This is a genomic window from Vibrio sp. PID17_43 (genome assembly GCF_002608565.1).
Taxonomy (GTDB): Bacteria; Pseudomonadota; Gammaproteobacteria; order Enterobacterales; family Vibrionaceae; genus Vibrio.
On record NZ_LIXM01000010.1, the window covers coordinates 57,330 to 140,553 of the forward strand.

At 44.9% G+C, this 83,224-nt stretch carries 73 protein-coding genes; 44 read left to right on the plus strand and 29 right to left on the minus strand.

Annotated elements, in window-relative coordinates; translation table 11 throughout:
• The first annotated feature begins 204 nt into the window (after positions 1-204).
• The 3 genes from AK965_RS09040 to AK965_RS09055 all read left to right on the plus strand — a co-directional run bounded on the left by AK965_RS09040 (position 205) and on the right by AK965_RS09055 (position 4,333).
• Positions 205-1,362: a flagellin gene (locus AK965_RS09040; protein WP_099079284.1), complete on the plus strand. Its 1,158-nt coding sequence runs from the start codon at positions 205-207 to the stop codon at positions 1,360-1,362.
• A gap of 618 nt (positions 1,363-1,980) precedes the next feature.
• Complete coding sequence (locus AK965_RS09050; RefSeq protein ID WP_099079285.1) at positions 1,981-3,114, plus strand: flagellin; 1,134 nt, start codon at positions 1,981-1,983, stop codon at positions 3,112-3,114.
• Positions 3,115-3,208: 94 nt separating this feature from the next.
• The gene (locus AK965_RS09055; protein WP_099079286.1) at positions 3,209-4,333 is read left to right on the plus strand and encodes a flagellin; all 1,125 of its coding nucleotides are present in this window, start codon (positions 3,209-3,211) and stop codon (positions 4,331-4,333) included.
• 64 nt (positions 4,334-4,397) lie between these two features.
• On the opposite strand, the gene crr is transcribed toward AK965_RS09055, so the two are convergent.
• The 5 genes from crr to cysZ all read right to left on the minus strand — a co-directional run bounded on the left by crr (position 4,398) and on the right by cysZ (position 9,321).
• Positions 4,398-4,907, minus strand: a complete 510-nt coding sequence (crr, locus tag AK965_RS09060; protein ID WP_099079287.1) for a PTS glucose transporter subunit IIA — start codon at positions 4,905-4,907, stop codon at positions 4,398-4,400.
• Between the two features lie 121 nt (positions 4,908-5,028).
• Positions 5,029-6,753, minus strand: coding sequence for a phosphoenolpyruvate-protein phosphotransferase PtsI (gene ptsI / locus AK965_RS09065; protein ID WP_099079288.1), 1,725 nt, complete (start codon positions 6,751-6,753; stop codon positions 5,029-5,031).
• Positions 6,754-6,892: 139 nt separating this feature from the next.
• Complete coding sequence (locus AK965_RS09070) at positions 6,893-7,150, minus strand: HPr family phosphocarrier protein (RefSeq protein WP_099079289.1); 258 nt, start codon at positions 7,148-7,150, stop codon at positions 6,893-6,895.
• Between the two features lie 295 nt (positions 7,151-7,445).
• Positions 7,446-8,414, minus strand: coding sequence for a cysteine synthase A (cysK, locus tag AK965_RS09080; protein ID WP_099079290.1), 969 nt, complete (start codon positions 8,412-8,414; stop codon positions 7,446-7,448).
• A 163-nt stretch (positions 8,415-8,577) separates the two neighbouring features.
• Entirely contained in the window at positions 8,578-9,321 is a 744-nt protein-coding gene (cysZ, locus tag AK965_RS09085; protein WP_099079358.1) for a sulfate transporter CysZ, read from the minus strand.
• Positions 9,322-9,571: 250 nt separating this feature from the next.
• Here cysZ and zipA point away from each other — a divergent pair, with 250 nt between their 5' ends.
• The 4 genes from zipA (at position 9,572) to AK965_RS09105 (ending at position 15,097) form a co-directional block, all read left to right on the plus strand.
• On the plus strand, positions 9,572-10,498 hold the full coding sequence (gene zipA / locus AK965_RS09090; protein WP_099079291.1) for a cell division protein ZipA: 927 nt from the start codon (positions 9,572-9,574) through the stop codon (positions 10,496-10,498).
• An 89-nt stretch (positions 10,499-10,587) separates the two neighbouring features.
• The gene (gene ligA / locus AK965_RS09095; RefSeq protein ID WP_099079292.1) at positions 10,588-12,600 is read left to right on the plus strand and encodes an NAD-dependent DNA ligase LigA; all 2,013 of its coding nucleotides are present in this window, start codon (positions 10,588-10,590) and stop codon (positions 12,598-12,600) included.
• A gap of 510 nt (positions 12,601-13,110) precedes the next feature.
• A complete protein-coding gene (locus AK965_RS09100; protein WP_099079293.1) occupies positions 13,111-14,247 on the plus strand; it encodes a porin in 1,137 nt (378 codons plus the stop codon).
• 73 nt (positions 14,248-14,320) lie between these two features.
• Positions 14,321-15,097: a DUF2057 family protein gene (locus AK965_RS09105; RefSeq protein ID WP_099079294.1), complete on the plus strand. Its 777-nt coding sequence runs from the start codon at positions 14,321-14,323 to the stop codon at positions 15,095-15,097.
• A gap of 551 nt (positions 15,098-15,648) precedes the next feature.
• Here AK965_RS09105 and AK965_RS09115 read toward each other — a convergent pair.
• The 5 genes from AK965_RS09115 to AK965_RS09140 form a co-directional block, all read right to left on the minus strand.
• Positions 15,649-16,110, minus strand: a complete 462-nt coding sequence (locus tag AK965_RS09115; protein WP_099079296.1) for an NfeD family protein — start codon at positions 16,108-16,110, stop codon at positions 15,649-15,651.
• Entirely contained in the window at positions 16,110-17,024 is a 915-nt protein-coding gene (locus AK965_RS09120) for an SPFH domain-containing protein (RefSeq protein WP_099079297.1), read from the minus strand. The genes AK965_RS09115 and AK965_RS09120 overlap by 1 nt, the downstream gene beginning before the upstream one ends.
• A gap of 154 nt (positions 17,025-17,178) precedes the next feature.
• Complete coding sequence (locus AK965_RS09125) at positions 17,179-18,033, minus strand: co-chaperone YbbN (protein WP_099079298.1); 855 nt, start codon at positions 18,031-18,033, stop codon at positions 17,179-17,181.
• Between the two features lie 454 nt (positions 18,034-18,487).
• On the minus strand, positions 18,488-19,315 hold the full coding sequence (locus AK965_RS09135) for an SDR family oxidoreductase (protein ID WP_099079299.1): 828 nt from the start codon (positions 19,313-19,315) through the stop codon (positions 18,488-18,490).
• 36 nt (positions 19,316-19,351) lie between these two features.
• Complete coding sequence (locus AK965_RS09140) at positions 19,352-20,269, minus strand: TIGR01777 family oxidoreductase (RefSeq protein ID WP_099079300.1); 918 nt, start codon at positions 20,267-20,269, stop codon at positions 19,352-19,354.
• A gap of 273 nt (positions 20,270-20,542) precedes the next feature.
• Between AK965_RS09140 and AK965_RS09145 the strand changes: the two genes are divergently transcribed.
• The 6 genes from AK965_RS09145 to yfcE all read left to right on the plus strand — a co-directional run bounded on the left by AK965_RS09145 (position 20,543) and on the right by yfcE (position 23,783).
• Positions 20,543-21,277 carry a DUF1538 domain-containing protein gene (locus tag AK965_RS09145; RefSeq protein ID WP_099079301.1) on the plus strand — a complete coding sequence of 245 codons (735 nt, stop codon included), beginning with the start codon at positions 20,543-20,545 and terminating at the stop codon, positions 21,275-21,277.
• Complete coding sequence (locus AK965_RS09150; protein WP_099079302.1) at positions 21,274-22,065, plus strand: DUF1538 domain-containing protein; 792 nt, start codon at positions 21,274-21,276, stop codon at positions 22,063-22,065. Before AK965_RS09145 ends, AK965_RS09150 begins: the two co-directional genes overlap by 4 nt.
• Entirely contained in the window at positions 22,055-22,405 is a 351-nt protein-coding gene (locus AK965_RS09155; protein ID WP_099079303.1) for a P-II family nitrogen regulator, read from the plus strand. Before AK965_RS09150 ends, AK965_RS09155 begins: the two co-directional genes overlap by 11 nt.
• The gene (locus AK965_RS09160; protein ID WP_099079304.1) at positions 22,402-22,809 is read left to right on the plus strand and encodes a CBS domain-containing protein; all 408 of its coding nucleotides are present in this window, start codon (positions 22,402-22,404) and stop codon (positions 22,807-22,809) included. The genes AK965_RS09155 and AK965_RS09160 overlap by 4 nt, the downstream gene beginning before the upstream one ends.
• Before the next feature lie 148 nt (positions 22,810-22,957).
• A complete protein-coding gene (locus AK965_RS09165; protein ID WP_099079305.1) occupies positions 22,958-23,167 on the plus strand; it encodes a hypothetical protein in 210 nt (69 codons plus the stop codon).
• 70 nt (positions 23,168-23,237) lie between these two features.
• Positions 23,238-23,783 (plus strand): phosphodiesterase, encoded by a 546-nt coding sequence (yfcE, locus tag AK965_RS09170; protein WP_099079306.1) that lies wholly within the window; start codon positions 23,238-23,240, stop codon positions 23,781-23,783.
• Between the two features lie 71 nt (positions 23,784-23,854).
• Here yfcE and AK965_RS09175 read toward each other — a convergent pair whose 3' ends face one another.
• From AK965_RS09175 to AK965_RS09185, 3 genes are read right to left on the minus strand one after another with little or no spacing between them, the layout of a single operon-like run.
• Complete coding sequence (locus AK965_RS09175) at positions 23,855-24,610, minus strand: sulfite exporter TauE/SafE family protein (protein WP_099079307.1); 756 nt, start codon at positions 24,608-24,610, stop codon at positions 23,855-23,857.
• A 45-nt stretch (positions 24,611-24,655) separates the two neighbouring features.
• Positions 24,656-25,171 carry a regulatory protein ToxS gene (locus AK965_RS09180; RefSeq protein ID WP_099079308.1) on the minus strand — a complete coding sequence of 172 codons (516 nt, stop codon included), beginning with the start codon at positions 25,169-25,171 and terminating at the stop codon, positions 24,656-24,658.
• Positions 25,172-25,182: 11 nt separating this feature from the next.
• Entirely contained in the window at positions 25,183-26,055 is an 873-nt protein-coding gene (locus AK965_RS09185; RefSeq protein ID WP_099079309.1) for a transcriptional regulator, read from the minus strand.
• A 271-nt stretch (positions 26,056-26,326) separates the two neighbouring features.
• On the opposite strand from AK965_RS09185, the gene htpG reads away from it, so the two are divergent.
• The 3 genes from htpG (at position 26,327) to hemH (ending at position 30,267) form a co-directional block, all read left to right on the plus strand.
• Positions 26,327-28,231: a molecular chaperone HtpG gene (htpG, locus tag AK965_RS09190; RefSeq protein WP_099079310.1), complete on the plus strand. Its 1,905-nt coding sequence runs from the start codon at positions 26,327-26,329 to the stop codon at positions 28,229-28,231.
• 288 nt (positions 28,232-28,519) lie between these two features.
• A complete protein-coding gene (gene adk / locus AK965_RS09195; RefSeq protein ID WP_099079311.1) occupies positions 28,520-29,164 on the plus strand; it encodes an adenylate kinase in 645 nt (214 codons plus the stop codon).
• Between the two features lie 140 nt (positions 29,165-29,304).
• Positions 29,305-30,267, plus strand: a complete 963-nt coding sequence (gene hemH / locus AK965_RS09200; protein ID WP_099079312.1) for a ferrochelatase — start codon at positions 29,305-29,307, stop codon at positions 30,265-30,267.
• A 57-nt stretch (positions 30,268-30,324) separates the two neighbouring features.
• Here the strand turns inward: hemH and AK965_RS09205 are convergent, their stop codons facing one another.
• Complete coding sequence (locus AK965_RS09205) at positions 30,325-31,713, minus strand: peptide MFS transporter (RefSeq protein ID WP_099079313.1); 1,389 nt, start codon at positions 31,711-31,713, stop codon at positions 30,325-30,327.
• 333 nt (positions 31,714-32,046) lie between these two features.
• Here AK965_RS09205 and rfaH point away from each other — a divergent pair, with 333 nt between their 5' ends.
• Entirely contained in the window at positions 32,047-32,547 is a 501-nt protein-coding gene (rfaH, locus tag AK965_RS09210) for a transcription/translation regulatory transformer protein RfaH (RefSeq protein WP_099079314.1), read from the plus strand.
• Between the two features lie 111 nt (positions 32,548-32,658).
• Here the strand turns inward: rfaH and asnB are convergent, their stop codons facing one another.
• The 4 genes from asnB to nagA form a co-directional block, all read right to left on the minus strand.
• Positions 32,659-34,323, minus strand: a complete 1,665-nt coding sequence (gene asnB / locus AK965_RS09215; protein ID WP_099079315.1) for an asparagine synthase B — start codon at positions 34,321-34,323, stop codon at positions 32,659-32,661.
• A 229-nt stretch (positions 34,324-34,552) separates the two neighbouring features.
• On the minus strand, positions 34,553-36,142 hold the full coding sequence (locus AK965_RS09220) for a cation:proton antiporter family protein (RefSeq protein WP_099079316.1): 1,590 nt from the start codon (positions 36,140-36,142) through the stop codon (positions 34,553-34,555).
• 81 nt (positions 36,143-36,223) lie between these two features.
• Complete coding sequence (locus AK965_RS09225) at positions 36,224-37,438, minus strand: ROK family protein (RefSeq protein ID WP_099079317.1); 1,215 nt, start codon at positions 37,436-37,438, stop codon at positions 36,224-36,226.
• A gap of 2 nt (positions 37,439-37,440) precedes the next feature.
• Positions 37,441-38,577, minus strand: coding sequence for an N-acetylglucosamine-6-phosphate deacetylase (gene nagA, locus AK965_RS09230; protein WP_099079318.1), 1,137 nt, complete (start codon positions 38,575-38,577; stop codon positions 37,441-37,443).
• Between the two features lie 489 nt (positions 38,578-39,066).
• Between nagA and nagE the strand changes: the two genes are divergently transcribed.
• Positions 39,067-40,644, plus strand: coding sequence for an N-acetylglucosamine-specific PTS transporter subunit IIBC (gene nagE, locus AK965_RS09240; protein ID WP_099079319.1), 1,578 nt, complete (start codon positions 39,067-39,069; stop codon positions 40,642-40,644).
• A 235-nt stretch (positions 40,645-40,879) separates the two neighbouring features.
• Positions 40,880-42,550, plus strand: coding sequence for a glutamine--tRNA ligase (gene glnS, locus AK965_RS09245; RefSeq protein ID WP_099079320.1), 1,671 nt, complete (start codon positions 40,880-40,882; stop codon positions 42,548-42,550).
• A gap of 122 nt (positions 42,551-42,672) precedes the next feature.
• Here glnS and fcrX read toward each other — a convergent pair whose 3' ends face one another.
• The gene (gene fcrX / locus AK965_RS09250) at positions 42,673-43,122 is read right to left on the minus strand and encodes a ferric iron uptake transcriptional regulator FcrX (RefSeq protein WP_099079321.1); all 450 of its coding nucleotides are present in this window, start codon (positions 43,120-43,122) and stop codon (positions 42,673-42,675) included.
• 199 nt (positions 43,123-43,321) lie between these two features.
• Between fcrX and AK965_RS09255 the strand changes: the two genes are divergently transcribed.
• Positions 43,322-43,825 carry a DUF4442 domain-containing protein gene (locus AK965_RS09255; protein ID WP_099079322.1) on the plus strand — a complete coding sequence of 168 codons (504 nt, stop codon included), beginning with the start codon at positions 43,322-43,324 and terminating at the stop codon, positions 43,823-43,825.
• 52 nt (positions 43,826-43,877) lie between these two features.
• Here AK965_RS09255 and fldA read toward each other — a convergent pair whose 3' ends face one another.
• From fldA to AK965_RS09270, 3 genes are all read right to left on the minus strand, one after another.
• Positions 43,878-44,411: a flavodoxin FldA gene (fldA, locus tag AK965_RS09260; RefSeq protein WP_099079323.1), complete on the minus strand. Its 534-nt coding sequence runs from the start codon at positions 44,409-44,411 to the stop codon at positions 43,878-43,880.
• Positions 44,412-44,459: 48 nt separating this feature from the next.
• On the minus strand, positions 44,460-44,681 hold the full coding sequence (locus AK965_RS09265; protein ID WP_099079324.1) for a DUF2788 domain-containing protein: 222 nt from the start codon (positions 44,679-44,681) through the stop codon (positions 44,460-44,462).
• Between the two features lie 112 nt (positions 44,682-44,793).
• Entirely contained in the window at positions 44,794-45,561 is a 768-nt protein-coding gene (locus AK965_RS09270; RefSeq protein WP_099079325.1) for an alpha/beta fold hydrolase, read from the minus strand.
• A 92-nt stretch (positions 45,562-45,653) separates the two neighbouring features.
• Here AK965_RS09270 and seqA point away from each other — a divergent pair, with 92 nt between their 5' ends.
• Entirely contained in the window at positions 45,654-46,196 is a 543-nt protein-coding gene (gene seqA / locus AK965_RS09275) for a replication initiation negative regulator SeqA (RefSeq protein ID WP_099079326.1), read from the plus strand.
• A 92-nt stretch (positions 46,197-46,288) separates the two neighbouring features.
• Positions 46,289-47,935 carry a phosphoglucomutase (alpha-D-glucose-1,6-bisphosphate-dependent) gene (pgm, locus tag AK965_RS09280; RefSeq protein ID WP_099079327.1) on the plus strand — a complete coding sequence of 549 codons (1,647 nt, stop codon included), beginning with the start codon at positions 46,289-46,291 and terminating at the stop codon, positions 47,933-47,935.
• A gap of 145 nt (positions 47,936-48,080) precedes the next feature.
• On the opposite strand, the gene AK965_RS09285 is transcribed toward pgm, so the two are convergent.
• Positions 48,081-48,839 (minus strand): DUF1853 family protein, encoded by a 759-nt coding sequence (locus AK965_RS09285; RefSeq protein ID WP_099079328.1) that lies wholly within the window; start codon positions 48,837-48,839, stop codon positions 48,081-48,083.
• 132 nt (positions 48,840-48,971) lie between these two features.
• Between AK965_RS09285 and AK965_RS09290 the strand changes: the two genes are divergently transcribed.
• Positions 48,972-49,730 (plus strand): Nif3-like dinuclear metal center hexameric protein, encoded by a 759-nt coding sequence (locus AK965_RS09290; RefSeq protein ID WP_099079329.1) that lies wholly within the window; start codon positions 48,972-48,974, stop codon positions 49,728-49,730.
• A 110-nt stretch (positions 49,731-49,840) separates the two neighbouring features.
• On the opposite strand, the gene AK965_RS09295 is transcribed toward AK965_RS09290, so the two are convergent.
• Positions 49,841-51,130: a citrate synthase gene (locus AK965_RS09295; protein WP_099079330.1), complete on the minus strand. Its 1,290-nt coding sequence runs from the start codon at positions 51,128-51,130 to the stop codon at positions 49,841-49,843.
• Between the two features lie 393 nt (positions 51,131-51,523).
• On the opposite strand from AK965_RS09295, the gene sdhC reads away from it, so the two are divergent.
• The 8 genes from sdhC to sucD all read left to right on the plus strand — a co-directional run bounded on the left by sdhC (position 51,524) and on the right by sucD (position 61,147).
• The gene (sdhC, locus tag AK965_RS09300; protein WP_099079331.1) at positions 51,524-51,916 is read left to right on the plus strand and encodes a succinate dehydrogenase cytochrome b556 subunit; all 393 of its coding nucleotides are present in this window, start codon (positions 51,524-51,526) and stop codon (positions 51,914-51,916) included.
• The gene (gene sdhD, locus AK965_RS09305) at positions 51,910-52,254 is read left to right on the plus strand and encodes a succinate dehydrogenase, hydrophobic membrane anchor protein (protein ID WP_099079332.1); all 345 of its coding nucleotides are present in this window, start codon (positions 51,910-51,912) and stop codon (positions 52,252-52,254) included. The genes sdhC and sdhD overlap by 7 nt, the downstream gene beginning before the upstream one ends.
• On the plus strand, positions 52,255-54,021 hold the full coding sequence (sdhA, locus tag AK965_RS09310; RefSeq protein ID WP_099079333.1) for a succinate dehydrogenase flavoprotein subunit: 1,767 nt from the start codon (positions 52,255-52,257) through the stop codon (positions 54,019-54,021).
• A 15-nt stretch (positions 54,022-54,036) separates the two neighbouring features.
• Complete coding sequence (locus tag AK965_RS09315; RefSeq protein WP_099079334.1) at positions 54,037-54,747, plus strand: succinate dehydrogenase iron-sulfur subunit; 711 nt, start codon at positions 54,037-54,039, stop codon at positions 54,745-54,747.
• Between the two features lie 92 nt (positions 54,748-54,839).
• On the plus strand, positions 54,840-57,665 hold the full coding sequence (gene sucA / locus AK965_RS09320; protein WP_099079335.1) for a 2-oxoglutarate dehydrogenase E1 component: 2,826 nt from the start codon (positions 54,840-54,842) through the stop codon (positions 57,663-57,665).
• A gap of 28 nt (positions 57,666-57,693) precedes the next feature.
• The gene (gene odhB, locus AK965_RS09325; RefSeq protein WP_099079336.1) at positions 57,694-58,902 is read left to right on the plus strand and encodes a 2-oxoglutarate dehydrogenase complex dihydrolipoyllysine-residue succinyltransferase; all 1,209 of its coding nucleotides are present in this window, start codon (positions 57,694-57,696) and stop codon (positions 58,900-58,902) included.
• Between the two features lie 206 nt (positions 58,903-59,108).
• Complete coding sequence (gene sucC, locus AK965_RS09330) at positions 59,109-60,275, plus strand: ADP-forming succinate--CoA ligase subunit beta (protein ID WP_005426700.1); 1,167 nt, start codon at positions 59,109-59,111, stop codon at positions 60,273-60,275.
• Positions 60,275-61,147 carry a succinate--CoA ligase subunit alpha gene (gene sucD, locus AK965_RS09335; RefSeq protein ID WP_099079337.1) on the plus strand — a complete coding sequence of 291 codons (873 nt, stop codon included), beginning with the start codon at positions 60,275-60,277 and terminating at the stop codon, positions 61,145-61,147. The genes sucC and sucD overlap by 1 nt, the downstream gene beginning before the upstream one ends.
• A 119-nt stretch (positions 61,148-61,266) precedes the next feature.
• On the opposite strand, the gene znuB is transcribed toward sucD, so the two are convergent.
• Positions 61,267-62,052 carry a zinc ABC transporter permease subunit ZnuB gene (gene znuB / locus AK965_RS09340; RefSeq protein WP_099079338.1) on the minus strand — a complete coding sequence of 262 codons (786 nt, stop codon included), beginning with the start codon at positions 62,050-62,052 and terminating at the stop codon, positions 61,267-61,269.
• Entirely contained in the window at positions 62,045-62,833 is a 789-nt protein-coding gene (gene znuC, locus AK965_RS09345; RefSeq protein ID WP_099079339.1) for a zinc ABC transporter ATP-binding protein ZnuC, read from the minus strand. Before znuC ends, znuB begins: the two co-directional genes overlap by 8 nt.
• A gap of 78 nt (positions 62,834-62,911) precedes the next feature.
• Between znuC and AK965_RS09350 the strand changes: the two genes are divergently transcribed.
• From AK965_RS09350 to AK965_RS09375, 5 genes are all read left to right on the plus strand, one after another.
• Positions 62,912-63,787: a zinc ABC transporter substrate-binding protein ZnuA gene (locus AK965_RS09350; RefSeq protein ID WP_099079340.1), complete on the plus strand. Its 876-nt coding sequence runs from the start codon at positions 62,912-62,914 to the stop codon at positions 63,785-63,787.
• Between the two features lie 208 nt (positions 63,788-63,995).
• Entirely contained in the window at positions 63,996-67,376 is a 3,381-nt protein-coding gene (locus tag AK965_RS09355) for an AraC family transcriptional regulator (RefSeq protein ID WP_099079341.1), read from the plus strand.
• A 782-nt stretch (positions 67,377-68,158) separates the two neighbouring features.
• Positions 68,159-68,386, plus strand: coding sequence for a FeoA family protein (locus AK965_RS09365; protein WP_099079343.1), 228 nt, complete (start codon positions 68,159-68,161; stop codon positions 68,384-68,386).
• Positions 68,386-70,659 (plus strand): Fe(2+) transporter permease subunit FeoB, encoded by a 2,274-nt coding sequence (feoB, locus tag AK965_RS09370; RefSeq protein WP_099079344.1) that lies wholly within the window; start codon positions 68,386-68,388, stop codon positions 70,657-70,659. Before AK965_RS09365 ends, feoB begins: the two co-directional genes overlap by 1 nt.
• A complete protein-coding gene (locus AK965_RS09375) occupies positions 70,656-70,886 on the plus strand; it encodes a FeoC-like transcriptional regulator (RefSeq protein ID WP_099079345.1) in 231 nt (76 codons plus the stop codon). The genes feoB and AK965_RS09375 overlap by 4 nt, the downstream gene beginning before the upstream one ends.
• Before the next feature lie 94 nt (positions 70,887-70,980).
• Here AK965_RS09375 and AK965_RS09380 read toward each other — a convergent pair whose 3' ends face one another.
• Both AK965_RS09380 and argS read right to left on the minus strand, forming a co-directional pair.
• The gene (locus tag AK965_RS09380) at positions 70,981-71,409 is read right to left on the minus strand and encodes an HIT domain-containing protein (RefSeq protein ID WP_099079346.1); all 429 of its coding nucleotides are present in this window, start codon (positions 71,407-71,409) and stop codon (positions 70,981-70,983) included.
• 110 nt (positions 71,410-71,519) lie between these two features.
• A complete protein-coding gene (argS, locus tag AK965_RS09385; RefSeq protein ID WP_099079347.1) occupies positions 71,520-73,253 on the minus strand; it encodes an arginine--tRNA ligase in 1,734 nt (577 codons plus the stop codon).
• A 220-nt stretch (positions 73,254-73,473) separates the two neighbouring features.
• Here argS and AK965_RS09390 point away from each other — a divergent pair, with 220 nt between their 5' ends.
• Positions 73,474-74,070 carry a VOC family protein gene (locus AK965_RS09390; RefSeq protein ID WP_099079348.1) on the plus strand — a complete coding sequence of 199 codons (597 nt, stop codon included), beginning with the start codon at positions 73,474-73,476 and terminating at the stop codon, positions 74,068-74,070.
• A 78-nt stretch (positions 74,071-74,148) separates the two neighbouring features.
• Here AK965_RS09390 and purU read toward each other — a convergent pair whose 3' ends face one another.
• Positions 74,149-74,982, minus strand: a complete 834-nt coding sequence (gene purU, locus AK965_RS09395) for a formyltetrahydrofolate deformylase (protein ID WP_099079349.1) — start codon at positions 74,980-74,982, stop codon at positions 74,149-74,151.
• A gap of 217 nt (positions 74,983-75,199) precedes the next feature.
• On the opposite strand from purU, the gene AK965_RS09400 reads away from it, so the two are divergent.
• The 7 genes from AK965_RS09400 to rnd all read left to right on the plus strand — a co-directional run bounded on the left by AK965_RS09400 (position 75,200) and on the right by rnd (position 82,670).
• Positions 75,200-77,110, plus strand: coding sequence for an ATP-dependent DNA helicase (locus AK965_RS09400; RefSeq protein WP_099079350.1), 1,911 nt, complete (start codon positions 75,200-75,202; stop codon positions 77,108-77,110).
• A 58-nt stretch (positions 77,111-77,168) separates the two neighbouring features.
• Positions 77,169-77,870 (plus strand): tRNA (adenosine(37)-N6)-threonylcarbamoyltransferase complex dimerization subunit type 1 TsaB, encoded by a 702-nt coding sequence (gene tsaB / locus AK965_RS09405; RefSeq protein ID WP_099079351.1) that lies wholly within the window; start codon positions 77,169-77,171, stop codon positions 77,868-77,870.
• A 49-nt stretch (positions 77,871-77,919) separates the two neighbouring features.
• On the plus strand, positions 77,920-78,225 hold the full coding sequence (locus AK965_RS09410; RefSeq protein ID WP_099079352.1) for a chromosome partitioning protein ParA: 306 nt from the start codon (positions 77,920-77,922) through the stop codon (positions 78,223-78,225).
• Between the two features lie 24 nt (positions 78,226-78,249).
• Positions 78,250-78,807: a Slp family lipoprotein gene (locus AK965_RS09415; protein ID WP_099079353.1), complete on the plus strand. Its 558-nt coding sequence runs from the start codon at positions 78,250-78,252 to the stop codon at positions 78,805-78,807.
• Between the two features lie 6 nt (positions 78,808-78,813).
• Positions 78,814-79,668, plus strand: a complete 855-nt coding sequence (locus AK965_RS09420) for an alpha/beta fold hydrolase (RefSeq protein ID WP_099079359.1) — start codon at positions 78,814-78,816, stop codon at positions 79,666-79,668.
• 105 nt (positions 79,669-79,773) lie between these two features.
• Complete coding sequence (gene fadD, locus AK965_RS09425) at positions 79,774-81,465, plus strand: long-chain-fatty-acid--CoA ligase FadD (protein WP_099079354.1); 1,692 nt, start codon at positions 79,774-79,776, stop codon at positions 81,463-81,465.
• 86 nt (positions 81,466-81,551) lie between these two features.
• Positions 81,552-82,670: a ribonuclease D gene (gene rnd / locus AK965_RS09430; protein ID WP_143699935.1), complete on the plus strand. Its 1,119-nt coding sequence runs from the start codon at positions 81,552-81,554 to the stop codon at positions 82,668-82,670.
• The last annotated feature ends 554 nt before the right edge of the window (positions 82,671-83,224 follow it).

The window sequence follows — 83,224 nt, forward strand, 5'->3', positions numbered from 1 at the left end:
ATTGATTAATAAGCTTTTATATCTAGTGTGCGTTTTTTGATTAGTTGGCACACTAATTGTATTAAAGAAATCAGAATAGGTTTACGAGATTCTAAACCCTGCCTTTGGGCAGATTTAGTCAGTAATTTATACGGTCAGTGCTTATCCAAATGAGAGTAAAGCTGGCCGCTTCGCATGAGCTTGCGAACTCATAGGGAGAGCAGAATGACAGTAACTGTAAATACTAACGTTGCAGCAATGACGGCACAGCGTTATTTGAACAAGGCGACCGGTGAATTAAACACCTCGATGGAGCGCCTGTCTTCAGGTCACAGAATTAACAGTGCAAAAGACGACGCGGCAGGTTTGCAGATCTCGAACCGTCTAACGGCACAGTCTCGTGGTCTTGATGTGGCAATGCGTAATGCCAATGACGGTATTTCGATTGCTCAGACGGCTGAAGGTGCGATGAATGAGGCAACGTCTGTGATGCAACGTATGCGTGATCTCGCTTTACAGTCATCAAACGGCACTAACTCTTCTGCAGAGCGTCAGGCAATTAACGAAGAATCGATGGCGTTGATTGATGAGCTGAACCGTATTGCTGAAACGACCTCGTTCGGTGGCCGCCGATTGCTTAATGGTTCATTTGGTGATGCAGCATTCCAAATCGGCTCCAACTCTGGTGAGGCGATGGTGATGGCCTTGACGAGTATCCGAGCGGACGACGAGCGAATGGGCGGTTTAACATTCTTGTCTGAAAACAAGAAAAGTAAAGACTGGCAAGTTGACCCGACGAAATCCGACTTATTGATTGCCCTTCCCGGTTTAGGCGAAGATGAAGACGGGAATGTGACTGATCTCGAAATCAGTATTAACGCTAAAGCAGGTGATGATATTGAAGAGTTGGCAACGTACATCAATGGCCAATCAGACAATAAAATTAACGCATCGGTAAGTGAAGATGGCAAGCTGCAAATTTTTGTCGCTCATCCAAACGTTCAAGGCGACATCTCTATTTCCGGCAGACTTGCCTCTGAGTTAGGTTTGAGTGATGAAGGCATCCAGTCACTGGTGCAAGACATCGATATGACAAGCGTTCAAAGCTCTCAGAATGCGGTTGCAGTTTTGGACTCGGCACTGAAGTATGTGGATGCCCAACGTGCAGATTTGGGTGCGAAGCAAAACCGCCTGAGCCATAGCATTAACAACTTGGCCAACATCCAAGAGAACGTGGATGCGTCGAACAGTCGAATTAAAGATACAGACTTTGCGAAAGAAACCACGCAAATGACCAAAGCCCAAATTTTGCAACAGGCAGGTACTTCGATTCTTGCTCAAGCAAAACAATTGCCAAACTCTGCGATGACACTATTGCAGTAGTTTACCTAGCCCGCATGTTCGCCATTCAGACGTGGATGCAAATGCAGGTTATTGGCAAGCAACCTTACTAAAACGAAATGAGCGGCTCTCTCATCTCTCACCTGCCAATCATTTTTCGTGTAGGGTTGCACCCGGTGTGCCGGAAATGTGTTCATTTCTCTTGATCTCCACATTGGCTCTGGCTACCAACCCAGCCCCAGTTCTCTCAAAGGAAAAGGGGCTTTTTCTTTTCTAATTCCTTCTATACCCAAGCTTCTCTTTAATAGGCGGGATTCAAGTCGCTGTCGCGGTTGCAAACCAAGCCATTTTTGTAGAACTAAGCTGTTTGACGTTACCCAGCATATAACCTTTCTTTTGTTATCTCGAACTGACGACTTTTGAAAGGATAACGGCTGTGTTGTGTTCGATTTTCGTCACTCGGCTTAAGTCGGAGAAACTTGAGCACTTTTATTTATTTTTCTTCAATTTTTCTAGCTAAGTCTCACTATTTCACTTTTTTGAAAATTTATCTAAAGCTTCTGTATTTGGTGTCGTTAAAAAAAGTAACTTTGAGAGAACTACTTGGTTTTCCGAGACGTCGGAAACCGCACCAACGGAAAATCAATTGGAGAAATCACCATGGCAGTGAATGTAAACACCAACGTATCAGCAATGACGGCTCAGCGTTACCTAAATAGCGCAAGCTCAGCACAGCAAATTTCAATGGAGCGTTTGTCTTCGGGTTTCAAAATTAACAGCGCTAAAGACGACGCTGCGGGTCTGCAAATCTCGAACCGCTTGAACGTACAAAGCCGTGGTCTTGATGTAGCGGTTCGCAATGCGAACGACGGCATCTCAATTGCTCAAACCGCTGAAGGTGCAATGAACGAGACGACGAACATTCTGCAACGCATGCGTGACCTTTCTCTACAGTCAGCAAACGGCTCAAACTCAAAAGCTGATCGTGTGGCGATTCAAGAAGAAGTCACAGCACTCAACGATGAGCTTAACCGTATCGCTGAAACCACGTCTTTTGGTGGTAATAAACTGCTAAACGGTACTCACGGTTCAAAAGCCTTCCAAATTGGCGCAGACAACGGTGAAGCCGTGATGCTTGAGCTAAAAGACATGCGTTCAGACAACAAAATGATGGGTGGCGTAAGCTACCAGGCTGAAAATGGCAAAGACAAAAACTGGAACGTTGCTGAAGGTAAAAACGACCTAAAAATAAGCCTAACGGATAGTTTTGGTCAAGAGCAAGAAATCAACATCAGCGCGAAAGCGGGCGATGACATCGAAGAGCTAGCAACCTACATCAACGGTCAAACAGATCTAGTAAAAGCATCGGTAGACCAAGATGGCAAACTGCAGGTTTTTGCTGGTAACAACAAGGTAGATAGCGAAGTTTCTTTCTCTGGTGGTCTATCGGGTGAACTCGGTTTCGGTGAAGGTAAAAACGTAACCGTTGATACCATCGACGTAACGTCGGTTGGTGGTGCACAAGAATCAGTGGCTATTGTCGATGCTGCATTAAAATATGTTGATAGCCACCGCGCAGAGCTAGGTGCCTTCCAAAACCGTTTCGACCATGCAATTAACAACCTAGACAACATCAACGAGAACGTGAATGCGTCGAAGAGCCGAATCAAAGATACTGACTTTGCGAAAGAAACGACTCAAATGACGAAGTCACAAATTCTATCGCAAGCATCAAGCTCTATCCTTGCGCAAGCGAAACAAGCGCCAAACTCAGCGTTAAGTCTGCTAGGTTAACCGACGTCATACGAAAGATACCAAAGCCAGGTTTATTCCTGGCTTTTTGCTTCAAGCTAATAAGTGAATGGTGCAAGGCGTTTATTTCGATTAAATGGTCTCTCTAAATACCAATATTACGGCGATGATGACGCAGCGGCATCTCAGCCATGCAGCTGAGCAAAGCATTGAGTCACAACGCAATCTGACTTCTGGCTATCGGATTAATTCGGCCAGTGACGATGCTGCTGGTTTACAGATTTCCAATACTCTGAATGTTCAAACGAGAGGGCTTGATGTTGCGTTGAGAAATGCACATGACGCTTATTCTGTCGCACAAACGGCGGAAGGTGCTTTGCATGAGAGTAGCGAGGTTTTGCAACGCTTACGCTCTCTCGGGCTTCAAGCGGCAAACGGCAGTCACGATTCAAGTGATCGGCAAAGTATTCAATACGAAGTCATCGCGCTACAAGATGAGCTTGAACGTCTTGCGATCACGACGACATTTGGCGACAAGAACTTGTTTGATGGCTCCTACGGATCGCAAAGTTTCCATATTGGGGCGAATGCTAATTCGATTTCTCTGACTCTTAAAAACATGCGTAACCATATCCCCGAGATGGGCGGTCAACATTATATTGGGGATGCCATCGATAAGGACTGGCGAGTTACCAAAGACAATCAAACGCTCGTATTTGAATATCAAGACAGTGCCGGCCAGAGCCAAAATGAGTCTATTATGCTTAAGTTGGGTGACCGTATAGAGCAAGTGGCGACCTATATTAATGCCCAGCAATCGGCGGTGAGTGTGTCGGTGACTGAGGACAACGAGCTGCAATTCTTTTCCTCTACATTGAACACCCCCGAAGGGCTTAAGCTGACCGGAAGTCTAGCTGATGAGCTTGATGTGAGCTCAGGCGTGCTGGTGACGATGGATGACATCAACATGTCAACCGTTGGAGGCGCACAGCTTTCTATTGGGGTGATCGATGCGGCAATTAAGTATGTCGATTCAGACCGAAGCGAAATCGGTGGATTTCAAAATCGCGTCAGCAGTGCTATGGATAACTTAAACACGGTTAACCGCAGTGTGACTGAATCAAAAGGCCGGATACGCGATACCGATTTTGCTCGGGAGTCAACGGAGATGGTGCGTTCTCAAGTCTTACAAGATGCGACAAGCGCGTTATTGGCACAAGCAAAGCAAAGGCCAAGGGAGGCGTTGGGGTTACTCAACTAATCAATTTTAGAAAATAAAAAACGCTGCCATTGGCAGCGTTTTTTCGTGCTGAGCTAAGTAGTGATTACTTAGTTACACGTAGTACTGGAGTTTCACCAACAGTTACAGAACCAGTAAGCTTGTTCAGCTCTTTGATTTCGTCCATGTTAGAGATAACAACTGGAGTAAGAGTCGATTTCGCTTTCTCTTCTAGTAGAGCTAGATCGAATTCGATTACAGTGTCGCCAGCTTTGACAGTTTGACCTTCTTCAGCGATACGCGTGAAGCCTTCGCCTTTAAGTTCAACAGTATCGATACCGAAGTGAACGAAAAGCTCAACACCGTCGTCAGACTCGATAGAGAATGCGTGGTTAGTTTCGAAGATCTTACCGATAGTACCGTTTACAGGAGCTACCATTTTGTTGCCTGCAGGCTTGATAGCAATACCATCACCAACGATCTTTTCAGCGAAAACAACATCTGGCACATCTTCGATGTTCACGATTTCACCAGAAAGTGGCGCGATGATTTCGATTGCACCAGCGGCAGCGCTGTCATCAGATACAAGCTTCTTAAGTTTGTCAAACAGACCCATTGTGTCATGCTCCTAAGGTTTGATTTTATTCTGTCGAATTATAGTATACCAATAACGTTCATTAGACGACTTTTTTCGCCGCCTAATGACCATTAAGTATTGAATAACCTGGTACTAGCGATTACTGAGTTTTTTCAGCAATGAACTTTTCTACAACGGCTTCGATTTCTGCAGCTGTTGGTAGAGCCAATGCTTCTTCCGCCATCGCTTTTACTTCTGCGAAGTTAGCGTTACGGATCACTTTCTTCACGGTTGGGATAGAGATGCCGCTCATAGAGAACTCATCTAGCCCCATACCAAGAAGTAGAAGTGTTGCACGCTCATCGCCTGCTAGCTCACCACACATGCCTGTCCATTTACCTTCCGCGTGAGACGCGTCGATAACTTGTTTGATAACAGTCAGTACTGCTGGTGATAGTGGGTTGTAAAGATGAGAAATCATCTCGTTACCACGGTCAACGGCTAGCGTGTACTGAGTCAGGTCGTTGGTACCGATAGAGAAGAAAGCCACTTCCTTCGCTAGGTGGTGCGCGATAGCTGCTGCAGCTGGAGTTTCAACCATTACACCGATTTCGATGTTTTCGTCGAATGCATGGCCTTCAGCGCGTAGCTCTGCTTTGTATTCTTCGATTGCTTTCTTAAGCTCACGGATTTCTTCAACAGAGATGATCATTGGGAACATGATACGTAGCTTACCGTGTGCAGACGCACGTAGGATGCCACGTAGCTGATCACGTAGAATTTCACGACGATCTAAGCTGATACGTACTGCACGCCAGCCTAGGAATGGGTTCATCTCTTTTGGAAGATCCATGTATGGAAGATCTTTGTCGCCGCCGATATCCATAGTACGGATGATCACAGCTTCACCGTTCATTGCTTCAGCAACTTCTTTGTAAGCTTGGTATTGCTCATCTTCCGTTGGAAGCGCATCACGGTCCATAAATAGGAACTCTGTACGGTACAGACCAACGCCTTCACCGCCGTTACGGATGATACCGTCACAGTCTTTTACCGTACCGATGTTGCCGCACACTTCTACGCGGTGACCGTCTAGAGTCTCTGCGTGTAGGTCTTTTAGCTTCGCTAACTCTTCTTTTTCTGCAATGAATGCCGCTTTAACTGCTTTTGCATCAGCGATTTCTTGCTCAGAAGGGTTGATAACAATCTTGTTGTTCATCGCGTCAAGGATCAGCATGTCGCCGTTCTTAACTTGTTTTGTGATGTCGTTAGTACCAACGATTGCTGGAAGCTCAAGAGAGCGAGCCATAATTGAAGTGTGAGAAGTACGACCGCCGATGTCACAAGCAAAACCAAGAACGTAGTCTAGGTTGATTTGTGCTGTTTCAGATGGCGTTAGGTCGTATGCTACTAGGATAACTTCTTCATTGATGTCACTTAGAGACACAATGTTGATGCCTAGAGCATTTTTAACGAAGCGTGAACCGATATCGCGAATATCTGTTGCACGTTCCTTTAGGTATTCGTCGTCAAGAGATTCTAGAGCACATGCTTGCTCTTCGATAACGGTGTAGATTGCGTTATCAGCAGACATTTTGTCGTTTTTGATCAGGGCTAGGATTTCCTCTTCTAGCTCTTCGTCTTCAAGAAGCATGATGTGACCTTCAAAGATCGCTTCTTTTTCTTCACCAAACGTTTCAAGCGCTTTTTGCTTGATAGTTTCTAGTTGAGCAGATGATTTGTTACGAGCGTCAAAGAAACGTGCAACTTCTGCTTCTACTTGATCATCAGAAATAGTGTTTGTGTTTAGGACAATTTCATCTTCTTGAAGTAGTAGTGCTTTACCGATTGCAATACCAGGAGATGCTAGGATGCCTGAAATCATAGCTTTACCTTAAGTTGGTCAACTTTATAAAACGGGAGAATAATGGGTGCGCTAACGAATAGTTTTAGCTTAGTTTTGAGTCTATTTCCAACAAAGCCATTTTGCTTGCACAAAATGGCTTCTGAAATAGGAGACCGGATTAGTGTAGCTCGTCCATTAGAGCAACTAGGTGGTCTACAGCTTGTTGAGCTTGTGGGCCTTCAGCTGAGATAGTCACTAGTGTGCCTTTTACTAGGCCTAGTGTTTGTAGTTTGAAAAGGCTCTTAGCGCTAGCGCTTTTACCGTTAGAAGTCACAGTGATGTCTGCGTCGAATGCTTTAGCTTCTTTAACGAACTGTGCAGCTGGACGAGTGTGAAGGCCGTTTTCTGCAGTGATTTCTACTTGCTTCTCGTACATGTGATATACCCCAATAAATGTATTTTTTGTTAGTTGTGACTAAATTCTAGCTTAACTGCTTTATGTCTTGTGCGCTACCGCGGGAGAGTTCAAGCACGTCAGAATTGATACTAGTCAAAAGTTTGGTCACTACGCAACTGTTTGCGTGCGTAATAACTTTGAAACCTTTTTGGTCTAGCTTCTTTATTTTGAAGCTTAAAATAAAACGCCCTGATATTACCAAAGGTGAGGCAGGGATCAACAAAAAAGCCCCTGACCGGGGCTATTTTAAACGAAAAATTGATTTGACCACATATTACTGTTGGTTCTCTTTATCAGTAAAGATGCCTGAAAATAGCGCAGTACTTAGGTAGCGTTCACCAGAGCTTGGAAGGACGGTTACGATAGTTTTTCCTTCAAATTCAGGCAGTTCTGCAAGGCGGTTTGCTGCAACAACGGCTGCGCCTGAAGAGATGCCGGCAAGGATGCCTTCTTCAGACATTAAGCGACGAGCCATCTCAATCGCTTCTTCAGAGGTTACCTGCTCCACGCGGTCAATCAGCTCTAAATCTAGGTTGCCGGGGATGAACCCTGCGCCAATGCCTTGGATTTTGTGTGGTGCTGGTTGAATTTCTTCACCTGCTAGTGCTTGTGCAATGACAGGGGATTCTGCTGGTTCAACCGCGACAGAGGTGATGGCTTTGCCTTTCTCGCCTTTGATGTAACGGCTTGTTCCTGTGATCGTACCGCCAGTACCAACTCCCGCGACGAATACATCGATTTCACCGTCAGTGGCTTCCCAGATTTCTGGGCCAGTCGTCTTCTCGTGAATTTCTGGGTTGGCAGGGTTGTTGAATTGTTGCAGAAGTAGGTATTTGTCTGGGTTACTGGCGACAATCTCTTCCGCTTTAGCAATCGCACCTTTCATGCCTTTTGCGGCTTCAGTAAGTTCAAGGTTTGCGCCGAGAGCTTTAAGCAGTTTACGGCGCTCAAGACTCATTGACTCTGGCATGGTGAGCGTTAGCTTATAACCGCGAGCGGCTGCTACGAATGCAAGCGCAATACCGGTATTACCACTTGTCGGTTCTACGAGTTCAACCCCGGGTTTTAGTGTGCCAGCTTTTTCTGCTTCCCATATCATGTTTGCACCGATACGGCATTTCACACTGAAACTTGGGTTACGCGCTTCGATTTTCGCGAGAACCTTGCCATTGCTCACTTTGTTTAAGCGAACGAGAGGGGTATTACCAATGGTAAGAGAGTTGTCTTCGTAGATCTTGCTCATAATGATGTTCCTTCATTACACGATTTGTAAATATGTTTAGAAGAATATGCTGTATGGAAAAAAGGGAAAAGGATTAAAAAGTTATATCTTATGAGGTTGATCGAGAATTATGCAAAATAACCGGGGAGGTATACATATCCTCTCCGGTTGGTATAAATCTGGTTTACCGCTGATGCTTAAACTCTGCCACCCACATAGCGGTCGCACCACATACCGCAACAGGCATTACGATAAGATTGAGGATTGGAATGGTAGTAAAGACCGAAACCAACACACCGAACCCATACGCTTTACCCTGTTTTTGTTTCAACTTGTAACGCATGTCATTGAATGGCATTTTATGATTATCAAACGGATAATCACAGTATTGGATTGCTAGCATCCATGCAGTAAAGAAAAACCATAAGAAAGGCCCGACGGTTTGCCCTAACGCAGGGATTAATAAAAGCAGGAATAGTCCAATCGCTTTAGGCAATACATAAAGGAGTTTACGCCATTCACGGGCCATGACTCGAGGCACATCTTTAATCAGTGCAGTTAAGCCGTCGTCATTCACTTTTTGTCCTGTTAGTAACTCTTCCACTTTCTCAGCCAGTAAACCATTGAACGGAGCAGCAATGAAGTTTGCTAATGTACTGAAAAAATAGGAGAAAGCGGCGAGAATTGTCAGAGCTAGGATTGGCCACAGAATATAAGTTAACCAAGACAGAAACTCAGGAAGCTGGCCAATCCACCCTTCAATCCAACGGTCTAAATGAAAAAATAGATAAAAGATGGCACCGCCCACAAGCAAGACATTCGCCAGTAGAGGGAGCAAGACAAAACGTCTAATTTCTGGAGAGAGTGCGAGTTGCATTCCGTATAGGAAATAACCGAATCCGGTTCTTTTCTGGTTGTTTAATTTCATATCCATTATGTATTTTGGGGAGTGAATACTCATTGTACCTGTGGTTACTTTTCTTTCAATGCCCAACAAAAATGGGCTTGTAAAGTAGAATCGTGGCAAGTATCACAACAAAAAATGGAACTTCTTACATTAAGTTGTTCTAAACCTACATATAGTTTTGGTAAAGTAAAGCATCATTCAGATTTATTGCACTTGGGTTGCTACTCATGGAATGGCGAGTAGTCAAGAACAAGTAGATTGAGAGTAAATAATGCAGGAATTGCGATTCGTACTCATTGTCGTTGGCGCACTAGCCATCGCCGCATTGCTGTTTCACGGTTTGTGGACCAGTAAAAAAGAAGGCAAAGCAAAATTTGGTAACAAGCCACTTGGTAAGTTGGATGTTGACCAAGTGGATAGAGAAAATAAAGAACTAGAGCGTGAGTTTGCTCCTGCGCCGGAAGATGACTTTGAGATTATCCGTAAAGATCGCAAAGAACCAGATTTTGGAATAGAGAGTTCATTTGACAACAAATTCGCTTCAGATCCTCTTATTGATGATGTTCTTGATGAAAAAGAGAGAGAGCGAAAAGAAGAGGCCATCCCTGCATTTGTTGCGACCAAAGCAGAAAGTGATATTGAGCCACTGATGCAAGAGCCCATTCAGCCTGTTGTTGATGAGAGCATCATTGAACCTGTTTTCGAACCACTTGAAGTGACGCCGGTTGAAGATACTCCGCTGCAGGCAGAGCAAGCAGAAGAGCCGAAGTCAGCGCCAGAAATGCAAGTGATCGTGCTAAACGTACATTGCGCAGGTGATGAGCCATTTGTTGGCACTAAACTGTTTGATAGTATGCAACAAAATGGTTTGATCTATGGTGAAATGGACATATTCCACCGCCATGTAGATTTGTCTGGCAATGGAAAAGTGCTCTTTAGTGTCGCCAATATGATGCATCCTGGTACATTGGCACACAATGACCCGGCTGAGTTTACCACCAAAGGTATTTCCTTCTTTATGACTTTACCTTGTTATGGTGAGGCTGATCAGAACTTTAACCTTATGCTTCGCACAGCGCAGTTAATCGCTGATGATATGGGCGGTAATGTACTTGATGACAAACGAAACTTAATGACGCCTGATCGATTATCGTCTTATCGCCGTCAAATAGTTGAGTTTACCACCGCTAGCGCATAATCTTAGCACCAAATAATGATAGGGCTCCGTTAGGAGCCCTTTTTCTTAGATTTCCAACGACATTGATTGACTATATACGGGGTTTTAATATGTCTGAATCCGTACTTCAGCGACTAGAAGAGCTAAAAGAGTCGTTGCATTACCACGCCGTTCGTTACTACGTGGAAGATAACCCAGAGATTCCTGACGCAGAATACGATCGTATGATGCGTGAACTGCTGGATATTGAAGCCGAGCATCCAGAACTGATCACACTTGACTCACCAAGCCAGCGCGTAGGTGGTCAACCTTTGTCTGAATTCAGCCAAGTGACACACGAAGTTCCGATGTTGTCGCTAGATAATGCGTTTGATGATGGCGAGCTCGGCAGTTTTCATAAGCGTGCTCAAGACCGAATTCCGGGACAAACCATCAAACAGTACTGCTGTGAGCCAAAGCTTGATGGCCTTGCAGTTAGTCTACTGTATGAAAATGGTATTTTGGTTCAAGCCGCGACACGCGGTGATGGTACGACGGGTGAGAACATTACCGAGAATGTGCGTACTATCAGTGCGATTCCTCTTAAACTACAAGGGCAAGACTGGCCAGCACGCCTTGAAGTACGTGGCGAAGTATTTATGCCCAAAGCAGGGTTTGACAAACTGAATGAGCTAGCTCGTCAAAAAGGTGACAAAGTTTTTGTTAACCCAAGAAATGCGGCTGCGGGTAGTTTGCGTCAGTTAGACTCACGCATTACCGCCTCTCGTCCGTTAAGCTTTTATGCCTACAGCGTGGGGGTTGTGGAAGGGGCGACGTTGGCTGCCAGCCACTATGAGCGCTTTCTACAGATTAAATCTTGGGGCTTACCCATGTGCCCTGAAACCAAGCGTGTAGGTAACCTAGATGATGTCAAAGTTTACTATCAAGATATATTGGAACGCCGTGAAGCCCTAGCGTACGAAATTGATGGTGTGGTTATCAAAGTGGATGATATTGCGATTCAAGAGAGGCTCGGTTTTGTTGCTCGTGCTCCACGTTGGGCAATTGCCTACAAATTCCCCGCGCAAGAAGAGATCACAACCCTAAATGATGTCGAGTTTCAGGTTGGTCGTACCGGTGCAATTACCCCAGTCGCTAAGCTTGAGCCTGTTTTCGTTGGTGGTGTGACTGTAAGTAATGCGACACTGCACAATGCGGACGAAATCGAACGTTTACAAGTGATGGTTGGCGACCAAGTTGTGATTCGCCGTGCGGGCGATGTCATTCCGCAGGTGGTTTCTGTAATCAAAGAACGTCGACCTGAATCAGCGCGTGAAATTGTCTTCCCTAATTTGTGTCCAGTATGTCGTTCACACGTTGAACGTATCGAAGGGGAAGCGGTAACACGTTGTACAGGGGGACTTGTTTGCCAAGCGCAACGTAAAGAAGCGCTAAAACATTTTGTTTCTCGTAAAGCGCTCGATGTCGACGGACTTGGAGAGAAGGTGATCGAACAGTTAGTCGACCGTGAAATGGTCGAAACACCGGCAGATTTGTTCAAGTTATCTGCGGGCGTGTTGACGGTTCTGGATCGTATGGGGCCTAAATCGGCGACAAACATTGTCAATGCGTTAGAAAAGTCGAAACTCACCACATTGCCACGTTTCTTGTATTCGCTCGGCATTCGAGAGGTCGGTGAAGCGACCGCTGCCAACTTAGCACAACATTTCAAGTCACTTGACGCCATTCAAGTCGCTACGCAAGAGCAGCTCGTTGAAGTGCAAGATATTGGTGTGGTTGTGGCGAAGCACATTACGACCTTTTTTGGTGAAGAGAACAATCAAGCCGTGGTGCAAGACTTGCTAGCACAAGGTATCAATTGGCCAGAAATCGCTGCGCCACAGGAAGGTGTTGAACTTCCGCTAGACGGTAAAACGGTTGTGTTAACAGGAACGCTTTCCCAGTTGGGTCGCTCGGAAGCAAAAGAGGCGCTACAGAGTCTAGGAGCAAAAGTCACGGGCAGTGTGTCTAAGAAAACCGATATTCTATTTGCTGGGGAAAATGCTGGTTCTAAGCTTGCCAAAGCACAAGAGCTTGGAATTGAGATTCAAACCGAGCAAGACTTACTTGATTTGATGAAATAATTCTTGTCAAGAAAGCTAAGAAATAGCTTAAAAGCCTCAGATGACAATCACCTGAGGCTTTTTTGTGTTGATTAAAAAGCGTGCAATTAAGGCTGGCCAATGGCAATGAAATCATTTCAGTGATCGGGATCTCTCAACACGCTATTGCGTTTATTCTTCTGTTTAGTCTGCGATCTGCTTCAAGTTAAATTTCAGTGCTAGCACTTAAGTTGTTGAAAGTGTTTATTTTTTACTGAGAATGAAATCTTATGGTAAAAAGTAAGATCTAGATCAACAACTTGTATGGAACTTTGGCGTTGGTCATATTTTTTTAGAAAAAAAATAAGTTCCATTTGGATGTTTATCGCCGCGAAGTTAGTCTAGCACCATGGATACACAGTGTGTATGCAGAAAAAAATAAGAACTGAATTTTAAACAATGAGGTTCACATAGGAATTTACTTCTCCCCTTTGGCGGCCAACTTAAGGTGAGCAAGAAAAATACAGCTATATCCATTTTTAGGAGTTTTCCATGGACAAAATGTTTAAACGTACACTACTAGGCGCTGCTGTAGCTGCAGCAGGTTTCGCGGGCACAGCAAACGCAGCAATCCCACTAGCGGGTGATGCGGTTCAATTTTACGGCCAAGCAGCTGGCTTCATGACTTATGTTGACCCAGCAAAAGGTGACGGTTCAGTTGCTACAACTATCGAATCACGCATAGGTTTCCGTGGTGTGGTTGAGTTCGAAGATTTCGGCCCTAACTTCATTTGGCAAATCGAAGGCGGTAACGCAAACAACGGCGGTTTCGATCCTAACCAATCTTGGACGCACACAGATAACGGTCAGTTAGGTGCACGTGATACTTACCTAGGTTTTGATTTTGACGGCGTTGGTTCCTTTAAATGGGGTCGTCAACTTGTTGCTGCATACAACTACGTAGACTGGCCACACTCAAACCCAGGTCTTGGTAACGTTTTTGATTGGAACAACGATATCGGTGCTGGCTACGAAGATCGTGCAAACAACGTATTGCGTTTTGATTCAGCGAACTTTAATGGTTTCAACTTCCAAGCAACATTAAGTGGTATGGGTTCGTCTACAGAGCAAATCGTATCTAACATTGCGGGTTCTTACTCACAAGAGATGTTCAGCGTTCACGCGGGTTACTACACGCAAAAAGGTTACAACGTTGATGTAGCAGCAACTGATCCAACATGGGGTCAGGACAAAGATGGTGAGTGGGCTGAGCAACCAGGAGAGGCGGCTTATGTTAAAAAAGCGGGTGACATCTCTTACTACGTAGTAGGTGGTTCCGTATTCCTAGATAACCTAACATTGACTGCAGCAATGAAAGGTATGGAAAACAACGCTTACGATGGCAAAGCAGTTAAGGCTAAGCAAAATGCTTATTCTGCAACAGCACAATACGTACTTGATGGTCAGTGGGTATTTAAAGCGGGTTACGCATCAACTGACGAAGCTAAAGCTGATGGTAAGACACTTCGTGATAAGTATGGTAACAAAACAAACGATCTAGCGGTAACAGCACGTCTTGGTTACCTACTACCGAGCACATACCTATACCTAGATTCTCGTAACTACAAGATGAATGACTCTGATAAGTGGACAAACGGTGTCCTAGCTGGCGTAGAATACTACTTCTAATTTAGCTAAGTCATTATCTAATGTATTATTAGCGAGCGTCATTGACGCTCGCTTTTTAGTTGAGGGGAAGGATATGAAATCAATAGGTAAGTGGCTTGCAGTATCTGTAGGCGTCTTTTCTTGTAGTGTGATGTCAGCGGTTAATATTGATTTGCATCGAGATATCGCGCCAATCGTAGTCAATGGTGAAAAACAGGGCTTTTTTATTAACAGAAATAGTGTGCTTACTCTAGACGATGGACTCAATCAAATGGTCGTGAGTGTTGGTAAGCTAGTGCAAAATCAATACGGTGAACGAGAAAAATTTAATTCAAAGCCATTTATCATTACGTTTGAAACATCGAATGCGGATCTTGAACTGCTTTTACCTACTACATTCACCAAAATTGAAGACGCGAAAAAATTTGATCAATCTCCAAGCTATATTTTGAGAAACAAAAAATCAGGTGAACTCGTCGAAAATGTTCAAGCAATACTGCCAGACAGCGGCGGCCTAACCCGTGACTATGAAAAAGAAGTTGCCAAATACAATCACAAAAACGGCTTCTCGATTGGCTACTTAGCAGCAAAAGACGAAAAAGGTAGTGTCAATAATAATTCATATGCAGTAGAAAACGCGAAAGCGGAATCAAATAGTAAATCGGTTGAAATGATTAAGTATTGGTATGAAAAAGCCAACAGTAGTGATAGAAAAACCTTTACTGATTTAGCATTAAGCAATAGAAACTCAGAAATAAAACAAGAAAATAACCAACAATCTCAGAGTTTAGAAATGATGATTTATTGGTTTAATGAGACTGAAAAAAGCGGTAAAAAGTCAATTGCCACATGGCTAATAAATCAAGAATGATCAAATTGGGGGCGATATAAGCCCCCAACATTATTTTATTGCGGCCAAGAGTATGTACCACCTTGGATACGACACATTTCGCTAGGGATGTACTCAACAGAATTGTTGTCCATATTACAATTTACTAAAGGCCCTAAAGCGGTTGAACCTAGTGTACTAGCAGTCGTTGATGCTGAAAATGCAAACAACGCTGTGAGAAGTAATGGTAAAAATGATTTCATAGTTTTCCCTCTTACTTACCTTTAAAAATATAAGCACTTCATACCCATGCTTATGCGTTAAGTATGTATAGAGACCCGAAAAGATCAAAAATAAATTCAATAAGCTTTTATTTTTTAAAATGAATTTAGATTTACATTTAGTCTATTTTGATATGTATGTTGCTGAATGTTTATCAACTTCAAGGAAGGTGTTTTAAAAAAGGATAGGATTTTATTAATATATCTATCACTTAATTTCCATTGGTAATTAAAATAACGTAATGAAATATAATAGGTAGTTAGAAAGGACTGAAGTAAGGGGTGATAGTCACCCCTTTATTTTGGCAAAAATTATTGAGAGACGGGTTTTACGGTTAAGATTATACCTTCAATCGCGACGATTTCGACTCTGGTCCCGGCAGGGAGATCATGTTCGCATTGGGCAGACCAAGTGGTATCTGCCACACGAAGTCGGTTGATTCCAACCTTAAAATCTTCTTCAAGGGTGACGATATTACCAATAAGCTGTTTATGTTTTTGGTTAAGATCCCGTTCTTGATCGTTTTTCCTGTCTTTCGCCCATTGGCGACGCCACCATAACCAAGTGGTGACGAGACTGAACGTAGCAAAAGCAAGCCACTGGAGTTGCCAGCTTATGGGGAGGACGGACATTATCATGCCGATAAGTAGAGCCGATATCCCGAGCCAGAGAAAATAACCGGCTGTCCCTAGCAACTCCACGGCAAGCAATGCGAGACCAAATGCGATCCAATACCAAAAAGTTACCCCTTGCAGAAAACTAAATAAGCTCATTACGCTTTGCCTTGTTTAAACATTTCTGCCACGCCCGCAATAGACCCCATCAGGCCCGTCGCTTCGATAGGTAACATGATGATTTTGCCATTCTCCGCTTGGCCGATACTTTTCAGTGCGTCGGTATACCCTTGAGCGATGAAATAATTGACCGCTTGCATATCACCCTGAGCTATCGCGTCAGAAACCATTTGTGTTGCTTTCGCTTCCGCCTGAGCCGCACGTTCACGTGCTTCAGCATGAAGAATAGCAGACTGTTTCTCACCTTCAGCTTTTAATATTTCAGATTGTTTTTGGCCTTCAGCTCGAAGTATCTCTGCCTGACGGATACCTTCAGCTTCTAGGATCTCGGCACGTTTGTTACGTTCTGCCTTCATCTGTGCATTCATTGCTGCTGTTAAGTCAGCTGGTGGCTGGACATCTTTTATCTCGATACGAGTGACTTTTACTCCCCATGGGTTCGTTGCTTGGTCGACAATGGTCAGCAATTTTGTATTGATCATGTCTCGCTGACTGAGCATTTCATCCAGCTCCATAGAACCAAGGACGGTACGAATATTGGTTAGGGTAAGGTTGCGGATCGCATGTTCAAGATCGTTGACCTCGTAAGCGGCTTTAGCGGCATCAATCACTTGAACAAAGCCAACGGCATCAATGACGACATTCGCGTTGTCTTTGGAAATGACCTCCTGCGCTGGAATATCGAGAACGCGCTCCATCATGTTGATTTTTTGCCCAACGCGGTCAATGAAAGGGATAATCAAATTTAACCCGGGTTTTAGCGTGTGGGTATAGCGCCCAAAGCGTTCTACCGTCCAGTTATTGCCTTGCGGAACCGTTTTGATTGCAGAGGCGAGAATGATGATCGCCAGAGCGACGAAAATACCGATGGTAATTAATGAGTCAATTGGCATGTGCTATTCCCTAAAGTGCATAATGTGTTGGTTTATTTTTGCGCATTAAGGGGGATTAAACAATTGAATAAATGAGAGTTGTGCTAGATTCCTGACAGAATAAAGGCCAGAATAATCCAGCCTTATAGTTGTACTACATGTTGCCTTAATAAGGCTAATACAAGATAGAGTATAGCTGACGACGGTATTTACTTGCGGTTACGTTACCTTGGCCTAGTGCACTTAAGATATCCATAAAGGTTTTCTTCACTTCGCCATCCTGAGCGCCGAGATTTACTTTGAGAATGTTCCAAAGCAGTTCTAATGCCTCTTCGTCACGGCCAACTTGGTTGTATTGAATCGCAAGTTCACACGCCAATTCTAAGTTGTCAGGATTTGTTGCTCGCTCTTGCTCAAGGCGCTGAAGTTCTGGGCTGTCTGCTGCTTGAAGATGCAGATCTAACTTAGCGATCAAGCCTTTATAGTAGTTGTCTTGGTACTCAAGTGGGATCGCGTTCAACAGCGTTTGTGCCAACTCAAACTGTTTGGTTTCAAGTAGACAGTCTGCGCTGGCGAGCTTTACATCACCACGAGCTTGGATCTCTTCTGGTAAGGTTTGTAGGATAGTGAGCGCTTGCGCATGCTCACCTTGTTGTAATAGATCACTTGCTTGTTGGAGCCGGAGTTCATCTTGGCTTGGCAAATGTTTTTGTAGCATTGCCGCAATCGTATCGATAGCTTGCGGCCCGCCTAAACCATCGACGGCTTGACCGTTGATAAATAAAGCGATGGTTGGCAGTACTTGAACACCAAACTGAGAGGCAAGTGCGGGCTGTTGCTCACAGTTCAATAAAGCAAGTGTGAATGTGCCATTGTATTGCTGAGTCAGCATTTGTAGCTCAGGAATTACCTGCGCACTTTCAGGTTGAGCGCTCGCCCAGAATTGGATCAACACAGGCGTGTTCATTGACCCTTCAAGTGTTTCGCGGAAATTTTGTTCTGTTAACTCAACGATAAATGGGGATTGCATCAGAGTATCCTTGCTTTTGTTTCTTGTTGTTGATTGTAGATATGGAGTTGAAATTATGGAAATTCAAGCGTTCAAGCAGATAGAAAGGAAAAACGCTACCGAAGCAGCGTGTTCCAGATAGCAAGCGAAAGTGCTAATAAATTTGGCCAGCTCCAGTACGATGTAGAGTAGACGTTATTGGTGTGCTAGGTGTGGAATCAAAATAGGATGAGCATGGCCAACACTACACCCACACTAAGCCAGTTAAGCTGATTTAATGTCATTATTGTCTCGTGCAAATACAAAATAGAAAAGGGTGGCGATACCAAATCTAAGTGAGTATCGGCATCGCGTTCAGGCTTGATGGATAAAGATACTGACTAAGGAATTGATTCGAACATTGAGGTTTTCTTAACCTACATGCTCATAATGACATCACATTGTTACGGTAAAATTACATGGTGATAGAAAGTTTTTATGCGGTTTGTCGCAAAATTTTATCAAGTAAACGAGTCGGTAACAGGCGTTTCAGTACGGCAAAGACTTTGGTTGGTGTCGTGATTCGGTAGCGAATTTTGGGTTTGTCGCTTGTTAATGCGTGTAGCACGGGATCAATGCAAGATTCCGCAGGGAGGACGAATTTGTTGTTCGATTTATCATTGTCTAAACGTTGTTTTTGCCCTTCGTAGGCCGCTTTATGTGGGCTGCTTTCAACGTCAATCCATTGCTCAAAAGCTTTTAAAGCATTGTGCCTAAATTGGGTTTCAATTGGGCCAGGCTCGATCAACGCGACTTTGATGTTGGTGTCCATCAACTCCAAGCGGAGGGTATCGGTCCAACCTTCGAGCGCAAACTTAGAGGCGTTATAGGCTCCACGATATTTCATTGCCGCAAAGCCTAGTACTGAACTGTTTTGAATGATGCGCCCTTCACCTTGTGCTCGCATTTGAGGAAGGATTTCTCGAACCAACTGATGCCAGCCAAAGAAATTGGTTTGAAACTGCGCTTGAAGTGCTTGAGTAGGTAAATCTTCTAATGCGCCAGGTTGGCCGTAAGCGCCATTATTGAAGACGGCGTAAAGCTTTCCATCTGTCAATTCGAGTGTGCGCTTCACCCCGAGGGAAATGCTGCCAGGATCATTGAGGTCCAGTGTTATGCAGGTTAACCCTTCTCGGTTTAGACGTTCAACATCTTGATCGCGACGGCAAGAGGCGATGACGTTGAACCCCTCTTTCTGTAAAGCATGGGCACATACGTAGCCGATGCCCGTCGAGCATCCGGTGATTAGAATCGATTTTTTCATGTAGAAGGCTCACAAAGGGTCAGTGATCCTTATCATTCAACAACTTCTATCGTTAAGCAAGTGCTTGAGTGCAGGTTCGACTCGCGAATAACTGAACTTAAAGCCTAGCTCGGTGAGCTTCTTTGGCTTGGCTCGAATACTATCGAATAACAGGCATGAGGATTCACCCATTGCCATGGTCATCACCCATTTCGGGGTGAATAAGAGGTGAGGACGTTTGAGGGTTTTTGCTAAGGTACGGCTGAAGTTCCGGTTGCTGACAGGGTGAGGAGCGCACAAGTTAAACTCTCCGTGGGCATGTGGTGTTTCCAATAAATACATAATGGCGCGTACCATATCGAGAATGTGGATCCAAGGCATGTATTGATTGCCATTGCCCAAAGAGCCGCCTAAGCCCAGTTTGTAAGGCAAGAGCATTTTGGCAAGTGCGCCCCCATTTTGGCCGAGTACCACACCAGTTCGCAACAGACACACGCGAGTTTGCTCTGATTCTGCGCGCTTAGCAATTTGCTCCCATTTCGCACAGACGGTATGAGTGAATTCATCGCTATTGACTTGTAAGCATTCATCGAAGGGGTGATCTTGTTGATCGCCGTAATACCCCACCGCAGAGCCACTGATAAATACAGAAGGTGGTTCGGTGCTGGCGTGGATCAGTTCTACAATTCTTTCGGTTACCTTCCAACGGCTTTTGCAAATAAGATCTTTTTGTTTTGTTGTCCAACGCTTATCGGCAATCGGCTCACCAGCGAGGTTGATTACAGCGTCAACGTCATTCAAATCTTCGATCGAATCAAGGGAATCCAAATAGTCAATATTACCAACATCGGCATGTTTTAGACGTTGTTTCGCTTGTGCAGGGTTTCGCGTTAACAACATAATTTGATGAGTGGTTAAGAGCTTGAGTAATTCTGACCCTATAAAGCCTGTACCACCAGTCAATAATATCTTCATGAATTCCCTTCGATTGTTAAAACGATGTACATATTATAGTCGTTGTGCGCTAGGCGTGTTCATTTCAACCACTTGTACTGCTATTTTTATTATTAGTAACTAATGAGTTAGACGCATTTTTCTAACTTTCTACTCGAAGCTCACAATTTTGGCTAATGGTAACATTATGTTATGGAGCTTTTTGAGTCGCTCACACTTACCTATAGAAAAGTATGCCATGCTGAATTTAATCACAATCACAATCACAATCACAACTTACGGTAAGGAGAGTATATGGCTTCGTTTGTTGCTCTAGTTCGAGCCTTACTCAATAGTGCCCGTGATCTGTTACCGATTGTTGTTGTTATTTCTTTTTTTCAGCTCGTTGTGTTACAGGAACCATTACCCCATTTATTTTCAATTCTATTTGGTCTACTGCTGGTTGTATTTGGACTCACCTTTTTTATTTTCGGTTTAGATCTTGGATTATTCCCTATTGGTGAAAATATGGCGCAAGCCTTTGCGAGAAAAGGCAGCGTGTTTTGGCTTCTCATCTTCTCTTTTTGTTTGGGCTTTGGAACGACCATTGCCGAACCAGCACTGACGGCAGTCGCAGAAGAGGCATCGGAGGTCGCTGCCGAAGGGGGGATGATCCTAAATACTGAGGAGTCAATGCAAGAGTATGCCGAGGGTTTACGAATGACAGTGGCGCTTTCAGTGGGACTTGCGATTGTTCTTGGTGTACTCAGAATTCTAAAAGGGTGGCCAATTCAATATATGATTATTGGTGGTTACATTGGTGTGGTCATACTGACTGGGTTTGCACCAGAATCCATCATAGGTGTTGCCTATGATTCTGGTGGTGTGACTACGTCCACCATTACGGTGCCTTTAGTGACGGCGCTTGGGGTTGGGTTAGCGTCTGCCATTAAGGGACGAAACCCGATGATCGACGGTTTCGGGTTGATAGCTTTTGCTTCATTGCTGCCTATGATGTTTGTGATGGTTTACGGGATGGTGGTTGCATGATTTCGTTTGATCATTTCGCTGACACTTTTCTTTCTACCATTCGTGATGTTGTACCTATTGCGACGATAATCTTTGGCTTCCAACTCGCGGTGTTGCGCCGTCCAGTTACAAACTTACCTAAGGTATTACTGGGTTTCTTATATGTGATTTTTGGGCTTTCGCTATTTCTGCTTGGCTTAGAAATGGCGTTATTTCCTCTTGGTGAAACGATGGCAGTACAACTGACCGCGCCAGAGTTTCTGAACGAATTTAAGATATCGGTAGGCCAGGTGCTGAGTTGGGTTGATTATTACTGGGTGTACTTATTTGCGTTTTTGATTGGTTTTAGTACCACCATTGCTGAGCCTTCTTTGATCGCCGTGGCGATAAAAGCAAATCAAGTTTCCGGGGGGAGTATTAGCGTTAATGGTTTGAGGGGGGCTGTGGCGTTAGGGGTTGCCGTAGGGATTGCGCTAGGCAGCTATCGCATTGTGGTTGGCGATCCGATTCATTATTACATCATTGTTGGTTATATCGTGGTGGTGATTCAAACGTTTTACGCTCCTCGTCTGATTGTGCCGTTAGCTTACGATTCCGGTGGGGTTACGACATCCACGGTTACGGTGCCGTTAGTCACCGCACTAGGGCTTGGTTTGGCGTCTACCGTTCCTGGTCGTAATCCGATGATTGATGGGTTCGGCTTGATCGCTTTTGCCAGCCTATTCCCTATTATTTCTGTTATGGCATACGCTCAAATAACTCAGTGGTTAAATAAAAAACCATCGGAGGAGAAAGAAAATGCGCTTTAAACTCATCCTAGCTTTTGTGGAAGATGGTAAAACAGACAAAGTACTTGATGCCGCACGTGCAGCAGGGGCGACCGGAGCCACCGTGATAAATAATGCTCGGGGTGAAGGCCTAAACCAAAAACGTACTTTTTTCGGGCTTACGCTCGAAGTGCAAAGAGATGTGTTGTTGTTTGTGGTGGAAGAGCATTTGTCACGCCACATATTGGAAACCATTAACGAAGTCGGTGAGTTTGACCAAGAGTCGGGACAAGGCATCGCGGTGCAGATTGATGTGGAAGATGCGGTGGGGGTGGCCCATCAGGTAGAGACATTGACGAAAGTGGTAGAGGATGAGTTATGAGTGATCATGAGCGGATTCGGGTAAGAGACGTTATGGCAGCAACATACGTAATGGTTGATGGATTGATGACGGTCTATGAGGGAATTACATTAGCGAAAAAAAATCAGGTGAAAGCGCTAGTGGTAAAAAAACGCAATGAAGATGATGAATACGGCATCGTACTGATGAATGATATTGCGAAGAAGGTATTAGCGAAAAACAGAGCACCTCAGCGCACAAATATCTATGAGATCATGACAAAACCTGCATTGTGCGTAGACCCTAACATGAACGTTAAATATTGCGCTCGTTTGTTTGAACGCTTTGGTGTTAGTCGTGCGCCAGTGATTGAAAATGGACAAGTGATTGGAATGGTGAGTTATAACAATATTGTTATAAATGGAATGGTGAAGGAAGAGATGTAAGCTAGGTTCGATTTCGTGCGCCTTGCTCAGTATTTGTCCATTTTCTGAATCGAAAAGTATCCTTGCCTGAATTGACTGTATGAGTTGCATATCCTTTTCTTGATGCTTATTCTTTGATAATTCAGAAAGACGTTGAGGAATTCGCATCATGCCATTAGTTGATTGCCCTGTGTGTGAGAAGCCAATATCGAAACGCGCTCATACCTGCCCGTGTTGTGGGGAACCGGATCCACTCAACCATCTCGCGAAATCTAAGTTCTTATCACTCACCGTGTGGTTCATCGTGCTAGTTGGGGTTGGATACGTCGCTTGGTTTTATTTACTCCCGATGTTGATTGAGTTTGTTCGCCATCAGTAATCTCGCACGTTGGTTGAGCTTCCTCAAGAATACCGTAGAATACCCGCTTACTTTTTGAGGAGACGGTGTTGTGAAACTATTTTTTGCCTCAGATTTGCACGGTTCTTTACCGGCAACCGAAGAGACCATCCAGCTATACTTGGCATCAGGTGCTGACCATTTAATTTTGTTAGGCGATATACTTAATTACGGTCCAAGAAACCCGCTGCCAGATGGCCATGACCCACTGCAAGTTGCAGAGTTACTGAATCAGTACAGTGATCAGATTATTGCTGTGCGTGGTAACTGTGACAGCGAAGTTGACCAGATGCTACTTAATTTCCCTATGATGATGGATTACGCCTGGGTTTTACTTGAGTCTGGTAAGCGTTTATTTTTGACCCATGGTCATTTGTATAATAGTGAAAAGCGTCCTTCGCTACGTGAAGGTGATGTCATTGCGCTTGGTCATACACACGTGCCGGTTGCTGAGATGCAAAATGGCGCGGTGATATTTAATCCTGGCTCGATGACGTTTCCACGTAATGGCTTACCAAGAAGCTATGGCTTACTGGAAAATAATACGCTAACAGTGCAGACACCGGAAGGTGAGGTGTTGGCACAAACAACGATTTAGCCGTTTAGTCGAATGAATAGAAAGGGATCCATTGGTTTCCTTTCTTTTCCTTTGTTTTTGATTGAACAACATTACATTAGCAGCTTGATGCCAACAGCAAAAGTGAGGATTTCGAAGGCGATTTTAATCACTCGATTGCTATAACGCGTTGCTGCCCATGCGCCTAGACTCCCCCCCAAGAAAGAGCTCACTAATAATATTGGAAGCCATGCCCAGTGGATCGGAGCGCCAGCTTGAACCACGGCGATTCCCCCAATACCATTCCAAAATAGCCCAACGCATACCATGGTATAAGCAACGGCTTGTTTGTAGTCATAGCCAAACCAGCGGACTAAAAATAGCGTAACGAGTAAACCTGAACCCGCTGTCAGTGAGCCGTTGATCACGCCGATAACCATTAAGCCCATACCGCCCACAGCCAAGCCAAAGGGATCTCGGTGCGATCTGGTTTCAGTTTGGCCGAGTTCTTTTTTAAAGCGAGAATAAGTACCGAGTGCAAGGATCATGGTACCAAGCATTTTTTCTGCAATACCATCAGGGAGCTGCACGATGAGGTTGGCACCTAGAACCACACCAATGCTACCAACCAGTATTAGGTAGAGTGCAACTTTGGCTTTGATTGTTCCTGCTTTTAGATGCGTACTCGCTGCTCCTAAGCCGAGCGCCACTGAAGCGACTTTATGAGTCGCTAGCGCGACAGAGAAAGGCAGCCCAAGAAAGATCAAAAGAGGGAATTGCAGCAAGCCAGCACCGCCGCCAGAAAGCGAAGCTAGCGTATTGGCGATAAGAGAGCCGAGAAAGAGAGTAAGAGTATTTAGCCAATCCATGAGCAAAATAAAGGGGGCGTCTTGCCCCCTACTATCGAATCAAAATCAGTTTCTAAACAGTACCGTAGAACCGTGGTTGAGGCTAGTTAATAGCAGTGTTTTTTCGTCAACGATATCGATGCGGCGACTTTGCTCCGCATCAAGTTTGAAGATTTGTGTAATCAAGTGAAGTTGATCCTCAGAAAAATCTTTGGACTGAGATGAGGAGATATCTTTGAATTCAGATGGCGTGACCAACAAATAATTGTCACTGATTTCCCAGCGACCTCTTTCTGAAATGTTGATGGTGGATTCAGAAGTTGAGTCTTGCGCAAACAACTTGATGTTCGCCACGCGAATGTAATCACCATTTGGTAGGTATTTTACGTTTGATTCAACATTGACACGGCGAAGTGGCCCCATCGTACTATCGGGGGTGGTATCCTTAATCAGTGTCACCATGTTTGACTGCCATTCGTTGGCGGTCAGAACTTGTTCTATTTTTAGGTCACTGCCCCAATATAGCCAACCACTAAAAAGGATAGATACGGCTAAAACCGCAGATGCTACTTTAATCTTCATTTCAGCCTCCTTTAATTACAAATATCGGTTGGGTCGTTACGATCAGCGAAGATACGCAGCGTCACATTTTCATACGAATGGTTGCTATCGTGGATGTAGTTCAAGGTTAGGTGGTTATTTTGACCACCCGTTGCGATAACCTTCATCGGAGAGGAGTCTTCGATGTGGTGCTCAACATAGCGCTTTATACATTGCTCTATAGACGGGAGCCAACGGTTCAGTTGAGGATGGTTCACTGGTGTCATGACGGGCACATTGTGATACTCGCCAATTTGACGGAATTGCGATTCTGCAGGAGAGGTGAACAATACAACACAAATTGGTAATAGTAATGCCAGTAGGAGAAGCGCACGCACTAGCCAGTTGCTTGTGGTAGAAACAGGGGCTGCTTGTGAGGTTTCTAGCGGTGTTTCACCGTCTTTGTTTACGTCTGCAGTGGTTTCTGTGGGCTGTTCCGTAGACTGCTCTAAATCAACGATAGGCGCTTCGCTTTCACTATCAAGGTTTTCGTGAGAAAAGGGGGAATCTGAGCAAAGTGGACTTAAGCGTTCAACGGAACAAATCAGTTGGTAGCCACGTTTAGGAACGGTTTTTATGAATTCAGGTGACTTTGTTGAATCCTTCAACATTTTACGCAAAGTTGAAATGGCTTGAGTTAGGCTTGAATCATCCACCTCAAAGCCTTGTTCACGCCAAACAAACTCGTGCAGTTCGTTGCGTGTTAATACTTCGTTAGGTCTCTCAGTCAACATCAGGAGGATACGACTTTCGTTACTTCCTAATCGAACAACTTCATTGTCGCATTGTTGGTCAGTGAGCGAATTGCTATTTGGATCAAAGACAAATCTTTGAGCAATTAAAAACTTGGTGCCGATGTTTGTCATTTAGCTCTTCTTAAGTGGATGATTCTATATACAAAGTGATTCACGTCACACAATTGGATCGGACGCAAAGGCACGTGTTACGTTTTAGATGATTTTAGGAAAGTAGGATAATTAAAATTATCTTAAAAAACACTGTTTTTAGCAATTTTGACCTTGAATTTACATTTGTCAGCCACATGTTAAATGACATATTAGTAATGCAATTTCGATGAGATTGCTGTTAGGGGTATGTCAGATAACGCCCCCTTAATTTAGATGTTATGGAGTAAACATGAGCGAAACCGTCTCTCAAAATAAAGAAACTCGTGGCTTTCAATCAGAAGTAAAACAGTTACTTCACCTGATGATTCATTCTCTTTATTCCAATAAAGAAATTTTCTTACGCGAGCTAATTTCAAATGCATCTGATGCCTCAGATAAATTGCGCTTCCAAGCGTTATCGAATCCAGACCTATATAACGGTAATGCGGATCTCGGCGTAAAACTGGCGTTTGATGAAAATGCGAATACGCTAACGATTTCTGATAATGGCATTGGTATGAGCCGTGATGACGTTATCGAGCATCTTGGTACGATTGCAAAGTCAGGCACGGCAGAATTTTTCTCAAAATTATCTGATGAACAAAGTAAAGATTCTCAGTTGATTGGTCAATTTGGTGTAGGCTTCTATTCTGCGTTCATCGTCGCTGATACGGTAACGGTACGCACTCGTGCCGCAGGTCTTGCCGCTGATGAAGCCGTACAATGGCGCTCTGCGGGTGAAGGAGAGTACACCATTGAGACCATCACTAAAGATTCTCGTGGTACTGATATCGTGCTTCACATGCGTGAGGAAGGAAAAGAGTTCCTAAATGAATGGCGTCTACGTGATGTGATCAGCAAATACTCTGATCATATCGGCATCCCAGTTTCTATCCAAACTGCGGTTCGCGATGACGAAGGTAAAGAAACGGGTGAGAAGAAGTGGGAGCAAATTAATAAAGCTCAAGCACTTTGGACTCGCAATAAGTCAGATATCTCTGAAGAGGAGTACCGAGAGTTCTACAAGCATGTCTCTCACGACTTCGCAGACCCTCTTACTTGGAGTCATAACCGTGTAGAAGGTAAGAACGACTACACTAGCTTACTTTACATTCCAGCAAATGCGCCTTGGGATATGATGAATCGCGACCATAAATCGGGTCTCAAACTGTATGTACAGCGTGTCTTCATTATGGATGATGCAGAGCAGTTCATGCCGTCTTACCTGCGCTTTATTCGTGGTTTGATTGACTCCAATGATCTGCCATTAAACGTATCGCGTGAAATCCTACAAGACAACAAGGTCACTCAGTCGTTACGTAATGCTTGTACTAAACGCGTCCTGACAATGCTTGAGCGCATGGCTAAGAATGATGAAGAGAAATACCAATCATTTTGGAAAGAGTTCGGCCTTGTGATGAAAGAAGGCGTTGCAGAAGACATGGCAAACAAAGAGAAAGTGGCCGGTCTATTGCGCTTTGCTACAACAGAAGTGGATTCGGCTGAGCAAACCGTGGGTTTGGCGTCTTACGTTGAACGCATGAAAGAAGGCCAAGATAAGATTTACTACCTAACAGCAGATAGCTACGCAGCAGCGAAAAACAGCCCTCACCTAGAGCAGTTCAAAGCAAAAGGCATCGAAGTGATTTTGATGTTCGACCGCATTGACGAGTGGCTGATGAACTACCTGACAGAGTTTGATGGCAAGCAGTTCCAATCGATCACGAAAGCAGGCTTAGACTTAAGCAAGTTTGAAGACGAAGCGGAAAAAGAAAAGCAGAAAGAAACGGAAGAAGAGTTTAAGTCTGTCGTTGAGCGCACTAAGTCTTACCTAGGCGATCGTGTGAAAGAAGTGCGTACTACCTTCAAACTAGCAACAACACCGGCAGTGGTTGTTACAGATGACTTTGAAATGGGAACGCAAATGGCGAAGCTTCTTGAAGCAGCAGGCCAAGCGGTACCAGAAGTGAAGTACATCTTCGAAATTAACCCTGAACATGAACTAGTGAAGCGCATGGCGGATGAAGCCGATGAAGAAGCATTTGGCCGTTGGGTTGAAGTTTTACTAGGTCAAGCAATGCTGGCAGAGCGAGGTTCTATGGAAGATCCTACGCAATTTGTAGGTGCTATCAATAAGCTTTTGACTAAGGTTTAATAGTCAAATATCAGCAAAAAGCTCATAGATTCACCCTTTAAGTGTTGAGTTAGTAATCAATAAGGCAAGAAAGCAGGCTTCACTAACATTCTTTAGTCTTAAACTGCTCATTGAATGATGAACCTGTGTTAGAATCCCAAACTTGAATGTGACTAATAAGGCGTGTATTTTGGCTCGCCTAATACGTTATACCGAAACTTATCGTTGCGTGCTTCTAAGGGTTGATGTCCGGGAAGGTTAGTTATTGTGAGCTTCGGTATAAATCTTAAATAGTAAAGAGGATAAATCATGCGCATCATTCTTCTAGGTGCTCCAGGTGCAGGTAAAGGCACACAAGCAAACTTCATCATGGAAAAATACGGTATTCCACAAATCTCTACTGGTGATATGCTTCGTGCTGCTATCAAAGCAGGTACAGAGCTTGGTAAGCAAGCTAAAGCTGTTATCGACGCTGGTCAGCTAGTTTCTGATGAAATCATCCTTGGTCTTATCAAAGAACGTATCGCTCAAGACGATTGCGCGAAAGGTTTCCTACTAGATGGTTTCCCACGTACTATCCCTCAAGCAGATGGTTTAAAAGAAATGGGCGTTGACGTAGATTACGTGATTGAGTTCGACGTTGCAGACAGCGTTATTGTTGAGCGTATGGCTGGTCGTCGTGCGCATCTACCATCAGGTCGTACTTACCATGTTGTTTACAACCCACCTAAAGTGGAAGGTAAAGATGATGTGACAGGCGAAGATCTTGTTGTTCGTGATGACGATAAAGAAGAGACAGTACGTGCACGTCTCGGTGTTTACCATGAGCAAACTGCACCACTAATCGAGTACTACGGTAAAGAAGCAGAAGCGGGTAACACTAAGTACCTTAAATTCGACGGTACTAAGCAAGTTGCAGAAGTCAGTGCAGATATTGAGAAAGCACTGGCATAATTTGCTAACGGCAAAATTTAATATTTTGATATATTGAAAAGCGACCTCAGGGTCGCTTTTTTTATTCAGCCTGTAAGTATGGTGAACGATTTCGTGTATTTCACCGTACAAGCAAAGTCGTTTACCATGAATAGGATGTTATGAAAAACAATAATAAACAGGGCGTGTTGTTGGTGAACTTAGGTACGCCTGACGAGCCAACTACGACTGCGGTAAAACGCTTTTTAAGCCAGTTCCTCCATGATCACCGCGTTGTCGACATGACAAGGTGGCTGTGGTGTCCGATTCTTCACGGTGTCATCTTGCCAATTCGTTCACCAAAAGTAGCCAAGCTTTATCAATCCGTCTGGATGGAAGAGGGATCGCCTTTAATGGTGTACTCAAAACGACAAGCAGAGAAGCTGCGATCAGCATTAGAGATGCCAGTTGAGCTTGGTATGACTTACGGCAACCCAAGTTTGCTGTCGGGCTTTGAAGCGCTGCAAGCTCAAGGTGTAGAGGAAGTGATTGTATTACCTCTTTACCCACAGTACTCGGGCACAACGACAGCCGCAGTCTCTGACGGCATGACGAAGGCATTCAAAAAGATGCCAGTAATGCCAGAGTTCAGCTTTATTCGTGATTACCACAACCATCCCAAATACATCGCGGCATTGGCTCAATCGGTGCGTGACCATTGGGCTGAGCATGGCCGTGGCGATTATCTGCTGTGTTCTTACCACGGTATTCCAAAGCGCTACGCCGATAATGGCGATATCTACCCTCAACACTGTGAAATGACGACGCGTTTGTTGGGGGAAGCGCTGGGTTTGAATGAAGAGCAAATCGGCATGACATATCAGTCACGCTTTGGCCGTGAAGAGTGGCTACAACCTTATACAGACAAAACGTTGGAAGTACTACCAAGCCAAGGTAAGAAAAAGCTGAATGTCATTACACCAGCGTTCTCTGCCGATTGTTTAGAAACGCTTGAGGAAATTTCTGAAGAGTGTCATGAGATTTACCTAGAAGCGGGCGGCGAGAGCTTTAGCTATATTCCTTGTTTAAATGACAACGACTTACACATCGAGATGATGGCCGAGCTAGTTCGAGCCAAGCTTTAAATTCTTTTTGAATACAAAAAGGGTCGCACGACCCTTTGTTGTTATTTACACTTTATATTAAGCAACTTGTGTTTGTTGTTCTTCAATCTGTTCTATTGTGCTGTTCGTCTTTTCTGCACCGTGCATCCAGCGTACTAGCGTGTTAGAGAACAGTAGTAGAATCACACCAGAGATCGTTGCTGTGACTGCAATACCGCTGAAGATTGCTAGAGCACCGAGCTCACCTACGTGAGAACCCACGTAACCAGCAACATAGTTTGCAATTGCGTTACAGCCAAACCATGCTCCCATCATAAGTGAAGCAAGACGTAGCGGAGCTAGCTTGGTGACTAGCGATAGACCGATAGGAGATAGACATAGTTCACCCAGCGTATGGAAGAAGAATGCACCTACTAGCCATAGCATTGATGTTTTCACTGCAGTGTCGCCACCTTGTTCAATGACCGCACCAACCATACATAGGAAGCCAAGCGCGAGGAAGAACATCGCCAAAGCAAATTTTACCGGTGAGTTTGGCTCTCGCTTACCTAGTTTCACCCAAAGTACAGCTAATACCGGCGCTAGTGTGATGATGAAAAATGGGTTTAGTGATTGGAACCATGCTGCAGGTACTTCGAAGCCACCAATCATACGATCGGTGTATTGCTGCGTGTAAATGTTCATTAGACCGCCTGCTTGCTCAAAGCCTGCCCAAAAGACGATGGTAAACATGCTCATCACAAGGATTACGTTGATACGATCCGCTTCTTCTTTGGTCAGAGGCTCTTTTTTTGCTGACTTCTTGAGTGCTAGGTCACGCTTCGCAGCAGGTTCACGGCCAATATCACCAAGCCAAGATTGAGCAAATGTCATTTGCATTACAAGGCTGATAAGCATACCAATGCCAGCGGCTACGAAGCCGGCTTTCCAACCGAACTCATTGGTGACTGAACCTGAAATCACACCTGCGAGCAGTGCGCCGATGTTGATACCCATGTAGAAAATAGTGAAAGCACCATCACGACGGTTATCACCTTCGTTGTATAGATCACCAACCATGGTCGAGATATTTGGCTTGAATAGACCGTTACCGCAGATAAGTAAAGCAAGGCCTAGGTAAAAGGTATGTAGAGAACTAAGGCCAAGAATGTCTGCTGGCATTGCTAGTGTGAACTGGCCTATCGCCATCAGTGCACCACCAATCAGGATAGAACGGCGTTGACCTAAGTAGTTATCCGCAAGGTAACCACCAATAAGAGGAGTGATGTAGACAAGCCCAGTATAGATGCCGTAAAGATCTAGAGCATCTTTAGTCGACCAGCCAAGACCACCGTTCATGGTTGCGTCAGTCAGGTAAAGTACTAGAATGGCGCGCATTGCGTAGTAAGAAAAGCGTTCCCATAGTTCAGTTCCGAACAATAAGAACAAGCCACGTGGGTGACCAAAGTATTGATGTTGGTTTGACATAAGCTCTTCTAATAGTCGTTATTACATTTTTTAACGGAGTCTACGTATACATGGCTATTTAGGCGGTGACAAACAATAAAATTTCACGTGACGATTCAATAACTTTATTATGTTGCTGTTTTGTGGTGATATTGTGGAATATTTGTCGGTATATTTGATGTGTTACAAACTTACTTTCCATTTTTGTCTATGGACTTGCCCGTTAAGTGTCTGAAAATAAAAAAGTATCATGGCGAAGATTTAGCCATATGCACATAGATTGCTTGAATGTCCATGACTCAATATTGGCTTAATGCTAGGATGATAAAAAATACATAATTGGCTAGTCATGAAATGAAACGTTGGTATCTACTTTATTGCAAGCGTGGAGAGCAAGTAAGGGCGAAGCAACACTTAGAGAATCAAGGTGTGGAATGTTTCTACCCTACTGTTGAGGTTGAAAAGATCTTGCGTAGTAAACGACAAAAAGTCGAAGAACCGTTATTTCCATGTTATGTATTTGCTCGATTTGACTATGAGCAAGGGCCGAGCTTTACGTCGATTCGCTCTACACGTGGAGTGGTAGACTTCGTCCGTTTTGGAGCTCAACCAAAAGAAATCGAAGGAGATTTGATCTTCGAACTTAAGCAGTTAGAGCAATGCACCGTAGAAGATATAAACTCGGAGTGTATGCCGCAACCTGGTGACCAAATTAGAGTCAAAAGTGGGCAGTTTGCCGGTATTGACGCTATCTACCAAGAGCAAGATGGAGAGAAGCGTTCTATTCTGTTGGTGCAGATGATCACTAAGCACGTGCCAGTTAGCTTAAACAACAGTGACTTGGATCTGAAGTAACACGAATTCAAATCAAAAAGAGGTGCGAAAGCACCTCTTTTTGATCGTAGTGAATTTATTTGTCTGAAAGGGCTGGTGGAGCCAGTCCAATCGTTATGTCATGAAAATGACTTAGTAAGCGTCGTTGTGAACGGTTTGTACCGCACGCCCTGATGGGTCTACGCAGTTTTGGAAAGATTCATCCCACTCGATCGCTTTCGCAGATGAACATGCGACAGAAGGGCCACCAGGGACACATTCTGCAGCTGAAGGTAAGGGGAAGAGCTCTTCAAAGATCTCACGATACACATAACCTTCTTTTGTGGTTGGTGTGTTGTACGGGAAGCGGTATTGAGCGGTCTCCATTTGCTGTTCGGTCACTTTCTGTTCCGCGACTTCTTTTAGCGTATCGATCCAGCTGTAGCCAACACCATCAGAGAACTGCTCTTTTTGGCGCCATGCAATCGACTCCGGTAGGTAATGCTCAAAACACTCACGAAGAATATGTTTTTCCATTTTACCGTTGCCGCACATTTTGTCTGCTGGATTCAAACGCATTGCCACGTCGATGAACTCTTTGTCTAGGAAAGGCACACGGCCTTCTACCCCCCAAGCTGCCAGCGATTTGTTTGCTCGTGCACAATCAAACATATTTAGAGCAAGCAGTTTACGTACGGTTTCCTCATGGAACTCTTGTGCGTTGGGTGCTTTGTGGAAGTAAAGGTAACCGCCGAATATCTCATCCGCGCCTTCGCCAGAAAGTACCATCTTAATGCCCATCGCTTTAATCTTACGTCCCATTAAGAACATTGGTGTTGATGCGCGAATTGTTGTGACATCGTAAGTTTCAATGTGGTAAATCACGTCACGAATTGCGTCTAAGCCTTCTTGGATGGTGTAAGTCATCTCGTGATGGACGGTGCCAATTTGCTCTGCGACTTCGCGGGCCGCTTTCAAATCGGGCGCACCTTCTAGACCAACAGCAAAAGAGTGCAGTTGTGGCCACCACGCTTCAGATTTCTCATCATCTTCAATGCGCATCGCGGCGAATCGTTTTGCTACTGCCGAAGTGATCGACGAGTCCAGACCGCCAGAAAGAAGTACACCATAAGGAACGTCTGTCATTAGCTGACGTTTTACTGCGGCTTCCAGTGCTTCGGTTAATTCTTCCTTACTGGTTGAGTTACCTTGCACGGCCGCGTATTCGTTCCAGTCTCGGATGTAGTAACGTTGTGGCTCTGAATCGGCACTAGCGTAATGGCAACCAGGAGGGAATTCACTGACGGTTTTACATACCGATACAAGTGCTTTCATTTCAGATGCGACATAGTAGTTGCCGTGTTCGTCGTAACCTTGGTAAAGCGGAATGATACCGATGTGGTCACGACCTATTAGGTACTCATCATTTTCTTCGTCGTATAGGACGAATGCGAAAATACCGTTGAGTTCTTCAAGAAGGTCTGCGCCTTTGTCTTGGTAAAGCGCGAGAATCACTTCACAATCAGAGTCCGTCTGAAATTCGTATTTGCCTTCGTAACGCGCACGGATCTCTTTGTGGTTGTAGATTTCACCGTTTACAGCAAGGATGAGTTTTTTATCTGGGCTGTATAGTGGCTGAGCACCGCTATTTAGGCCAACGATGGCTAAGCGCTCGTGCGCTAAAATAGCGCGTTCTGAAGAGTAAATACCAGACCAGTCAGGGCCACGGTGGCGAAGTTTTTTCGACATCTCTAATGCGATAGGGCGCAATGAAGCAGCATCACTTTTAATGTCTAAAATGCCAAATACTGAACACATACAACATCCTTTTTAAACTAGACAATTTTTAATCGGTATGGCTCCAATTTGCCATTCTGAGTAAAAAAAGCAACGTTTTATGAATAAAAAAATCATAAAAAGGCTTGTTAGTTGGAAAACATTTAACAAAATCTAGTTTTTGGTGAATGTGATTAAGGTTTGGTTGAAATAGTGTACAAAAAAGCCCTCTTATTCGCAGAGGGCTCAATAAAAATAGGGTTTTTGATGCTTATTTGATAGGGGTAAATTGAGGTTGAAGTTGATCGCAAACATGACGAGCAAAGCCACTACCAGCTTCACTGTAGATGTTAAATGCTGCATCGACTCCACTTTCTAGTAAGCCTTCTAGTTGATCGGGATATTCGGCAATTGCAGCAATTTGGCCTTTGTAGTTTCGGCTTTGTAATTGCTCAAGTGCGGTTTGGTTTCCTTGATGGTGTGGCATCGCCAGAAGAACCATCTTCACGTTCGCGGTATCTAAGATACGTTCCCAAAAATCCGGGTCAGTCGCATCGCCGGAAATCACATTACGGCCTTCAGATCGGTGTTTATGGGCAGCGTCTTCACGAACTTCGACACCAAGAGAGATCTTGCCATAGCGAGCGCGAAGTTCATCATAAGCACCTGTACCAATTCGACCCATACCTAAAATCAATATTTGCGCATGCCCTGGATTGATGAGTTGGTCACGTTGGTTCAGCTTCTCTGCCGCCGTTTCTTGTAGCCACTTACCCGAGTGTTGGTAAATTTGATGACCAAGTCTGTTTAGTGGCGCAGAAATGATGAATGAGATAGAAACGGCGACCGCAATCGCGGCTAGTATATCGCTTGGCATCCATCCCATATTATACGCAAGGCCACCCACAATCAGGCCAAATTCACTGTAATTGAACAGTGAAAGTGATGTAAGTAAAGAGGTACGAACACGGAACTTAAAGTAGTTGATGGTTAGGAAGTAAAGCACCCCTTTGATTGGTAGTAACAGAATAAAGAGCAGCGCGAGGCCTACACCGTTAAAGCTCAGTGATGCGGATAGGCCAATGTTTAGGAAGAAACAGACTAAAAACAGTTCCTTCATGTTAAATAGGGCTTTGGAAAGCTCTGACGCTTTGCGGTGGCCGGCGAGTAGCATGCCAAGGATCAGCGCGCCGAGATCTGGCTTCATACCAACCAATTCAAATAAGCCTGCGCCGACAACGAGTGCGAAAAAGATGCCAAATAGCACCAGCATTTCACCGTGGCCGACTTTGTCTAACACTTTGTAGAACAGTGGACGAAGTAGCGGCAGGGCAAACAGGCCAATGGCATACCATTCAGGGATTTTCCCTGTTGATGCGGTCAAGAACACCACGGCAAAGATATCTTGCATAACAAGAATACCGATAGCCAGAGTGCCGTAAGTGGCATTTATTTCCCCCTTTTCTTGCAGAGTCTTAACAGCAAAAACGGTACTAGAGAATGAGAGGGCGAACGCTAAGAGCAATATTTGCGTGCTGTCCATGTCCGTTAACGAGGACAGGCCAAGCAGCTTTAATCCGATAAGAACCAGCGCAAAGAACAGAGTGGAAATAATATTGTGCACGGTCGCGCCACCCCAGATCTCTTTGGAAAGTAGGGTTTTGACATCAAGCTTTAAACCGATAGTGAAAAGTAGAAGCGTCACACCGAGATCGGCGAGGGTGATGATGACCTCATTGCTCTGATAACCAAAAGCATGCAAGCCAAAGCCCGCAAGCAGAAAGCCAACCAGAGGTGGGAGGTTGCACTTGAGCGCAATAAAACCAGCTATAAAAGCCGTTGTAATTAGAATAATTTCCATACTGTTGAGCTATATTCCTGATATACAAAAACGGGCTGTGAAATCACAGCCCGAGATTGTAACTTAATTGGATGTATAAACTTAGTCTTCTAGTAACTTTTGTAACAAAACACCGTTTAACATGGCACGTTTAATCATTGCAAATGCACCCATGGTTGGTTGCTTATCAATATGTGATGCGACGATAGGGAGTTCGTTGTGGAATGTTTTTAAAGATTGGTTTTCTACATTACGTCGAATCGCTGGGAAAACAATTTCTTCGGCCGCAGTGATATCACCCGCAATGACAATCTTTTGTGGGTTAAACAAGTTAACTGTAATTGCGATGGCTTTACCTAGCTGGTTACCCACACGTACCAAGCTTTGTTTTGCCAATTCATCCCCGCTAATGGCGTGACTACAAACATCTTCGATAGTGATGTGTTCCAGCTGAGTGAGGCTGGACTCGTAGCCTTGCGCGATCAATTGTCTGACTCGTTTTACGATGGCAGGGTTTGCAGCCACCGTTTCCAAGCAACCAAAGTTGCCACATTGACATTGTTCGCCTAAAGGGTCGATTTGAATATGGCCGATTTCACCCACGTTGCGATTAAAACCAAGGAATACCTCTCCCTTTACAATGATACCCGCTCCCGTACCTCGGTGAACACTAACAAGAATAGAGTCTTGGCAGTCTTGACTTGCACCAAAGTAGTGCTCGGCTAATGCCATGCTGCGAACATCATTACCGACAAAGCAGGCAGTATTAAACTTTTCACTAATGATCTCCCCAAGCGCGAGGTTATCGATATCAGTGTTTGGCATATACTCGACAACCCCTGTGGTTGGGTTAACCAAACCAGGAAGGGTAATACCAATTGCAATGAGCTGATCAATCTTATCTTGGCAACGATCACGAAAACCTTTCAATAACTCAATTAACCCTGTAATCAAGTCAGCTTGATTTGAGTAATGAAGTTCGTGCTGATCGGTAACTAAAGCCGTTCCGCCCAGATCGTATAAACAGAACTGAACATAGTCACGGCCCAATCGAATGGCGATAGAGTGGAATGGCTTCACTTCAGTGGTCAACGAGATAGCTCGGCGACCACCAGTAGAAGCTTGTTGCGCGACCTCTTTAATTAGACCGTGCTCTAAAAGTTGACGGGTTATTTTGGTAACACTTGCTGGAGCAAGCTGACTTACATCGGCTACCTGTATGCGGGAGATAGGACCTTGTTGGTCGATCAACCTATAAACAGCAGCACTGTTCAACTGCTTTACTAAATCTACATTACCAATCTGTCCGCCATTCATGCTTAATTTTGCTCGTATTGTCCGTTAACAACCGTCGCTTTTACATTGAAGTCACGATCGAAAATAGTTAGGTTTGCCACCATACCTTTTCGAATTCGGCCAAGACGCTCCTCAACACCGATAGCGGTAGCTGGATAAAGCGTAGCCATTCGTAGAGCTTCGTCTAAAGCGATGCCCGCGTGCTCAACGGTGTTCTGAACTGCTTCAATCATTGTCAGAGCTGAGCCGCCTAGTGTGCCGTTTTCATCAACACACTTACCATCTCGGTAATATACTTTCTTACCAACAAAAATAAAGTGATCCATGTCGGCACCTGCTGGAGCTGTGGCATCGGTCACCAAAACAAGCTTTTCACCTTTGATTTTATGCGCAATACGGATGTTCGCGTAATCAACATGGAAACCGTCTGCAATGATGCCTGCGTAAACTTCAGGCGTATCGTAAATAGCGCCCACAACACCAGGTTCACGACCCACCATTGGTGTCATCGCATTAAACAGGTGTGTAGCAAAGGTAATGCCTGCTTCAAAGCCTTCACGCGCTTCAGCATAGGTTGCATTCGTGTGGCCGATAGATACCACGATGCCAGCCGCTTTCAAACGTGAGATGTGCTCAGGATCGTTTTGTTCTGGTGCCAATGTTACTTTTGCAACGATGTCTGCGTTTTCACAGATAAGATCAATCATGCCGTCATCTGATGGGCGAATGAAATCAACGCTGTGGATGCCTTTTTTGGCAACGTTAAGGTAAGGGCCTTCTAAATGTAGGCCTAGTGATTGGTTTTTATATTGGTTGTGGTATTCGCGAGCTGCTGCGATTGAAGCACGCATGTCTTCGTCAGATGAAGTGATAAGGGTAGGCAGAAAGCTCGTACAGCCAGACTTTAAGTTCGCGTTATGCATAATCTGCATGGTTTCTGGTGTGATTTCGTCGTTAAGCATTACGCCACCACAGCCATTTAACTGAAGGTCTATGAAGCCTGGGCTTAGGTTTGCACCGTTTAAATCTCTAACTTCAATAGTCTCTGGTAATTGAGTCACAGGCACTACCGAGTGTATCTGATCGTTTTCAATGATAACCGCATGGTGGGTGAGAACGTCACTACCGGTATAGATTTTACAGTTACTTAGCGCGTACATATTCAGCGAGTCCTTATAAATTAGAATTCAATTTCTGCCTTGTTATCTAGATGATGTGCGAGTGAATCCTATGGATTACTTAGTTTGTATCACTGATTTAGATAACAGGTCACATACAGCAAGTCGCGTTTTATTAATGTTATTGTCATTGTAACCATTTGAAAAATATTGAATTAATTGCTTGTTGTTATTATTTTTCAGAGCAAAGCTACTGCGATTAGCCTGTTGAGAGACTAAAATAACACTGATTCTTTCTTGCATATAGTGCGAGAATTTTATCGTTAAAACGCCATTTTTTCGTATAATAAAATAAGTTTTATGATCTCGCTAGCAAAAACCTTTCTATTGGGCGATTTCTGGTGATTGTGATCACAAACAATGAGGTTTTAATTTGCGGAGCAAAATTAATATCATAAACTGGTGCGAACTAAATTGAACGACTGAAATAAGTCTTCAACAAAACATAAAATCCTATAGGGGGAACTTAAGGTGAATATTCTTGGGTACGCGCAGAAGTTAGGTAAAGCACTTATGCTTCCTATCGCAACGCTTCCAGTTGCAGCGCTTTTACTACGTTTGGGTCAAGGCGACCTTTTAGATATTCCATTTATGGCTCAAGCGGGTGGTGCGATCTTCGGTCAACTTCCACTTCTCTTTGGTCTAGGTATTGCGATCGGTCTTTCTAAAGATGGTCAAGGTGCTGCTGGTCTAGCTGGTGCCGTGGCTTACTTTGTAATTACAGCAACAGCAACAACAATCAATGCTGACGTAAATATGTCATTCTTTGGTGGTATCATTGCTGGTATTATCGCTGGTCACTCTTACAACGCTTTCCATGCGACGCGTCTTCCTGAGTGGTTGGCATTCTTCTCTGGCAAACGTCTAGTACCTATCATGGCGGGTCTTTTCGCGCTAGTAGCAGGTGCAATCGCTGGTGTTGTTTGGCCATCAATTCAAGCTGGTCTTGACGCTCTAGCACACGCGGTATCAACATCTGGCGCTATCGGTCAGTTTGTATACGGTACACTTAACCGTGCGCTTATCCCTGTAGGTCTACACCACGTATTAAACTCGTATTTCTGGTTCGGTATGGGTACGTGTCAAGAAGTTATAGTTTCTGGCGCAACAGCAGCTGGTCAAGCACTTCCTGCACTACAACAGCTTTGTGTTGACCCTTCTCTAGCTAAGACTCTAGTTGTTGGTCAAGCTCACACATTTGAATTCGCAAACTCTGTCACTCCAGAAATCACTGCAACAGTTAAAGAAGTAACTGAAACCGTTAAATCTGGTGACCTACACCGCTTCTTTGGCGGCGATAAGAGCGCTGGTGTATTCATGAACGGTTTCTTCCCTGTAATGATGTTCGGTCTACCGGGTGCAGCACTTGCTATGTACCTCGCTGCACCAGTTGAGAAACGCAGCCAAGTTGGTGGCGCGCTATTCTCAGTAGCATTCTGTTCATTCCTAACAGGTATTACTGAGCCTCTAGAGTTCATGTTCGTATTCCTAGCACCTGCACTATATGCAATGCACGCGGTGTTCACAGGCTTGTCTCTAGTAATTGCAAACATGTTTGGTACGCTACACGGCTTTGGTTTCTCTGCAGGTCTTATCGACTTCGTATTGAACTACGGTCTAGCAACTAAGCCTCTAGTACTGCTTGCTATCGGCCTAGGTTTTGGTGCCCTATACTTCTTCACATTTAGCTTCGCAATCCGCGCGTTCAACCTAAAATCGCCTGGTCGTGAAGATGACGACGAAGACACGCCTGCAGCAGCACCAGCAGGTGAAGCGAAAAAAGGTGACCTAGCTCGTCAATACCTAAAAGCATTAGGTGGTCACGACAACCTAACGTCTATCGACGCATGTATCACTCGTCTACGTCTAACTCTTAAAGATCGCTCTATCGCTGATGAAGCAGTACTTAAGAAACTAGGTGCGAAAGGTGTTGTGAAACTGGGTGAAAATAACCTTCAAGTTATCCTTGGTCCTCTTGCAGAAATCGTTGCTGGTGAAATGAAAGCAATCGGTTCAGGTGAAGACCTATCAGATGTAAAACTTCCGTAATTACATCTTAAGACTCTCTATTAAGACCTCCTTCGGGAGGTCTTTTTTTGTTTTGAGGGGATTGAATCTACACCGCTTTCAAGCGAAGTAGCGAAATATTGCTTTTTTAACGACGGTTCTTGTTGTCTAATCGCTAAGAATTGTGGATCATTAGGAATAATGCACTCTGCAAAACCAACCTTGGTTGCGGAGTACTGTTTTCTCTGACAATACTAATATTTTTGAGGTGCTATAGATGAGTGAAGCTGATGCTCGTCCATCAAACTTTATTCGCCAGATCATTGATAAAGATCTAGCGGATGGTAAACACACTAGCGTGCATACTCGATTCCCGCCAGAGCCAAATGGCTACTTGCACATCGGTCATGCTAAGTCTATCTGTTTGAACTTCGGTATTGCTCAGGACTACCAGGGTCAATGTAACTTACGTTTCGACGATACAAACCCTGAAAAAGAAGACATCGAATACGTTGAGTCTATCAAGAAAGATGTAAACTGGTTGGGCTTCGAGTGGGATGGTGAAGTATGTTACTCATCAAACTACTTCGATAAGCTTTACGAATATGCAATTGAATTGATTAACAAAGGCTTAGCGTATGTAGATGAGCTAAGTCCAGAGCAGATCCGTGAATACCGCGGCACACTAACTGCGCCAGGTAAACCAAGCCCTTATCGTGATCGTCCTATTGAAGAAAACCTAGCGTTATTTGAAAAAATGCGTGCGGGTGAATTCGAAGAAGGTAAAGCATGTCTACGCGCGAAGATCGACATGGGTTCTTCATTCATGGTTATGCGTGATCCAGTGATTTACCGTGTACGTTTTGCTACTCACCATCAGACTGGTGACAAGTGGTGCATTTACCCAATGTACGACTTTACACACTGTATTTCTGATGCGCTAGAAGGCATTACGCATTCTATCTGTACGTTAGAATTTATGGACAACCGTCGTCTTTACGATTGGGTTCTGGAAAATATCACGATTGATTGCCGTCCACACCAGTACGAATTCAGCCGCCTGAATCTTGAGTACACGGTGATGTCTAAGCGTAAGCTAAACCAGCTTGTGACTGAAAAATTGGTTGATGGTTGGGATGACCCGCGCATGCCAACAGTATCAGGTCTCCGTCGCCGTGGTTTCACGCCAGCATCAATCCGTGAATTCTGTAAGCGTATCGGTGTAACAAAGCAAGAGAACATGATCGAATTCGGTTCTCTAGAATCTTGTATTCGTGATGATCTAAACGAAAATGCACCGCGTGCGATGGCTGTTCTAGATCCAGTTAAGATTGTTATTGAGAACTACGAACAAGGCGCTGTTGAAACACTAACGCTTGCAAATCATCCAAACAAACCTGAAATGGGTGAGCGTGAAGTACCATTTACTCGCGAAGTATGGATTGAGCGTGAAGACTTCCGTGAGGAAGGCAACAAGAAGTACAAGCGTCTGGTTCTAGGTAAAGAAGTTCGCCTGCGTGGCGCTTACGTAATCAAAGCAGAACGCGTTGAGAAAGATGCGGAAGGTAACATCACAACTATCTTCTGTACTTACGATGTCGATACGCTAGGTAAGAACCCAGCTGATGGTCGTAAAGTGAAGGGTGTTATCCACTGGGTATCTGCGGATAAAGCATTGCCTGCAGAAATCCGTTTGTACGATCGTTTGTTCACGGTACCAAACCCGGCTGCAGCGAATGACTTCGCGGCAACAATTAACCCAGAATCACTAGTGGTTCTAAACGGTTTTGTTGAGCCAAGCCTAGCGGCTGCAGAAGCAGAGCAGGGCTTCCAGTTCGAACGTATGGGTTATTTCTGTGCAGATTCGAAAGATTCTTCAGCAGAGAAGCTAGTATTCAACCGTACGGTTGGTCTGCGTGACACTTGGGCAAAAATTGAGAATCAATAATCTCAATTAACTGCGAATAAAAAACGCCAGCTGAAAAGCTGGCGTTTTTTTGTTTCGGGCAAATAAAAACGCCAGCCTGGGCTGACGTTAAAGTGCATTACTGAGCAAAACTGAATACAGAATTACTGTGCTGGTTTATGTGCGTCAGGGTTATCTTTACAAGTCCCGTCACCACATTTACCGTATAGGTATAAGCTATGGTTAGTAAGCGTGACATTGTACTTAGCCGCAATTTCACGCTGACGTTGTTCAATTATTTCGTCTGAAAACTCAATAACTTCGCCACAGTCTAAACAAACTAGATGGTCATGGTGGTGCTGAGTTGATAATTCAAACACTGATTTTCCACCTTCAAAATGGTGTCGAGTTACAATGCCAGCATCATCAAACTGGTTGAGTACACGGTAAACCGTTGCAAGACCTATTTCTTCACCTAGATCAATCAACTTTTTGTACAAATCTTCAGCACTAATGTGCTGGCAGTCTGGCTGCTGAAGTACTTCTAAAATTTTTAGCCTTGGAAGGGTTACTTTTAAACCCGCATCCTTCAGCGCCTGATTATTGTCTGACATATACTTTCCCGTTGGATCATCTGCAGCGATTTAACAGAATTTAATATGTCTACCATTATAGGCGAAGCATACTGAACATTAAACCACGAACTTCAAAGGGTTAATAGATTCTTTTTGTAAATTGGAAACGGCTCTATTATATTACAGATCAGACCAGTTACATATTAATAACATTGAACTGCAAAGACTATGGATAGTTATGAATAAGCGACTTGCTAAGATATATAAACCAGGGATAGTGAAATTTTCGCTCAATATTTGGCCGCCATTTTGGGGGGCTGGTATCAAAATCTTACATATTTCTGATGATTTTCGAACGGTAAAGGTCCGTTTGAAGCTCTGCTGGTGGAATAAAAATGCGAATCGCACCCAATATGGTGGCAGCATTTTTTCACTCACCGATCCGATTTACTCACTGATGCTTATGGGGATTTTGCGTGAGGAATATTATGTTTGGGATAAAGAAGCAAGCATCAATTTTATCAAGCCGGGACAAAGTGATTTGTTTGCCGAATTTGAAGTAACAGACGGTATGCTAGAAGAGATCTATCAGGTCACCCGTAACGGAGAGAAATGTTTTCCAGAGTTCATTACACACGTTAAAGATAAGGACGGTAATGTGGTATCGCAAGTACAGCGGAAGCTATATGTACGGAAAAAACCTCAATATCGGGAAGAAGAGATTGCCTCCGAAGCTTCATAGCATTCAGATAAAAAAAGACCTCCTGATGGAGGTCTTTTCTATAATGCTTTAATTAGCCTTCAAGCTCGGCTAGGCACATCTCTTCGTGGATTTGCTTAACCCAGTTTGCAACGCGCTCTTCAGTTAATTCTGGTTGACGATCTTCGTCGATACATAGACCAACGAATTGGCTGTCATCGCCTTCAACCAGTGCTTTCGATGCTTCGAACTCGTAACCTTCTGTTGAAGTGTAACCTAGAATAGTACCACCCTTAGACTCAACGATGTCACGTACAGTGCCCATCGCATCACAGAAGTATTCTGCGTAGTCTTCTTGGTCGCCACAGCCAAAGATAGCCACTAGCTTCGTTGAGAAGTCAATTTGCTCAAGCTCTGGGAAGAAATCATCCCAATCACACTGTGCTTCGCCGTAGTACCACGTAGGGATACCAAGAAGAAGAAGATCGAAATTATCAATGTCTTCTTTGCTGCTTTTTGCGATGTCTTGAACGTGAACTAGTTGCTTGCCTAGTTGTTTTTGAATCATCTTTGCAACGGCTTCAGTATTACCTGTGTCGCTACCGAAGAAGATACCTACACTTGCCATAGAATCTATACCTTTACATTGTTTATTATTGGCGATGGGGATAAGGGCTTACCCAAGTCCTGAGCCTTCCCAACTGAGCTGAATCATGCCTTTCGCAATAAATCCAGCACAGCCTAGGAAAAGAACTAACCATACAATACGACGACCAAAAACGGGTACATTACCCTGATTTAGCACATCTTTTATTGCCATCCCAATGAAAAAGAAGATAGCAGCAAAAAGCAGATCGAGCCCGATTGACTCGAGCATATCCATATAGTCGTAGAGCATTGTCGTCCTTCATGCCGAAAATTCTTGCGCGCACTATACCACTGTTAAACGGTAAAGTTAATGCAATACAAGATGGGTTATTTTAATAATCTCGCACGAGTGTTCGAATTTGTTAACTCGAAATGTATTTCCTGATCACGCGCATGACTTCTGCGGGTTTTTCTGCATGTAGCCAGTGACCAGTATTAGCGATTATATGTGCTTTAGCTTGCTTGAACTGACGCTTAACAGCGGTTTGATACTCTGGTAAGAGGTAGTCAGAATCACCGCCTTTTACAAACAAGGTCGGAATGTCTGTAGAGGGAATTTCTTGCCAGCCGATAATGTCAGCGTAGTTATCAAACAGGCTAGCTACGTTAAAGCGCCATTCCATTGTTTCGCCGTGTTTATATAACGATTTCGACAGGAATTGGCGTACGCCATCTATCTCAATATGTTGGGCTAGGATGTCCATGGCTTGTTGGCGGTTTGTTGGCTGTTCTTTGAGTACAGCTTGCAGACCATTGAATACATTGTCATGGCGATTGGTGTCGTAAGCGACAGGCGCAATATCTAATATGATGAGCTGCTTTACAAGCTCAGGTGCAATATCCGCCACTTTAATTGCCACTTTACCACCCATTGAATGCCCTATAACAAGTGCTGGATCGACGTTTAAATGGCGTAGCAACGTCACGACATCTTGTGCCATAGACGGATAATCATGAATATCAGAGTGAAAAGAAAGTCCGTGATTACGTAAGTCGATGCTGATCACGGAGTGATCTTGAGCGAGATCACGTGCCAGTAGGCCAAGATTACTGAAACTTCCAAACAATCCATGAATTAAAACAACCGTTTGACCTTGGCCTTCTTGCTTATAGTTGAGTAATGCTGACATTTTATCTTATTCGTAATGGGTTTAACGTGGAGTATCCGAAAGGATCTCGTTATAATCCCCCAGAGTTTAAACATTGAGAATGTGAAAAGCGAATGAAAACAATTGAGGTTGATGAGGATCTATACCGTTACATTGCAAGCCAAACAAAGCATATCGGTGAAAGTGCCTCGGATATTTTGCGACGCCTTTTAAACCTTGACGGTCAGTTACAGGAAGCAGAAATTGCAACTGTAGTACAGCAGCCTCAAGGGATTGTAGTAAGTAAAGACGCGGGTAAAACAGATTCGGTAGATATGGTGAAAGAGATGCGTTCTCTGCTTATTTCTGATGAGTTTGCTGGTCTTAAGAAAGCGATTGATCGCTTCATGTTGGTGCTATCAACCTTACACAAACTGAATCCAGAGAGTTTCTCTCAAGCAACAAAAGTGAAGGGGCGTAAACGCGTTTACTTTGCTGATAATGAAGAGACTCTGCTAGCGAATGGTAACACCACGAAGCCAAAAGCGATTCCGGAAACACCGTTTTGGGTAATTACTAATAACAACACCAGTCGCAAACGACAAATGGTGGAGCAGGTGATGACTCAAATGGAATTCCAGCCTGACTTAATAGAGAAAGTAACAGGTTCAATTTAAGAAACCTGATAGAAGCCTCATAATGTGTAGCGTTTAGCGGATATTATGAGGCTTTTTTGATTTTATTTGTTTTTAATGAAAGGATGTCAAACATGGCGATGCACCCTCGTGCTGGGCAAAAAGCGCAGCAGGAAGATCTTCACAATATTCCAGCACTCGTTGCTAACTACTTCTTACTTCAACCAGATGCAGCAAACGCAGAGCATAACGTTCAGTTTGGTACTTCTGGTCACCGCGGTACAGCAGACAAACACACTTTTAACGAAAACCATATTTTGGCAATTGCTCAGGCAGTAGCAGAAGTGCGTGCAGAACAAGGTACAACCGGTCCTCTGTTTGTGGGTAAAGACACTCACGCGCTATCTGAACCAGCATTTTCAAGCGTTATTGAAGTATTGATTGCGAACGGCGTAAAAGTGATCGTTCAGCAAGACAATGGCTATACACCAACACCTGGTATTTCTCATGCGATTTTGACTTACAACATTAAGCATGATGATAAAGCGGACGGCATCGTGATTACGCCATCCCACAATCCACCACAAGACGGTGGCATCAAATACAACCCGACTCACGGTGGTCCTGCTGAAGCGGAACTCACCCAAGCGATTGAAGATCGTGCAAACGCATTGATCGCTGAAGGCCTGCAAGGCGTGAAGCGTCTGCCTCTAGCAGAAGCAAAAGCATCGGAATTGTTTGTTGAGATGGACTTGGTGAAACCATACGTCGAGGATCTAGTGAATGTTATCGATATGGATGCCATACAAAAAGCAAATCTGAAGATTGGTGTTGATCCATTGGGTGGCAGCGGCATCGATTACTGGCGTCAAATTGGTCAGGCGTACAATCTAGACCTAACACTAGTAAGTGAAGCAATTGACCCGTCTTTCCAATTCATGTCGCTAGATAAAGACGGCGTTGTACGTATGGACTGTTCTTCTCCTTACGCAATGGCGGGTCTGTTGGCACTGAAAGACGAATACGACTTAGCATTTGGTAACGACCCTGACTACGATCGTCACGGTATCGTTACGCCAAAAGGTTTGATGAACCCGAACCACTTCTTAGCAGTATGTATCGATTACCTATACCGTCACCGCGATGCGTGGGGTAAAGATGTCGCAGTTGGTAAAACGCTAGTATCAAGTGCACTGATTGATCGTGTTGTGGCTGATCTCGGTCGCGATCTTTGTGAAGTACCAGTCGGCTTTAAATGGTTTGTTGATGGCCTTTACGCTGGTAAGTTTGGCTTCGGTGGTGAAGAAAGTGCGGGTGCGTCTTTCCTTCGTAAAGATGGTACGCCTTGGTCAACGGACAAAGACGGTATCCTACTTTGTTTATTAGCGGCAGAAATCACAGCCGTAACGGGTAAGAATCCTCAAGAATACTACGAAGAGCTAGTGGCGAAACACGGCGAATCTAAGTACAACCGTATTCAAGCGGTAGCCAATGGCCCGCAAAAAGACGTATTGAAGAAGCTTTCTCCAGAAATGGTTGCAGCTGAAACACTAGCCGGTGATGTCATTACTGCTCGTTTGACTCACGCTCCAGGTAATGGTGCAGCAATCGGTGGTCTGAAAGTGACAACAGCAAATGGTTGGTTTGCGGCACGTCCATCTGGCACCGAAGACATCTACAAAATTTACTGTGAAAGCTTCAAAGGTGAAGAGCACCTAAAGCAAATCGAAGCAGAAGCGCAAGAGATCGTGAATCAAGTGTTTGCAGCTGCTGGTCTGTAAGCACTTAGTTCCAAATTAGTTATAAAGGGTTGGTGTGAGAGCACCAACCCTTTTTTGTTTACGGGGGACGCATGGATTAAACGGCAGGGTGTTATTCCTTATCGCAACACCGGAATACGTAAGAGAATCCATGTTAGTCCAAAGCTTATTGGTTATTTGGCCATGAATCTGGCACCACAAACCAAAATTGGCCAAGCCGAGTTTGTGCATGGATGAATTTACCTGATGGCTTGCTTATTGGGTCTTCATGCTTTTCAGTTCCAATTGCCCATAATGGTTTGGAAAGGGCGTAAAGTGGCTGTTCAATTTGCTCCCATTGGCTCTGATAACACCAATAACCGGATATTTGATTCGGGTCTAGTTCGTAGCCTAAACAGCTTGTCGGGATAGGTTCTGTCGAAAAGGGGTTAACGTAAAGACGTCCCTGCATCAGGAGGTGCTCACTCGGTATATTGTCTAACGGTAACTGTTGGTGGAACTCTTCTCTCTGACTCATCTTTAGTTGGTGAGTGAGCATGCGATCGAGCTTCTTGTGCAGTTGGTCGTGAGCATTCGGTCCATACCAAATACCTTCATGCAGTAAGTAAAACTTGATGGCCACTTCCCAATGCTCGTGTTGTTTGGTCTCCTGATTCTCGAGGATCAAATCGACGGCACCAATGGTGCGGCCAGTCGCGTCATTGAGTTGAATCTCTTCAGCAATCAATTCATATCGAGTTGAGCAAGTCAGCAGCTTGGTACAAAGGTGTTGGTAAAGGAAGCCAAGTCGTGGATTGCCATCGTAGACTTCATTGTCCGATAGAGGTGGTGCCAGAATATCTTCGACGCTGACAAAGGGCGTGTGAAGTTTAAAAAGTGGCGGGGTGCTAGCAATCCATTGATAGAAACGTTGTAGAGAATTCATCCATTATCCTGGTTGTTACAGGCAAAGCCTTTCTATTGTATCGAAATTTAAGCGAGTTGGGGATGTCACAACTGGCATCTGGATTGCGGTTCGATATACACTTTGCTCAAGCCACAAGTATTGGAATTAAAAATGAATAATTTTCAGCTAGAAAAGATCCTTAACGAGAAACTGTCGCCGCAACTTATTAAAGACTATGCACCTAATGGTATGCAAGTGGAAGGTAAGTCTGAAATCAAACGCATCGTGACAGGCGTAACCGCTTCACAAGCGTTGATTGATAAAGCCGTTGAATTAGAGGCAGATGCGCTACTTGTTCACCATGGGTATTTTTGGAAAGGCGAGCCAGAGCCCATTCGCGGCATGAAAGGGAAGCGCATCCGTAGCTTGATTAAAAATGACATCAACCTGTATGGCTATCACTTACCGTTAGATATTCACCCAGAACTCGGTAACAACGCAGAACTTGCTCGTTTATTGGAAATTGAAGTTGAAGGCGGACTTGAAGGTCATCCTCAATCTGTGGCTATGTTTGGTCGTTTAAAATACGCGATGACAGGTGCTGAGTTTGCTAACAAAATCAATCAAGTATTAAAGCGTGAGCCTTTGCATATTGCTCCTGAAAATGCAGACAAGATGATAAAGACGGTTGGTTGGTGCACGGGCGGTGGACAAGACTATATTGAACTGGCGGCACAACACGGCTTAGATGCATTTATTTCGGGGGAGATCTCAGAGCGCACAACTTACAGTGCTCGTGAGTTGGATATTCACTATTTCTCAGCGGGTCATCACGCAACAGAGCGTTACGGCATTAAAGCGTTAGGTGAGTGGCTAGAAAAAGAGCATTGCCTCGACGTAGAATTTATTGATATTGATAATCCAGTGTAAGTTCACCGTACAACAAAAATTAAAGGGTTGAGACGTGAGTCGAAACCCTTTATACGCATCCTAGATCCTAGATCCTAGATCCTAGAACCTAGAACCTAGATCCTAAAACCTTATTCGCGCTCATGCAGTGGTGAAAAATCGCGTTGCGTTTCACCAGTGTAAAGCTGACGAGGACGGCCGATACGATTTAGTGGATCACTGTGCATCTCGTTCCAGTGAGCAATCCAACCGATAGTACGAGAAATCGCGAAGATAACCGTAAACATCGATACTGGAATGCCAATCGCCTTTAGGATGATGCCTGAATAGAAATCTACGTTCGGGTATAACTTCTTAGACACGAAGTATTCGTCAGAAAGTGCAATGCGCTCAAGTTCCATCGCTACGTCTAGTAGTGGGTCTTTGATATTCAGCTCTTTAAGAACTTCGTAACAGGTTTCACGCATTACCGTCGCGCGAGGATCGTAGTTTTTGTAAACACGATGACCAAAGCCCATCAGGCGGAATGGGTCATCCTTGTCTTTTGCACGCTCTACATACTCTGGAATGTTATCTACGCTGCCGATCTCTTCAAGCATCTTCAGACACGCTTCGTTTGCTCCACCGTGAGCTGGTCCCCATAGAGATGCGATACCTGCGGCAATACAGGCGAATGGGTTGGCGCCGGACGAACCAGCTAGACGAACAGTAGATGTTGAAGCATTTTGCTCATGGTCCGCATGTAGCGTAAAGATTTTGTCCATCGCACGAGCGACTACTGGATTAACCTCGTATTCTTCACATGGGTTAGCAAACATCATGTGTAGATAGTTTTCAGCGTAGCTTAGGTCGTTGCGAGGGTAGATAAATGGCTGGCCGATCGAGTATTTGTAACACATTGCCGCCAGGGTTGGCATTTTTGAAATCAGGCGATAAGCGGCAATTTCGCGGTGCTCATCGTTATTGATATCCAATGAGTCGTGATAAAAGGCTGCTAATGCGCCAACCACACCACACATTACTGCCATTGGGTGAGCATCACGGCGGAAACCATGGAAGAAGCTTGCGATTTGCTCATGTACCATAGTATGGCGAGTAACGGTTGTTTTAAACTGCTCGTATTGTTCGCGTGTAGGTGCTTCACCATAAAGCAGGATGTAACACACTTCTAAGTAATCTGCGTTATTGGCTAATTGATCAATCGGGTAACCACGGTGCAAAAGAATCCCTTTGCCGCCATCGATATAGGTGATTGATGATTCACAAGATGCAGTGGCAAGAAAACCAGGGTCAAAAGTAAAGTAACCATTGGCTCCCAGTTTACGAACATCAATTACGGGTGTACCGAGGGCACCGTCCATAATTGGCAGCTCGATTGGCGCATGACCTTCGACATGAAGGGTCGCTTTCTTATCCGCCATAACAATCTCCTTTGTTTATTATTTAATCCGTCCAGGATGTATATGTGACATTTTTTACTGTTGTTAAAGCTTAAAGTCAATTTTTCTCCATTTTTGTGTGCACTTGTTATGATTTTTCACATGAAAATCGTTAAAAATCTGTTCCATGTAGCATAATTTGTTACATCAATTGTATTGGAATGTTACTGGTCGTATATTGGCACAGAAAATTTTAGTTAAATCCTTATAAATTCGGGGCTAGAAACAAAAGTGAGGTTTGTTTGTAGATTCCGGTGTTAACAATTAATTTACAACTAACTCTGGGTTTACCCTGAGTGTTTGTTAATTAGATGTTAACTTTTATGCGTTTGGAAGCTGAAATTGGTTATAACAATAAATGCTCAATGGAGCTGAGTGAGCAAGCCCGTGAAAGAAAGAAAGTCAAGACCTGTTAATTTAGATTTACAGACCATCCGCTTTCCCATCACAGCAATCGCGTCAATCCTGCACCGTGTGTCAGGTGTGATTACGTTTGTTGCGGTGGGTATACTACTTTGGTTACTGTCCATTTCTCTGTCGTCCCCGATGGGTTTTATGGAAGCCGCTGACGTTGTCGATAGCTTCTTCGTGAAATTCATTCTATGGGGAATTCTAACTGCACTTGCCTACCACATTGCTGGTGGTGTTCGTCACCTACTGATGGACCTAGGCCACTTCGAAGAACTAGATTCAGGCGCGATGAGCGCTAAAGTCACGTTTGGTGTAACTGTAGTGCTATCACTATTGGCGGGGATCTTGGTATGGTAAAACACGTTTCTTCATTTGGTCGTAATGGTGTTCACGATTTCTTATTGATTCGTGCATCCGCCATCATTATGACGCTGTATACAATTTATCTGGTGAGCTTCTGTGCTTTCTCAGATATCTCTTACGCATCTTGGACCCAATTTTTTGGTGGAACATTCACTAAAGTCTTCACCATGTTGGCACTTGTCTCTGTGTTGATCCATGCGTGGATTGGTTTATGGCAAGTATTCACCGATTACATTAAGTGCGCGAAACTTCGTGGTGCGCTGCAACTTGGTGTTATTGCCGTGCTATTCGGCTATGTCTTCTCTGGTCTATTTATTCTGTGGGGTGCGTAAGTGTCTATTCCAGTTCGTGAGTTTGATGCCGTAGTAATCGGCGCTGGTGGTGCAGGTATGCGCGCTGCACTACAAATTTCGGAGCAAGGCCTATCTTGTGCTTTGCTATCTAAAGTTTTCCCAACTCGTTCTCATACGGTATCTGCACAGGGCGGTATCACAGTTGCGCTTGGTAACTCGCACAAGGACGATTGGCAATGGCACATGTACGACACAGTAAAAGGCTCTGATTACATCGGCGATCAGAACGCGATTGAGTACATGTGTAAAAACGGCCCTGAATCGGTTATCGAACTAGAGAAAATGGGGCTACCATTCTCTCGTTTTGATAACGGTTCTATTTACCAACGTCCGTTCGGTGGTCAGTCTAAAGAGTTTGGTGGTGAGCAGGCTGCTCGTACAGCGGCGGCGGCAGACCGTACCGGTCACGCGCTTCTTCATACGCTTTACCAACAAAACGTAAAACACAAAACAACCATCTTCTCTGAGTGGTATGCACTCGACTTGGTGAAAAACCAAGACGGTGCGATCATGGGTTGTACTGCCATCTGTATGGAAACAGGCGAGATTTGTTATTTCAAGTCGAAAGCAACCATTCTCGCTACGGGGGGCGCGGGTCGTATCTACGCATCGACAACTAACGCCCACATCAATACTGGTGACGGTGTTGGTATGGCACTTCGTGCTGGCGTTCCGATGCAAGACATGGAAATGTGGCAATTCCATCCAACGGGTATTGCTGGCGCAGGCGTTCTTGTTACAGAAGGTTGTCGTGGTGAAGGTGGTTACCTTCTAAATAAAGACGGCGAGCGCTTCATGGAACGTTACGCTCCAAATGCGAAAGATCTTGCAGGTCGTGACGTAGTAGCGCGTTCAATGATGATAGAAATCCGTGAAGGTCGCGGCTGTGATGGTCCTTGGGGCCCACATATCAAGCTTAAACTGGATCACCTAGGTAAAGACGTACTTGAGTCTCGTCTACCAGGTATCTGTGAGCTTTCACGTACATTCGCACACGTGGATCCGGTTAAAGAGCCAATTCCAGTTATCCCAACCTGTCATTACATGATGGGTGGCGTTCCAACACAGGTTTCAGGTCAAGCGATTAAACAGATGGCTGACGGCACGGATGTTGAGGTTCAAGGTCTGTACGCTTGTGGCGAAATTGCATCTGTTTCGGTGCACGGCGCAAACCGACTCGGTGGTAATTCACTGCTTGACCTTGTGGTATTTGGTCGTGCAACGGGCTTACACCTTGGTGAGACACTGGCTGCACAAGCGGAAGCTCGTCCTGCGACAGAATCTGACATCGAAGCGTCTTTAGCGCGCACTATGCGTTGGGAGAACAGTACTGGTGGTGAAGACCCAGTTCAAATTCGTAAAGACCTACAATCTTGCATGCAAAATAGCTTCTCGGTGTTCCGTGAAGGTGATGCGATGGCGACAGGTCTGGAAGAGTTAAAAGTGATACGAGAACGTCTGCAAAATGCGCACCTAGCTGATAAGTCATCGGAGTTCAATACGCAGCGCATTGAGTGTCTAGAGTTAGATAACCTCATGGAGACCGCATTCTCGACAGCAGTAGCAGCAAACTACCGCACAGAAAGCCGTGGCGCGCATGCTCGCTTTGACTTCCCTGAGCGTGATGATGATAACTGGCTATGTCACTCTATCTATAACCCGGAAACTGAAGCGATGACTAAGCGTGATGTCAACATGACGCCAGTGCACCGCGAAGCTTTCCCGCCGAAAGTACGTACTTATTAAAGGGAGGGTATGACTATGAAATTGAACTTCTCTTTGTATCGTTACAACCCGGATGTAGATACCAAACCATACATGAAGGATTACATACTTGAGGTGGAAGAAGGTTCAGACATGATGGTTCTGGACGCGTTAATTCTACTTAAAGAGCAAGATCCAAGTATTTCATTCCGTCGCTCATGCCGTGAAGGTGTATGTGGTTCTGATGGTTTGAACATGAATGGTAAAAACGGCTTAGCCTGTATTACACCGCTCTCTGCATTGCAAGGCGAGAAAATTGTCATCCGACCTTTGCCTGGTTTACCCGTTGTGCGTGATCTTATCGTTGACATGACGCAGTTCTATGATAACTATGCGAAAGTTAAGCCTTTCTTGATTGATGATGACACACTGCCACCTTCACGAGAGAATTTGCAATCGCCAGATGAACGTGCGCATTTAGATGGGTTGTATGAATGTATCATGTGTGCATGTTGCACAACTTCGTGTCCATCATTCTGGTGGAACCCAGATAAATTTATCGGTCCAGCAGGTCTTCTTGCCGCTTACCGTTGGTTAATTGATAGCCGAGATACGGCCACTGATGAACGTTTGTCCAATCTTGATGATGCATTTAGCGTTTTTCGTTGCCATGGCATCATGAATTGTGTAAGTGTTTGTCCTAAGGGACTAAATCCGACGAAAGCCATCGGTCACATCAAGTCGATGCTGGTGAATCGTTCGATTTAATTAACAATAAAAATTGCCGACTCAATAGAGTCGGCTCTTAATAGCTCGGCGCAGACCGAAGCAAACGTGAAAACTACTGGTTAAGGGAAAATATGCACAACGGCGTGATGAAGGCATGGCTCGAGTCTTCACACTTGGCTGGCGCCAATGCAACGTATGTAGAAGACCTCTACGAACTGTATCTAAGTGATCCCGATCTGGTAAGTGAGGAGTGGAAACGTGTATTTGATGAGTTGCCTAAGAACTCTGAAGAAGTGGCCGAACAGCCACACTCGCGTGTCCGTGACTACTTCCGACGACTCGCTCAAGAAACGAAGCATTACAGTGTCCAAGTTAGTGATCCAGATGTCGACGCTAAGCAAGTAAAAGTTCTTCAGCTTATCAACGCATACCGCTTCCGCGGTCATGAAGCTGCAGAGCTCGATCCTCTAGGTTTATGGCAACGCCCACCCGTGGCGGAGCTTGACCCTGTATTCCACAATCTCACCGAAGATGACTTCGAAGAAACTTTCAACGTCGGTTCTTTTGCCATTGGCCAAGAGACCATGCAGTTGAAAGACATCTACTCAGCACTGAAGAAAACCTACTGTGGTTCGATTGGCGCTGAATACATGCACATGACAGACACAGAGCAAAAACGTTGGATTCAACAGCGTCTTGAGTCTGTGGTTGGTCAACCATCTTTCGATAAAGACGAAAAGCGCACTTTCTTAGAAGAATTGACTGCAGCTGAAGGTTTAGAGCGCTATTTGGGAGCTAAATTTCCAGGTGCGAAGCGTTTCTCGCTAGAAGGTGGTGATGCACTGATTCCGATGACGAAAGAATTGATTCGCCATGCTGGTAAGAGCGGCATGCGTGAAGTGGTTATCGGTATGGCTCACCGTGGACGTTTGAACATGTTGGTCAACGTTCTTGGTAAGAAGCCACAAGATTTGTTTGATGAGTTTGCGGGTAAACATGACGAAACTTGGGGGACGGGTGACGTTAAGTATCATCAAGGTTTCTCTGCAGATTTTGCAACGCCAGGCGGTGATGTTCACTTAGCTTTGGCGTTTAACCCATCTCACCTAGAGATCGTAAATCCAGTAGTGATTGGTTCGGTTCGTGCGCGTCAAGATCGCCTAGGTGATGAAAATGGCAGTCGCGTGTTACCAATTACGATCCACGGTGACTCGGCGATTGCTGGTCAAGGGGTTGTGGCGGAGACATTCAATATGTCTTTAGCTCGTGGTTTCTGTGTTGGTGGTACAGTGCGCATTGTTGTAAACAACCAAGTTGGTTTTACAACCTCTAACCCTCGTGATACGCGCTCGACCATGTACTGTACTGATATCGCGAAGATGGTGCAGGCTCCTATTTTCCATGTTAACGCAGACGATCCAGAAGCGGTCGCTTTCGTAACGCGTATCGCATTGGATTACCGCAACGAGTTCAAACGTGATGTTGTGATTGATTTGGTTTGTTACCGTCGTCATGGCCACAATGAAGCGGATGAGCCGAATGCAACTCAGCCATTGATGTACCAAAAAATCAAGAAGCACCCAACGCCTCGCAAGCTTTACGCTGACGTATTGATTGACAAAAACGAATCAGACATCGAAATTGCGACGCAACTGGTCAATGAATACCGAGACGCGCTGGATAAAGGCGAAGTTGTGGTTAAAGAATGGCGCCCGATGGCGTTGCATTCGGTTGACTGGTCTCCATACTTAGGCCACGACTGGGATGTAGAGTGGGACAATAAATTTGATGCGACTCGCCTTAAAGAGCTCGGTCAACGTCTGATTCAATACCCAGATAGTCATAAACTGCAAAGCCGTGTGAACAAGCTTTACAACGACCGTGCAGCCATGATCAGTGGCGAGAAAGCGATTGACTGGGGTATGGCTGAGACATTGGCTTACGCAACGCTTGTTGATGATGGTAAACGTATTCGTATCTCCGGTCAGGATTCAGGCCGTGGTACGTTCTTCCACCGTCACTCAGTTTTGCACAATCAAAATGACGCAAGCACCTACATCCCGCTAGCGAACATTCATGACAAACAAGGTCCATTCCAAGTCTTTGACTCAGTGTTGTCAGAAGAAGCGGTATTGGCGTTTGAATACGGTTACGCAACAGCAGAGCCAAGTGGCTTGACCATTTGGGAAGCCCAGTTCGGTGATTTTGCAAACGGTGCACAAGTCGTGATTGACCAGTTCATCTCATCCGGTGAACAAAAGTGGGCTCGTCTATGTGGTCTAACAATGTTGCTACCGCATGGTTACGAAGGCCAAGGCCCAGAGCACTCCTCAGCGCGTCTTGAGCGTTATCTACAATTATGTGCTGAGCAGAATATGCAGGTTGTAGTGCCATCTACACCAGCGCAGGTTTACCACATGATCCGTCGTCAGGTGGTGCGCCCAATGCGTCGTCCACTGATTGTTATGTCGCCTAAGTCGCTACTGCGTCATCCACTTTGTACTTCAACGTTGGAAGAGTTATCTGATGGTACATTCCAACCAGCAATTCCAGAAATTGACAATCTGGAACCAAGTAAAGTGAAACGCGTTGTGTTCTGTTCAGGTAAGGTGTACTTCGACCTTCTCGAGCAGCGTCGCAACAACGAACAAGATGATGTTGCTATTGTGCGTATTGAACAGCTGTACCCATTCCCTATGGATGAAGTACAAGCGGCAATTGCGCAGTACACCAATGTTGAAGATTTCGTATGGTGTCAGGAAGAGCCTCAAAACCAGGGGGCCTGGTACTGTAGCCAACACAACTTCCGTGCTGCTATTCCAGCAGGCGCAGATCTTAAATACGCAGGTCGCCCTGCCTCTGCTTCGCCAGCAGTAGGCTACATGTCGGTGCACTTGAAACAACAAAAAGCGTTGGTTGAAGACGCTCTGAATGTGAACTCAAAAACTTCGAATTAAGAACTAGAAGTTAAAGGAAGAAACAGTTATGACAATTGAAATTCTGGTTCCAGACTTACCTGAATCAGTTGCAGATGCAACCGTAGCGACATGGCACAAAAAACCAGGCGACGCAGTAGAGCGTGATGAAGTTCTGGTTGATATCGAAACGGATAAAGTTGTGCTTGAAGTTCCTGCTCCGGAAGCGGGAATATTAGAAGCCATTATTGAAGAAGAGGGCGCGACAGTCCTTTCTAAACAACTAATTGCAAGACTTAAGCCGGGTGCTGTTGCGGGTGAGCCAACAGCAGATACCACAGAAGAAACAGAAGCATCTCCAGATAAACGTCATAAAGCGGTGTTGACAGAGGAGAGCAGTGACGCGCTAAGCCCAGCGGTTCGTCGTCTTCTAGCTGAACACAACCTAGAAGCGTGCCAGGTGAAAGGTTCTGGTGTTGGCGGTCGAATCACTCGTGAAGACATTGAAGCGCACCTTGCAAACGCAAAAGCAGCACCGAAAGCAGAAACGCCTGCGGCAGTTGAAGCGCCAGCAGCGGCTCGCAGTCAAAAACGTGTTCCAATGACGCGTCTACGTAAGACAGTGGCAAACCGTCTTCTAGAAGCGAAAAACAACACGGCCATGCTGACCACGTTTAACGAAGTGAACATGAAACCAATCATGGACCTTCGTAAGCAATATAAAGATCAATTCGAAGAGCGTCATGGCATCCGTCTAGGCTTCATGTCTTTCTACGTGAAAGCAGTAACAGAAGCACTGAAGCGTTACCCAGAAGTGAATGCATCTATCGATGGTGATGACATCGTCTACCACAACTACTTCGATATCAGCATGGCGGTTTCTACGCCACGCGGTCTAGTAACACCAGTACTTAAAGACTGTGACACACTAGGTTTTGCTGACATCGAAAAAGGCATCAAAGAGCTAGCTATCAAAGGCCGTGACGGCAAGCTAACGGTGGATGAGCTAATGGGCGGTAACTTCACTATCACTAACGGTGGTGTATTTGGCTCATTGATGTCTACGCCAATCATCAACCCACCACAATCGGCAATCCTGGGTATGCACAAAATCCAAGATCGCCCAATGGCGGTGGATGGTAAAGTAGAAATCTTGCCAATGATGTACCTAGCTCTATCTTACGACCACCGTTTGATCGATGGTCGTGAGTCAGTGGGTTTCTTAGTAACGATTAAAGAGCTACTAGAAGATCCAGCGCGTCTGCTATTAGACGTTTAATATCGCTAAAACGTCGAGTTATCTTTGGTAACTCGACGTTTACGGCATCCAAGGCTAGACTGGCTCAGCGTCTGGCCTTCACTTGAACTGCCCCCGATATAATCTATATAGCAGTTGATTTGAGAAGACCCTACAGACGTACCGCAATCAAAGCGGTGTTATGGAAATAATAAATCCCTTAAGGGATAAACAAACGGAATATCAAAATGAATTTGCATGAATACCAAGCCAAACAGCTGTTTGCAGAATTCGGTTTGCCTGTACCGGAAGGCTACGCATGTGATACGCCACAAGAAGCTTTCGAAGCGGCGGGTCGCATCACTACCGAAAAGAAAGTTGTAAAATGTCAGGTTCACGCTGGTGGCCGCGGTAAAGCGGGCGGCGTTGAGCTACACGATACAAAAGACGGCGTAAAAGAATTCGCACAAAAATGGCTAGGTAAGAACTTGGTGACTTACCAAACAGACGCAAATGGTCAGCCTGTTACTAAAATCCTTGTAGAAGAAGCGTCTAACATCGCTAATGAACTTTACCTTGGTGCGGTTGTTGACCGCGCAACTCGTAAGATCGTTTTCATGGCTTCTACTGAAGGTGGTGTGGAAATTGAAAAAGTTGCGGAGGAAACGCCGGAGCTTATCCACAAAGCAGCAATCGATCCACTAGTAGGCCCTCAGGCTTACCAAGGTCGCGAGCTAGCGTTCAAACTTGGTCTTGAAGGCGATCAAATCAAACAATTCGTTAAGATCTTCATGGGTCTTGGCACGATGTTCTCTCAGTACGACCTAGCACTGCTAGAGATCAACCCACTGGTTATTACTGGCGAAGGTAACTTACTGTGTCTTGACGGTAAGATCAACATCGATTCAAACGCGCTATACCGTCAGCCTAAGCTTCGTGAAATGCACGATCCTTCACAAGAAGACGAGCGTGAAGCGCATGCAGCTCAGTGGGAGCTGAACTACGTAGCACTAGACGGTAACGTTGGCTGTATGGTTAACGGTGCGGGTCTAGCGATGGGTACAATGGACATCGTAAACCTACACGGTGGCAAGCCAGCTAACTTCCTAGACGTAGGTGGCGGCGCGACAAAAGAGCGTGTAGCAGAAGCATTCAAAATCATCCTATCTGATGACAACGTTAAAGCCGTTCTAGTAAACATCTTCGGCGGTATCGTACGTTGTGACATGATTGCAGAAGGCATCATTGGTGCAGTGAAAGAAGTGGGAGTAACTGTCCCTGTTGTTGTTCGTCTAGAAGGTACTAACGCTGACCTAGGTCGCGAAGTTCTTGCAAATTCTGATGTTGATATCATTGCTGCTGAGTCGCTAACAGATGCTGCTCAGAAAGTTGTTGCTGCTGCGGAGGCTAAATAATGTCTGTACTAATTAACAAAGACACTAAAGTAATCTGTCAGGGCTTCACTGGTGGTCAAGGTACTTTCCACTCAGAGCAGGCAATTGCTTACGGTACACAAATGGTTGGTGGTGTATCTCCAGGTAAAGGTGGTCAAACTCACCTTGGTCTTCCTGTATTCAACACGGTACGTGAAGCGGTAGAAGTAACTGGCGCAACAGCAACAGTAATCTACGTTCCAGCACCATTCTGTAAAGATGCAATCCTAGAAGCGATCGACGCAGGTATCGAGCTTATCGTAACGATCACCGAAGGCATTCCAACGATTGATATGATCGATGTGAAAGTGAAGCTAGAAGAAACTGGCGTTCGCATGATCGGTCCTAACTGTCCCGGTGTTATCACGCCTGATGAGTGTAAAATCGGTATCATGCCTGGTCATATCCACAAGAAAGGTAAAGTGGGTATCGTTTCTCGTTCAGGTACGCTAACCTACGAAGCCGTTAAGCAAACGACTGACGAAGGCTTTGGCCAATCAACGTGTGTTGGTATTGGTGGCGACCCAATCCCTGGTTCAAACTTCATCGACATCCTGAAGCTTTTCCAAGAAGACCCTGAAACTGAGGCAATCGTAATGATTGGTGAAATCGGTGGTACTGCGGAAGAAGAAGCTGCAGCTTACATCAAAGAAAACGTAACTAAGCCAGTGGTTTCTTACATTGCTGGTGTTACTGCTCCTCCTGGTAAGCGTATGGGTCACGCAGGTGCAATCATCTCTGGTGGTAAAGGTACTGCAGAAGACAAATTCGCAGCACTAGAAGCCGCTGGTGTTAAGACAGTGAAGTCTCTAGCAGAGATTGGTCAAGGTTTACGCGAAGTAACGGGTTGGTAATCGACCAAACTGCTTTATCAGCATTAAAAAAGCCTGCGATTTCGCAGGCTTTTCTTTTTCTGTTGGCTCGTCCTGATTTGTGTCTCAAGCATGAGCACTATATTTACCACTCGGTGCGATTACGCTTTACGCCTAATCAGTTGGCTAAGAATAAACAGGGTCGTTGCGCTAATCACAACGGATGGCCCCGCTGGGGTATCAAAATGCCATGAAAGGCTTAATCCCATCAATACAGCGACAGAACCAATAATAGAAGCAAGTAACGCCATTTGCTCTGGTGTTGCAGAAAGCTTTCTTGCCGTAGCTGCAGGGATGATAAGTAATGACGTCATGATCAAAGCACCGACAAACTTCATTCCAATTGCGATCACTACGCCGACCATTAGCATCAACACTAAGCGGATCAGGTCGGTATTTACGCCCTCAACAGCAGCCAATTCTTCGCTCACGGTGCTCGATAGCAGTGGACGCCAGAAAATGTATAAGCAAGCGCTGACAGCAACGACACCTGAATAGATGAATATGAGATCTTGAGGTGAAACGGCGAGTAAATCACCAAATAGATAACTCATCAGATCCACACGCACATTCTCTAAGAAACTCACGGAGACTAAGCCAATCGAGAGTGCGCTATGGGCGAGGATACCAAGTAGGGTGTCCGTCGCAACCAGTTGTTGCTTTTGTAATGTGACGAGCAATACTGCAATCGCCAAACAGCACACCAAAAGTGCTAAATAAAGGTTCACGTTAAGCAGAAAACCCAGAGCAAGCCCCATTAATGAGGCATGCGCTAAGGTATCCCCAAAGTAGGCCATTTTGCGCCACACGACGAATGAACCCAGTGGACCAGCAATGATTGCAATGCCAATACCTGCAAGGATAGAAGGTAATAGAAACTCAATCATGATGGTAATGTCCGTGTTTATGGTGAGAGCATGACGTGGCATCCCCTTTTACTGGCGAACCAGATAAATCATGGTGATGGTGCTCATGGTCATGATGATAAAACGCCAATGATTCGCGTGTCGCATTGCCAAATAATGCAATATAAGACGGATGCTGAGTAATCGTCGCTGGCGAACCTGAGCAACAGACATGATGCTGCAAACAGATCACATCATCGGTTTTTGCCATAACTAAGTGGAGATCGTGTGAAACCATAAATACACCGCAGTCAAAGCGGTGTCGAATGCTTTCAATCAAATCATATAGGTCAATTTGGCCTTGAATATCCACACCTTGTGCAGGTTCATCGAGTACCAATAACTCTGGACGTAGCAATAGCGCACGAGCGAGCAGCACACGTTGCGTTTCACCGCCAGAAAGGCGATGCATATTATGGTTTAAAAGATGTTCTGCGCCCACTAATCTTAACGCATCAAGACACTCTTGCTGACTGTATTTACCAGCGAGATTGAGGAAGCGAATGACGTTCAGTGGTAATGAATCGTTGAGTGTGAGCTTTTGAGGAACATAACCAATTTTCAAGCTACGTTTCTTGATTAATTGGCCGCTAGTCGGCTTCTGAAGACCTAAGATTACCTTGACTAAGGTCGATTTTCCCGCTCCATTGGGACCAATTAGGGTTGTGATCTTGCCCTTTTCTAATTCCATACTGATGTTATCAAGAACTCGACGTCCGTCAAATTCGACACACAGCTGTTCAAGACGAGCTAATGAAGGCATGAATGAAACTCATTTGCAAATCAATAATGTTATAATGTAACATTATTGCACTTTCCACGTGATCCCCCAAGTAAAACTATGAAAAGAGTCCTAATTCTCGCTGCTGCGACAATGCTAACGTTACCAGCGCACGCCATATCGGTATTGACTAGTGTTAAACCTATTCAAATGATCGTTAGTGAGTTGACTGACGGTATTACTCAACCGCAAGTATTGCTTCAATCTAATGCGTCGCCTCATGATTACGCACTTCGTCCGTCGGATGTTAGAAACATCGCCTCTGCAGATTTGGTTATCTGGTATGGGCATGATCTTGAGCCTTTTTTAGAGAAAGTGATGGCTGAACGTTCTAATACGTTCACACTGAGTAACATTCCAGGTCTTGCACTGCGCGCGTATGACACTGAACACAATCATGATGGTCATGACCATGGCTCTCACGATCCTCACTTTTGGCTTGGTGTTGAACCAGTGAAACAAGTTGCGCTCGCTGTGGCAAATAAGTTAGCTGAGGTGGATCCAGTAAATGCAGATCAGTACGAAGTGAATCTTGCCAAATTTGAAGAACAACTCAATGTAACCGACGCTAAAATTGAGCAGCAACTTGCACCCATTCAAGATAAGGGGTATTTCGTTTTCCATGATGCGTATGGGTACTTCGAAGAACATTTCGGAATGAATAATCTTGGCCATTTTACCGTCACACCGGATCGCAAGCCGGGCGCAAAAACATTAATTCATATACGAAAGGCACTGGCGGCTGGGGATGTTGAATGTGTGTTTTCTGAACCACAATTCACTCCTGCAGTTGTTGAAAGTGTGTTGCGCGGTAGCGATGTTAGCAATGGTACGCTTGACCCTCTTGGAAGCGACATTGAAGTTCGATCAGGCAGCTATTTCGTATTATTACAAAACATGGCTAACAGCTTTAGCCAATGTTTAGGGAAACCGTAACAATATTGTTGCTTTCCTAAGAGAGACGACTTTTTATCGTGATCTAACAGTAAGAATTGAAACCTTTGGTAAGACGAGTCTTTTCTCTATAGGGATTTGAGATATCATTATTCATAATTAGTGGCTAAAAATAACGACATTGATGCTTGGCTTTTAAGGCAGAGCAAACCGTGGAACGCCATAAATAGATTAATGAAAGGATTTTATCTTGCTGCGCCATTTAGCCCGAGTGGTATTGGGTTTTATCATCTCATTTCAAGTATTTGCCTTAAGTGATGCCAATGCGGTTTTTTACCCTTTGCCGAATCAGGCTGAGGGGACTTTCATTGCAGCAAAACAGCTGTTTCCAGGTGTGGAAGGCGGGGTATGGATTCACGATGTTCGAGGGCGAGTGCTGTTCTATGACGGCCAAAAGACCTTGCCAAAGTCAGGAAGCTTTCTTAAGCACAAAGCGGAACAATTAGCTTATCACAACGGTTCATTTTGGACTTTTGTCGAAAATGAGGTTTACCAGACTTACCCAAATCAAGAGCGGCAACTCATATTTAGTCTTAGCCCTGGTTCTCAAATTCGCAAGATCGGTGCATCAAGCAAGTATATTTGGGTCAGTGACGGAGCGAACTTCTATACGTATGATCTTTCGACAAGTGCGTTAACCGTTTTTTCTTTGTTGCAATTGTATCAGCACAGTAATAACAGCTATGTCTATATCAATGACGCGATCTTTGTTGAGACTAAGTGGGTGTTGGCAACGACATCTGGGGTGTATTTGTCTGAGGGAACGCGGTTTAATCATGTGACCCCTTCTGGGAAAAATTATGTAGAGAAAGTCTATTATTCGCATACCAGGCGTGAAATTTTAGTTGGAACGCTGAAAGGCGCGTTAATTTTCAATATATACGAGCCCAACAGCCCAGCGATCAAAGTTGGGCAGTCACATGTATTGACCTTTGCTGAAAGTAATCAAGAGTATTGGGTAGGGACAGAACATGGCCTCTATCTTTACTCTTTTCTTACAGGAGAAATATCGAAAGTTGCGCCCGCTAGCTTTCTGGAGTTGGAGATAGCCAACACCAAGGTTTACTCGCTTTTGAGCGATAGCATGGGAGGAATGTGGATTGCGACCAATCAAGGCATTCGTTATCACTCATTGTTTAGTAAGACGTTTGAACGTGTCACTTTTAGTGGTTACGACTCGCACACCTTATCTGGGCGACTAAGGCAGATATTACCCGGGCCTGATGGTGCTTTGTGGTTTATTGATGATCATAAACTGTATCGCACCGGGCCTCGAGGCAGCATGGATGTGCTCAATATTCCCGCTCAAATTAATGAGTTTACATTTCTTAATGAAAAGCTCTGGCTTGCCACGTCAACAGGATTACAGATCTACGATCTCGACAGTTTAAACCCGATTATTTTTCCGTACTTACACACCCTGACTGGGCGTCAAATCGAGCATATTGTTGCTGATGGTGCCACTCGACTCTGGGTTTCAAGTGGCTATCAACTCTTTAATATTGATGTAGAAAGTCAGGAGGTAAGAAACTTTGGTAGTGATTGGCTGGTAAGTAAACACCTACCAGCAAAAATAACGCGACTTTATGATAAAGATGCGTTGCTTCTCATCGGTACAGATCATGGTGTCTATGAGTACGATGGCGACCGGATCCGCTTTAACCACTTCTCAGAACAATTCGGTGAATCACTTAATATCATGACGACTCCAGATGGGGCGCAATGGTTCGCTTCTGCTTATGGTATTTTTAAAACCATCCCTGGCAGTAGAGAGAAACATGTGCTGGAGATGAGCCTGGAAAACTCACGCCCAGCTTGTATGTTGAGTGATAAAAAAGGCGTCTGGTTAGCCTCTTCTGTCGGGTTAAGTTATTACCATTTGTCCGGTCAACTTTTAAAGCACTATTCATCCTCTTCCGGTTTAATAAATAATGAGTTTTTATCCGGAGTCTGTAGTGCTAATCAACGCACAGATGGCAGTGAGCAACAATTGATCTTTGGTTCAAAATTTGGACTGGTAAAAGCGAACACATCGAAGCTGCTTGTCTCGCAATCACCAGAGTCTAAAATTATTTTTAGCCAAGTTCTGTTGGAAAATGAAGTGGTTCAGGTTGGCAGTGCGGATCTCGAAGGGGTGCAATTACCTTACGGCTCTTCGCTGAGCTTCCGATTTGGTGTAATGCCAAAATCTGATAACCAAAATCTGTATTATCGCTTAAATCAGAATGAGCAGTGGCAGTCCTTGGATGGGGAAGTGTTAACACTCGAATACCTTAAGTCTGGTGAGTACCACCTTCAAGTGAGCAATGACTCTCAGCTAGGTAAACAGATCATCGGATTGGATTCACGCTTTGTCGTACTAAAACCATGGTTTATGTCAAAGCGAGCTATTGCTGGTTTCGTTTTCGTTGGGTGTGTTTTTATTATACTGTTGATTTATTGGCGTTCTCGGTATGTTGTACAATCTAACCGAGAATTGGCAGCTCAGGTTACACTAAAAACCAATCAGTTAAGGCACCAAAGCCGGGTACTTCTTGCCAGTAACCAACAGCTTAGAAAGCAAATACAAGTTAGAAACTTATTGGTAGATCATGTCGCTCGGTCTATTAAAACCAGTATTGATGCTATTGTAAATCGACTCCCAACGGAGCTAGATTCGGAAACCCAGGACCATATATCGAAAGCCAGTTGGCAATTGAAAGAGCTTAATAATTCGTCGGAAGGCCGTCATGGTGGAAGCCAAAACTACAATTTGAGTCAGATAACACAATCTGTGGTGGATGTATGGCAGGAAGATTTCTTAAAAGCCGGCATCAAAGTCGAGCTTAACGACGATGATAAAATGAGCCGTATTGCATTAGAAAGCTTTAATCTTGACGTAATTTTCAACAGCATATTTGCCAATGCAATCAAACGATCGTTCCACGGGCAATCGGTTAAAGTCAGCATTGAACAAGGGCATGATGTTGTTTCATTAAGCTTTATTGACCATGGGACACAGCTTCCAAGTAAAGCACCGACAACGCGTTTATCGTCTAGCGGTGGTGATTTGAGTATGGATAATTTACCGGAGTTGGTTGCCGTCAGTGGTGGGCAGCTCTCGATGTTTACTTCTGATGCGCAAAACAAGATTGAAATTACTTGGCCTTGTGCACAAGAGCCTAGTCATGTCGATGAGCCACTATTAGAGTTTATTGAGGTTGAGCAGCCGCAGCCGAGTCAGAGTGTACCGCCTGAGCAGGAGTGGTTGGTGAGAATCTACCAATTGGTGGCTGAGCACTATCACGATGCGGAGTTTGGTACTGCATCTGCTGCGAAAATGTTGTTTATGTCTGAGCGAAGTCTGCAGCGGCGTTTTAAATCAGCGTCTTCGAGAACATTTAAAGATTACCTTACTGAAGTACGTCTCGAGACCGCTTGTGAACAACTTCTTGCTGGTGAAAAAATCAGTGAGGTTGCATTCAATTGCGGCTTTAATGACCCTTCTTACTTTAGTCAGAAGTTCAAACTTCACTTTGGGTTACCACCATCAAAATTTGCGATGGCTCAAGATAGCCAAGTTAGCTTGTAGTGTTGAATAGCGTATTAGTAAGCCCAGTCTATTTTAGGCTGGGCTTTTTTGTATTGGCACAATGGGCGTCGTCTAGCGAGGGTATGACTCAAGAGGTTTGATTGCAGTCGCTAAGTTTAAGCACACTACTTGCGCAGTAAGGGAGACGATCTGGCAGCGGTTCGTTGTGAGGAGTGTACGGTTTGCGTAATAGAACGTTCACCCCAGAATATAATGCGTCACAAGGTAATAGTGATGTGGGGGTACTGAGCCGATGTTTTGGATTTAAAGGGAGTTAAAGAGAGATGTAATGAAGAAAGAGTAGAAAAAAAAGTCGTGGTATAGCCGGGGGGACCATACCACGGGTGTCAATGACACCTTCGCTTGCTGCCGGAGTGGCATGTTGCCATACCACCTCTGGAATTTATTTGAGAGGTCGCCCTCTCGATGGGTTAACTATACGAAATCTTACTTATTTTTCTTATAAAAATAACGACAAGTTTACATGAGAAAACCGACAACAGGGTCGGATTTGTAGCTAAGACATTGAAATATAAGGAATTTATTTTCATGTGCACTTTGTTTGTTGCGTATTTGTTGTGTTTTTTTGTGTGCTTTTTCTTTCATTTTGACGTAAGTGACGAGTCTAATATTAACGGAGTTGACGTAGCGAATTACGCTTGGCATAAGTGCAATCTTTGATTTCACACAATAAAACAGAAGGAAGAGCGAGGTATCATCGTCAAATTAATTATTACTAATGATAATGCTTATCATTGGTATTTATTTTTTTAAGGGTCGCTATGAAGTTATCAGAGATTACACCTGGAGATACAGTAACAATTCGGCTGTTAGACGGTCTTACATCGGATGTCAGAAAAAAGCTTATGGTAATGGGTTTGCTTCCAAACACTGTAGTAAAAGTGATTAGACGTGCACCAATGGGCGATCCATTGCAAGTGGAAGTGCGTGGCGTTTCTGTCGCGTTAAGAGAAACCATTGCACAAAACATTACAGTGGAGCGAGTGTAATGCAGTATCAAGTTCTGACGGTTGGTAATCCAAATAGTGGTAAAACGACGCTTTTTAATGGTCTGACAGGCGCCAAACAGCAGGTTGGTAACTGGGCGGGCGTTACGGTAGAAAAGAAAACGGGTCAATTTAAGCATGCAGGTGATGATTTTCTGGTTACCGATCTGCCAGGTATTTACTCCTTAGATAGCGGTAACGATAGTAATAGCATCGATGAGTCGATTGCATCTCGGGCAGTATTAACTCATCCAGCGGACTTGATCATTAACGTTGTTGACGCAACAAGCCTAGAACGTAGCTTATATATTACGCTGCAACTTCGAGAGCTAGGCCGTCCAATGATTGTTGTATTAAACAAAATGGATGCGCTTAAGCGTGAACGTCAAATTATCAATGTTGCCGAGCTAGAAAAAGCGCTAGGCTGTCCTGTCGTGAGCATATCTGCCACAAACAAGGGACAAGTCTTTGAGTTTAAAGAAAGGCTACACAAGTCGCTCGTTCAAGGTGTCGCTCTTAAAGATATATCTTTGAACTACGGTGACAAGATGGAAGCGGCGATCGACAACGTCTCGACCCTTTTTAATGATCAAACTGTTTCTCATCGGGCGTTGGCTATTCGGGCATTAGAAAAAGACGCATTAGTGCTAAATAGCATGTCTGACGCTGACCGCAAAGTGGTCAGCGAAGCGATTGCTACGTTGGAGCTTGATGTTGATTTGCAGGTGGCGGATACCAAGTACACTCATCTACACGAACAATGTAAGAAAGTTCGCCGTAGTGAGGGTAAGTTAAGTCGCAGTGTGACAGAGAAGCTGGACCAATTCATTTTGAATAAATGGGTCGGTATTCCATTCTTTTTTGTTGTGATGTATTTCATGTTCATGTTCTCTATCAACATCGGTAGTGCATTCATTGATTTCTTTGATATTGGTGTCGGCGCACTGTTGGTTGACGGTGGACACTATTTACTTGATGGACACTTACCGGTTTGGTTAGTGACAGTGATCGCTGATGGTATCGGTGGCGGTATTCAGACGGTGGCGACCTTTATTCCAGTTATTGCGTGTTTGTACTTGTTCCTTGCCGTGCTTGAGAGCTCCGGTTATATGGCGCGCGCCGCATTTGTACTTGATAAAGTGATGCAGAAAATTGGACTGCCGGGTAAAGCGTTTGTCCCATTGGTTCTTGGTTTTGGTTGTAACGTACCGTCTATCATGGCAACCCGCACACTCGATCAAGAACGCGAGCGTAAATTAGCAGCATCGATGGCGCCATTTATGTCGTGTGGTGCACGTCTTCCGGTTTATGCATTGTTTGCAGCGGCATTTTTTCCTGACTCAGGCCAAAACGTGGTGTTTGCGCTTTACCTATTGGGCATCATCGCGGCTATTTTTACGGGGGTGTTCCTGAAAAAGACGCTTTATCCAGGTAGCAGCGATAGCCTAGTCATGGAAATGCCAAACTACGAGTTGCCGACGTTGCAAAACGTGGTCATTAAAACATGGCAAAAACTGAAGCGTTTTGTCTTGGGTGCTGGTAAAACCATCGTGGTCGTGGTTACGGCGCTTAGCTTCCTAAACTCGTTGGGAACCGACGGCAGTTTTGGTAACGAAGACAGTCAAAACTCAGTACTATCTAAAGCGGCACAAGTGGTCACCCCCGTATTTGCACCAATCGGCATTCAAGAAGACAACTGGCCAGCAACGGTAGGTATCATTACCGGTATCTTCGCGAAAGAAGCTGTCGTCGGTACGCTTAACAGCCTATACACCACGCTAAGTGACGAAGAGTCGGCTGGTTTTGATTTGATGGCGAGTTTGGAGGAAGCCGTGATGACGATTCCTGACAATTTCGCAGGCTTAAGTTATTCAGACCCGTTAGGAATTGAAGTGGGCGATCTAACTGACTCAAATGCTGTTGCTGCTGAGCAAGAAGTTGATGCCTCTATTTTCGGCAATATTAAGGCGCAATTTGTGTCTGGCAATGCAGCATTTGCTTACCTGATCTTCATTCTGCTTTATACACCTTGCGTGGCAGCGATGGGGGCTTACGTACGTGAGTTCGGCCATAAGTTTGCACGTTTTATTGCCGCGTGGACAATGGGTTTGGCGTATCTCGGTGCGACGTTCTATTACCAAGCAATGCACTTACTCGCTCACCCTGTGAGGAGTTCAATTTGGCTAGTCGTGATTATCGCTATCTTTATTGCGACGTATATTGGTTTTAAGTGGGTAGGTGAAAAACAACGTACACTAGAGGCGCAAGTAGTATGATTTTAAAAGAGCTTTATCAATACATTGTAGACAAAGGAACCGTCTCCCAGTCAGATCTGGCTAAGCAGTTTGGGATGAGTGAAGATGGTGCCGACGCAATGTTGAGCGTGTGGATCAATAAAGGTCGAATTACGCGTTTGGTGGACACCAATAAAGCTCATGATGTTACCCGTGTTCGCTACGCAGTGACAAGGCAAGATGGGCTGTCACTGACAGTGACCATGTAGCTAAAAGTAATCACGCAAAAACAACCAAGCCGCATTAGCAATGATGCGGCTTTTTTGTTGCTCTCTGAGCTCTAGCTATAACAGGTTTCTAAATTTAGGCTTTTTGGAAAATAGAGCTCAGTGATAGCACGTTCTTAATTCGACCAAGCACTTCGTTTTGCTCTTCTTCTGTACGGAATTCACCTTTGGTGTTACCCCAAATTGGTCCCGGCCATGCCACATCGTCTTTGAAGCGAGCAATATGGTGAATGTGCAGTTGTGGCACCATGTTGCCTAGTGCGCCAAGGTTTAGCTTGTCAGGGCGAAATGTAGCCTCTAACGCTTGACTTACCGCTTGAGACTCTAGCAAAAACTGTTGCTGCTCTTGCATTGGTAAGTGGTGCAGTTCTTTTAGGTTTGCACGTTTAGGTACCAAGATAATCCATGGCACCGCATTGTCTTTATGCAGAAGCGCAACACATAGTGGGAAATGACCGATAACGATGGTGTCTTTTGCCAGTTGAGGGTGCAGTTCAAAACTCATGATGGTATTCCAATTAACTTTTGTTTTATCTGGCGTCAGTATACGTCAGATAAAACAAAAGGTTGACGCTTTCACGCCAACCTTTTTAATTATCTCAATTATTGATTCGCTTACATGCGCTCTAGAGTATCGATACCTAGTAGAGACAGACCCTGCTTGATGGTCTTCGCTGTTAGCGCTGCTAGCTTCAGACGGCTTTGTTTCACCGCTTCGTCTTCAGCCACTAGGATAGGGCACGCTTCGTAGAAGCTAGAGAACTGACCTGCTAGTTCGAATAGGTAGCTACACATGATGTGTGGTTGACCTTCACGAGCAACAGATTGAACCGCTTCTTCGAACTGCATCAGTTTTGCGATAAGCGCTTTCTCTTTCTCATCAGTGATCTTGATTTCACCTTGTAGTTCATCCATAGACACGCCAGCTTTAGCGAATATAGATGCTACACGAGTGTAAGCGTATTGCATGTACGGTGCCGTGTTGCCTTCGAACGCGAGCATGTTGTCCCAATCGAACACGTAGTCCGTGGTACGGTGCTTAGAAAGGTCTGCGTATTTAACCGCTGCCATTGCAACCGTGTTAGCGATCGCTTTCTTCTCGTCTTCTGCTAGTTCTGGGTTCTTAGATTCGATCAGCTGTGCTGCACGAACCTCTGCTTCATCCAGAAGATCAGCAAGACGAACCGTACCACCTGCACGAGTCTTGAATGGACGACCATCTTTACCTAGCATCATACCGAATGCGTGGTGCTCAAGAGAGACAGACTCAGGCACGTAACCCGCTTTGCGAACGATAGTCCAAGCTTGCATTAGATGTTGGTGCTGACGAGAGTCGATGAAGTAAAGTACACGGTCTGCGCCTAGTTCTTCGTAACGGTATTTCGCACAGGCAATGTCCGTGGTGGTGTACAGGAAGCCGCCGTCGCGTTTTTGAACGATAACGCCCATTGCTTCGCCGTCTTTGTTCTTGAATTCTTCTAGGAATACAACTTGTGCGCCGTCATCTTCAACAGCAAGACCTTGCGCTTTAAGGTCTGCTACGATCTTAGGCAGCATGTCGTTGTACATGCTCTCGCCCATTACGTCATCACGAGTAAGAGATACATTTAGACGATCGTAGTTGCGTTGGTTTTGGATCATGGTTACGTCAACCAGCTTCTTCCACATTTCTGCGCAGAACTCGTCACCGCTTTGCAGTTTAACAACGTAGCCGCGAGCTTTTACGGCAAATTCTTCGTCTTCATCGTATAGTTTTTTAGATTCACGGTAGAAGCCTTCAAGGTCAGCCAGTTCCATAGATACTTCGCCAGACTCTTGCTGTACGCGCTCAAGGTTTGCGATAAGCATACCGAACTGAGTACCCCAGTCACCGATGTGGTTCGCACGGATCACTTTGTGACCTAGGAACTCAAGCGTACGTACTACGGCATCACCGATGATGGTTGAACGTAGGTGACCAACGTGCATTTCTTTTGCAACGTTTGGCGCAGAGTAGTCAGCAACGATAGTTTGTGCTGCTTCTGCCGCTACGCCTAGACGTGAATCGGCTAAAGCGGCGTCAGCTTGTTTCGCAAGGAACTCTTCGCTTAGGAAAATGTTGATGAAACCAGGGCCTGCGATTTCTGTTTTACTCGCAATGCCGTCTAGCTCTAGAACATCCAGTACTTTCTGTGCAAATTCTCGTGGGTTAGTACCCAGTTTTTTAGCAACGCCCATTACGCCGTTTGCTTGGTAGTCACCAAATTGTGGCTTTGCTGATTGACGAACAGCTGCAGGACTGCCTGCAGGTGCGCCAGCGGCTTCTAGAGCCTGAGATACTTTGTCATTAATAAGTGCTTGGATATTCACACGCGTTTCCTTCAATTCAAGGACGAAGAACTCGGCAAGACAGGGGCCGAGTACTGTTGGAGTTCACAAAAATAGGATTAATGATAACAACTTTATTGCTTTTCATACAGAGAGGATTGGGGGAAATTTTTACTTTTTCGATTGAATGGAAATATGCGGCGGATAGGGTTTACTATTGCGCCCAGAGTAAAGAGATAAATGGCCCCAAAAGAGAGCAATAATGAGCACACCATTAGTAGAAAAGCGCTTAACACCTGAGCTGATGATCCAAGATTTGGACGCCTTTATGGCAAAGATTGAAGCGTTCGCTTTGATGCTTAAATTAGACCTGAGCTTTGCCCAAGCGGATCATATTGCACTGCGAATCAATGATTGCGATACAGCCAAAGCCGCGCATGAAGCTTGGAATCAATACGGCAAGGTGATCTCACAAGCGAAAATCAATGGGCGCCCAATCATCGTGATTGAATTCGACAAAGCGCTGGAAAGCCGTGGCTGGAAGATTGAGTGTCTGGAATTGCCATACCCAGCGGAAGGCAAAATTTACCCAACTGAAAGCTGGGAGCACGTGGAGTTTGTCATTCCATCTCATGCAGAAACGGCAGATGAGTTTTTCGCTGATCTGAAATATACTTACCCTGCATTTGGTGAGCACTTTGAACAGCTAGAAGAGATGGGCGTGAAGATCAAACTGTCTAGCCCGAAGGGCGAAGGCGAGCGCTTAAACAACCCGACGGTGGCATTTAAGTATCAAGGTATTTGTATCAAACTGCACCCACATTCACTCAAGCGCATTGTGGAGTCTGAACAGGCGTAATTAAACGTTTTTTAACGGCTTGTAGAAAAAGAAGGGTTGCTCAATGAGCAACCCTTTTTGTATTCAAATGTGAGGCCTTTAAAGAATAACCGTCTTATTCCCGTAAACAAAAACGTGGTCATTGAGCACTTTATTTAGCGCTTTGCTCAAAACGTTCTTCTCTACATCGCGGCCTGCTTGAGCCATATCTTGTGCGCTGAACGTGTGATCGACTGGAATCACGTCCTGCTTGATGATTGGGCCTTCATCTAAGTCATTCGTGACGAAGTGCGCGGTTGCGCCAATGATCTTCACGCCGCGATCATACGCTTGCTGATACGGTTTCGCACCAATGAATGCGGGCAAAAAGCTGTGGTGAATGTTGATGATCTTATGACGGTATTTCTCTACGAAGGTAGGCGTTAGTACGCGCATGTACTTAGCGAGCACCAAGTAATCGGCATCGTATTGGTGAATCACTTCATGCATGTTTTGCTCGTGTTCTTCACGGCTGAGATCTTCATGGGTCACATGGTGATAAGGAATATCAAAGCGCTCAGTGAGGTTTTGCAGTTTATCGTAGTTACCCACCACAGCTGCGATTTCGACATCTAAACTGCCATCGTAGGTCTTCATTAGAATGTCACCCAAACAATGGGCTTCTTTGGTCACTAAGATAATGATGCGTTTACGACGAGAGCTGACAAGAGTGCGTTTCGCACCTTGCGGCAGTGCTTGGTCTAAATCGGCAAGGAACGTTTGGTCATTGAAGTATCCTTCTAACTCCGTTCGCATGAAGAAGTGCCCACTGGTGTTATCAACAAATTCGTTATTGTGAACGATATTCAGTTGATGCTTATAACAGATATTCGTGATTTTTGAGATCAAACCCGGAGCGTCGCTGCAATGGGTCAACAGTGTTTTCTTTTCCATAAATCAGATACTTCCATACATTATTTTTCTAGCGCACGAGTAAAGTACTCACTTTAGAAGCGTGAATCGTACGGCAATCTGACTTCATAAATAATCTATTCTCGACATGGTTTCAACCAATTATCACTATTGAGCCGTAAGCTGACCGTATTGTGGGCTGATGTCACACTCTATCCTCTGGTATACTCACACCAATTTTACTAACCAGATATCAGGCATGATTGCAAAAACATTTTCCTCTGATGGTGCTTTGGGTAAAGCGATTCCGGGCTTTCAGGCTCGTCAGCCACAAATAGACATGGCAGAAGCCGTCAGTAGTGCGATCAAGCAACAAAGCCAGTTAGTGGTAGAGGCGGGGACGGGGACAGGTAAAACCTTTGCCTACCTAGTACCAGCGTTGTTAAGTGGCAAAAAAGTCATCATCAGTACCGGTTCCAAAAACCTACAGGAGCAGTTGTACCATCGTGATTTGCCTTTAATGGTCAATGCATTAGGCTTTTATGGTCAGGTCGCGTTACTTAAAGGACGGTCTAATTACCTTTGTTTAGACCGTCTAAGTCGACAGATGGTCGAAAGTCATTCCACCGAGTCCGATCCCACTTTGTTAACGCAGCTAGTCAAGGTACGAGCTTGGTCATCAGAGACCAAAACCGGCGACTTGGGGGATTGTGACGATCTGCCGGAAGACAGCATGATCATCCCGACCATCACCTCGACCAATGATAACTGTTTGGGTAAAGATTGCCCGAGTTACACCGATTGTTTTGTTCTGAAAGCACGTAAACGCGCAATGGACTCCGACGTTGTGGTGGTCAATCATCACTTGTTCCTAGCCGACCTTGCAATTAAAGAAACGGGCTTTGGTGAACTGATCCCTGAAGCTGATGTGTTTATCTTCGACGAAGCTCACCAGCTGCCAGATATTGCGAGTGAATACTTTGGTCAGACAGTGTCGAGTCGTCAAATTCATGAACTGGCCAAAGACATTGAAATTGCCTATCGCACAGAAGCAAAAGACATGCGCCAACTGCAAAAAGTGGGCGATAAGCTGATGCAAAGTGCAATGGACATGCGCATCGTACTTGGCGAACCAGGTTTTCGAGGTAACTGGCGTGAGGCAATGCAATCGGAATCGATTAAGCGTGAGTTAATCCGCCTGATCGATAGTCTTGAGCTTGCCATCGATGTACTGAAACTTGCCTTGGGAAGAAGTCAGCTGTTGGATACTGCATTTGAACGTGCGAATTTGATCAAAGGCCGAATCGATCGGGTCTGTGATGTCGACATCACGGGGTATTCGTATTGGTATGACACGTCGCCACGTCATTTTGCTTTGCACATAACGCCTCTTTCAGTGGCGGATAAATTTCATGAGCAGATAGAAATTAAACAAGGTGCGTGGATCTTCACTTCGGCAACCTTAGCAGTATCGGGGGATTTTAAACACTTTACCGATCGTCTGGGGTTGAAACCCAAGCAGGCGTTTTCTTTACCCTCTCCTTTTGATTATGAGGAGCAGGCACGTCTATGTGTGCCTCGCTATTTACCAGAGCCCAATAGCCCTGGCTTGTCTGATAAACTGGTGCACATGCTTGCTCCCGTGATTGAAGAAAACCAGGGGCGTTGCTTCTTTCTTTGTACTTCGCACAGCATGATGCGTGAGCTTGGTGAGCGCTTCCGTGAAGTACTGGATCTGCCTGTACTGATGCAAGGTGAGATGAGTAAACAAAAGACCCTTGCCGAGTTTATGGCGCTAGGTAATGCACTGCTGGTGGCGACTGGTGCATTTTGGGAAGGGATCGATGTTAGAGGTGATGCGTTGAGCTGTGTTATCATCGACAAATTACCGTTTACCGCCCCGGATGACCCGCTACTGAAAGCCCGGATCGAAGATTGTCGATTACGTGGCGGTGAGCCATTTGCAGAAGTGCAAATCCCTGATGCGGTGATCACCTTAAAACAGGGGGTAGGGCGTTTGATTCGAGACAGAAAAGACCGTGGTGCGTTGATCATTTGTGATAATCGTTTGGTGACACGTGATTACGGTGGCGTCTTCCTCGGAAGTTTACCGCCCATCCCAAGAACGCGTGATTTAGACCGAATCAAAGCATTCTTAAAAACAGAATAATGGGCCATAGACGAGAGCTGTGGCATAACCAAATCAAAGAAGAGTTGTAGAGAATTACATGAGCGCAAAAATTCTTGCTATCGATACCGCAACTGAAAACTGTTCAGTTGCTCTACTGGTTAATGACCAAGTGATTTCACGCAGTGAAGTTGCACCTCGTGACCATACGAAAAAAGTGTTACCTATGGTTGACGAAGTACTGAAAGAAGCCGGTCTAACTCTACAAGATCTGGACGCATTGGCATTTGGCCGTGGCCCGGGCAGTTTTACTGGCGTGCGTATCGGTATTGGTATTGCACAAGGTTTGGCATTTGGTGCCGACCTACCAATGATTGGCGTTTCTACGCTGGCCGCGATGGCACAAGCAAGTTATCGCCTACAAGGTGCCACTGACGTCGCGGTTGCCATTGATGCGCGTATGAGCGAAGTCTACTGGGCACGTTACACTCGCCAAGAAAACGGTGAATGGGCGGGCGTGGATGCAGAATGCGTGATTCCGCCAGGACGCCTAACAGAAGAAGTACAAGCAGACGATAAAACATGGACCACTGCAGGTACGGGTTGGGAGGCGTATCAAGCTGAACTTGCTGGCCTGCCATTTAGCGTCACGGGCAGTGAAGTCCTTTACCCAGATTCACAAGACATTGTGATTCTCGCACAACAAGAGCTGGCGAAAGGTAATACCGTGCCAGTAGAAGAATCGAGCCCGGTTTATCTACGTGATAATGTGACGTGGAAGAAGCTTCCGGGGCGCGAGTAATTAGCATGACAAAAGGCAGGGCGTTTACCCTGCCTTTTTATGGAGCGTTATGGCATCGATTAATGGTTTACCTTCCGCGCTAATACCAGGTGCCAACCGCACCAATAAAGTCGCTAAAAATGGCAAGGTAAAGAAAGCCAAAAACAACCAGCCCGTAGGCCATCCATCCAAGGTAGCAAACGCGGTAGCGCATTCCATAAAGCAAGTGGATGAGTCTCAAATTCATCGAGCTCAAGTCCAATACGACCTCCCAGAAGGACGTGGGCGTAAGGCAATGGAAGAGTATATGGATATCATGAATCGAGCGAAAAAAGAGGAACTCGATCAATTGTTTGGTGTCGATATCTATGTCTGACAAACAAATTAATAGTGGTGGTTTATGAAATTTTCTGGACGCATTTTTCCGGTTATCGTTGCAGCATTTTGGCTTTCTGCCTGTAGCTCGCTTCCTGAAGAGCTGAGCGCAAGCACTGAGCAGGTTTTGACCGATTACAAAACCTTTGCCCAGGATCAAGGGCAAGCAGCAAATGATGTTCGCCTTGGTGGTGTTATTGCAAAAGTCGATAACCTGAAAAATCAAACTCGTCTCGAAATCGTTAACCTTCCTATCAGCAAATCCGGTAAGCCCGATCTCAACAAAGAGCCACTAGGTCGTTTCGCGGTTTATTTTGATGGTTATCTTGAGCCCGTCGCTTTTAGCAAAGGTCGCCTAATTACCGTTGTTGGTAAAGGTGAGGGAGAAGAGAAAGGCAAGATAGGTGAACACGATTATATTTTCCCAGTGATGCACGGAGATGGCTATCGTTTGTGGAAGATTGAAGAGCGAGTGCGCACTTACGATACGCCAACGTATTTTTACCCATGTTATTCCATCAACTGTCGCATGATGCGTGCAGATTTTCCTCAAGACGGAAAAATCATCAAGCAGGTGAAATAGTCAGTGATCAACGAGCGTCGATTTGAGCTCCCAGCGGGAACGATGGCCGCCCTTGAAGTTGGAAGTGTTGAACGAACTGAACTGTCAGTTGTTTTTCTTCATGGGTGGATGGATAACGCAGGTAGCTTTAAAGTGTTGATGGAAAGGCTACATCAGCTCAACCCTAATATTCATTTGTTAGCGATTGACCTGTTTGGTCATGGTTTATCCAGCCATAAATCTTACGACAATTATTATCCTTTTCATGACTATATTGACGACTTGCACCAGTTGTTGGACAAATTATCATCAAACAGACTGATGTTAGTAGGGCATTCGCTTGGTGCTTTGATTGCAAGTTGTTATAGTGCAGCGTTTCCTGAGCGGGTTGAAGCGCTGGTGCAAATTGAAGGGGCGGGTCCGCTATCAGAACCCCCCGACAATAGCCTGCAGCGTTTGCGGGATGGTGTACTGAGTCGGCATCGACAACAGAGTAAGTCGAACAGGGCCATCGCTTCTTTCGACCTGGCGTTAAAGCTGCGAATGCAAACGAATCATTTAACGGCAGACCAATTAATGCCAATTGTTGAGCGCGGAACAGAATGTCGAGAAGACAAATGGTTCTGGCGGCATGACGCTAAGCTGAAATGTGCGTCGCTTTATCGTATGGCGCAAGAGCACGCAAACGCAATAACCAGTCAGATACGTTGCCCTCATCTGATCATACTGGGTGATAAAGGATTCCAACATTTACAGTCTAACCAAGTTGATTGGGGCGAGAACCTGCCAAAAGTAGTCTCTGTCGTCGGTGGACATCACTGTCACTTAGAGCAAGCACTCGAGGTCGCAGAGCGGATTCTTGGTGTAGTTAACAAAATCTAAACAAGTGTTTGAGAGTTACGTGCTCAAGCACGTTTGCTGTGCTGTAATAGTGTTCAAAATTAAAAAGACGCTATTTTTAGCCAGTTATAAACGAGGAGTAACATCGTGGATAAACCATGGCTTTCACGTTATCCAAGTGACGTACCTGAAACCATCAATCCAGAGCAATATGAGTCTTTGGTAGAAATGTTCGAGCAGTCTGTACAAAAATACGCAGACCAACCAGCATTCATGAATATGGGCTCGGTGATGACCTTCCGCAAGCTGGAAGAGCGTAGCCGCGCATTTGCTGCATACCTGCAAAACGAACTTAAGCTGAAAAAAGGCGACCGAGTTGCGTTAATGATGCCTAACTTGCTGCAATACCCAGTTGCGCTGTTTGGTATTTTGCGTGCAGGTTGTATCGCAGTGAATGTGAACCCACTTTACACTCCTCGAGAGCTAGAGCATCAGCTAAATGACTCAGGTGCAACGGCGATCGTTATCGTTTCTAACTTCGCGAACACACTCGAGCAAATCGTTGAAAACACATCAGTGAAGCATGTGGTTTTAACCAGTCTTGGTCAAATGCTGCCACGTGCTAAAGGCACACTGGTTGACTTCGTCGTCAAGTACGTGAAGGGCATGGTGCCTAAGTACGATCTGCCGGGTGCAATCTCAATGCGTAAAGCGTTGCACAAAGGTCGTCGTCTTCAGTACGTGAAACCCTTTATGTCAGGCGATGATATTGCATTTCTGCAATATACCGGTGGTACAACAGGCGTAGCAAAAGGCGCGATCCTGACACACCGCAACATGATCGCAAACGTGATGCAGGCGAAAGGCGCATACGGCCCAGTCTTGTCTCCTGGTCGTGAGTTAGTGGTTACTGCACTGCCGCTATATCATGTATTTGCGCTGACAGTGAATTGTTTATTATTTGTAGAGATGGGTGGGAATAACCTGCTGATCACTAACCCGCGTGATATTCCTGGCTTTGTTAAAGAGCTACAGAAATACCCATTCACGGCGATTACCGGTGTAAACACTCTGTTTAACGCACTGGTGAATAATGAAGATTTCCATGAGTTGGATTTCAGCAATCTTCGTCTCGCTGTAGGTGGTGGTATGGCGGTGCAACGCGCGGTTGCTGAAAGATGGCAAAAGACAACAGGTTGTTATCTGCTAGAAGGCTACGGCCTAACGGAATGTTCGCCATTGGTCGCGGCATACCCGCATGATTTAGTGGAGTACAACGGTTCTATCGGTTTGCCGGTGCCATCAACAGAAGTACGTATCGTTGATGAAGAAGGTAACCCATTAGCAAACACCGAGACGGGAGAACTTCAAGTTCGTGGCCCACAGGTTATGCAAGGTTACTGGCAGCGTCCTGAAGCCACTAAAGAAGTGATCAATGAAGATGGTTGGCTATCGACGGGTGATATCGTTAAGTTTGATGACGAAGGCTTCCTACACATTGTTGACCGTAAGAAAGACATGATTCTTGTGTCTGGCTTTAACGTGTACCCGAACGAAATCGAAGATGTGGTTGCGCTGCACGGTAAAGTATTGGAAGTTGCGGCGATTGGTCATCCACACGAAGTGTCTGGTGAATTGGTTAAGATCTACGTTGTCAAACGTGACCCTAGCCTAACCAAAGACGAGTTGATCACGCACTGTCGCCAACACCTAACGGGCTACAAGATCCCTAAATTGGTGGAATTCCGTGATGATTTGCCAAAGACCAACGTAGGTAAAATCCTTCGCCGAGTACTACGTGAAGAGAACGATGCAGAGCTAGCGAAGAAGAGCGCGTAAGTCGAATTCTTTGTGCAGCAATCATTTATTGCCAAATAGTGTTAGAATGCCAGCGTTTTGCTGGCATTTTTTATAGCGAGAAGTATGTGAATTATCAGATCATCACTAAAAACAAAGACCTAGAAGAAGTTTGTGCTCAAGCCAGAGAAGCAGACGTTGTTATGTTGGATACCGAATTTGTTCGAGTAAGGACGTACTATCCACAGCTAGGTTTGATCCAGCTTTTCGACGGCAAACAACTTTCTTTAATCGACCCAACTGAATTGACGGATATGACGTCATTCACCGAGTTATTGAAAGATACCTCTGTGTTGAAAGTGCTGCATGCTTGTGGTGAAGATTTAGAAGTATTCCAAAATGCGTTTGGCTGTACACCATTTCCCATGGTTGATACTCAGCTTATGGCGGCATTTCTTGGTCACGGCTTATCGACGGGCTTTGCCACGTTGGTGAACGAATACTTAGGCATCGAGCTCGATAAAAGTGAATCACGAACCGATTGGATGGCACGTCCACTGACTCAAAAGCAGCTAGATTATGCGGCGGCAGACGTTCATTATCTCTTACCACTTTATGAAAAGCTCTTTGATCGTGTAACAGAAGCGGGCTGGTGGGAAGCGGTACAACAAGAAAGTGACTCGCTGGTCTCTAAGCGCATTCGTGAAGTCAACGAAGAAAACGCCTACCTCGATATTAAAGGTGCATGGCAGCTAAAACCATCAGAGCTTGCAGTGTTAAAACCTTTAGCGACATGGCGTTACCGTGAAGCACTTAAACGCGACTTGGCGTTGAACTTCATCTTCAAAGAAGGAGACTTGCTAACGGTAGCTCGTCTTGGGTTAACCAGCTTCAAGAAAATGGAAGCGGAGGATATTGACCCACGCGCAGTGAATCGTCATGGCGCAAGAATTGCCGCGATGGTGAAGAAGGCTAAGCAAACCCCGGCGGAAGACTACCCAGCGTCAATTGAGCGTTTGATGGATTACCCAGGTTACAAACAAATCTTCAAGAACCTGAAAGATGTGGTGAAGGTGGCTTCACAAAAATCGGGCCTGGCGACGGAATTTTTGGCCTCGAAGAAGCAAATCAATCAGATCATCAGCTGGGTATGGAAGAAAGACCGCGATCCAGCGAGACTGCCAGATGTGATGCAAGGTTGGCGCCTTGAACTTCTCGGCGAGAAGATGAACAAGGTGCTGAAGTAAGTACAAATTAAAAAGGTTGGCAATGTTGCCAACCTTTTTTGTAACACGCATTTGTATTTTGCTTGAGGTACTCATTTTGTAAGGCTAAGCCGCCGAGTCATTCTAGCTGAAACGCAAGTACCTGGGTGAGAATAGGAATCTACTCACCGCCCGCTTTGAAGCCAAAATCCTATCTCACCAATTCGAGCACTCTGGTAATAGATTCTGAATCACGCTCGTTCCTCGCTGTCCAGAATGACGGGGAGATAGTGGGTCATTCCAGCGAACCTAAGTGAGACTAGGAATCTACTCACCGCCCGCTTTGAAGCCAAAATCCTATCTCACCAATCCGAGCACTCTGGTAATAGATTCTGAATCACGCTCGCTCCTCGCTGTCCAGAATGACGGGGAGATAGTGGGTCATTCCAGCGAACCTAAGTGAGACTAGGAATCTACGCACCGCCCGCTTTGAAGCCAAAATCCTATCTCACCAATCCGAGCACTCTGGTAATAGATTCTGAATCACGCTCGTTCCTCGCTGTCCAGAATGACGGGGAGATAGTGGGTCATTCCAG

Coding starts and splice junctions, on each gene's coding strand:
- AK965_RS09040 (WP_099079284.1), top strand. CDS start 205: ATGACAGTAACTGTAAATACTAACGTTGCAGCAATGACGGCACAGCGT.
- AK965_RS09050 (WP_099079285.1), top strand. CDS start 1,981: ATGGCAGTGAATGTAAACACCAACGTATCAGCAATGACGGCTCAGCGT.
- AK965_RS09055 (WP_099079286.1), top strand. CDS start 3,209: ATGGTCTCTCTAAATACCAATATTACGGCGATGATGACGCAGCGGCAT.
- crr (WP_099079287.1), bottom strand. CDS start 4,907: ATGGGTCTGTTTGACAAACTTAAGAAGCTTGTATCTGATGACAGCGCT.
- ptsI (WP_099079288.1), bottom strand. CDS start 6,753: ATGATTTCAGGCATCCTAGCATCTCCTGGTATTGCAATCGGTAAAGCA.
- AK965_RS09070 (WP_099079289.1), bottom strand. CDS start 7,150: ATGTACGAGAAGCAAGTAGAAATCACTGCAGAAAACGGCCTTCACACT.
- cysK (WP_099079290.1), bottom strand. CDS start 8,414: ATGAGCAAGATCTACGAAGACAACTCTCTTACCATTGGTAATACCCCT.
- cysZ (WP_099079358.1), bottom strand. CDS start 9,321: ATGAAATTAAACAACCAGAAAAGAACCGGATTCGGTTATTTCCTATAC.
- zipA (WP_099079291.1), top strand. CDS start 9,572: ATGCAGGAATTGCGATTCGTACTCATTGTCGTTGGCGCACTAGCCATC.
- ligA (WP_099079292.1), top strand. CDS start 10,588: ATGTCTGAATCCGTACTTCAGCGACTAGAAGAGCTAAAAGAGTCGTTG.
- AK965_RS09100 (WP_099079293.1), top strand. CDS start 13,111: ATGGACAAAATGTTTAAACGTACACTACTAGGCGCTGCTGTAGCTGCA.
- AK965_RS09105 (WP_099079294.1), top strand. CDS start 14,321: ATGAAATCAATAGGTAAGTGGCTTGCAGTATCTGTAGGCGTCTTTTCT.
- AK965_RS09115 (WP_099079296.1), bottom strand. CDS start 16,110: ATGAGCTTATTTAGTTTTCTGCAAGGGGTAACTTTTTGGTATTGGATC.
- AK965_RS09120 (WP_099079297.1), bottom strand. CDS start 17,024: ATGCCAATTGACTCATTAATTACCATCGGTATTTTCGTCGCTCTGGCG.
- AK965_RS09125 (WP_099079298.1), bottom strand. CDS start 18,033: ATGCAATCCCCATTTATCGTTGAGTTAACAGAACAAAATTTCCGCGAA.
- AK965_RS09135 (WP_099079299.1), bottom strand. CDS start 19,315: ATGAAAAAATCGATTCTAATCACCGGATGCTCGACGGGCATCGGCTAC.
- AK965_RS09140 (WP_099079300.1), bottom strand. CDS start 20,269: ATGAAGATATTATTGACTGGTGGTACAGGCTTTATAGGGTCAGAATTA.
- AK965_RS09145 (WP_099079301.1), top strand. CDS start 20,543: ATGGCTTCGTTTGTTGCTCTAGTTCGAGCCTTACTCAATAGTGCCCGT.
- AK965_RS09150 (WP_099079302.1), top strand. CDS start 21,274: ATGATTTCGTTTGATCATTTCGCTGACACTTTTCTTTCTACCATTCGT.
- AK965_RS09155 (WP_099079303.1), top strand. CDS start 22,055: ATGCGCTTTAAACTCATCCTAGCTTTTGTGGAAGATGGTAAAACAGAC.
- AK965_RS09160 (WP_099079304.1), top strand. CDS start 22,402: ATGAGTGATCATGAGCGGATTCGGGTAAGAGACGTTATGGCAGCAACA.
- AK965_RS09165 (WP_099079305.1), top strand. CDS start 22,958: ATGCCATTAGTTGATTGCCCTGTGTGTGAGAAGCCAATATCGAAACGC.
- AK965_RS09175 (WP_099079307.1), bottom strand. CDS start 24,610: ATGGATTGGCTAAATACTCTTACTCTCTTTCTCGGCTCTCTTATCGCC.
- AK965_RS09180 (WP_099079308.1), bottom strand. CDS start 25,171: ATGAAGATTAAAGTAGCATCTGCGGTTTTAGCCGTATCTATCCTTTTT.
- AK965_RS09185 (WP_099079309.1), bottom strand. CDS start 26,055: ATGACAAACATCGGCACCAAGTTTTTAATTGCTCAAAGATTTGTCTTT.
- htpG (WP_099079310.1), top strand. CDS start 26,327: ATGAGCGAAACCGTCTCTCAAAATAAAGAAACTCGTGGCTTTCAATCA.
- adk (WP_099079311.1), top strand. CDS start 28,520: ATGCGCATCATTCTTCTAGGTGCTCCAGGTGCAGGTAAAGGCACACAA.
- hemH (WP_099079312.1), top strand. CDS start 29,305: ATGAAAAACAATAATAAACAGGGCGTGTTGTTGGTGAACTTAGGTACG.
- AK965_RS09205 (WP_099079313.1), bottom strand. CDS start 31,713: ATGTCAAACCAACATCAATACTTTGGTCACCCACGTGGCTTGTTCTTA.
- rfaH (WP_099079314.1), top strand. CDS start 32,047: ATGAAACGTTGGTATCTACTTTATTGCAAGCGTGGAGAGCAAGTAAGG.
- asnB (WP_099079315.1), bottom strand. CDS start 34,323: ATGTGTTCAGTATTTGGCATTTTAGACATTAAAAGTGATGCTGCTTCA.
- AK965_RS09220 (WP_099079316.1), bottom strand. CDS start 36,142: ATGGAAATTATTCTAATTACAACGGCTTTTATAGCTGGTTTTATTGCG.
- AK965_RS09225 (WP_099079317.1), bottom strand. CDS start 37,438: ATGAATGGCGGACAGATTGGTAATGTAGATTTAGTAAAGCAGTTGAAC.
- nagA (WP_099079318.1), bottom strand. CDS start 38,577: ATGTACGCGCTAAGTAACTGTAAAATCTATACCGGTAGTGACGTTCTC.
- glnS (WP_099079320.1), top strand. CDS start 40,880: ATGAGTGAAGCTGATGCTCGTCCATCAAACTTTATTCGCCAGATCATT.
- fcrX (WP_099079321.1), bottom strand. CDS start 43,122: ATGTCAGACAATAATCAGGCGCTGAAGGATGCGGGTTTAAAAGTAACC.
- AK965_RS09255 (WP_099079322.1), top strand. CDS start 43,322: ATGAATAAGCGACTTGCTAAGATATATAAACCAGGGATAGTGAAATTT.
- fldA (WP_099079323.1), bottom strand. CDS start 44,411: ATGGCAAGTGTAGGTATCTTCTTCGGTAGCGACACAGGTAATACTGAA.
- AK965_RS09265 (WP_099079324.1), bottom strand. CDS start 44,681: ATGCTCTACGACTATATGGATATGCTCGAGTCAATCGGGCTCGATCTG.
- AK965_RS09270 (WP_099079325.1), bottom strand. CDS start 45,561: ATGTCAGCATTACTCAACTATAAGCAAGAAGGCCAAGGTCAAACGGTT.
- seqA (WP_099079326.1), top strand. CDS start 45,654: ATGAAAACAATTGAGGTTGATGAGGATCTATACCGTTACATTGCAAGC.
- pgm (WP_099079327.1), top strand. CDS start 46,289: ATGGCGATGCACCCTCGTGCTGGGCAAAAAGCGCAGCAGGAAGATCTT.
- AK965_RS09285 (WP_099079328.1), bottom strand. CDS start 48,839: ATGAATTCTCTACAACGTTTCTATCAATGGATTGCTAGCACCCCGCCA.
- AK965_RS09290 (WP_099079329.1), top strand. CDS start 48,972: ATGAATAATTTTCAGCTAGAAAAGATCCTTAACGAGAAACTGTCGCCG.
- AK965_RS09295 (WP_099079330.1), bottom strand. CDS start 51,130: ATGGCGGATAAGAAAGCGACCCTTCATGTCGAAGGTCATGCGCCAATC.
- sdhD (WP_099079332.1), top strand. CDS start 51,910: ATGGTAAAACACGTTTCTTCATTTGGTCGTAATGGTGTTCACGATTTC.
- AK965_RS09315 (WP_099079334.1), top strand. CDS start 54,037: ATGAAATTGAACTTCTCTTTGTATCGTTACAACCCGGATGTAGATACC.
- sucA (WP_099079335.1), top strand. CDS start 54,840: ATGCACAACGGCGTGATGAAGGCATGGCTCGAGTCTTCACACTTGGCT.
- odhB (WP_099079336.1), top strand. CDS start 57,694: ATGACAATTGAAATTCTGGTTCCAGACTTACCTGAATCAGTTGCAGAT.
- sucC (WP_005426700.1), top strand. CDS start 59,109: ATGAATTTGCATGAATACCAAGCCAAACAGCTGTTTGCAGAATTCGGT.
- sucD (WP_099079337.1), top strand. CDS start 60,275: ATGTCTGTACTAATTAACAAAGACACTAAAGTAATCTGTCAGGGCTTC.
- znuB (WP_099079338.1), bottom strand. CDS start 62,052: ATGATTGAGTTTCTATTACCTTCTATCCTTGCAGGTATTGGCATTGCA.
- znuC (WP_099079339.1), bottom strand. CDS start 62,833: ATGCCTTCATTAGCTCGTCTTGAACAGCTGTGTGTCGAATTTGACGGA.
- AK965_RS09350 (WP_099079340.1), top strand. CDS start 62,912: ATGAAAAGAGTCCTAATTCTCGCTGCTGCGACAATGCTAACGTTACCA.
- AK965_RS09365 (WP_099079343.1), top strand. CDS start 68,159: ATGAAGTTATCAGAGATTACACCTGGAGATACAGTAACAATTCGGCTG.
- feoB (WP_099079344.1), top strand. CDS start 68,386: ATGCAGTATCAAGTTCTGACGGTTGGTAATCCAAATAGTGGTAAAACG.
- AK965_RS09375 (WP_099079345.1), top strand. CDS start 70,656: ATGATTTTAAAAGAGCTTTATCAATACATTGTAGACAAAGGAACCGTC.
- AK965_RS09380 (WP_099079346.1), bottom strand. CDS start 71,409: ATGAGTTTTGAACTGCACCCTCAACTGGCAAAAGACACCATCGTTATC.
- AK965_RS09390 (WP_099079348.1), top strand. CDS start 73,474: ATGAGCACACCATTAGTAGAAAAGCGCTTAACACCTGAGCTGATGATC.
- purU (WP_099079349.1), bottom strand. CDS start 74,982: ATGGAAAAGAAAACACTGTTGACCCATTGCAGCGACGCTCCGGGTTTG.
- AK965_RS09400 (WP_099079350.1), top strand. CDS start 75,200: ATGATTGCAAAAACATTTTCCTCTGATGGTGCTTTGGGTAAAGCGATT.
- tsaB (WP_099079351.1), top strand. CDS start 77,169: ATGAGCGCAAAAATTCTTGCTATCGATACCGCAACTGAAAACTGTTCA.
- AK965_RS09410 (WP_099079352.1), top strand. CDS start 77,920: ATGGCATCGATTAATGGTTTACCTTCCGCGCTAATACCAGGTGCCAAC.
- AK965_RS09415 (WP_099079353.1), top strand. CDS start 78,250: ATGAAATTTTCTGGACGCATTTTTCCGGTTATCGTTGCAGCATTTTGG.